The organism is Pseudarthrobacter leeuwenhoeki, from assembly GCF_055412885.1.
The window spans coordinates 57672-169306 of the sequence record NZ_JBVAYY010000004.1; the positions used below are offsets into that span (position 1 = coordinate 57672).

Annotated in this window: 109 protein-coding genes, 3 tRNA genes and 1 pseudogene (2 of these 113 cut by a window edge); 83 read left to right on the top strand and 30 right to left on the bottom strand. The window is 67.8% G+C overall.

All coding sequences use genetic code 11. The annotated features are described in order from the left end of the window. Positions 1-294, bottom strand: the 5' end (the start) of a protein-coding gene (locus tag ACZYX4_RS04510; RefSeq protein ID WP_463874261.1) for an alpha/beta hydrolase. It extends 459 nt beyond the left edge of the window; the window shows 294 of its 753 coding nt (coding positions 1-294); its start codon is at positions 292-294; its stop codon lies off the left edge, out of view. A 256-nt stretch (positions 295-550) separates the two neighbouring features. Here ACZYX4_RS04510 and ACZYX4_RS04515 point away from each other — a divergent pair, with 256 nt between their 5' ends. The 6 genes from ACZYX4_RS04515 (at position 551) to ACZYX4_RS04540 (ending at position 6904) form a co-directional block, all read left to right on the top strand. Beyond that, positions 551-1963 carry a YibE/F family protein gene (locus tag ACZYX4_RS04515; RefSeq protein WP_463874023.1) on the top strand — a complete coding sequence of 471 codons (1413 nt, stop codon included), beginning with the start codon at positions 551-553 and terminating at the stop codon, positions 1961-1963. Between the two features lie 64 nt (positions 1964-2027). Further along, positions 2028-3209: a tRNA dihydrouridine synthase DusB gene (gene dusB / locus ACZYX4_RS04520; protein WP_463874024.1), complete on the top strand. Its 1182-nt coding sequence runs from the start codon at positions 2028-2030 to the stop codon at positions 3207-3209. Further along, the gene (locus tag ACZYX4_RS04525; protein WP_463874026.1) at positions 3202-4491 is read left to right on the top strand and encodes a deoxyguanosinetriphosphate triphosphohydrolase; all 1290 of its coding nucleotides are present in this window, start codon (positions 3202-3204) and stop codon (positions 4489-4491) included. Before dusB ends, ACZYX4_RS04525 begins: the two co-directional genes overlap by 8 nt. Before the next feature lie 73 nt (positions 4492-4564). Continuing rightward, on the top strand, positions 4565-6523 hold the full coding sequence (gene dnaG, locus ACZYX4_RS04530) for a DNA primase (protein ID WP_463874027.1): 1959 nt from the start codon (positions 4565-4567) through the stop codon (positions 6521-6523). A gap of 99 nt (positions 6524-6622) precedes the next feature. Continuing rightward, positions 6623-6695 (top strand) — tRNA-Asn (locus tag ACZYX4_RS04535). Positions 6696-6831: 136 nt separating this feature from the next. Beyond that, positions 6832-6904, top strand: a tRNA-Asn gene (locus ACZYX4_RS04540). 344 nt (positions 6905-7248) lie between these two features. Here ACZYX4_RS04540 and ACZYX4_RS04545 read toward each other — a convergent pair. Further along, positions 7249-8472, bottom strand: coding sequence for a multidrug effflux MFS transporter (locus tag ACZYX4_RS04545; protein ID WP_463874028.1), 1224 nt, complete (start codon positions 8470-8472; stop codon positions 7249-7251). 182 nt (positions 8473-8654) lie between these two features. Here ACZYX4_RS04545 and ACZYX4_RS04550 point away from each other — a divergent pair, with 182 nt between their 5' ends. The 6 genes from ACZYX4_RS04550 (at position 8655) to ACZYX4_RS04575 (ending at position 14088) form a co-directional block, all read left to right on the top strand. Then, positions 8655-9542, top strand: a complete 888-nt coding sequence (locus tag ACZYX4_RS04550) for a phage holin family protein (RefSeq protein ID WP_463874029.1) — start codon at positions 8655-8657, stop codon at positions 9540-9542. Between the two features lie 55 nt (positions 9543-9597). Next, on the top strand, positions 9598-10233 hold the full coding sequence (locus tag ACZYX4_RS04555; RefSeq protein WP_463874031.1) for a CDP-alcohol phosphatidyltransferase family protein: 636 nt from the start codon (positions 9598-9600) through the stop codon (positions 10231-10233). Further along, a complete protein-coding gene (locus ACZYX4_RS04560) occupies positions 10233-11162 on the top strand; it encodes a DMT family transporter (RefSeq protein ID WP_463874032.1) in 930 nt (309 codons plus the stop codon). Before ACZYX4_RS04555 ends, ACZYX4_RS04560 begins: the two co-directional genes overlap by 1 nt. Positions 11163-11242: 80 nt before the next feature. Continuing rightward, positions 11243-12439: a glycosyltransferase gene (locus ACZYX4_RS04565; RefSeq protein WP_463874034.1), complete on the top strand. Its 1197-nt coding sequence runs from the start codon at positions 11243-11245 to the stop codon at positions 12437-12439. An 82-nt stretch (positions 12440-12521) separates the two neighbouring features. Beyond that, a tRNA-Ile gene (locus ACZYX4_RS04570) sits at positions 12522-12595 on the top strand. A gap of 302 nt (positions 12596-12897) precedes the next feature. Then, on the top strand, positions 12898-14088 hold the full coding sequence (locus ACZYX4_RS04575; protein ID WP_463874035.1) for an acyl-CoA dehydrogenase family protein: 1191 nt from the start codon (positions 12898-12900) through the stop codon (positions 14086-14088). Between the two features lie 105 nt (positions 14089-14193). On the opposite strand, the gene ACZYX4_RS04580 is transcribed toward ACZYX4_RS04575, so the two are convergent. Further along, positions 14194-14742: a M23 family metallopeptidase gene (locus tag ACZYX4_RS04580; RefSeq protein WP_463874036.1), complete on the bottom strand. Its 549-nt coding sequence runs from the start codon at positions 14740-14742 to the stop codon at positions 14194-14196. Positions 14743-15276: 534 nt separating this feature from the next. On the opposite strand from ACZYX4_RS04580, the gene rpsB reads away from it, so the two are divergent. From rpsB to ACZYX4_RS04610, 6 genes are all read left to right on the top strand, one after another. Then, positions 15277-16185, top strand: a complete 909-nt coding sequence (gene rpsB / locus ACZYX4_RS04585) for a 30S ribosomal protein S2 (RefSeq protein ID WP_463874037.1) — start codon at positions 15277-15279, stop codon at positions 16183-16185. Between the two features lie 152 nt (positions 16186-16337). After that, positions 16338-17174: a translation elongation factor Ts gene (gene tsf, locus ACZYX4_RS04590; RefSeq protein WP_463874038.1), complete on the top strand. Its 837-nt coding sequence runs from the start codon at positions 16338-16340 to the stop codon at positions 17172-17174. Positions 17175-17397: 223 nt separating this feature from the next. Continuing rightward, positions 17398-18135 carry a UMP kinase gene (gene pyrH / locus ACZYX4_RS04595; protein WP_463874039.1) on the top strand — a complete coding sequence of 246 codons (738 nt, stop codon included), beginning with the start codon at positions 17398-17400 and terminating at the stop codon, positions 18133-18135. 121 nt (positions 18136-18256) lie between these two features. After that, on the top strand, positions 18257-18814 hold the full coding sequence (gene frr, locus ACZYX4_RS04600) for a ribosome recycling factor (protein WP_463874040.1): 558 nt from the start codon (positions 18257-18259) through the stop codon (positions 18812-18814). After that, entirely contained in the window at positions 18814-19734 is a 921-nt protein-coding gene (locus ACZYX4_RS04605) for a phosphatidate cytidylyltransferase (RefSeq protein ID WP_463874043.1), read from the top strand. The genes frr and ACZYX4_RS04605 overlap by 1 nt, the downstream gene beginning before the upstream one ends. 80 nt (positions 19735-19814) lie before the next feature. Beyond that, complete coding sequence (locus ACZYX4_RS04610; protein ID WP_463874046.1) at positions 19815-20393, top strand: DivIVA domain-containing protein; 579 nt, start codon at positions 19815-19817, stop codon at positions 20391-20393. 6 nt (positions 20394-20399) lie between these two features. On the opposite strand, the gene ACZYX4_RS04615 is transcribed toward ACZYX4_RS04610, so the two are convergent. Genes ACZYX4_RS04615 through ACZYX4_RS04630 form a run of 4 tightly spaced genes read right to left on the bottom strand, consistent with a single transcriptional unit; the run spans position 20400 to position 24220 of the window. Next, positions 20400-21866, bottom strand: a complete 1467-nt coding sequence (locus ACZYX4_RS04615; RefSeq protein WP_463874262.1) for a sodium/solute symporter — start codon at positions 21864-21866, stop codon at positions 20400-20402. A 7-nt stretch (positions 21867-21873) separates the two neighbouring features. Further along, entirely contained in the window at positions 21874-22251 is a 378-nt protein-coding gene (locus tag ACZYX4_RS04620; protein WP_463874049.1) for a DUF485 domain-containing protein, read from the bottom strand. Beyond that, positions 22248-22967 carry a LytR/AlgR family response regulator transcription factor gene (locus tag ACZYX4_RS04625; protein ID WP_463874052.1) on the bottom strand — a complete coding sequence of 240 codons (720 nt, stop codon included), beginning with the start codon at positions 22965-22967 and terminating at the stop codon, positions 22248-22250. Before ACZYX4_RS04625 ends, ACZYX4_RS04620 begins: the two co-directional genes overlap by 4 nt. A 35-nt stretch (positions 22968-23002) precedes the next feature. Next, positions 23003-24220, bottom strand: a complete 1218-nt coding sequence (locus tag ACZYX4_RS04630; RefSeq protein ID WP_463874055.1) for a sensor histidine kinase — start codon at positions 24218-24220, stop codon at positions 23003-23005. A 228-nt stretch (positions 24221-24448) separates the two neighbouring features. On the opposite strand from ACZYX4_RS04630, the gene ACZYX4_RS04635 reads away from it, so the two are divergent. Beyond that, positions 24449-24829, top strand: coding sequence for a DUF485 domain-containing protein (locus ACZYX4_RS04635; RefSeq protein ID WP_463874056.1), 381 nt, complete (start codon positions 24449-24451; stop codon positions 24827-24829). After that, positions 24826-26442 (top strand): solute symporter family protein, encoded by a 1617-nt coding sequence (locus ACZYX4_RS04640; RefSeq protein WP_463874058.1) that lies wholly within the window; start codon positions 24826-24828, stop codon positions 26440-26442. The genes ACZYX4_RS04635 and ACZYX4_RS04640 overlap by 4 nt, the downstream gene beginning before the upstream one ends. A gap of 118 nt (positions 26443-26560) precedes the next feature. Here the strand turns inward: ACZYX4_RS04640 and ACZYX4_RS04645 are convergent, their stop codons facing one another. Beyond that, on the bottom strand, positions 26561-27034 hold the full coding sequence (locus ACZYX4_RS04645; protein ID WP_463874059.1) for an Lrp/AsnC family transcriptional regulator: 474 nt from the start codon (positions 27032-27034) through the stop codon (positions 26561-26563). A 195-nt stretch (positions 27035-27229) separates the two neighbouring features. On the opposite strand from ACZYX4_RS04645, the gene pdhA reads away from it, so the two are divergent. Genes pdhA through ACZYX4_RS04660 form a run of 3 tightly spaced genes read left to right on the top strand, consistent with a single transcriptional unit; the run spans position 27230 to position 30803 of the window. Next, positions 27230-28408 carry a pyruvate dehydrogenase (acetyl-transferring) E1 component subunit alpha gene (gene pdhA / locus ACZYX4_RS04650; RefSeq protein ID WP_463874060.1) on the top strand — a complete coding sequence of 393 codons (1179 nt, stop codon included), beginning with the start codon at positions 27230-27232 and terminating at the stop codon, positions 28406-28408. Next, the gene (locus ACZYX4_RS04655) at positions 28408-29418 is read left to right on the top strand and encodes an alpha-ketoacid dehydrogenase subunit beta (protein WP_463874062.1); all 1011 of its coding nucleotides are present in this window, start codon (positions 28408-28410) and stop codon (positions 29416-29418) included. Before pdhA ends, ACZYX4_RS04655 begins: the two co-directional genes overlap by 1 nt. After that, positions 29415-30803 carry a dihydrolipoamide acetyltransferase family protein gene (locus ACZYX4_RS04660; RefSeq protein ID WP_463874064.1) on the top strand — a complete coding sequence of 463 codons (1389 nt, stop codon included), beginning with the start codon at positions 29415-29417 and terminating at the stop codon, positions 30801-30803. Before ACZYX4_RS04655 ends, ACZYX4_RS04660 begins: the two co-directional genes overlap by 4 nt. A 118-nt stretch (positions 30804-30921) precedes the next feature. Here ACZYX4_RS04660 and ACZYX4_RS04665 read toward each other — a convergent pair whose 3' ends face one another. Then, a complete protein-coding gene (locus ACZYX4_RS04665) occupies positions 30922-31590 on the bottom strand; it encodes an SACE_7040 family transcriptional regulator (protein ID WP_463874066.1) in 669 nt (222 codons plus the stop codon). 165 nt (positions 31591-31755) lie between these two features. On the opposite strand from ACZYX4_RS04665, the gene ACZYX4_RS04670 reads away from it, so the two are divergent. From ACZYX4_RS04670 to ACZYX4_RS04700, 7 genes are all read left to right on the top strand, one after another. Continuing rightward, entirely contained in the window at positions 31756-33363 is a 1608-nt protein-coding gene (locus tag ACZYX4_RS04670; RefSeq protein ID WP_463874067.1) for a carboxyl transferase domain-containing protein, read from the top strand. A 7-nt stretch (positions 33364-33370) separates the two neighbouring features. Then, positions 33371-35566, top strand: coding sequence for an acetyl/propionyl/methylcrotonyl-CoA carboxylase subunit alpha (locus ACZYX4_RS04675; RefSeq protein WP_463874070.1), 2196 nt, complete (start codon positions 33371-33373; stop codon positions 35564-35566). Between the two features lie 103 nt (positions 35567-35669). After that, the gene (locus ACZYX4_RS04680) at positions 35670-36833 is read left to right on the top strand and encodes an acyl-CoA dehydrogenase family protein (RefSeq protein WP_463874071.1); all 1164 of its coding nucleotides are present in this window, start codon (positions 35670-35672) and stop codon (positions 36831-36833) included. Between the two features lie 39 nt (positions 36834-36872). Continuing rightward, the gene (locus ACZYX4_RS04685) at positions 36873-37676 is read left to right on the top strand and encodes a CoA transferase subunit A (protein ID WP_463874073.1); all 804 of its coding nucleotides are present in this window, start codon (positions 36873-36875) and stop codon (positions 37674-37676) included. 3 nt (positions 37677-37679) lie between these two features. Further along, positions 37680-38441 (top strand): CoA transferase subunit B, encoded by a 762-nt coding sequence (locus tag ACZYX4_RS04690; protein WP_463874076.1) that lies wholly within the window; start codon positions 37680-37682, stop codon positions 38439-38441. After that, positions 38438-39112, top strand: a complete 675-nt coding sequence (locus tag ACZYX4_RS04695; RefSeq protein WP_463874078.1) for a MaoC family dehydratase — start codon at positions 38438-38440, stop codon at positions 39110-39112. Before ACZYX4_RS04690 ends, ACZYX4_RS04695 begins: the two co-directional genes overlap by 4 nt. Beyond that, on the top strand, positions 39109-39942 hold the full coding sequence (locus ACZYX4_RS04700; protein ID WP_463874079.1) for an HpcH/HpaI aldolase/citrate lyase family protein: 834 nt from the start codon (positions 39109-39111) through the stop codon (positions 39940-39942). The genes ACZYX4_RS04695 and ACZYX4_RS04700 overlap by 4 nt, the downstream gene beginning before the upstream one ends. 421 nt (positions 39943-40363) lie before the next feature. On the opposite strand, the gene ACZYX4_RS04705 is transcribed toward ACZYX4_RS04700, so the two are convergent. Both ACZYX4_RS04705 and ACZYX4_RS04710 read right to left on the bottom strand, forming a co-directional pair. Further along, a complete protein-coding gene (locus ACZYX4_RS04705; protein ID WP_463874080.1) occupies positions 40364-41086 on the bottom strand; it encodes a response regulator in 723 nt (240 codons plus the stop codon). Then, entirely contained in the window at positions 41083-42663 is a 1581-nt protein-coding gene (locus ACZYX4_RS04710) for an ATP-binding protein (protein ID WP_463874081.1), read from the bottom strand. The genes ACZYX4_RS04705 and ACZYX4_RS04710 overlap by 4 nt, the downstream gene beginning before the upstream one ends. Before the next feature lie 171 nt (positions 42664-42834). Here ACZYX4_RS04710 and ACZYX4_RS04715 point away from each other — a divergent pair, with 171 nt between their 5' ends. The 3 genes from ACZYX4_RS04715 to ACZYX4_RS04725 are packed head-to-tail and all read left to right on the top strand — an operon-like array spanning position 42835 to position 45915. After that, positions 42835-43866 carry a Bug family tripartite tricarboxylate transporter substrate binding protein gene (locus tag ACZYX4_RS04715; protein ID WP_463874082.1) on the top strand — a complete coding sequence of 344 codons (1032 nt, stop codon included), beginning with the start codon at positions 42835-42837 and terminating at the stop codon, positions 43864-43866. A gap of 2 nt (positions 43867-43868) precedes the next feature. Further along, positions 43869-44390 (top strand): tripartite tricarboxylate transporter TctB family protein, encoded by a 522-nt coding sequence (locus ACZYX4_RS04720; RefSeq protein WP_463874084.1) that lies wholly within the window; start codon positions 43869-43871, stop codon positions 44388-44390. Further along, entirely contained in the window at positions 44383-45915 is a 1533-nt protein-coding gene (locus ACZYX4_RS04725) for a tripartite tricarboxylate transporter permease (protein WP_463874085.1), read from the top strand. Before ACZYX4_RS04720 ends, ACZYX4_RS04725 begins: the two co-directional genes overlap by 8 nt. A 94-nt stretch (positions 45916-46009) precedes the next feature. On the opposite strand, the gene ACZYX4_RS04730 is transcribed toward ACZYX4_RS04725, so the two are convergent. After that, complete coding sequence (locus ACZYX4_RS04730) at positions 46010-47500, bottom strand: lipase maturation factor family protein (RefSeq protein WP_463874086.1); 1491 nt, start codon at positions 47498-47500, stop codon at positions 46010-46012. A 126-nt stretch (positions 47501-47626) separates the two neighbouring features. Between ACZYX4_RS04730 and dxr the strand changes: the two genes are divergently transcribed. The 10 genes from dxr (at position 47627) to ACZYX4_RS04780 (ending at position 57938) form a co-directional block, all read left to right on the top strand. Next, positions 47627-48811, top strand: a complete 1185-nt coding sequence (gene dxr, locus ACZYX4_RS04735) for a 1-deoxy-D-xylulose-5-phosphate reductoisomerase (RefSeq protein ID WP_463874087.1) — start codon at positions 47627-47629, stop codon at positions 48809-48811. Positions 48812-48829: 18 nt separating this feature from the next. Continuing rightward, positions 48830-50161, top strand: coding sequence for a M50 family metallopeptidase (locus ACZYX4_RS04740; RefSeq protein ID WP_463874088.1), 1332 nt, complete (start codon positions 48830-48832; stop codon positions 50159-50161). Between the two features lie 273 nt (positions 50162-50434). Further along, positions 50435-51202, top strand: a complete 768-nt coding sequence (locus tag ACZYX4_RS04745) for a MarR family transcriptional regulator (RefSeq protein ID WP_463874090.1) — start codon at positions 50435-50437, stop codon at positions 51200-51202. After that, entirely contained in the window at positions 51199-51693 is a 495-nt protein-coding gene (locus ACZYX4_RS04750; RefSeq protein WP_463874092.1) for a hypothetical protein, read from the top strand. The genes ACZYX4_RS04745 and ACZYX4_RS04750 overlap by 4 nt, the downstream gene beginning before the upstream one ends. A gap of 62 nt (positions 51694-51755) precedes the next feature. Then, positions 51756-52049, top strand: coding sequence for a YciI family protein (locus tag ACZYX4_RS04755; RefSeq protein WP_463874093.1), 294 nt, complete (start codon positions 51756-51758; stop codon positions 52047-52049). A gap of 38 nt (positions 52050-52087) precedes the next feature. Next, positions 52088-53254, top strand: a complete 1167-nt coding sequence (gene ispG / locus ACZYX4_RS04760) for a flavodoxin-dependent (E)-4-hydroxy-3-methylbut-2-enyl-diphosphate synthase (protein ID WP_463874095.1) — start codon at positions 52088-52090, stop codon at positions 53252-53254. Then, positions 53217-54104 (top strand): GNAT family N-acetyltransferase, encoded by an 888-nt coding sequence (locus ACZYX4_RS04765; RefSeq protein ID WP_463874096.1) that lies wholly within the window; start codon positions 53217-53219, stop codon positions 54102-54104. Before ispG ends, ACZYX4_RS04765 begins: the two co-directional genes overlap by 38 nt. Positions 54105-54142: 38 nt before the next feature. Further along, the gene (locus tag ACZYX4_RS04770) at positions 54143-54928 is read left to right on the top strand and encodes a hypothetical protein (protein ID WP_463874098.1); all 786 of its coding nucleotides are present in this window, start codon (positions 54143-54145) and stop codon (positions 54926-54928) included. Between the two features lie 385 nt (positions 54929-55313). Beyond that, positions 55314-57125, top strand: a complete 1812-nt coding sequence (locus ACZYX4_RS04775; protein ID WP_463874099.1) for a proline--tRNA ligase — start codon at positions 55314-55316, stop codon at positions 57123-57125. Positions 57126-57143: 18 nt separating this feature from the next. After that, positions 57144-57938: a sulfite exporter TauE/SafE family protein gene (locus tag ACZYX4_RS04780; protein WP_463874100.1), complete on the top strand. Its 795-nt coding sequence runs from the start codon at positions 57144-57146 to the stop codon at positions 57936-57938. Positions 57939-58131: 193 nt separating this feature from the next. On the opposite strand, the gene ACZYX4_RS04785 is transcribed toward ACZYX4_RS04780, so the two are convergent. From ACZYX4_RS04785 to ACZYX4_RS04810, 6 genes are all read right to left on the bottom strand, one after another. Next, positions 58132-58740, bottom strand: a complete 609-nt coding sequence (locus ACZYX4_RS04785; RefSeq protein WP_463874101.1) for a hypothetical protein — start codon at positions 58738-58740, stop codon at positions 58132-58134. Continuing rightward, entirely contained in the window at positions 58741-58995 is a 255-nt protein-coding gene (locus tag ACZYX4_RS04790; RefSeq protein WP_463874103.1) for a hypothetical protein, read from the bottom strand. A 169-nt stretch (positions 58996-59164) separates the two neighbouring features. Then, complete coding sequence (locus ACZYX4_RS04795) at positions 59165-59689, bottom strand: NAD(P)H-dependent oxidoreductase subunit E (protein WP_463874104.1); 525 nt, start codon at positions 59687-59689, stop codon at positions 59165-59167. A 79-nt stretch (positions 59690-59768) separates the two neighbouring features. Then, positions 59769-60920 (bottom strand): aminoglycoside phosphotransferase family protein, encoded by a 1152-nt coding sequence (locus ACZYX4_RS04800; protein ID WP_463874106.1) that lies wholly within the window; start codon positions 60918-60920, stop codon positions 59769-59771. A gap of 94 nt (positions 60921-61014) precedes the next feature. Further along, a complete protein-coding gene (locus ACZYX4_RS04805) occupies positions 61015-61746 on the bottom strand; it encodes a VIT1/CCC1 transporter family protein (protein WP_463874107.1) in 732 nt (243 codons plus the stop codon). Positions 61747-61860: 114 nt separating this feature from the next. Then, positions 61861-63015 (bottom strand): ferritin-like domain-containing protein, encoded by a 1155-nt coding sequence (locus tag ACZYX4_RS04810; protein WP_463874109.1) that lies wholly within the window; start codon positions 63013-63015, stop codon positions 61861-61863. Between the two features lie 116 nt (positions 63016-63131). On the opposite strand from ACZYX4_RS04810, the gene ACZYX4_RS04815 reads away from it, so the two are divergent. From ACZYX4_RS04815 to rbfA, 5 genes are all read left to right on the top strand, one after another. Continuing rightward, on the top strand, positions 63132-63749 hold the full coding sequence (locus ACZYX4_RS04815; RefSeq protein WP_463874110.1) for a ribosome maturation factor RimP: 618 nt from the start codon (positions 63132-63134) through the stop codon (positions 63747-63749). Further along, positions 63749-64729 carry a transcription termination factor NusA gene (gene nusA, locus ACZYX4_RS04820; protein ID WP_463874111.1) on the top strand — a complete coding sequence of 327 codons (981 nt, stop codon included), beginning with the start codon at positions 63749-63751 and terminating at the stop codon, positions 64727-64729. Before ACZYX4_RS04815 ends, nusA begins: the two co-directional genes overlap by 1 nt. A gap of 274 nt (positions 64730-65003) precedes the next feature. Then, positions 65004-65336 (top strand): YlxR family protein, encoded by a 333-nt coding sequence (locus ACZYX4_RS04825; protein WP_463874112.1) that lies wholly within the window; start codon positions 65004-65006, stop codon positions 65334-65336. Between the two features lie 152 nt (positions 65337-65488). After that, positions 65489-68380, top strand: coding sequence for a translation initiation factor IF-2 (gene infB, locus ACZYX4_RS04830; RefSeq protein ID WP_463874113.1), 2892 nt, complete (start codon positions 65489-65491; stop codon positions 68378-68380). A gap of 241 nt (positions 68381-68621) precedes the next feature. Further along, on the top strand, positions 68622-69131 hold the full coding sequence (gene rbfA / locus ACZYX4_RS04835; RefSeq protein ID WP_463874114.1) for a 30S ribosome-binding factor RbfA: 510 nt from the start codon (positions 68622-68624) through the stop codon (positions 69129-69131). 133 nt (positions 69132-69264) lie between these two features. Here the strand turns inward: rbfA and ACZYX4_RS04840 are convergent, their stop codons facing one another. Both ACZYX4_RS04840 and ACZYX4_RS04845 read right to left on the bottom strand, forming a co-directional pair. Beyond that, positions 69265-69441 carry a hypothetical protein gene (locus ACZYX4_RS04840; RefSeq protein WP_463874115.1) on the bottom strand — a complete coding sequence of 59 codons (177 nt, stop codon included), beginning with the start codon at positions 69439-69441 and terminating at the stop codon, positions 69265-69267. Next, a complete protein-coding gene (locus ACZYX4_RS04845; RefSeq protein WP_463874117.1) occupies positions 69438-70073 on the bottom strand; it encodes a ScyD/ScyE family protein in 636 nt (211 codons plus the stop codon). The genes ACZYX4_RS04840 and ACZYX4_RS04845 overlap by 4 nt, the downstream gene beginning before the upstream one ends. Positions 70074-70278: 205 nt before the next feature. Between ACZYX4_RS04845 and ACZYX4_RS04850 the strand changes: the two genes are divergently transcribed. The 3 genes from ACZYX4_RS04850 to ACZYX4_RS04860 all read left to right on the top strand — a co-directional run bounded on the left by ACZYX4_RS04850 (position 70279) and on the right by ACZYX4_RS04860 (position 71701). Next, on the top strand, positions 70279-70764 hold the full coding sequence (locus ACZYX4_RS04850) for a nucleoside deaminase (RefSeq protein WP_463874118.1): 486 nt from the start codon (positions 70279-70281) through the stop codon (positions 70762-70764). 123 nt (positions 70765-70887) lie between these two features. Then, complete coding sequence (gene trxA / locus ACZYX4_RS04855; RefSeq protein WP_463874120.1) at positions 70888-71325, top strand: thioredoxin; 438 nt, start codon at positions 70888-70890, stop codon at positions 71323-71325. A 28-nt stretch (positions 71326-71353) separates the two neighbouring features. Next, positions 71354-71701: a CU044_2847 family protein gene (locus ACZYX4_RS04860; protein ID WP_463874121.1), complete on the top strand. Its 348-nt coding sequence runs from the start codon at positions 71354-71356 to the stop codon at positions 71699-71701. Positions 71702-71758: 57 nt separating this feature from the next. On the opposite strand, the gene ACZYX4_RS04865 is transcribed toward ACZYX4_RS04860, so the two are convergent. Together ACZYX4_RS04865 and ACZYX4_RS04870 are read right to left on the bottom strand one after the other, a co-directional pair. After that, on the bottom strand, positions 71759-71968 hold the full coding sequence (locus ACZYX4_RS04865) for a hypothetical protein (protein ID WP_463874122.1): 210 nt from the start codon (positions 71966-71968) through the stop codon (positions 71759-71761). Between the two features lie 136 nt (positions 71969-72104). Continuing rightward, the gene (locus ACZYX4_RS04870; protein ID WP_463874124.1) at positions 72105-73271 is read right to left on the bottom strand and encodes a pyridoxal phosphate-dependent aminotransferase; all 1167 of its coding nucleotides are present in this window, start codon (positions 73269-73271) and stop codon (positions 72105-72107) included. A 93-nt stretch (positions 73272-73364) separates the two neighbouring features. Between ACZYX4_RS04870 and truB the strand changes: the two genes are divergently transcribed. From truB to ACZYX4_RS04885, 3 genes are read left to right on the top strand one after another with little or no spacing between them, the layout of a single operon-like run. Beyond that, complete coding sequence (gene truB / locus ACZYX4_RS04875; RefSeq protein ID WP_463874125.1) at positions 73365-74318, top strand: tRNA pseudouridine(55) synthase TruB; 954 nt, start codon at positions 73365-73367, stop codon at positions 74316-74318. Further along, positions 74318-74671, top strand: a complete 354-nt coding sequence (locus ACZYX4_RS04880) for a hypothetical protein (RefSeq protein ID WP_463874127.1) — start codon at positions 74318-74320, stop codon at positions 74669-74671. The genes truB and ACZYX4_RS04880 overlap by 1 nt, the downstream gene beginning before the upstream one ends. A 1-nt stretch (position 74672) precedes the next feature. Then, positions 74673-75200, top strand: coding sequence for a hypothetical protein (locus tag ACZYX4_RS04885; RefSeq protein WP_463874128.1), 528 nt, complete (start codon positions 74673-74675; stop codon positions 75198-75200). Positions 75201-75205: 5 nt separating this feature from the next. Here the strand turns inward: ACZYX4_RS04885 and ACZYX4_RS04890 are convergent, their stop codons facing one another. Together ACZYX4_RS04890 and ACZYX4_RS04895 are read right to left on the bottom strand one after the other, a co-directional pair. Beyond that, on the bottom strand, positions 75206-75634 hold the full coding sequence (locus ACZYX4_RS04890; protein ID WP_463874129.1) for a VOC family protein: 429 nt from the start codon (positions 75632-75634) through the stop codon (positions 75206-75208). 77 nt (positions 75635-75711) lie between these two features. Continuing rightward, positions 75712-76299, bottom strand: a complete 588-nt coding sequence (locus tag ACZYX4_RS04895; protein WP_463874130.1) for an NUDIX domain-containing protein — start codon at positions 76297-76299, stop codon at positions 75712-75714. 143 nt (positions 76300-76442) lie between these two features. On the opposite strand from ACZYX4_RS04895, the gene ACZYX4_RS04900 reads away from it, so the two are divergent. Then, positions 76443-78146, top strand: a complete 1704-nt coding sequence (locus ACZYX4_RS04900) for an HNH endonuclease signature motif containing protein (RefSeq protein ID WP_463874132.1) — start codon at positions 76443-76445, stop codon at positions 78144-78146. Positions 78147-78194: 48 nt separating this feature from the next. Here the strand turns inward: ACZYX4_RS04900 and ACZYX4_RS04905 are convergent, their stop codons facing one another. After that, on the bottom strand, positions 78195-78620 hold the full coding sequence (locus tag ACZYX4_RS04905; protein WP_463874133.1) for a GNAT family N-acetyltransferase: 426 nt from the start codon (positions 78618-78620) through the stop codon (positions 78195-78197). Between the two features lie 224 nt (positions 78621-78844). Here ACZYX4_RS04905 and ACZYX4_RS04910 point away from each other — a divergent pair. Together ACZYX4_RS04910 and ACZYX4_RS04915 are read left to right on the top strand one after the other, a co-directional pair. Next, positions 78845-79288: pseudogene (locus tag ACZYX4_RS04910) on the top strand (GNAT family N-acetyltransferase); the annotation flags it as partial. A 382-nt stretch (positions 79289-79670) separates the two neighbouring features. Next, entirely contained in the window at positions 79671-80135 is a 465-nt protein-coding gene (locus ACZYX4_RS04915; RefSeq protein ID WP_463874134.1) for a hypothetical protein, read from the top strand. Here the strand turns inward: ACZYX4_RS04915 and ACZYX4_RS04920 are convergent. Continuing rightward, on the bottom strand, positions 80113-80325 hold the full coding sequence (locus ACZYX4_RS04920; RefSeq protein WP_463874135.1) for a hypothetical protein: 213 nt from the start codon (positions 80323-80325) through the stop codon (positions 80113-80115). The two genes, ACZYX4_RS04915 and ACZYX4_RS04920, sit on opposite strands and share 23 nt — an antisense overlap. 404 nt (positions 80326-80729) lie before the next feature. On the opposite strand from ACZYX4_RS04920, the gene ACZYX4_RS04925 reads away from it, so the two are divergent. The 7 genes from ACZYX4_RS04925 to ACZYX4_RS04955 all read left to right on the top strand — a co-directional run bounded on the left by ACZYX4_RS04925 (position 80730) and on the right by ACZYX4_RS04955 (position 89075). After that, the gene (locus tag ACZYX4_RS04925; protein ID WP_463874137.1) at positions 80730-81737 is read left to right on the top strand and encodes a bifunctional riboflavin kinase/FAD synthetase; all 1008 of its coding nucleotides are present in this window, start codon (positions 80730-80732) and stop codon (positions 81735-81737) included. Between the two features lie 60 nt (positions 81738-81797). Further along, a complete protein-coding gene (gene kynA, locus ACZYX4_RS04930) occupies positions 81798-82652 on the top strand; it encodes a tryptophan 2,3-dioxygenase (protein ID WP_463874138.1) in 855 nt (284 codons plus the stop codon). An 11-nt stretch (positions 82653-82663) separates the two neighbouring features. Beyond that, on the top strand, positions 82664-83965 hold the full coding sequence (locus ACZYX4_RS04935; protein WP_463874263.1) for a kynureninase: 1302 nt from the start codon (positions 82664-82666) through the stop codon (positions 83963-83965). A 159-nt stretch (positions 83966-84124) separates the two neighbouring features. Continuing rightward, complete coding sequence (gene rpsO / locus ACZYX4_RS04940) at positions 84125-84394, top strand: 30S ribosomal protein S15 (RefSeq protein WP_226760651.1); 270 nt, start codon at positions 84125-84127, stop codon at positions 84392-84394. A gap of 249 nt (positions 84395-84643) precedes the next feature. Then, positions 84644-86893, top strand: coding sequence for a polyribonucleotide nucleotidyltransferase (locus ACZYX4_RS04945; protein WP_463874141.1), 2250 nt, complete (start codon positions 84644-84646; stop codon positions 86891-86893). 189 nt (positions 86894-87082) lie between these two features. Next, positions 87083-88426, top strand: a complete 1344-nt coding sequence (locus ACZYX4_RS04950) for a M16 family metallopeptidase (protein ID WP_463874142.1) — start codon at positions 87083-87085, stop codon at positions 88424-88426. A 163-nt stretch (positions 88427-88589) separates the two neighbouring features. After that, positions 88590-89075 carry a DUF1579 domain-containing protein gene (locus ACZYX4_RS04955; RefSeq protein ID WP_463874144.1) on the top strand — a complete coding sequence of 162 codons (486 nt, stop codon included), beginning with the start codon at positions 88590-88592 and terminating at the stop codon, positions 89073-89075. Positions 89076-89413: 338 nt separating this feature from the next. Here the strand turns inward: ACZYX4_RS04955 and ACZYX4_RS04960 are convergent, their stop codons facing one another. Beyond that, positions 89414-89680 (bottom strand): MoaD/ThiS family protein, encoded by a 267-nt coding sequence (locus tag ACZYX4_RS04960; protein WP_463874145.1) that lies wholly within the window; start codon positions 89678-89680, stop codon positions 89414-89416. 7 nt (positions 89681-89687) lie between these two features. After that, positions 89688-90824, bottom strand: coding sequence for a GTP 3',8-cyclase MoaA (moaA, locus tag ACZYX4_RS04965; protein ID WP_463874147.1), 1137 nt, complete (start codon positions 90822-90824; stop codon positions 89688-89690). 262 nt (positions 90825-91086) lie between these two features. On the opposite strand from moaA, the gene ACZYX4_RS04970 reads away from it, so the two are divergent. From ACZYX4_RS04970 to ACZYX4_RS05000, 7 genes are all read left to right on the top strand, one after another. Beyond that, the gene (locus ACZYX4_RS04970) at positions 91087-92736 is read left to right on the top strand and encodes a molybdopterin-dependent oxidoreductase (RefSeq protein WP_463874149.1); all 1650 of its coding nucleotides are present in this window, start codon (positions 91087-91089) and stop codon (positions 92734-92736) included. Positions 92737-92814: 78 nt separating this feature from the next. Then, entirely contained in the window at positions 92815-94038 is a 1224-nt protein-coding gene (locus ACZYX4_RS04975; RefSeq protein ID WP_463874151.1) for a molybdopterin molybdotransferase MoeA, read from the top strand. Next, positions 94026-94529: a cyclic pyranopterin monophosphate synthase MoaC gene (gene moaC, locus ACZYX4_RS04980; RefSeq protein WP_463874152.1), complete on the top strand. Its 504-nt coding sequence runs from the start codon at positions 94026-94028 to the stop codon at positions 94527-94529. Before ACZYX4_RS04975 ends, moaC begins: the two co-directional genes overlap by 13 nt. Then, positions 94526-95038, top strand: coding sequence for a MogA/MoaB family molybdenum cofactor biosynthesis protein (locus tag ACZYX4_RS04985; RefSeq protein ID WP_463874153.1), 513 nt, complete (start codon positions 94526-94528; stop codon positions 95036-95038). The genes moaC and ACZYX4_RS04985 overlap by 4 nt, the downstream gene beginning before the upstream one ends. Continuing rightward, positions 95028-95579 (top strand): molybdenum cofactor biosynthesis protein MoaE, encoded by a 552-nt coding sequence (locus tag ACZYX4_RS04990; protein ID WP_463874155.1) that lies wholly within the window; start codon positions 95028-95030, stop codon positions 95577-95579. Before ACZYX4_RS04985 ends, ACZYX4_RS04990 begins: the two co-directional genes overlap by 11 nt. A gap of 108 nt (positions 95580-95687) precedes the next feature. Continuing rightward, positions 95688-96446, top strand: a complete 759-nt coding sequence (gene dapB, locus ACZYX4_RS04995; RefSeq protein ID WP_463874158.1) for a 4-hydroxy-tetrahydrodipicolinate reductase — start codon at positions 95688-95690, stop codon at positions 96444-96446. A 5-nt stretch (positions 96447-96451) separates the two neighbouring features. Beyond that, the gene (locus tag ACZYX4_RS05000; protein ID WP_463874264.1) at positions 96452-96934 is read left to right on the top strand and encodes a hypothetical protein; all 483 of its coding nucleotides are present in this window, start codon (positions 96452-96454) and stop codon (positions 96932-96934) included. Between the two features lie 36 nt (positions 96935-96970). Here the strand turns inward: ACZYX4_RS05000 and ACZYX4_RS05005 are convergent, their stop codons facing one another. Continuing rightward, a complete protein-coding gene (locus ACZYX4_RS05005) occupies positions 96971-98239 on the bottom strand; it encodes a heparan-alpha-glucosaminide N-acetyltransferase domain-containing protein (RefSeq protein ID WP_463874159.1) in 1269 nt (422 codons plus the stop codon). A 96-nt stretch (positions 98240-98335) separates the two neighbouring features. On the opposite strand from ACZYX4_RS05005, the gene ACZYX4_RS05010 reads away from it, so the two are divergent. The 8 genes from ACZYX4_RS05010 to ACZYX4_RS05045 all read left to right on the top strand — a co-directional run bounded on the left by ACZYX4_RS05010 (position 98336) and on the right by ACZYX4_RS05045 (position 107364). Continuing rightward, on the top strand, positions 98336-98767 hold the full coding sequence (locus tag ACZYX4_RS05010; protein WP_463874161.1) for a hypothetical protein: 432 nt from the start codon (positions 98336-98338) through the stop codon (positions 98765-98767). 71 nt (positions 98768-98838) lie between these two features. After that, positions 98839-99678 (top strand): carbon-nitrogen hydrolase family protein, encoded by an 840-nt coding sequence (locus ACZYX4_RS05015; RefSeq protein WP_463874162.1) that lies wholly within the window; start codon positions 98839-98841, stop codon positions 99676-99678. 78 nt (positions 99679-99756) lie between these two features. Beyond that, positions 99757-100665 (top strand): 4-hydroxy-tetrahydrodipicolinate synthase, encoded by a 909-nt coding sequence (dapA, locus tag ACZYX4_RS05020; RefSeq protein WP_463874164.1) that lies wholly within the window; start codon positions 99757-99759, stop codon positions 100663-100665. 60 nt (positions 100666-100725) lie between these two features. Continuing rightward, a complete protein-coding gene (locus ACZYX4_RS05025) occupies positions 100726-102417 on the top strand; it encodes a ribonuclease J (RefSeq protein WP_463874166.1) in 1692 nt (563 codons plus the stop codon). A gap of 173 nt (positions 102418-102590) precedes the next feature. Then, positions 102591-105611, top strand: coding sequence for an FtsK/SpoIIIE family DNA translocase (locus tag ACZYX4_RS05030; protein WP_463874167.1), 3021 nt, complete (start codon positions 102591-102593; stop codon positions 105609-105611). Between the two features lie 9 nt (positions 105612-105620). Next, entirely contained in the window at positions 105621-106262 is a 642-nt protein-coding gene (pgsA, locus tag ACZYX4_RS05035) for a CDP-diacylglycerol--glycerol-3-phosphate 3-phosphatidyltransferase (protein WP_463874168.1), read from the top strand. Further along, the gene (locus tag ACZYX4_RS05040) at positions 106259-106771 is read left to right on the top strand and encodes a CinA family protein (RefSeq protein WP_463874170.1); all 513 of its coding nucleotides are present in this window, start codon (positions 106259-106261) and stop codon (positions 106769-106771) included. Before pgsA ends, ACZYX4_RS05040 begins: the two co-directional genes overlap by 4 nt. 140 nt (positions 106772-106911) lie before the next feature. Further along, positions 106912-107364 carry a helix-turn-helix domain-containing protein gene (locus tag ACZYX4_RS05045; protein WP_307458478.1) on the top strand — a complete coding sequence of 151 codons (453 nt, stop codon included), beginning with the start codon at positions 106912-106914 and terminating at the stop codon, positions 107362-107364. A gap of 124 nt (positions 107365-107488) precedes the next feature. Here ACZYX4_RS05045 and ACZYX4_RS05050 read toward each other — a convergent pair whose 3' ends face one another. Beyond that, complete coding sequence (locus ACZYX4_RS05050) at positions 107489-107998, bottom strand: MarR family winged helix-turn-helix transcriptional regulator (protein ID WP_463874171.1); 510 nt, start codon at positions 107996-107998, stop codon at positions 107489-107491. 44 nt (positions 107999-108042) lie between these two features. Between ACZYX4_RS05050 and ACZYX4_RS05055 the strand changes: the two genes are divergently transcribed. From ACZYX4_RS05055 to miaB, 4 genes are all read left to right on the top strand, one after another. Further along, positions 108043-108261: a DUF3046 domain-containing protein gene (locus tag ACZYX4_RS05055; protein ID WP_463874173.1), complete on the top strand. Its 219-nt coding sequence runs from the start codon at positions 108043-108045 to the stop codon at positions 108259-108261. A 290-nt stretch (positions 108262-108551) separates the two neighbouring features. Continuing rightward, positions 108552-109604, top strand: coding sequence for a recombinase RecA (gene recA, locus ACZYX4_RS05060; protein WP_463874174.1), 1053 nt, complete (start codon positions 108552-108554; stop codon positions 109602-109604). A 148-nt stretch (positions 109605-109752) separates the two neighbouring features. Beyond that, on the top strand, positions 109753-110238 hold the full coding sequence (locus ACZYX4_RS05065) for a regulatory protein RecX (protein ID WP_463874265.1): 486 nt from the start codon (positions 109753-109755) through the stop codon (positions 110236-110238). Between the two features lie 39 nt (positions 110239-110277). Continuing rightward, positions 110278-111635 carry the 5' portion of a tRNA (N6-isopentenyl adenosine(37)-C2)-methylthiotransferase MiaB gene (gene miaB / locus ACZYX4_RS05070; protein WP_463874176.1) on the top strand. The gene runs 223 nt beyond the window's last position, so 1358 of the gene's 1581 nt are visible here — the first part of the coding sequence; it begins with the start codon at positions 110278-110280; the stop codon falls past the right edge of the window.

Genomic DNA, 111635 nt, shown 5'->3' on the forward strand with positions numbered 1-111635 from the left:
GGCGTCCTGGACGGGGGACATGTCCTTCCCGTTCCAGCCCCGGTAGCGGTTCCGGAGGGTCCAGACGGCCAGCCCGTGGCGTCCGCTGCCGTTGTGGAGTGCCCGGGCGAAAGGCAGCATCCGGGCGGGACTCAGGTGCCTGCCGCGGACGGATTCGAAGCTGTTGGAGCGCCCGCCGTGCAGCACCAGGGCGACTCCCCGGGTGTCCCCGCGGGCCCCGGCAATGCTCAGCACAGCCTTGGCGTCCGCCCCGGGACCTGCCGGCTCAGGTTCGCGGTCGTCGATCTTGCGTATGGCCACGCCGTGTCCTCCACATCTTGTCCGTCAGTTCCAACCTTAGGGCGCAGGGCCCGCAGTGAACATTCGGAGCGGCGGACCCGAAAGATTGGGGGCGGACCGGTGGCGTGCGCCTCGGGTTGTTCCGGGTGCCTGCGCGGTCCGGCGCGCGCCTGCGCGGCGCCGTCGCACGCCTGCGCGGGCCCCGGCGCGTCATGCGTCAGGACGGGGCCGCGAAAGGCCGTAAGGTTTCCGGCATGAGGTTGAACTGCTGATGGGCGCCGGACATTCACACACCGCGCAGGGACAGGCGGATCCGACGCCCCAGGCGCTCGCCGCACGGAAAAAAGCCAACCTCATCCTCGCCGCCATCCTGATCCCGCTGACGCTGCTGACCCTCGTGGCGATGGCGCTGCTGTGGCCCTCGGGCAGCAAGGAGGGGATCACGCTCGCCAGCCCCTACGCGGCCGCGCCGGGCGTCACGTTCGACACCGGCAAGATCCAGCGCGTTGTCACCGGCAGTTGCATGGACGCCCTCCCGCAGGGACAGGCCGGGGCGGATGCGGCCCCGCAGCAGGGATCGGAATGCACTTTTGCGTTCACGGACCCGGACAAGGGCGGCAACCCCGTCAAGGTCGTCATCAACCCCGACATCGCCACATCCCACGGTGTGAAGGCCGGCGACAACATCCGCTACCTGAACCTCTCGAGGGTCCAGGGCGCCGGGGCCCAGGGCACGCCGGGCTATGTCTTCGTCGACTTCGTCCGGACCCTGCCGATCATTTTCCTCGCGGTCCTCTACGCCGTCGTCGTGATCGCCGTGGCACGCTGGCGCGGGCTGCGCGCACTGATCGGGCTGGTCGGCGCCTACGGCGTGCTGGTGTCCTTCATGCTCCCGGGGCTGGTGGAGGGCAAACCGCCGCTCCTGCTGGCGCTGGTGGGGTCCACGGTGATCATGATCGGGGTGCTCTACTTCGCCCACGGCTTCTCCGCCCGGACCTCGACGGCGCTGCTGGGCACCATGTTCGGCCTGGCGATTACCGCGCTGCTGGCGGCCTGGGCCACCGACGCCGCCAACCTCGCCGGCGTCGGCAGCCACGATTCCGCCTCCCTGGCGAACATCTCGGGCAACATCTCCATCTCCGGCATCATCCTGTGCGGGCTCATCATCTCCGGCCTGGGCGTCCTCAACGACGTCACCATCACACAGTCCTCGGCAGTCTGGGAACTGTGGGAGCTGGCCCCGGAAACCTCCGCGCGCCAGCTTTTCACTTCCGCGATGCGGATCGGCCGGGACCACATTGCCTCGACCGTGTACACCATCGCGTTCGCCTACGCCGGTGCGGCACTGCCGGTGCTGATCCTGGTGATGCTCTACGAGCGGCCGCTCGGTGATGCCCTCACCAGCGCCGAGCTCTCCGAGGAAGTGATCCGCACCCTGGTCGGCTCCGTCGGTCTGGTCCTGGCGATCCCGGTCACCACGCTGATCGCGGTCCTCGTTGTGAAGGCGACCGGGATCAAGGCCCCGGGTACCCCGGGCGGGGGCCGGAGCACCGGCATCCGGGACGCCGTGGCCAGGACTGCCGCCATGGGGAACACCACCGGCGCGGCCGCCGCCGACCCCGACGATGCCTTCGAAGCGGCGCCGGCAGGGCGCCGCGGGCGGCGCGCCGCCGCAGAGGACTGACCCCGGTTTTCCACATGGCAGGCGCTGATCCGGCCGATTTGCCCGGATTTGAGACAATGAAATGGTGACTGTTGTAGCTACCCCTCCCGCCCCCAAGCTGGAACTCCCGCCCCTGAAGCTGGGCCCCATCACGGTGGACACCCCTGTGATCCTGGCTCCCATGGCGGGCATCACCAACTCCGCGTTCCGCAGGCTCTGCCGTGAATACGGCGGCGGCCTGTACGTCGCCGAGATGGTCACGTCCCGCGCCCTCGTGGAGCGGACGCCTGAGTCCCTGCGTATCATCGCGCACGACGACGACGAGAAGGTCCGGTCCGTCCAGCTCTACGGCGTGGACCCCGTCACCGTCGGCCAGGCCGTCCGGATGCTGGTCGAGGAGGACCGCGCGGACCACATCGACCTCAACTTCGGCTGCCCCGTGCCCAAGGTGACTCGGCGCGGCGGCGGCTCGGCCCTGCCCTGGAAGATCGATCTGTTCACCTCGATCGTGCAGACCGCGGTCAAGGAAGCCTCCCGGGGCAACGTCCCGCTGACGATCAAGATGCGCAAGGGCATTGACGAGGACCACCTGACCTACCTCGACGCCGGCCGGATCGCGCGCGATTCCGGCGTCGCCGCAGTCGCGCTGCACGGCCGCACTGCTGCGCAGTTCTACTCCGGCCAGGCCGACTGGTCCGCGATTGCCCGGCTGCGTGAGGCGCTGCCGGACATCCCGGTGCTCGGCAACGGCGACATCTGGTCCGCCGAGGACGCCATCCGCATGGTCCGCGAGACCGGTGTCGACGGTGTTGTGGTGGGCCGCGGGTGCCAGGGCCGCCCGTGGCTGTTCGGCGACCTCATGGCGGCCTTCGAAGGCAGCGACGCACGCTACAAACCGGACCTGCGGCAGGTGGCGGAAGGCGTGTACCGCCACGCGCAGCTCATGGTCGAAACGTTCGGCAACGATGAAGGCAAGGCGCTCCGGGAGATCCGCAAGCACATGGCCTGGTACTTCAAGGGCTACGTCGTCGGCAGTGAACTGCGGACCAGGCTGGCCATGGTGACCAGCCTTGAGGTCCTGCGCGACACCCTGGACCAGCTGGACCTGGACTCGCCCTACCCCGGTGTGGACGCCGAAGGCCCCCGCGGCCGGGCCGGCTCGCCCAAGAAACCCGCCCTGCCCAAGGACTGGCTGCTGGACCGCAACATGGACGCCGAACAGTCGCGTGAGATCAGCCACGCGGAACTGGACGTGTCCGGTGGCTGAAACCAGGACCACCGCCCCCGTGCTCGACGGTTACGTCGCCCGGGACTCCGCCCGCTGGGTGGAGGAACCGCCCAAGTCCACGTACCGCTCCGACTTCGAACGCGACCGGGCCCGGGTGCTGCACTCCTCGGCCCTGCGCCGGCTCGGTGCCAAAACCCAGGTCGTGGCCCCCGACACCGACGACTTCGTCCGGACCCGCCTCACCCACAGCCTCGAAGTGGCCCAGGTGGGGCGCGAACTGGGCCGTGCCCTGGGCTGCGACCCTGACGTCGTGGACACCGCCTGCCTCAGCCACGACCTCGGCCACCCGCCGTTCGGCCATAACGGCGAATCGGCGCTCAACGAGGTCGCGCACGCCATCGGCGGGTTCGAAGGCAACGCCCAGACGCTGCGCCTGCTGACCCGGCTGGAGCCAAAGGTCCTCGCCACGGACGGGCGCCCCGCCGGGCTTAACCTCACCCGCGCCAGCCTCGACGCCGCGGCGAAGTACCCGTGGTCGGCGGCGAACGCGCCCGTCATCCACGGCGAGCGGACCAGCAAGTTTGGCGCCTACGAGGACGACCTGCCGATCTTCGACTGGATCCGCGAGGACGCCCCGGAACTCCGCTCCTGCCTCGAAGCGCAGGTCATGGACCTCGCCGACGACATCTCCTACTCCGTGCACGACGTCGAGGATGCGATCGTCGCAGGGCACTTCCAGCTGCGCTGGATGGACAATCCGGACCACCGTGCCCGGGTGGTCGGCTACGCCAAGCAGTGGTACCTGCCCCGGCACGACCCGGCCGCGATTGATGCGGCCCTGGCCCGGCTGGAAGCCACGAGCGTCTGGGTGCGCGAGGCCGACGGCAGCCGCAAGTCGATGGCGGCGCTCAAGGACATGACCAGCCAGCTGATCGGCCGGTTCTGCCAGAGTGCGCTGGCGTCCACCCGCACTAGTTACGGCCCGGAGAACCTGACCCGCTACAACGCGGAGCTGATCGTTCCGGACGAGACCGTGATGGAAATCGCCGTGATGAAGGGCCTGGCCACCACCTTCGTGATGACCACCGAACACCGGCAGCCCATCTACGAACGCCAGCGCGAGGTCCTGCACGCCCTCGTGACGGCCCTGAGCGCCACCGGGGACCGCCACCTGGAGCCGATGTTCGCCGCCGACTGGCGCGACGCGGGGGACGACGGCGCGCGGCTGCGGGTCGTGATCGACCAGGTGGCGTCGTTGACCGACGGCTCCGCGCTTGCCATGTACGAGCGGCTCGTGGGCAGCCTGCCGTCGCTATGGTGACGGGACTGGTGACCTTGCCCGCAGTGCCCTGCTCTGCGCTGATCCTGCCGGGGCGCAGGACTAGGATGGCACTGTGGCCGGCCTGATCAAACGTGAAGACATCGACGAAGTCCGCCAGCGCACGGACATCAAGGAAGTCGTCGACGGCTACGTGACCCTCAAGGGAGCGGGGCTGGGCTCCTTCAAGGGCCTGTGCCCTTTCCATGACGAGCGTTCGCCCTCGTTCACCGTCCGTCCCCAGGTGGGCAGGTACCACTGCTTCGGCTGCGGCGAGGACGGCGACGTCATCTCCTTCGTGCAGAAACTGGACCACACGTCGTTCCACGAAGCCGTCGAAAAGCTCGCCGCCCGGATCGGCTTCGAACTCCGGTACGAGGACGGCGGCTCCGGACCGAACCGCGAGGACGTCGGCCGCCGGCAGCGGCTGATCGATGCCCACAAGGTCGCGGACGAGTTCTTCCGCGCCCAGCTGCTGACCCCCGGAGCCACCGAGGGCCGCACCTTCCTGCACGACCGCGGGTTCGACCGCGCCGCAGCCGACCAGTTCGGCGTCGGCTACGCCCCGCAGGGCTGGGACTCGCTGCTCAAGCACCTCCGCGGCCGGGGCTACACGGATCCCGAGCTCAAGCTCACGGGGATGTTCTCTGAGGGCGGGCGGGGGATCTATGACAGGTTCCGCGGCCGGCTGATCTGGCCCATCCGCGACATCGCGGGCGATACCATCGGCTTCGGTGCCCGCAAGCTCTACGAGGATGACCAGGGCCCCAAATACCTCAACACCCCCGAGACAGCGCTCTACAAGAAGTCGCAGGTGCTCTACGGGATCGACCTCGCCAAGCGCAGCATCGCCAAGGACCGGCAGCTCGTTGTGGTGGAGGGCTACACCGACGTGATGGCCTGCCACCTCGCCGGAATCACGACCGCGGTCGCCACCTGCGGCACGGCCTTCGGTACCGACCACATCAAGATCGCCCGCCGTCTGCTCTCCGATGACGGCAGCGGCGGCGAAGTCATTTTCACCTTCGACGGCGACGCCGCCGGCCAGAAGGCGGCGCTGCGGGCCTTCGAGGAGGACCAGCGGTTCGTGGCGCAGACCTACGTGGCCGTGGAGCCCAACGGCGCAGATCCCTGCGAGCTGCGCCAGTCCAAGGGCGACGCCGCGGTCCGGGACCTGATCGCCACCCGCCGTCCATTGTTCGAATTCGCCATCCGTGCCGCCCTGAAACGGCACAACCTGGACACGGTCGAGGGGCGGATCGCCGCCCTGCGGGAATCCGCCCCGGTCGTCGCCCAGATCCGCGACGCCGGCATCCGTCCCGCCTACGCCCGGGAATTGTCGGGCTGGCTGGGCATGCCGGTCGAGGAAGTCAGCCGCGCCGTGGGCGCTGCCGCCAAGCGCGCCGCCCAGGCGCCGTCGGGCGGAGCCGGTTCCGGCCACCCGGGGCAGGGCAACCGGCAGGGCCGCGGCCAGGGCTCTGGGTACCCCGCGGTGACCGGCGGGGGAACGGCCCCGGGGCTGGCTCCCTTGCCGGCGTCGGCAGCGCTGCCGTCCTTCAACCGTCCCGACCCGCGCGACCCCGTGGCGGCGATGGAAAGGCAGTCGCTGGAAGTTGCCCTCCAGCAGCCCGGGATGCTCGAAGGTGAGACCTGGCAGCGTTTCTCCGAGGCGAGGTTCTCAACGCCGGCCTATCTGGCCATCCACGAGGCCATCCGGGCCACCGGCCTGGCGTTCGCGGGTGACCCGGCGCGCTGGGTGGAACAGCTCCTGCAGGAGGTGCCCGAGCCGCTGCGCCCGCTCGTGTCCGAGCTGGCCGTGGTCCCGCTGCCGGCCAGCACCGCCGACGGTGTGCTGCGCTACGGCAGGGACATTCTGGCGCGCCTGTTCGAGCTGCAGATCACCCGGGTCAAGGCTGAAAAGATGGGACAGCTGCAGCGGCTGGACGCGACTGCCGACCCGGAGGAGTTCCAGCGGCTGAACCGCGAGCTCATGCAGCTGGAGATGCAGCGGCGGTCCCTGCGCTCGGACGCCTGACAGCCCCGGCCTGGTTGTCCCGCGGTTGTCCCCTGGTTGTCCCGCCGGGGCTAATTTCACTTCCCGGCAGGGTGTTTGCTAGGCTTGTATCCGCTTCATTCCTCCTTAGCTCAATTGGCAGAGCATTCGACTGTTAATCGAAGGGTTGCTGGTTCAAGTCCAGCAGGAGGAGCGCGCAGTCCCCGTCCCGGGTTACCGGGACGGGGACTTTTCTATACCCGGAGGGGGTATTGGCGGTCAACGGCGGGGAGGACGGCGGGCCGATTTCCTAAGCGGCAAAACCTTTGCTAATGTCGTACCTGCTTCATTCCTCCTTAGCTCAATTGGCAGAGCATTCGACTGTTAATCGAAGGGTTGCTGGTTCAAGTCCAGCAGGAGGAGCGGACAGGTCCCGCAGCCGGTAAATACCAGGCTGCGGGACCTTTTTTGTGCCCTCCTACGGCGGCCCGCTGTGTGCCCAGCCGAAGTACAGCTCCGCCCGGAGGCGCTACCCCGCCCGCAGGGGGACCTGCCCTGCGGTGGGCTGTGCGGATGGACATGGTGCCCAGATGCCCGTTCCTGCGCGCTAAGACTGGGCATGTCCTTCCGGTGCGCGCACGCTGCCTCCACCCGCCGGGGGACATGCCCAATGCTCAGGTGGTTGCGTGGACATGGTGCCCACATGCCCACCCCTGCGCGCTAAGACTGGGCATGTCCTTCCGGGGTGGTGGGGGGCGCGGGGGTGGCTACTGGATCGGCGGGACCGTGCGGGGCCTGACGACCAGCCAGAGGGCGGCTGCGGCCAGGAAGATGCACGCGGCCTGGACGGCGCCCATCGGGGTGGATGACGTGACGCCGAACCAGCCCACCACCGGCGAGACGAGGCCTGCCATCAGGAAAGTGGCGGCACCGAGCAGGGAGGCCGCGGTCCCGGCCTGAGCGCCGTGCTTGGCGAGCGCCAGCACCTGGACGCAGGGGAACGTGAAGCCGGTGCCGAGGATGTAGAACCACAGCGGAACCATCACGCCCCACAGACCGAAGCCCAGCTGGTCGAAGAGCACGATCAACAAAGCCATCAGGAACATCCACGCCGTGGAGCAGGCCAGGATCCACTGCGGCGGGACCTTGCGGATGAGCCTGGAACTGGTTTGCACGCCCGCGACGATGCCCAGCGAATTCACGCCGAAGAGCAGGCCGTACTGCTGCGGGCTGAAGCCGTAGACGTCCTGGAACAGGAACGGCGACGCGGACAGGTACGTGAACAACCCGGCGAAGTTCATTCCGCCCACCAGCAACAGCCCCACAAAGATCCGGTCCGCGAACAGGACCCCATAGCGCTGGCGGGCGGTCATGCCGGTTTTCCCGCGTAGTTCCCGGGGCAGCGTCTCGCGCACCACGAAGATCGCGGCGATGAGGACGCACATGCCGTAGCCGGCCAGGAAGAAGAAGATCCCCGGCCACGGCATGAACAGCAGCAACTGGGATCCGATCACCGGAGCGAGGATCGGCGCCAGGCCGTTCACCAGGGCCATCCGGGAGAACATCCGCACCATGGCTAAACCGCTGAACAGGTCCCGCACCATCGCCATGGCCACCACGCTGCCGCCCGCGGCGCCGATGCCCATCATTACCCGGAAGAAGCCCAGGGTCGCGATGTCGGTCGACAGGGCCGCCCCCAGGGAGGCCACAATGTGCACCGCCGTGGCAAGGATCAGCGGCATCCGCCGGCCGAACTTGTCGCTCAGCGGGCCCACCACCAACTGGCCCAGCGCAAAGCCGAGCGTGGTGCCGGTCAGCGTCAGCTGCACGGCAGACTCCGAGACGGCCAGGCTCTCCTCCAAGGCCGGGAAAGCCGGAAGATACAGGTCCACGGTGAAGGGGCCCAGAGCAGTCAGGGCGCCGAGCATCAGAATGTAGAGGAGCTTGCGGCGGCGGCTCAGGGAATCGCCCGGATTCGTGGGTGTAGTCACAGGGGTCAATCCTAGGGGGACGATGGTCCGCCAAGTCTGCGGCGGAGGGCGCGCCACAGCCCGCGCACGCGCGGCGGCCGGGAGCCTGAATGGTAGTTTTGACACCGGGGTGTGCGTGAAGCTGCGCAGACCGGCAAGCCCGCGGAAGCGGAATCACAGACGTAACCAGTTAGGCGGGACCGATGAGCGGTCGTCACAGCGGCGGGACAAGCGGGGGGCTGCGCATTTCCGCGCTGCCGAGGACCCTGAAACTGATCTTCAAACTGGCTCCGCGGCAGCTCAATGACGAGATTGCCCTAGCCAAGGTCGAGATCAAGCGCAAAGGTATCCAGGTCGGCGTTGCCGCCGCCTTTCTCGCCGTCGCGCTGATTTTTGTTGCTTTCCTGATCACCGGCCTCATCGTTGCCGCCATCATGGGGCTCGCGACGATCATGCCCGCCTGGCTCGCGGCCCTGCTGGTCTGCGGCGTCTTCCTGCTGATCGCCCTGATCGCCGGCCTGCTGGGGGTCGGCAGGTTCAAGAAGGCCATGCCACTGGTTCCGGAAGAAACCATCCGGGGCCTCAAGCACGACCTTGGCATCGCCAAGGAAGGCTCCGCGTTCGATCCTGCCGTGCTGGATCCGGAATCCGAGCAGTACAAGGCAGCCAAGGCCGCCAAGGCAGAAGCCGCCGCCAAGGCCCAGGCTGAGAAGGAAGCCAAGAAGGCCGCCGGGCCGGACTTCGGTCCGCCGCCCACCGAAGAGGAACTGCGACGCCGGCTGGACCAGCGCCGCACCCACCTCACCGGAGTCCGCGATGAACTCAACGCGGAGCTGGACGTCAAGACCCAGTCGCAGGCGCTCCTGGCCGTGGCCCAGGTGAAGCTGCAGGACGGCAAGGAACAGCTCAGCGGCAAGGTCGCCGGTGTCCGGGACGCCGCCAGCCGCCGCGCGCAACGGCAGGCAGCGGCGGCGGGCGCCGGTGTTGACAGCGTGGCAGAACAGCTGGGCCAGCGGTGGAAGCCGCTTGTCGCATTCACCGCCTCAGCCGCCGCCCTCGTGTTCCTGCTGCGCAAACTGATCAAGGGCTAGGTAGCCCGCTGAACTGCAACGAGCGATCGTTGCCGGCCACGGAAAGGGGGACTGGATGAGGTTCATCGGCGCCGGTTCCCGGCCTGGTCAGCCCCAGATTCACCACAACAGGGTTTTCACGATCCCCAACGTGTTGACCGTGGTGCGGTTCTTGGGCGTACCGCTCTTCATCTGGCTCGTACTCGGGGTGCAGGAATACGGCTACGCCGCCCTCGTCCTGGCGATCATGGGCAGCACGGACTGGGTGGACGGCTACGTCGCCCGCCGGTTCGACCAGATGTCCAACCTCGGGCGGGTCATGGATCCCATCGCCGACCGGATGTCGCTCATCGCGGTTGCCGTGACGCTCGTGATCGCCGGCGTCGTGGAGTGGTGGTACCTCGCGGCGCTGTTGATTCCCGATGCCATCCTGCTCGCCCTGTCGCTCTATTATTTCCACGGCCACCCTGACCTCCCGGTGAGCCGGATCGGCAAGATCCGGACTGCGCTCCTGCTGGTCGGCACGCCGCTGCTCGTGCTCTCGAAGCTCCCGGTCCCGGGCACCGAGGTGTACCTCACCGCCGCCTGGATCTTCCTTGGGCTGGGCCTCGTGGGGCATTGGATCGCGGGCTACAACTACTTCTGGGCCATCATCCGCAAGGGCAGAAAGCTCAAGAGCGGCGAGCCCGACGTCGACGGCGGCACCCTCTGATGGTGTGGTTCGCCGTGCTGCTTGCTGTACTGGGTGCATGTTGCCTCGCGTTCGGCGCCCAGCGCCAAGGCAGTGCGGTCAAGGCGGACACCGGGGGACTGGCGCTCAACAAACACGGCATGCTCCGCCTGATCCGCAACCCACGCTGGGTGTTCGGCCTGCTGCTGCTGGCCGTTGGCATGGCGTTGAACGCCGTCGCCCTGGTCATGGCACCACTGACCGTGGTCCAGCCGATCGGGGCGATCGCCCTCGTGATCACCACGATCGTCAACGCCAAGGACCAGGGGCTGAGCATCAACCGGGCCACGGTCGTGGCCATCTCCGCCTGTGTCACCGGCTCGGCCCTGTTCGTCATTCTGGCGGTCACCGTGACCCAGGAAACCCACCAGGTCAGCTCCTCCGACGAAGTGATCATCGTGCTGCTGCTGGCGCTGACTGTCGGACTGTTCGGGACGCTGGCCCTGGTGTTCAGGCACCGGATGAGCGCCTTCATCTATATCCTGGGCGCGGGCATCCTGTTCGGCTTCGTCGCCGTTTTGACCCGCATCATCGGCAAGCACCTGCTGGAGCCGAATGGCCTGGGCATCGCGAATGTGCCGTGGTACTCGGTGGTCGCGATCGTTGCCGCCGGCGTCCTTGGCTCGTGGTTCGTCCAAAACGCCTACTCCGGCGGCCCGCCGGACCTCGTGATTGCCGGGCTGACCGTGATCGACCCGATCGTCGGGATTGCGATCGGCATCACCATCCTTGGCGAGCTGCGCCCCGATGTCCACCCCGTGACGGCGATAGCGATGGGGGCGGCCGGTTCGCTTGCTATCGTGGGAGTGATCGCTTTGTCCAGGCACCATCCCGAAGTCATCAAGCGCAAGAAGGACGCGCGGAAGGCCGCGGGGCGGGTGCCGCAGGACGTCAACAGACCTTTACAGTAGGCACGGCACGCTTGCGCCGACAGCCAGTCGGCCACCATGAGTCCCAGCTGCCCGCACCATGACCACCAGGAGCTTTCCACGTGACCATGCCTGACAACCAGCACCCGCTGACCATCCTGATTGCCGCCGACACGTACCCGCCCCACGTCAACGGTGCAGCCATGTTCGGCTACCGCCTGGCCAAGGGCATGAAGGCCCGCGGACACGATGTTCACGTCCTGGCCTGCCGACCGGACAAAGGCAAGAGCTACACCGAGTTCAGCGAGGAGGGTACGGTCCACCGGATCCGCTCGCACTCAGTCCCCACGCACGAATACTTCAGGATCACCCTCCCCTGGGAAATCAAGAAGGAAATCAGCCTGCTGTTCGACCGCATCCAGCCCGACGTGGTGCACATCCAGAGCCACTACATGATCGGCGAGCACGTGCTTTACGAGGCCGTCAAACGCGGAATCCGGATTGTGGCGACCAACCACTTCATGCCTGAAAACCTGAACCCGTTCCTGCCATTCCCGCAGTGGTTCAAGGACATCGTGGGCCGCGTTTCCTGGAAGGACATGGGCAAGGTCATGGGTCAGGCGGACGTCGTCACCACCCCGACGCCGCTGGCAGCCAAGGCGATGCACCAGCACGCGTTCCTCCGCCATGTCCTGCCGCTGTCCAACGGCATCGACTCCGCGGCCTACGAACTCAAGCCCGGGGAAGAGCTGGAGCGCCACCCGAACCCGACCGTGCTGTTCGTTGGCCGGCTCGCCGAGGAGAAGCACATCGATGTCCTGGTCGACGCCGTCGCCAAGACGCCCCGGGAACTGGACGTCCACCTCGAAATTGTCGGCGGCGGGGAAGTGCGCCCGGCCCTCGAAGCCCAGGTTGCGCGGCTGGGGCTGCAGGACCGGGTCACGTTCCTCGGCCTGGCCAGCGACGCCGATCTCCGCCAGGCCTACCTGGCGGCGGACCTGTTCTGCATGCCAGGCACCGCTGAACTGCAGTCGCTCGTGACTCTGGAAGCGATGTCCGCCTCCACTCCGGTGCTGCTCGCTGACGCCATGGCGCTGCCGCACCTGGTGCGCGACGGCGAGAACGGCTACCTGTTTACGCCCAATGACAGCGATGACCTCGCAGCCAAGATGGTCCGCGTGCTGTCGCTCCCGGATGATGAGCTGGCGGCGATGGGCAAGGCGAGCCGGGGCTTGGTGGAGAACCACAGCCTGGAACGCACGCTGCGTTCCTTCGAGGAACTGTACCGCGGGGCCAGCTACGACGACCTCGCTGTCTGAACCGGGGCACTACTATTGCTAGAGTGATTTTCGCCCGGAAGCGTTCCGGCCCCGCGCGGGCCGGAACGGTTGCCGGCCGCAAGGGGCTATAGCTCAGCTGGTTAGAGCGCGGGACTCATAATCCTAAGGTCCTCGGTTCAAGTCCGAGTAGCCCTACATTTCCGCGGAACCCTGTGAGGGAGCCGCATTCACGGGAGCCGTGGCTGACGCTGCACGTCGGCCCGGCTCCTTTGGTTTGGCCGGCTGGTTTGTCTGGGGGAGTTTCGTCCCGGGCCGGCCCGGGCCGGGCTGGCGCCGAAACCCTGGCCCGGCGAGCGAATGCGCCCTGTTTTTGACCCTCCGCATGACCTCCATCACTTGCGGTGTCCGCCCGAACTGCGGTAAGTTACTCGCGAGTAACATACCGGCGCAACGCCCGCGTTTTCCTGGTCGCTGCTGATCCCACGTGAAGGAACACCATGTCCAAAGCTGACATCGACATCAACAACCTCCCTTACGCCGACGGCGACTTCTTTGCGTTCGAGCAGCTGCTCACCGGCAAGGAGCGGGACCGGCTCGCAGAGGTCCGCGAGTTCCTGGCCCGCGAGGTCAAGCCGATCGCCGTTGACTGCTGGAACCGCGCCGAATTCCCGATGGACCTGATTCCGAAGCTTGCCGAGATCGACCTGGTCAGCCCGGTCCGGAGGCAGGGCTACTCCAACCTCTTCGCGGGCCTGCTGCACGCCGAGACAACCCGTGCCGACACCTCGATTGCGACCTTTATCGGCGTCCACGACGGACTCTTCACCGGTTCCATCGAGGCGCTGGCTTCCCAGGAGCAGCAGGAAGCGTGGCTGCCGGACATCTACTCGCTCAAGAAGATCGGCGCGTTCGGCCTCACCGAACCCCTCGGCGGATCCGACGTCGCGGGTGGCACCCGCACCACAGCCCGCAAGGAGGGGGACAGCTGGATCCTCAACGGAGCCAAGCGCTGGATCGGCAACGCCACGTTCTCCGACTGGGTGGTCATCTACGCCCGCGACCTCGCCGACAACCAGGTTAAGGGCTTCCTTGTGGACACCAAGACCGAGGGCTACAGCGCCACCAAGATCGAGAACAAGATCTCGCTGCGCACCGTGCAGAACGCCGACATCACCCTCGAGAACGTCGTGGTCCCGGACTTCTTCAAGCTCGCAAACGCCAACAGCTTCCGCGACACGAACAAGGTCCTCAAGGTCACCCGGCTGGCTGTTGCCTGGCAGGCGGTCGGCCAGCAGCTCGCCGCCTTCGATGTCGCCCGCCGCTACGCCGTGGAGCGCAGCCAGTTCGGGCGCCCGATCGCCTCCTTCCAGCTGGTGCAGCACCAGCTCGTGCAGATCCTTGGCAATGCTGTCAGCTCGATGGGCATGATGGTTCGGCTCGCCCAGCTGGAGGATTTGGGCCAGGCCAAGGACGAGCAGTCAGCCCTGGCCAAGGCCTTCACCACGGCCCGCATGCGCGAGAGTGTGGCCCTGGGCCGCGGCATCCTCGGCGGCAACGGGATCGTGACCGACTACGAGATGGCCAAGATCTTCTCGGATGCCGAGGCCATCTACTCCTACGAGGGCACCCACGAGATCAACACCCTCGTCACCGGCCGGGCGATCACGGGCATCTCCGCGATCGTCTAGGAAACGGCCCCACGGCGCACGGCGGCCCCAAGACGCCCCGCGCCCGGCAGCCGGCAGCCGGCACCACGGCCCGCGGCCCTTCGTCCTGAACCGCCCGCCGCGCCCCTATCCGGGTGCGGGATCAAGGGGAGGCAGCAGCACGGAGGGCCGCAGGTCTGTCACGAAGGCCAGCGGATTGAGGTACTCCTCGCCGCGGCGGACGCCCCAGTGGACGCAGGGCGCTGGTGTGCAGTGGCCGGGCTGGATCCACCCCAGGACATCCCCCTCCGCGACGGCGGCGCCCGCCGCAAGATCGCTGCGAACCGCCTCGAAGCTGCTCCGCAGCCCGGCGCCATGGTCGACGGTGATGAGCGCACGGTCCACCACAATGCCGGAAAAGCTCACCTTTCCGGACGCCGGCGAGGTGACCGGGGCGCCGTCGTGCGATGCCCGGAGATCCACGCCGCGGTGACCGCTCAGCCACGGTCTTGCCGGCGGATCAAAGGCGCGCAGAACAGCTGGCCGGGGATTCAGCGGCCAGCTCCATCCGGCGGTCACCATGCCGGGGCCGGTCGCGGAGCCGGGATCCGGTCCTCGGCTTGCGGACACCGCAACAGGGGATAACGCCAGAAGCAGTGCGGCAGCAGGGACGGCAACATACGCCGGAGTTTTCATGAATCAAGCCTGCTGCTGGCGCCGGATCGACGAAAGCGCCCGCCCGGCGTATGTGGATAAGCGCAAAAGGCGGCACGCGGACAATGCCGCCGGCCACCCCGGGCGGGGCCCCGCATGGCGCCCGTTCCGGCGGGGGCGACGGCCCCCCGCCCGCCCCCGCCCGGTCCCGGTCCTGCCCTCCGCCAGCCCCCGCAAACCGTCCACTCCGGCACCGCCCCTGTAGTACAGTTGGTGGAGCAGTTTGCTGTGACCTCACGCTTGATCAAGGTAATTGTCTAAGCCGGCACGCCTCATTCAGGGGTGCGGGGGAGCAGCGGCTGACTACGCGTATCCAGCCCTCCTCATTCGGAGCTTTCACTCTTCGGGGTGCGGAGGACTGTGCTTCTTTCGGTCCGGGCCTGTGGCCCGGTGGAGAAGCGCAGTGGATGCCAGGAGCGCCGCCCGCCTGGGGGGTGCTAATCAACCGTCAACTATTGGCAGGGTAAGACAGCCCATGGGCTGTCTCATGAATGACCTGCCGGAAGGAGCGCCGGCATGCCCGTCGTAACTATGCGCCAGCTGCTTGACAGCGGCGTCCACTTTGGACACCAGACCCGCCGTTGGAACCCGAAGATGAAGCGATTCATCTTCACGGAGCGCAACGGCATCTACATCATTGACCTGCAGCAGTCGCTGTCCTACATCGACCGTGCCTACGAGTTCGTGAAGGCCACCGTTGCACACGGCGGCACTGTTCTCTTCGTTGGCACCAAGAAGCAGGCACAGGAATCCATCGCCGAGCAGGCCACCCGCGTTGGCCAGCCGTACGTCAACCAGCGTTGGCTCGGCGGTATGCTGACCAACTTCCAGACGGTCTCCAAGCGCATCCAGCGCATGAAGGAACTCGAAGAGATCGACTTCGACGACGTCGCCGGTTCCGCTTACACCAAGAAGGAACTGCTGCTCCTTCGCCGCGAACTCACCAAGCTGGAAACCAACCTCGGTGGTATCCGCAACCTGACGAAGGCGCCTTCCGCGCTGTGGATCGTTGACACCAAGAAGGAACACCTTGCTGTCGACGAAGCCAAGAAGCTGAACATCCCGGTTGTTGCCATCCTGGACACCAACTGCGATCCGGACGAAGTCGACTTCCCGATCCCGGGTAACGACGACGCCATCCGCTCCGTCAACCTGCTGACCCGCGTTGTTGCTGACGCCGTTGCTGAGGGCCTGATCGCCCGCAACCAGCGCGCCACCGGCACCACGGAAGCTCCGGTAGAGCCGCTGGCCGAGTGGGAGCGCGAGCTCCTCGAAGGCAGCAAGGCCGAAGAGGCCGCTGCCGCTCCGGCCGCAGAAGCCGCTCCGGCTGAAGAGGCACCCGCCGCAGAGGCCGCCCCGGCGGCTGTTGAGGCACCCGTCGAGGCCGCTCCGGCTGCCGACGACGCCGCCGGCGAAGCCAAGTAGTCACACAGACTGCCGGCCCAGCCGACAAGTAAACCCGGATCTCCCCACACGCTCTGCGCGTCAGGGGAACTGACAGGATGGCCGCTCACTTCTGTGAGCTGCCGTCCTGTCAGTCCGTACACCACATAAAATTTCTAGACAGAGGGGTTCACATGGCGAACTACACTGCCGCTGATATCAAGGCTCTGCGCGAGCGCACGGGCGCCGGCATGATGGATGTCAAGAAGGCTCTTGACGAGGCCAACGGTGACGCCGAGAAGGCCATCGAAATCATCCGCATCAAGGGCCTCAAGGGCGCCACCAAGCGCGAGGGCCGCTCCACCGCGGAAGGCCTGGTTGCCGCCAAGGTCGCCGGCGGCGTTGGCGTAATGATTGAAGTCAACTGCGAGACCGACTTCGTTGCGAAGGCTGACAAGTTCATCCAGCTCGCCGACAAGGTCCTGGCTGTCGCCGTCGAGTCCGGCGCTGCCGATCTCGAGACCCTGCTCGCCACCGAGGTCGACGGCAAGCCGCTGTCCGAGGTCGTCGTCGAAGAGGGCGCCGTTCTGGGCGAGAAGGTTGTTGTCCGCCGTATCGCCCGCCTCGAAGCCGCCACGGTCGACGCTTACCTGCACAAGACCTCCAAGGATCTCCCGGCCCAGGTCGGCGTGCTGTTCGCTGTTGACGGCGAAGGCGAAGCAGCTGCAACCGCGGCCCACGACATCGCCGTTCACGTTGCTGCGATGTCCCCGAACTACCTCTCCCGCGAGGACGTTCCGGCCGAGCTCGTCGAGTCCGAGCGTCGCATCGCTGAGGAGACTGCCAAGGCTGAAGGCAAGCCCGAAGCAGCCATGACCAAGATTGTGGAAGGCCGTGTCACTGGCTTCTATAAGGGCGAGGTTCTCCTCGACCAGGCATTCGCCAAGGATGCCAAAAAGTCTGTCGCGCAGGTCCTCGAAGAGGCCGGCGTCAAGGGCACCGCATTCGCGCGTTTCCGCGTCGGTTCCTAGCCAGACTCCGGTCAGACGCTTAGTCTGACACTAGTCAGACACGCTGAGGGGGTGGTCACTGCGGTGGCCGCCCCTTTTGCATGCACAGGGTATGCACGCAGGGTTTGCCTGCAGGTCATAAACCCGGGAGACCTTCCCGGGGCGCGGTCCCGGGACCGGGCGGAATGACGCCTTTGGTCCCCGGCACGATACCCTTTTTCAGAGTTCACCAACGGGAGGCACCATGGAAACCGTCACTACTTCAGCCCAGCCAAAGAAGAGCCGGCGCCGAGTCCTGTTGAAGCTGTCGGGCGAGGTCTTCGGCGGCGGGAAGCTCGGCGTTGATCCTGACACCGTCCGCGGCGTGGCCAAGCAGATCGCCGCAGCAGTCCCCGACGTCGAGGTTGCGATCGTCGTCGGCGGCGGAAACTTCTTCCGCGGCGCCCAACTGTCCCAGAGTGGCATGGACCGTTCCCGCGCCGACTACATGGGCATGCTCGGCACGGTCATGAACTGCCTGGCCCTCCAGGACTTCCTGGAACAGGCCGGCGTCGAAACCCGTGTCCAGAGCGCCATCACCATGGGCCAGGTCGCAGAAGCGTACATTCCGCGCCGCGCGATCCGCCACATGGAAAAGGGCCGTGTCGTCATCTTCGGCGCCGGCGCCGGACTGCCGTACTTCTCCACCGACACCGTGGCCGCCCAGCGCGCCATGGAGGTCCACGCCGATGTCGTCCTGATGGCCAAGAGCGGCGTCGACGGCGTCTACACCGCGGACCCGAAGAAGGACCCCACGGCCGAGAAACTGCACCACCTCAGCTACGACGACGCCCTGCGCCGCGACATCCGGGTAATGGACCAGACCGCCATGACCATGTGCAAGGACAACAACCTCACGATGGTCGTGTTCGGCATGGAAGGCGAAGGCAACGTCACCCGCGCCATTCTGGGCGAGGACCTGGGCACCGTCGTCACCCCCTAGCAACGGCTAGGATGTTTTCAGGACAGTTCCGCTCCCCGGATCCGGGGCAGGCCGACGGAACACCACCAAGACAGTGCAGCATCCCGCCGGCGGCGGGTGCACCAATTTCTGAGGAGAGACCGTGATCGAAGAAACCTTGCTCGAAGCCGGGGAAAAGATGGACAAGGCGGTTGAAGTAGCCAAGGAAGACTTCGCCTCGATCCGGACCGGCCGCGCCACCCCGGGCCTCTACAACAAGGTCCTCGTGGACTACTACGGTTCCCCGACGCCGCTGCAGCAGCTGGCCTCCTTCGCCGTCCCGGACGCCCGCACCATCCTCATCACGCCCTTCGACAAGACCGCCCTGCGCGATATCGAGCGCGCGCTGAGCGACTCCGAGGTCGGCGCCAACCCGTCGAACGACGGCAACGTCATCCGGATCACCATCCCGGACCTCACGCAGGAGCGCCGCAAGGAATACGTCAAGATCGTCAAGTCCAAGGGCGAGGACGCCAAGGTGTCCATCCGCAACATCCGCCGTAAGGCCAAGGAAACCCTGGACAAGCTGGTCAAGGACGGCGATGCCGGTGAGGACGAGGGCAGCCGTGGCGAAAAGGAACTGGATGCCATGACCAAGGCTCACGTCGACGGGATCGACGAACTGCTCAAGCGCAAGGAAGCCGAGCTGCTAGAGGTCTGATGGCGCAGGAACAGGGGGACCCCGGGGCGGACGTCCGGGGGCGGGGGAAGCAGCGGAGGAATCCGACGCCCAAAGCCGGCAGGAATCTGCCCGCCGCTACTGCGGTGGGCCTGGGCCTGCTCGGGGTTGTCCTCGGCGGACTGCTGTTTTTTCCGCTGGGGTTCGTGCTCATTGTCACTGCCTTCGGGGTCTTTGGTGTGTGGGAAGTCTTCCGGGCACTGGAAACCACCGGCACCAGGCTGCCGATTGTTCCGGTGATGACCGGCACGGTTGCGATGCCGGCGGCCGCCTACTTCGGCGGCACCGAAAGCCTCCTGTTCGCGATGGTGCTCAGCAGCGTCGCGGCCCTGATCTGGCGGTCCATGGAAGGTGCTGCCGGTTCCGCGCGCAGTATCTTCGCCGGTGTCTTCACCCTGGCCTGGATCCCGTTCCTGATCAGCTTCGCCCTGCTGCCGCTGCGCCCCTTTGCGGGGGAGACACCAGTGAGGCTGTGGCCCGACGGCGTTGTTCCCCCCGGAGCGTGGCAGATTGCCACCATCCTGCTGCTGGTGGTCGCCAACGACACCTTCGGGTACCTCGTGGGGGCCTCCCTCGGCAAGCACCCGATGGCGCCGAAGATCAGTCCAAAAAAGACCTGGGAAGGTTTCGCCGGATCCCTTGCCGGCGCCACGGTAGTCGGAGTGCCCGCCGCCATCTTCCTGCTGGACAAGCCCTGGTGGTTCGGTGTCGTCCTGGCCGTGGGCATGGTGGCCGCGGCCACTGCCGGAGACCTCTCCGAGTCCATGGTGAAACGTGAACTCGGGATCAAGGACATGAGCAGCATCCTGCCCGGCCACGGCGGGGTCATGGACCGGCTGGACTCGATCGCCTTCGCGTGTCCGGTGGCATACATCCTCTACTCCGTCTTTGCCGGCGTGTGAGACACCCGCTTTTCCACCTTCCGGCCCCTAGAATGGTGCCGGCCACACCCGTCGAACGGCATTGAAGGAACAACAGAACAGTGGACATTCAGCGGCATATTCCTGCGTCCTTTGACCGCGTGCAGCGGACCGGGTACGGCTACAACGCCAAGCAGGTCGACCAGTTCATGCAGCGCGCACGGGTGTCATTTGAAGCGCCCCAGTCCGCCGCCCGCGCGGTCAAGAGCGGGGACGTCAGGGCGGTCTCCTTCGACCCCGTCAAGGGCGGCTATGCGGCGGCCGGCGTGGACGCGGCCCTGGACCGGCTGGAGGATGCCCTTGCCCTGCGGGAACGCGATGAACTCGTGGCCGAACGCGGCGAGGAAGCATGGCTCCGCGAGATCGGCCGGCTCGCCGGCCTGCTCCGCGGGCGTCTGCACCGCCCGGACGGGCAGCGCTTCCGGCGCCCGGGCAAGGCCAAAGCCCGCAGCTACAACACCACGGACGTGGATGATCTCTGCCACGATCTGATCGGATACCTCGACAAGGACAAGCCGCTGAGCGTGGACAGTGTCCGCCGCGCCGTCTTCCGTCCCGCCGTCGGCAAGGACGGCTACGAGGAAAACCAGGTGGACGCCTTCCTGGACCGGGCCGTCGAACTCATGGCCGCCATCGATTGAGCGCCTTCAGCGTTCGGTGACCAGCGGCCGTTCCGGAGTGTGCAGCCGCGTCATGAGCCGGGTGATGCCCCGCGGCACGCGCTTCCTGGTGGCCCGCGACGCCAGGACCATCACGGCGAACGCGGCCGGCACCGTCCAGGCGGCGGGCTGCGCCAGCCACGACGGGGTTCCGCCGGCACCCAGTACGGCCCCGGCCACCATGGCCCCGCCGCACAGCAGGGCCCCCGTCGCCATGCCGGCGATCGCCCCGGCGTCGGTCAGACCGCGCCACCAGATGCCCAGCAGGAGCACCGGGCAGAGCGTGGACGCGGTAAACGCAAACACCATCCCCACACTGCCGGCCAATGCGAGCGAACCCGTCATGGAGGCCAGGCCCAGCGGGACCAGCGCCGAGATCACGGCCGCCCGGCGGAAGCCCTTCACACTGCCGCCGAAGAGATCCTGGCTGATGACCCCGGCAAGGGAGACCACCAGCCCGGACGTCGTGGACAGGAATGCGGCAAACGCCCCGGCGACCACCAGGGCGGACAGCAGATCACCCGCCATTCCGTCCACCAGCTCCCCGGGGAGCAGCAGCACCAGCGCATCGGCCTGCCCGCTTTGGGCCAGTTCGGGGGCGAACATCCGGCCGATCAGCCCGTACGCGGTCGGGAAGAGGTAGAACACCGACAACAGGCCCAGGACGATCAGGGTGGTCCGGCGGGCCGACTGCCCGTCGGGGTTCGTGTAGAAGCGCACCAGCACGTGCGGCAGCCCGAGCGTCCCGAACAGCAGCGCCACCAGCAGGGAAATGTTCTGGTACATCCCCGCCGGAGCCGCGCCCGTCGGGTTCACATACGCTTCCGCGACGGCGGGGGTTCCGGAGTCCGCCAGCACGAAGAGAATAAAAAGGACCGGCACCGCCAGTGCCGTCAGTTTCAGCCAGTACTGGAACGCCTGGACAAAGGTAATGGAGCGCATGCCGCCCGCCACCACCGTGATGCAGACGACGGCGACCACGGCCACCATCCCCACCCACGCCGGCAGCCCGGTGGTGATCCGGATCGCCAGTGCCGCGCCGTGGAGTTGCGGGACGATATAGAGCCAGCCGACCATCACGACGACGATGCTCGTGACGCTGCGGACCGCCCGGGAGTCGAGCCGCGCTTCGGTGAAGTCGGGAATCGTGTAGGCGCCGGAGCGGCGGAGCGGAGCGGCAACGAAGAGCAGCAGCATCAGGTAGCCGGCGGTGTACCCCACAGGAAACCACAGGGCATCCGTGCCGGAGAGCAGGATCAGCCCGGCGACGCCGAGGAAGCTCGCCGCCGAGAGGTATTCGCCGCCGATCGCGGAGGCGTTCCACCAGGGCCGGACCGTCCGTGACGCCACGTAGAAGTCACCGGTGGTGCGCGAGATCCGCAGCCCGTAGAAGCCGATGACGGCCGTGGCCAGCGAGACGGCGGCGAACGCCGCGATGCCGACGGCCGGGTTCACGGTCGCCTCACTTGTCACCGACGAGATCCCGGTAACGGGCCTCGTTCCGGGCTGCCGTCCGGATATACAGCCAGGCGCTGAGCCCGATCACCGGATAGATCCCGGCGCCCAGCAGCACCCAGTCGAAGGGCAGACCCATAATCGTTGACTCAGCGAGGCCCGGGACCAGTCCCAGCATGAGCGGGAACGCGACAAGGATCAGCAGGAATCCGGCGGCCACGACCACGCCAAGCCTTAACTGCGATCGGATCAGCGAGCGGACAAACACCTGGCCGGCGTCGGATTCCTCGGCGGCGTCGCGCGAATCGGCGGCCGACCGTGCGGCTGGCAGCGCGCCGCTTCCCGGCGGAAGGGTGCGGGGGGCAGTGACGCGGACGCGGGTCATGCCTGCGGCCGGATCCGGGTGGCCTCGAGCTTTTCCCGCACGGAGGGCAGGTGCCGCCGGCTGATGGGCAGTTCGGCCCCCGCCACGGTGACACTGGGCCGGGCGGCGGCAAGCTTCATATGGCTGACATGGTTCAGCGCGATGAGGTAGGAGCGGTGGATCCGCAGGAACCCGGCTTCGGCCCACTGCTGTTCCAGATCGGCCAGCGGGACCCGGATGAGGTAGCTGGCGTCCGCGGTGTGCAACCTGGCGTAGTCGCCCTGTGCCTGGACGTAGGTGACGTCTTCGCGGCGGATCATCTTGGTGGTTCCGCCGAGGTCCACGGTGATCATCTCCGGCCGCGGGGCACCTTCCTTGAGCAGCTCGCTGATCCTGCCGATCGACTTCGCCAGCCGCTCGGCGCGGACGGGTTTCAGCAGGTAGTCCACGGCGGCCAGGTCGAACGCTTCCAGGGCGCAGTCCTCATCGGCAGTGACGAACACGACCGCGGGGGGATTGCTGCTGCGCGCGATGACGCGGGCGATGTCCAGGCCCGAGAGTCCGGGCATGTGGATGTCGAGGAACACGGCGTCAACGTCCTCGGCGTCGAGGGCCCGCAGGGCCTCGGTCCCGGAAGACGCGCGGTGGATGGTGCCGATCCGGTCGTCCCGGCCGAGCAGGAAGGCCAGTTCCTCCACGGCGGGCAGCTCGTCGTCGGCGACGAGGACGTTAATCATGGTCCAAGACTAACGCCGGAGGCGGATGGCCCCTATCAGGCATCGTGGCGTGGCTGGGACTTGGGGACGCGCATCGTGATCAGGGTGCCTTCGCCGGGAGCCGTCTCGATCACCAGGCCGTGTTCGTCGCCGTAGACCTGGCGCAGCCGGGCATCGACGTTGCGCAGCCCGACATGCTCGCCGCCGCCGTGCCCGGCAAGGACTGCCTGCAGCTGTTCCGGATCCATGCCCACACCGTCGTCCTCGATGGTCACCTCAGCGAAGGCACCGGCATCGTTGGCCGTGATGGAAATGTGGCCGGGCCCCTCCTTGGCCTCGAGGCCGTGCCGGACCGCGTTTTCCACCAGCGGCTGCAGGCTCAGGAAGGGGATTACGGTACTGAGCACTTCAGGGGCAATCCGCAGGCTCACCTGCACACGGTCGCCGAACCGGGCCCGTTCCAGCAGCAGGTAGCGGTCGATGCAGCGCAGCTCCTCGGCAAGGGTGGTGAAGTCCCCGTGCCGGCGGAAGGAATAGCGGGTGAAGTCGGCGAACTCCACCACCAGCTCCCGGGCCCTGACCGGATCGGTGTTGATGAAGGACGCGATCGCGTTCAGGGAGTTGTAGATGAAGTGCGGGCTGATCTGCGCCCGGAGCGCACGCACCTCGGCCTCCATCAGCAGCGTGCGGGACGCGTCGAGTTCGGCCAGTTCCACCTGCGTGGCCACCCAGTCGGCCACCTCGCTGGTGGCCCGGACCAGCCCGGCACCGGCCGCCGGGGCGAAGGCCGCCACGACGCCCACCACCCGGGTCCCGGCCCTGATCGGGGCGATCACAGCGGCGCGTTCGACGTCGGCGCGGGTCGCCACGGTGCCCTTGCCCTGAGCGAGTTCCTGCACTTCGCCGGCCGGAATGACGGCGGTATGGCCGCCGTCGAGCACTCCGGCCGCGAGCTCCATCAGCAGCGGTTTGAACGCCTCCCCGGCACCGTCCCAGGCCAGCACGCCATTGGTATCCGTGATCGCCAGCGCGTCGCAGCCCAGCAGGCTGCGCAGCTGCCGGCTGGCTTTGGCGGCGCCGGCGGGATTCAGGCCTGTCCTCAGGTGCTGGCCGGCGCGCGAGGCCGCATGCAGCGTCTTGTAGGTGGCCCGTTCGGCGTCCGTGCCAAGCTCCCGGAAGGAGCGGAGCACCTTGAGTCCAACGGCGGCGACGACGGCGATCGCCGCAGCGATCACGGCGATGGCGGCGGCGATGAACAGGGGAGAGTCGGGCATGGGCCCAGCGTATCGCGGCACCTGCCGGGCAGGGGCCGAAGGGGCTCCGGACGCTGCCGCGGGCACCGTTGAGCGCAGCATCCCGACCGCTGAGCGACGCAGGGCCGGACGGTTCTGGAAGTTGACTGGCCCACGCGAGAGAGTGATTGCAGTCACATTGGCCGGAGGACTGTTCGGAGCAGGCCAAGGCAGCCGGTGTGGACTCACAAGTCTCAATGAGGAGGAACGATGGGTCACGAAGCCCAAGAAACGGACGCCACGGCGGACGTGGACTTCAAGGAAGTCCAATCGACGCCGCGGTTCCAGGAACTGCGCAAGCGTCAACGCAGCTTTGTCTTTCCGATGGCCATTGCATTCCTGCTCTGGTACTTCGCCTATGTCATCCTGGCCGACTACGCGGTGGAATTCATGTCCACCAAGGTCTGGGGCAACATCAACGTCGGCCTGATCATGGGCCTGCTTCAGTTCGTGACCACGTTCGCCATCACCGGCTGGTACGTCAGCTACTCGAACCGGAAGCTTGACCCGATCGCAGCGGAAATCCGCAACGAAATCGAAGGCCACGAATTCGACAAGCATGGCAACAAGATTAACGGGGTAGAGAAATGACGTTTATGGTCCCCGCAGTGGTCGTTGAGGATCTCAAGGAAACCACGCTGCTGAACATGGGCATTTTCGCCCTGTTCGTGGCGATCACGATGATCATCGTGATCAAAGCAAGCAAAAACAACAAGACGGCCGCCGACTACTACGCCGCCGGACGGTCCTTCACCGGATCCCAGAACGGCACCGCCATCGCAGGCGACTACCTCTCGGCGGCCTCGTTCCTGGGGATCACCGGAGCCATCGCCATCAACGGCTACGACGGCTTTATGTACTCCATCGGCTTCCTGGTCGCCTGGCTCGTCGCCCTGCTGCTCGTGGCCGAACTGCTGCGTAACACCGGCAAGTTCACCATGGCCGACGTCCTCTCCTTCCGGCTCAAGCAGCGCCCCGTGCGCATCGCGGCGGCCATCTCCACCCTCGCGGTCTGCTTCTTCTACCTCCTGGCCCAGATGGCCGGAGCCGGCACCCTGATCTCCCTGCTCCTGGGCATCAGCGACTGGGGCGGACAGGCGCTGGTCATCATCGTCGTCGGCGCCCTGATGATCATGTATGTACTGATCGGCGGTATGAAGGGCACTACCTGGGTCCAGATCATCAAGGCCGTGCTCCTGATTGCCGGCGCTGCCGTCATGACCCTCATGGTCCTCGCCGTCTACGGCTTCAACCTCTCCGCCCTGCTGGGCGGCGCGGTGGAAGCCTCAGGCAACCAGAACCTCCTGAACCCGGGCCTGCAGTACGGCAAGACTGAAACCTCCAAGATCGACTTCATGTCCCTGGCGCTGGCCCTCGTGCTTGGCACCGCGGCCCTGCCCCACGTACTGATGCGCTTCTACACGGTTCCGACCGCCAAGGAAGCCCGCAAGTCCGTGGTCTGGTCCATCTGGCTGATCGGCCTGTTCTACCTGTTCACCCTGGTCCTGGGCTTCGGTGCTGCAGCACTGGTTGGCGCTGAAACGATCAAGGGCGCCCCGGGCGGCGTCAACTCCGCCGCACCGCTGCTGGCGTTCCACCTCGGTGGGCCGCTGCTGCTCGGCTTCATTTCGGCGGTGGCGTTCGCCACCATCCTGGCCGTCGTCGCCGGCCTCACGATCACCGCGGCGGCGTCGTTCGCCCACGATATCTATGCCAGCGTCATTGCCAAGGGCAAGGCCGACGCCGCCACCGAGGTCAAGGTGGCGCGGCGCACCGTGGTCGTCATCGGCGTGCTGGCCATTATCGGCGGCATTTTCGCCAACGGACAGAACGTGGCATTCCTGGTGGCCCTCGCCTTCGCAGTGGCGGCCTCGGCCAACCTGCCCACCATCCTGTACTCGCTGTACTGGCGCAAGTTCACCACCCAGGGCGCCATCTGGAGCATGTACGGCGGGCTCGGCTCGGCGATCATCCTGATCGCGCTGTCCCCGGTGGTCTCGGGTGCCAAGACGTCCATGATCCCGGGCGCCAACTTCGCGATCTTCCCGCTCAGCAACCCCGGCATCGTCTCCATCCCGCTCGCGTTCTTCCTGGGCTGGCTCGGTTCGGTGCTGGATAAGAACGTGGAAGACATCACCAAGCAGGCCGAAATGGAAGTCCGCTCCCTCACGGGTGTGGGCGCCGAAAAGGCCGTCGACCACTAAGCACCAACCGCTGGTGATCTCACCGGCTGACACACACAGCAGGAGCCCCCGTGCAACAGCACGGGGGCTCCTGCCGTTGTGGGGCGTGGCGCCGCCGGCGGTCCCGCCGCGGGGCCCCTTAGCCTTCGGCGGAGCCACGTTCCAGCAGCGGCTGGATCCGGAACGGGATCAGCTCACCCATGGCCAGTGCGGTGTCCGTCCGGTCGACGCCGTCGCAGGCCAGGATCTTGCCGGTGATCCGGAACAGGTCCTCCGCGTCGAGCGCGACCACCCGGAGCAGCAGGTCAGCCGAGCCGGTCAGGCCGTAGCCCTCCAGGATCTCCGGAATATCGGCCAGTTCCACCGCCAGCGTGCCCAGCTTCTGCTGCTGGACGTGCACCGAGATGAAGGCCATCAGCGGATAGCCCAGCGCGGCCGGATTGATGCGCCGCTCAAAGGACAGGAACACGTGTTTCTTCTCCAGCTGGGCCATCCGGGCCTGCACGGTATTCCGTGACAACCCCAGTTTCTGCGCCAGCGCCACCACGGTCCGGCGGGGGTCCCGGGCCATGGCCGAAAGTAGGCGGGTGTCGGTGCCATCCAAGGGTTGCATAATGCGCAAGATTAGCACGGTGCCAAGGCGCCAGACAGTGCAGAATGCTCAATCTATGCGCAGGTGGTTGTACCCAATGGGTGTTGTGAGTAGGGTCACAACTATCCGGGGCAACGGCGCCCGGGCGGCTGGCGCGCACCGGGATCACGAGTCCCGCGGGCACCGGTCAGACGACGTCAGAAGGTGCGTACAACTGTGTTTACCGACGACGCGGGCAAGGGCGGAATTTCCGCCGGGGGCCCCGGGAACAGTGCAGAATCAAACAGGCGGACGGGCGGGGATCTCGTCCAGCTCATCACCCCCGGGGGTGAACGCGTAAGCCACCCCGAGTTCGATCCCTGGGTCCAGGACGTCAGCGACGAACAGCTCGGCGCGCTGTATGAAGACATGGTGGTCATCCGGCGGATCGATGCCGAGGCCACCGCCCTGCAGCGCCAGGGTGAACTCGCCCTCTGGCCGCCGCTGCTGGGCCAGGAAGCCTCCCAGATCGGTTCGGCCCGTGCGCTGCGTGGGGACGACTTCGTCTTCCCCAGCTACCGCGACAACGGTGTGGCCTACTGCCGCGGGGTGAACCCCGAGGACATCGTCAAAGCCTGGCGGGGCAATGCCCTGGCCGGCTGGGACCCCTACACGGTCAACGTCGCAACCCAGCAGATCATCATCGGCGCCCAGACCCTGCACGCCACCGGCTATGCCATGGGAATCCAGAACGACGGCGCCGACTCGGTCGCCGTGGCCTACTTCGGCGACGGCGCCACGAGCGAGGGCGACGTCAACGAGGCCCTGGTGTTCGCCGCCAGCTTCCAGTCCCCGGTGGTCTTCTTCTGCCAGAACAACCACTGGGCAATCTCCGAGCCCGTCCGGCTGCAGTCGCACATCCAGATCGCGGACCGCGCGGCAGGCTTCGGCATCCCCAGCATGCGGGTGGACGGGAACGACGTCCTGGCCGTGATGGCGGCAACCCGGATCGCGACCGACCGCGCACGTCATGGCGGCGGACCCACCTTCATCGAGTCCGTCACCTACCGGATGGGCCCGCACACCACAGCGGATGATCCCACCCGCTACCGGGACGCGAACGAACTCGAGGACTGGGCCGCCAAGGACCCGATCGCCCGGCTGAAGTCGCTGCTGGAGCGCAAGGGACTGCTCACCGACGAGCTCGAAACCGCCGTCGCCGCCAAAGCGGACGCCGTCGCCAAGGCGCTGCGGTCCGGCACCATCAACATGCCCGAGCCGCAGCCGCTGGACATCTTCAAGCACGTCTACAGCACGCCGCATTCCCCGCTGGAGACCCAGCAGGACCACTATTCCCGTTACCTGGCTTCCTTCGGCGATCCCGCGGAAGCCGCTACTGAAGAAGGTGCACGCTGATGACGCAGATGACCTTTGCCCGAGCCATCAATTCGGGCCTGCGCAAGTCCCTCGAAAACGATCCCAAGGTGATCCTCATGGGCGAGGACATCGGCGCCCTCGGCGGCGTCTTCCGCGTCACGGACGGCCTGCAGAAGGACTTCGGCAAGCACCGCGTCGTGGACACCCCGCTCGCCGAGTCCGGCATTATGGGCACCGCGGTGGGCCTGGCCTACCGCGGGTACCGCCCGGTGGTGGAGATCCAGTTCGACGGTTTCATCTACCCGGCGTTCGACCAGATCGTCAGCCAGGTTGCCAAGATGCACTACCGCACCCAGGGTGCGGTCAAGATGCCCATCACCATCCGCGTGCCCTTCGGCGGCGGCATCGGATCCCCGGAACACCATTCCGAGTCACCGGAGGCCTACTTCACCCATACCTCGGGCCTGCGCGTGGTCAGCGTCTCCAACCCGCAGGACGCCCACACCATGATCCAGCAGGCCATCGCCTCGGATGATCCGGTGCTTTATTTCGAACCCAAGCGCCGCTACCACGACAAGGGCGAGGTGGACGAGACCCAGGACCTCAGCGCCGCCCTGTCAATGGAGAAGGCCCGCGTCGTCACCGAAGGCCAGGACGTGACGCTCGTGGCCTACGGCCCGCTCGTCAAGACGGCCAAGGACGCCGCGCTCGCCGCCGCTGACGAGGGAGTCTCGGTCGAGGTCATCGACCTGCGCTCGCTCGCCCCGCTGGACTTCGCGACCCTGGAAGCCTCGGTCCGGAAGACCGGCCGGCTGGTCATCACGCATGAAGCCTCCCAGACCGGCGGCATCGGCGCCGAAGTGGCCGCCAGCATCACCGAACGCTGTTTCTACCACCTCGAGGCTGCCCCGGTCAGGGTCACCGGCTTCGACGTTCCGTACCCGTACTCGAAGCTTGAGATGCACCACCTCCCGGGCCTGGACCGCATTCTGGACGGCGTCGACCGCGCTCTGGGCCGCCCCAACTCCCTGAGCGGGCTGGAAGGATGAGCGCCACCATGATCAAGGAATTCAGGCTGCCGGACCTCGGTGAAGGTCTGACTGAATCGGAAATTGTCGCGTGGAAGGTCGCGGTGGGGGATACCGTCGCGCTCAACCAGATCATCGCGGAGGTGGAAACTGCCAAGGCCGTCGTCGAGTTGCCCTCACCGTTCGCCGGTGTGGTCTCGGCCCTGCACGAACAGCCCGGCACCGTCGTGGAGGTCGGCAAGCCGATCGTCTCCTTCGAAGTGGAGGGCGACGACGGCGGTCCCGCCGGCGGCTCCGGAACGGCCGGAGGCGGGGACGCAGACGCGCCCGCCAAACGCGAAGCGAACCTCGTCGGCTACGGCGCCGTCCTGGAGACTTCCGGCCGCCCGGCCCGCCGCGCCCGCAGCTTCGCTGCCGCGGTGGTTCCGGTGGTTCCGGTGGTTCCGGTGGCTCCGGTGGTTCCGGAGGCCGGGCGTGTTGGGACCCTGCCTGCGTCCGAATCCGAGGAACGCCCGCGGTCCACGCCGCCGGTGCGCAAGCTTGCCAAAGATCTCGGCGTCGACCTCGTTTTGGTCACCGGCACCGGGGAGTCCGGGCTCATCACCCGGGACGACGTCCGCAACTTCGTCGGCGGGGGTGAGAAGCCGGTTGCACCCCGGGACCTGGCCGGTGTGTCAGCGCAGGCTCCCGCCGCGGCGCAGGGCGAGCGGGAAACCAGGACGCCGATCAAGGGCGTGCGCAAGTTCACCGCGGCCGCCATGGTCTCCAGTGCGTTCACCGCACCGCATGCCACGGAGTTCCTCACCATTGACGTAACCCCGACCATGGAGCTGCTGGCGAAGCTCAAGGCCAGCCGCGCGTTTGCCGGCTACAAGCTCACGCCGCTGACCCTCGTGGCCAAGGCCGTGCTCATCGCGCTGAAGAACCACCCCACGCTCAACACCTGCTGGGATGAAGCCAGGCAGGAGATTGTCCAGTACAACTACGTGAACCTGGGCATAGCGGCCGCCACCCCGCGCGGCCTGACCGTGCCGAACATCAAGGACGCCGACCGGATGGCCCTGCTGGAGCTCTCCACGGCGCTGACCGAACTGACGGACGCGGCGCGCGCGGGCAGGACCGCTCCGGCCGAGCTCTCCGGGGGCACCATCTCCATCACGAACATCGGGGTCTTCGGCATCGATGCCGGCACGCCCATCCTCAATCCGGGCGAGGCCGCCATTCTGGCCCTCGGTGCCGTGCGGAAGATGCCCTGGGAATACCAGGATGAGGTGGCGCTGCGGCAGGTCATGACGCTCAGCCTGTCCTTCGACCACCGCCTGGTCGACGGCGAGCAGGGCTCCCGGTTCCTGCAGGACCTCGGCGCCATCCTGGCCGATCCGGGCATGGCCCTCGCCATGGTCTAGCGGCGCCGGGCTCACGGCTGCCGGCTGCACTCTCCGTCTTGGGGGCAGCCGGCAGCTTTGTCTTGTGGCAGCTTTGTCTTGTGGCAGTTTTGTCTTGTGGCGGGCCTGGGGGAGCCGTCTAGCCGAGTGGTTCGGGGACGGGCGGGGCCATCAGGGCCGCCAGGGCCATGCTCTGCAGCAGCGGCCGGGCCCGCTTGACCGCAATCCGCCGCCCGTGGCTGCGCACCGAGTGCGGGGTGGAGTTGATCAGGCCGAAGGTGGCGTGGGCGCGCATCCGGAGCTCGGTATCCTCGGTTCCGGGGTGCAGCCCGGCCAGGACCCCGACCCAGAGCTCCACATAGTTGCGCTGCAGCGTGCGGACCTCGGCCTGGTCCTCGTCGGCGAGGTTGCTGAAGTCCTGGTCCTGCACGCGGATGACGTCGGGGTTGCTGAGCGCAAAGTCCACATGGAAACCAACCAGCCGGTGCAGCGCAACGGCGGCGCCGTCGGAATCGGCGATCACGCGCCGGCCGCCGTCGATCAGCTCCTGGCTGACGCTGAGCAGCAGCGCACCCAGGACGGCCTGCTTGCCGGCGAAATGCCGGTACACCGCCGGTCCGCTGACACCGGCGGCCGCGCCGAGGTCCTCCAGGGAGACCCGGTTGAATCCGTCGACGGCGAACAGCGCCGCCGCCGAGGACAGCAGCGCCTGGCGGCGGTTCTCCTTGGCCTGGCTGCGCGGGGTCGTTGGCGGCAGGGCCGCCGGGGGCTGCGTGCCGGTGGTGTTCGTCTCGCTGGGCTCGGTCACCGGCACATCCTTCATTGAGAAATAATCCAGCCGTTCTGTGGCGCAGTGTTGGACATCACAGTTAATAGAGACTAACCTAAATCTCAGTTATGCGGGACTAACCGAAGTTGCTGGAACGGGCGCAGTACAGGTCCCCAGCATGAAGGCCGAGAACGGAAGCAGTCAATGGAGACAATCGCCAGCCAGGTGGACGCCACGAGCGCCGCCTTTGCCGCGAACCGGGACGCCCAGCTGGGGCTGGCCCGCGAGCTGAAGGAACGACTCGCCACGGCCGCACTGGGCGGGCCGGAGAAGTCCCGGGAACGCCACGTGGCCCGCGGCAAGCTCCTGCCCCGGGAACGCATCGACCAGCTGCTGGATGACGGCAGCCCGTTCCTGGAAATCGCGCCGCTTGCCGCCGACGGCATGTACAACGACGACTCGCCCGGCGCCGGTGTTATTGCCGGGATCGGCCTGGTCCACGGCCGCCAGGTGCTGGTGATCTCCAACGACGCCACTGTCAAGGGCGGCACCTACTACCCGCTGACGGTCAAAAAGCACCTCCGGGCGCAGGAAATCGCCCTGGAGAACCGGCTGCCCTGCATCTACCTCGTGGACTCCGGCGGGGCGTTCCTGCCCAAGCAGGACGAGGTCTTCCCGGACAAGGAACACTTCGGCCGGATCTTCTTCAACCAGGCCAAGATGTCCGCGGCCCGGATCCCGCAGATCGCCTCCGTGATGGGCTCGTGCACCGCCGGCGGCGCCTACGTCCCCGCGATGAGCGATGAGACAGTGATCGTCCGCAACCAGGGCACCATCTTCCTGGGCGGCCCGCCGCTCGTGAAGGCCGCGATCGGCGAGATCGTCACGGCCGAGGAACTCGGCGGCGGCGATGTGCACGCCAAGATCTCCGGGGTCACCGACCACCTGGCCGAGAACGATGAGCATGCCCTCCAGATCGTCCGTGACATCGTCTCCACCCTGCCCCGCCCGGCAGCCCCCGCCTGGGAGATCGACACCGTCGTCGAACCCCTGGCGGATCCGGAGGAGCTGTACGGCGCCGTCCCCACCGACGTCAACGCCCAGTACGACGTCCGCGAGGTCATCGCCCGGCTGGTGGACGGCAGCCGCTTCCACGAGTTCAAGAAGAACTACGGCACCACCCTCGTCACCGGTTTCGCGAAGCTGCACGGCCACCCGGTCGGGATCGTCGCGAACAACGGCGTGCTCTTCAGCGAGTCCTCGCTCAAGGGGGCACACTTCATCGAACTCTGCGACCAGCGCGGCATCCCGCTGATCTTCCTGCAGAACCTCTCCGGCTTTATGGTCGGCAAGGACTACGAGCAGGGCGGCATCGCCAAAAACGGCGCCAAGATGGTCACGGCGGTCGCCACGGCCCGGGTGCCCAAACTGACCGTGGTGATCGGTGGCTCCTTCGGCGCCGGCAACTACTCCATGTGCGGGCGGGCCTACTCGCCGCGCTTCCTGTGGATGTGGCCGGCGTCCCGGATCTCGGTGATGGGCGGCAACCAGGCCTCCGGCGTGCTCGCGACGGTGAAGCGGGACCAGTACGAGGCCCGCGGCGAGGAATGGTCCGCCGCGGACGAGGAAGCATTCAAAGCCCCGATCAAAGCCCAGTACGAGGATCAGGGCAGCCCCTACTACTCCACCGCCCGCCTCTGGGATGACGGCGTGATCGACCCCGCGGACACCCGCACCGTCCTGGGACTGGCGCTCGACGTCGTCTCCCGCACCCCGCTGCCGGAGACCTCCTTCGGCCTTTTCCGGATGTGAGCCAACCATGACTCTTTCTTCGTCAACTGCTTCTTCGCCGACTACGACTTCACACAACCCCCTGTTCGGCACCGTGCTCGTCGCCAACCGCGGCGAGATCGCCTGCCGGGTGATCCGTACCCTGCGCGCGCTGGGTATCCGCTCGGTCGCCGTGTATTCCGACGCCGACGCCGGAGCCAGGCACGTGCGCGAGGCCGACCTCGCCGTTCGGATTGGCCCGGCCGCCGCGGCCGAGAGCTACCTGAAGATCGAGGCCATCATCCAGGCCTGCCGCGACACCGGCGCCGACGCCGTGCACCCGGGCTACGGGTTCCTGAGCGAGAACGTGGACTTCGCCCGGGCCCTGGAAAAGGCGGAGATCACCTTCATTGGCCCCGGCGTCGAATCCCTCAACGTTATGGGCGACAAGATCCGCTCCAAGAACCACGTCACGGGCTACGGTGTTCCCGTGGTGCCGGGCATCGCCGAACCCGGCATGACGGACGCGCAGCTCATCGACGCCGCGGCCGGCGTCGGTTACCCGCTGCTGATCAAGCCCTCCGCCGGCGGCGGCGGGAAGGGCATGCACATCGTCGAACGCCCCGAGGACCTGGCAGCCACCCTGGTGACCGCCCGCCGGGTCGCGGCCAGCGCCTTTGGCGATGACACCCTGTTCCTGGAACGCCTCGTCCTGACCCCGCGGCACATCGAGGTCCAGATCCTCGCGGACAACCACGGCAACGTGATCCACCTCGGGGAGCGCGAGTGCTCGCTGCAGCGCCGGCACCAGAAGGTCATCGAGGAGGCGCCCTCCCCGCTGCTGGAGGCCCTGAACGACGGCGGCACGACCCGGGCGCGGATCGGCGAGGCCGCCTGCAACGCCGCCCGCAGCGTCAACTACAGCGGCGCCGGCACCGTGGAATTCCTCGTTTCCGACAAGGCCCCGGACGAGTTCTTCTTTATGGAGATGAACACCCGCCTGCAGGTCGAACACCCGGTCACCGAAATGGTCACCGGCGTCGACCTCGTCGAATGGCAGGTCCGGATCGCGGCCGGCGAGGAACTCACCGTCCGCCAGGAGGACGTCGTGCTCACCGGACACTCGGTGGAGGCGCGCGTCTACGCGGAGGTCCCGGAGAAGAACTTCCTGCCCTCCACCGGGCGGGTCTGGCTGCTGGACGAGGTGCCCGATGACGCAGAGGGCACGGTCCGGGTGGACTCGGCCCTGTTGGAGGGCCTGGAGCTTTCGTCCAACTACGACCCGATGATCTCCAAAGTTATCGCCTGGGGCCAGGACCGCACCGCGGCCCTGGATACCCTTGACAAGGCGCTGGCCGGGTATACGGCGCTGGGCATCGAGACGAACGTCGAATACCTGCGCCTGCTGATCAACGACGCCGACGTCCGCGCCGGCCGGCTCGACACGGGACTGATCGAGCGCAAGATGCCGGAATTCACCTTCCGCCGGGCGGGCGACTTTGAGGCGGTTGCCGCTGCCTTGCACGTCGCTGCCTTGCAGGAGCCCGATGGGCAGGTGCATGGGACAAACCCGTGGGAGCTTCGCGACGGCTGGAGGATTGGTGCCCGCGCCCCGCGGCGGATCAGCCTGGGAACGCCCGACGGCGGTGTCGCCACGGTGGAGGTGTCCGGCTCGGTAGGACACGGCACGGCGACGGTAAGCGTTGACGGCGGGCCGCAGCGCACGGCGTCGCTGCGTTTCCCCAAGCGCGACCTTCCAGAGTTGATTCTCGACGGCGAATCCCGGGTGTACTCGCTCGCGCCGGTATCCATGGAACCCGTCGGCCGGCACCGGGACAACCTGGCTCCCACGGAACTCTTCCTCGGCAACGAGGGCTGGTCCTGCCGGCTGGAGGTCCTCACCCGTGAGACCCGGCTGGCCCGGGTCCTCGCGGCGATTGAACGCGAGGAGGGCGCCGCGGACCCCGCCGTGCGCTCGCCGATGCCCGGCACCGTGGTGTCGGTGTCCGTCAGCAACGGCGACACCGTAGCGGCCGGCCAGGTGCTGCTCGCTGTGGAGGCCATGAAGATGGAACACCAGCTCGTGGCGCCTCTGGACGGAACCGTGCACATCAGCATTGCCTCCGGAGATCTCGTGAAGGCAGACCAGGTCCTCGCCACGATCCACCCCGCTCACCCGACGGAGCCCTCCAAGGCCGAGGACACCATCGAGGAAGCCGTCATCGCCATGGGCGCGGCGGAGTAGCCACCCCGGCGCAGGCACCCGGCCGCAGCCCCAGTTCCCAGACAGCACTACACACAGCACTACAGGCAGCACTACAGAGCGCAGCACCGACGAAGGAGTCACCATGACTAGTTTTGAACTCAGCGAGGAATACCAGGACCTCAGCGACACGGTCCGCGAATTCGCCGACCGGGTGGTCGCCCCGGTCTCCGCCAAGCACGACGAGGAGCACAGCTTCCCCTACGAGGTCGTCTCCCAGATGGCGGACATGGGCCTGTTCGGCCTGCCGTTCCCGGAAGAATTCGGCGGCATGGGCGGGGACTACTTCGCCCTGGCCCTCGCCCTGGAACAGCTCGGCCGCGTTGACCAGTCCGTCGCCATCACCCTGGAGGCCGGCGTCTCCCTCGGCGCCATGCCGATCCACCGCTTCGGCAACGCCGCCCAGAAGGAGGAGTGGCTGCCGCTGCTGGCCTCCGGCAAGGCGCTCGCCGGATTCGGCCTGACCGAGCCGGAAGCCGGCTCGGACGCCGGCGGCACGAAGACCTCCGCCAAGCTCGGCGGCGGCGAGTGGGTCATCAACGGCAACAAGGAATTCATCACCAACTCCGGCACCGACATCACCCGGCTCGTCACCGTCACCGCGGTGACCGGCCAGCAGGAGCGCCCGGACGGCAGCATCAAGAAAGAAATCTCCACCATCCTGGTGCCCACCGACACCCCCGGCTTCAAGGCGGAGAAGGCCTACAACAAGGTTGGCTGGAACGCCTCGGACACCCACCCGCTGACCCTTGACAACGTCCACGTCCCCGAGGAAAACCTGCTCGGAGCCCAGGGCCGCGGCTACGCCAACTTCCTCTCCATCCTCGACGAGGGACGGATCGCGATCGCCGCGCTCGCCGTCGGCGCGGCCCAGGGCTGCGTGGACCAGTCCGTGAAGTACGCCAAGGAACGCAGCGCGTTCGGGCAGAACATCGGCAAGTACCAGGCCATCGCCTTCAAGATCGCCCGGATGGAAGCGCGCGCCCACACCGCCCGCCTGGCCTACTACGACGCAGCCGCCCGGATGCTCGCCGGCAAGCCGTTCAAGACGCAGGCGGCCATCGCTAAGATGGTCGCAGGCGAGGCAGCCATGGACAACGCGCGGGACGCCACCCAGGTGTTCGGCGGCTATGGCTTCATCAACGAATTCACCGTGGCACGCCACTACCGCGACTCCAAGATCCTAGAAGTCGGCGAGGGCACCACGGAGGTCCAGCTGATGCTGATCGCCCGCGAACTGGGGCTCTAACCCGCCCGCTGGCCGCAACCGCCGACAGAAGGATCAACGATGATTAACAAAGTTGTGGCCAGCGCCGCCGAGGCCGTGGCGGACATCCCCGACGGCGCGTCACTCGCCGTCGGCGGGTTCGGGCTCTGCGGCATTCCCGTGGCCCTGATCGAGGCCCTGCACCAAAGCGGCGCCACGAACCTGGAGACCGTGAGCAACAACTGCGGAGTCGACGACTGGGGACTCGGGATCCTGCTGAAGGACGGCCGGATCCGCCGCACCATCAGCTCCTACGTGGGGGAGAACAAGGAGTTCGCCCGGCAGTATCTCGCCGGTGAGCTCGAGGTGGTCCTGACCCCGCAGGGCACGCTGGCCGAGAAGCTGCGCGCCGGCGGCGCCGGCATCCCTGCGTTCTACACGCCGGCCGGCGTCGGCACCCAGGTGTCCGACGGCGGCCTGCCGCAGAAGTACGACGCCGGGGGCAACGTCGTGATCGCCTCCGCGGCGAAGGAGGTGCGCGGCTTCCACGGCGCCGACTATGTCCTCGAGGAGTCGCTGACCCCGGACTTCGGCCTCGTGCACGCCTGGAAGGGGGACCGCCACGGCAACCTCGTCTTCCACGCCACCGCAATGAACTTCAACCCGCTCTGCGCCATGGCCGGGAAGATCACCATCGCCGAGGTCGAGGAACTCGTGGAGCCGGGAGAACTGGACCCCGAACACGTCCACATTCCCGGCATCTTCGTCCAGCGCGTGGTGCTCGCGACCGGCGTCGAGAAACGGATCGAGAAGCGGACGGTGGCCCTGGCTGCGGCGTCCACAGCCGGTACCGCAGCTGCAGCAACAAACCAGTCAGGAGCCTAGGCCATGGAATCCAACAGCCTGCAGGGCGGACCGCCCCGTCCCGAAGCGGTCCGCCATGAGTACCGGCCTGCCGCCGTCGAACACCCTGACGGTGTGCAGACCAAGGGCTGGACGCGCAACGAACTGGCCGCCAGGGTGGCGCGGGAACTGCACAACGGGCAGTACGTCAACCTCGGCATCGGCATGCCCACGCTGATTCCCAACTACATCCCCGCCGGCGTCGAGGTGGTCCTGCACTCCGAGAACGGCATCCTCGGCGTCGGGCCGTACCCGGCGGAGGATGCGGTGGATCCGGACCTGATCAATGCCGGCAAGGAAACCGTCACGGTCAACAAGGGCGCCGCATTCTTCGACTCCGCCGCGTCCTTTGGCATGATCCGTGGCGGGCACGTGGATGTTGCCGTGCTCGGTGCGATGGAAGTGGCGCAGAACGGTGACCTGGCCAACTGGATGATCCCGGGGAAGATGGTCAAAGGCATGGGCGGCGCCATGGACCTCGTGTTCGGGGCCAAGAAGGTGATCGTGATGATGGAGCACGTGGACCGGAACGGCAGGCCCAAGATCGTGGAACAGTGCACGCTGCCCCTGACCGGCAAAGCCTGCGTGGACCGCATCATCACCGACCTGGCGGTCATCGACGTCGTGACCGAGGGAAGCACCTCCCGGCTGGTCCTGCGTGAACTCGCCCCCAACGTGACCGCCGAGGACGTGGCCGCGGCCACCGGCGCCGAACTCTTCGAGGAAGATCAGGAACTGACCGTATGACGACCGAACCCCTGCAGGAGCGCGCGAGTGAATCCCGCGTCAGCGAACCCCGCGTCATTGAACAGCGCGGGCTGTACTTCGATGAGCTCGAGGAGGACGTGGTCTACGCGCACCGGCCCGGCCGGACCGTGACCGAGGCGGACAATGTCCTCTTCACCACCATGACCATGAACACCCAGGCCCTGCACCTCGATGCCGCCTGGAGCGCGGAGCAGCCGTTCGGCCAGCGCCTGATGAACTCCATGTTCACCCTGGCCACCGTGGTGGGACAGTCCGTTCCCCAGCTGACCCAGGGCACCATCATCGCCCAGCTGGGGCTCACGGACGTGTCCTTCCCGCACCCGATGTACCACGGGGACACCCTGTACACGGAAACTGCGGTGACCGGGAAGAGGCTGTCCTCCTCCCGCCCGGGCCAGGGCATCGTGACCATGAAACATACCGGCCGCAACCAGCACGGCGAGGTCGTGGCCCTCGCCACCCGCAGCGCCCTGATGTGGACACGGGACGCGCACACTGCTGCGCAGCAAGCACACTCTGCGCAGCAGGAAAACACTGCGCAGCAGGAAAACACTGCGCAGCAGGAAAACACTGCGCAGCAGGAAAACACTGCGCAGCAGGAAAAACCAGCCCGGAAAGAACGGGCACAGAGAGGCAGAATAGACTCATGAGCTTCCTGATGGGCCCCGCCCTGCTGTTTTGCCCCGCCGACCGCCCGGAGCGGTACCAGAAGGCCGCCGAGCGCGCCGATGCCGTGATCGTCGACCTGGAGGACGCCGTCGCACCGGCGGATAAACAGCGTGCCCGCGGCGCCATCCTCGCCCAGCTCGGCGCCACCGGGGACGTCCCCGAGCTGGACCCGAGCCGCACGATCGTCCGGATCAACCCGGCCGGCACGGAGGAATTCGCGAAGGACCTGCACTGCCTCAAGCACACCCCGTACCGGCACGTGATGCTCGCCAAGGCCGAGAGCGCCGAGCAGCTCAGGGAGCTGGAGGGCTACAGCGTGATCGCACTCTGTGAGACCGCGCTGGGGGTTCTCAATGCCGCCGCCATCGCCGCTGAACCCAACGTGGTCGGTCTGATGTGGGGCGCCGAGGACCTGATCGCCTCGCTCGGCGGCACCTCCAGCAGGACGGACGACGGGGCCTACCGTGCGGTTGCGCTGCACGCCCGCTCCGCTGTGCTGCTGGCCGCCCGCGCCTTAGGCAAGGAAGCCGTTGACTCCGTGTACGTCAACATCCCGGACCTTGCGGGGCTCGCCGTCGAAGCCCGCGACGCCGTCGCCTCAGGCTTCGGTTCCAAGGCCTGCATCCACCCGAGCCAGGTGGCCGTGGTGCGCGGTGCCTACGCGCCGTCCGAGTCCGAGGTCGCGGCAGCCACCGAACTGCTGGCAGCAGCAGCCGCCGCAGGATCGGGCGTGTTCCAGTACCAGGGCAAAATGATCGACGGGCCCATCCTCAAGCACGCCGAATCCACGCTCCGCCGCGCGGGCGGCTAGCCCCGGCGGTTCCGGCCTCTCGTTATGCCGGCGGGGCGTGTGGCTGGAGCTCCGCCCGGGCTCCCGAGGTCGGAACTTCGTCGATTCACCACGTATGGCCGCTTTGGCGGGTCCTTTAGCGGCCCTTTGCGTCAGATGGGTGCTCGGTGGCGGCCCTTTGCGTGGGTGCTCCGTAGCGTCGGCCAGAGGTGCTCCGCGGGTGTCGACCGCGTCGATTCGCCACGAATGGCCGCTTGGGCGGGTCCTTTAGCGGCCATTTGCGTCAGATCGGTGCACGGTGGCGGCCGTTTGCGTCAGATGGGTGCTCGGTGGCGGCCGTTTGCGTCAGATGGGTGCCTCATGGATCGCAGCCCTGGCCGGGCGCGCTACCGATCAAAGATGGGCATGCTCCGTGTTGCCAGCCCCAAGGAGCCGGACATGCTCAGCGCTTCCACAGGTACCTGTTCTCGGGCCGCCCCGCGGCACCGTAGCGGGGCGTGAGCCGGGCGAAGCCGTGAATGACCAAATACTCGAGGTAGCGCCGGGCGCTGACCCGCGAGAGTCCGACCTGGAGGCCCATCCCGGCCGCCGAGACATCCTCCGGGCTGGATTTAAGCGCCTCGCTGACGGCATCCAGCGTGGGCCGGGACAGTCCCTTGGGCAGCCTGGCCGGGAGCCCCGCCAGCGACCCCGCCGCGGGATCCGCAGCCGTGGCCCGGCGCGAGGGAGCCACGAGGCGGTCGATGCTGTCCTGGTCCAGTGGTCCGGCAGCCCCGCCCGCAGCGAGTTCGCGGCGAAGGAGCAGGTATTCGTCGAGCCGTTCGTTCAGGGCCCGGGACGTGAAGGGCTTCACCAGATAGTGCAGTACCCCGCCGGCCATGGCCCCGCGGACCGTCTCCAGCTCCCTCGACGCCGTGATGACCAGGACGTCCAGGGCGTGCTGGCGGCCGCGGAGTTGCTGGAGTACATCCAGACCGGACATGTCCGGGAGGTGGATGTCCAGCAGGACCAGTTCCGGCCGCAGCTCCGCCGCCAGGTCGAGGCCCTGCTGCCCCGTGTGGGCCAGGCTGACGACGTCGAAGCCGCCGCGGGCCAGCAGGAACCCATGGTGGATCCCGGCCACTGCCACGTCGTCGTCAATAATGAGGGTGCGTATGGAGCTCATTGCTTCTGCAGTTCCGCCTCTTTAGTCTTCAGGTTTACGGTGAAACAGGCGCCGCCCAGCGCGGAGGACGAAACCGACGCCGCGCCGCCGCGCCGCCGGGCTACGCGCTGGACCAAAGCCAGACCGAAGCCCCGGCTGTTGATGCCTTCAGCCACTTTGGTGGTGACGCCGGCCTCGAAGACGGCCGCGCGTTCCGGCTCGGGGACACCGGGACCGTCGTCGTCCACCGTGATGGTCCGTCCGCCGTCGGGTGCTTCCTCCAGCCGGACGGCGACGGTGCTGTCGTAGCCCGCGGCGTCCACCGCGTTGTCGATCAGGTTCCCGAGGACGGTGATGACGTCACCGGTCCCGTCCGGGGTGCACACTGAGTCCGGGCTGACCAGGATCTCGACGCCGCGCTCGGCGCACACCGTGGACTTGGCAATCAGCAGCGCCCGGACGTCGTGATCGGCGATTCCAGCGGCCAGCGGGCGGTTGACGAAAGCGGCGTCGCTGTGGCTGCGGCCCAGGTACTCCACGGCCTTGGCCTGCTCGCCAAGCTCCAGGAGACCCGAGATGACGTGCAGTTTATTGGCGAATTCGTGAGCCTGGGCCCGCAGCGCCTGCGTCACGTCCAGGGCGCCGTCGCGGTCGCGGAGGATCGAGTGGAGCTCGGTACGGTCACGAAGAATGAGGACCTTTCCCACCTCCCGCCCGTCCACTGTGGCGGCGTTGACTTTCCCGAGAAGGATCCGTTCCCCGGAGAGCACCAGTTCCTCGGTGGCCGATCCGGCGGCGAGCATCCGGCGGATCCCAGGTTCCAGGGATTCGCCGGCGGGTCGTCCAGTGATCTCCTCGCCCACGCCCAGGAGCCGGCGTGCCTCGTCGTTGACGAGCGCGACCTTCCCGTCGGCGTCGACGGCGACGAGCCCCTCGCCCAGGCCGTGGAGCATCGCGTCGCGGGTCTCCAGCAGGGCCGCTATGTCCTCGGGCTCCAGCTTGTAGATCCGCCGCCACACGAGCCTGGAGATGTACATCGCCCCCAGTGACCCCAGCAGCGCGGCCCCGAGGAGCCAGCCGAACAGTTGCGGCAGGTCCTCGTAGAGGTCCTCCGCCAGGGTGCTTTCCAGCACGCCCACCGAGGCCGAGCCGATCACGGTGCCGGCACTGTCAAAAACGGGAACCTTGACCCGCCAGGACTCACCCAGGGTTCCCGTCTGGGTGCCGACATAGATCTCGCCGGACAGCGGCAACGACGGGTCGGTGGACACGGGCCGGCCGATTTCTGCAGGGTTCGGGTGGGACTGCCGGACACCGTTGCGGTCCGTCACCACCACATAGGTGACATTCGAGGCCTGCCGGATGACTTCGGCGATGGGCTGAATGGTCTGGGCCGGCTGCGGTGTCCCGAAGGCATTCACCACGGAGGGCAGCCGGGCCACGCTTTCCGCGACCCCGATCAGCCTGCCTTTGTACGCGTCCCTGAGCTGCTGCTCCTGCATCCGGATGGTCACGGCCCCCACTGCCGTCAGGACGGCCAGGACGATGCCGAGCTGCAGCGCGACCAGCTGGAAGCGCAAGGGGATCCTGTGAACCATGTCACAAGTTTCCCATCCCGGCTGCCGCGCGGCGGCCAATCCCGGACTCAGGGGCGTGACCAATATGACCACTACTACCTCTACGACCAAATTCTGGTCCCCGGCCCGGGCGGCTCCTAGTCTCTGGGGAGTGATTCCGATGACGTGCGTCACATTCATACAGGAGAAACCATGACTTCCCCCTCCAATTTCACGCGGCCCACCTTCACCCGCCGGGCTGCGCTCGCTGCCGGGGCGGCCGGCGTCGTCCTCGCCATGTCGGCGTGTGCCGGCGGTGCCACAGGCGCAACGGCAGGCCAGAGCTCCGCCGCGGAGCCAATCAAAAAGCTGAGCATCATTGTTCCGGCGAACCCGGGCGGCGGCTGGGACCAGACGGGCCGTGCAATGCAGCAGGACATGCAGTCCAACAAACTCGTCACCTCCGCGCAGGTCAGCAACATCGGCGGCGGCGGCGGCACGAACGGCCTGGCCAAGCTCGCCACCGAAAAGGACGCGAACACGCTCATGGTGATGGGCTACGTCATGGTCGGTGCCGTGGAAACCAACGCCGCCAAGACCCGGCTGGAGGACACCACCCCCATTGCGCGCCTGACAGAAGAGCCGCTGGTCCTGGTGGTCCCGGCGTCGTCCAAGTACCAGTCCGTCCAGGACCTCGTGGACGACATCAAGGCCAACGGCAAGGGTGTTGCGATCACCGGCGGTTCAGCCGGCGGCGCGGACCACATCCTGGCGGGCCAGATCCTGAAGTCCCAGGGCGTCGAGTCCGACAAGCTGAACTACATCGGCTACTCCGGCGGCGGCGAATCAATCGCAGCCCTCCTCGGGAACAAGGTCCAGGCCGGCATCTCCGGCGTGGGGGAGTACGCCGAGCAGGTCAAGGCCGGCAAGGTCCGGGCGCTCGCCGTCTCCGGCACGTCCGAGGCTCCGGCCCTGCCCGGCGTCAAGCCGCTGAAAGACCAGGGTATCGACGTCGTCCTGACCAACTGGCGCGGCGTTGTGGCACCGGGTTCCATCGACGAGGCGCAGAAGGCGAAGCTGACCGAAGTCGTCACCAAGCTGCACGGCACCGAGGCCTGGAAGGCCACCCTGGCCAAGAACAACTGGGACGACGCATTCCTTGCCGGCGACGAGTTCAAGACCTTCCTGACCGAGGACATCACCAAGGTCAAGACCACGCTGACTGAGATCGGCCTGGTCAAGTAACAATGTCCATCCACGTCAGCACGCCCGCCAAGCGGCCCGCGGGGGAGATTCTCTTCGCCCTGGTGTTCGTGAGCGTGGGCGCAGCGGGCCTCCTGGCGGCGGGGTCCATTCCGATCCCGCCGTCGGAGACCGGCATCGGCCCGCGTGCCTTCCCCTACATCGTGTGCACCATGCTGGTGCTCGTAGGCACAGGCATCGTCGCCCAGGTGTTCCGCGGCAAGGTGGGCCAGGCCGAGGAAAGCGAAGACCTCGATGTCACCGCCAAGACCGACTGGACTGCCCTCGCGAAACTCGTTGGCTTCGTGGTGCTCCACATCTTCCTGATCGAACCGGCCGGCTGGCCCGTTGCCGCGGCCGTGCTGTTCAGCGGGGCGGCCTGGACCCTTGAGGCCAAGCCGCTCTGGAAGGCGGTCATCATTTCCATGGTGCTGGCACTCGTGCTGCAGTACGTCTTCGGCGGGCTGCTGGGCGTCTCCCTGCCGCCGGGCCCATTGCTTGAGGGGGTGCCGCTCTTCAATGGATAGCTTCATGATGCTTCTTGAGGGCTTCTCGACAGCGCTGCAGCCGGTCTACCTGCTCTACGCCCTGGGCGGGGTCTTCGTCGGCACCGCCGTCGGTGTGCTTCCCGGCATCGGTCCGGCGATGACTGTGGCGCTGCTGATGCCCATCACTTACGCGCTGGATCCCGCGGCCGCCCTGATCGTATTCGCCGGCATCTACTACGGCGGCATGTACGGCGGCTCCACCACCTCCATCCTGCTCAACACCCCGGGCGAGTCATCCTCGATTGTCACGGCGCTCGAGGGCAACAAGATGGCCAAGGCCGGCCGCGGCGCTGCGGCACTGGCGACGGCGGCGATCGGCTCGTTCGTCGCCGGGACCATCGCCACGGTGCTGCTGACCTTCCTGGCGCCGGTCGTCGCGGAACTTGCCGTGGGCCTGGGACCCGTGGACTACGTGGCACTCATGATCGTGGCGTTCCTCACCGTCGGTGCCCTGCTGGGCGCCTCCGTGCTGCGCGGCCTCGCATCACTTGCCCTGGGGCTGTTCATCGGGATGATCGGCATCGATGACAGCACCGCACAGCAGCGCTTCACCTTCGACAATCCCACGCTGGTCGACGGCGTCGACATGGTCCTCGTGGCCGTGGGCCTCTTCGCCCTCGGGGAAGCCCTGTATGTGGCCTCGAAGCTGCGGCACGGGCCGGTCGAGGTCATCCCGGTCAGCAAGGGCAAGAACGCCTGGCTGTCCAAGGAGGACTGGAAGCGGTCCTGGAAGCCGTGGCTGCGGGGCACCTTCATCGGCTTCCCCATCGGCACGGTCCCGGCGGGCGGCGCGGACGTGTCCACGTTCCTCTCCTACGCCGCGGAGCGGAAACTGGCCAAGGGCCAGAACAAGGCACAGTTCGGCAAGGGCGCCATCGAGGGCGTGGCAGGTCCGGAAGCGGCGAACAACGCCGCTGCCGCCGGCGTCCTGGTCCCGCTGCTGACACTCGGAATCCCCACGACGGCGACCGCGGCCATGATGCTCACCGCGTTCCAGCGCTACCAGATCCAGCCCGGGCCCCTGCTCTTCGAGAACCAGGGCGCGCTGGTGTGGACCCTGATTGCCTCCCTATACGTCGGGAACCTGATGCTGTTGGTGCTGAACCTGCCGCTGGTGGGCCTGTGGGTGAAGATTCTGCAGATTCCTCGGCCCTACCTCTACGCGGGCATCCTGGTCTTCGCGGCACTGGGGGCCTTCTCGGTGAACTTTGCCGCGGCCGACGTGGGAGTCCTGCTGCTGGTGGGCATCCTGGGCTACTTCATGCGCCGCTACGGCTATCCCGTGGCGCCCCTGGTGGTGGCGATGATCCTCGGGCCCATGTTCGAAGTGCAGCTGCGGCGCTCGCTGCAGCTCTCCCAGAACGATCCCGCGGCCCTGTTCTCCTCACCGTTCGCGGTGGTTGTGTACATCTCCATGGCCCTGATCTTCGTGGGCTCCTGGTGGCTTCGCCGCCGCCAGTCCGCAGTGGAGGCCGCGCCGGTGAAGGAAGAGTTGCCCGTCTAGGCAGGATGCTCTCCTGCTGCGCCCCAGATGGCCGGAATGGTGACCACCATTCCGGCCATTTTTCGTCCAATGCGACTTTGGCAGGCAACGGCTTTCAGGCCTCCGGCGGCCGGGACAGCGGCGGAATGGACTCGTGCAGCGGGGTCCGGATCCAGCGCTGGCCGGTGGCACGGAATTCCTGCCGGGTGGCGAAGCGGTACAGGTAGCTGCGGGCCCGCACCCACTGGGGCGGGGCGCCGTCGAACGGATCATGCCGGAGCAGACGCAGGGTGGGGCGGTCGGCCTCCAGGAGCTTGGCCAGGAAGGCGTAGAACCATGCCTCGTGCACGGTGCGCAGCGGCAGGAACCACAGCAGCCAGTCGAGGCGCAGATGGTAGGGCGCCCACTGGCGGGGGATCCGGCGGACGTCGCCGGGCTTTCCGCGGAAGCCGTATTCCTGCCAGTCCGCAGTGTCGTCGGGCTCCGCGGAGAGCGTCCCTTCCACGGCGATTTCGATCCGCTGCTTCGTGACCGTGCCGAAGGCGCCATAGGTGTTCCCCAGCTGCCAGCGGTTGAAGGCGGCGTTCATCAGCTGGTAGTGGGAGAACAGGTTCTCGATCGGCCGGTAGCTGAGCACCACCAGCAGCACGGTGGCGAGCAGAACCACCACGAGCCACGCGACCGGCGCCTGGCTGCCGGCCGCCGCGCCGGCGGCGCCTTCAGCGGCAGTGCCTGCGGGCGCAGGGTGCCAGTCGAGCGGGACCGCCGGGACCAGAGCGTGCGCCACCGGGTCGCTGACGGCGGCGAAGGCGAGCAGGATTGCCATCCAGTTGAGCCAGGCGAAGTTCCCGGTCGCCACCAGCCAGAGCTGCGTGAAGATGATGATCCCCGCGGCGGCACTGGCCAGCGGCTGCGGGGCGAACAGGAAGAACGGGACCACGAGCTGGGCGAAGTGGTTGCCCAGGACTTCGATTCGGTGCCACGGCTTCGGCATCAGGTGTGCCTGCCGGCTGAGCGGCCCTGGCATGGGCTGGGTCTCGTGGTGGTAGTACAGGGCTGTCAGGTCACGCCACTCCCGGCCGCCGCGGATCTTGATCATGCCGGCGCCAAACTCAAGGCGGAAAACCAGCCAGGCCAGCAGGATCAGGATGGTCCGCGGCGGGGGAGTCTGGTCGGAGCCGAGGAAGGCCACAATGAATCCGGCCTCGAGCAGCAGCATTTCCCAGCCGAAGCCATAGAACGTTTGCCCCACGTTGACGATCGACATGTACAGCAGCCACAGCGCCAGGAACGCGAGCAGGGGAACCCACGGCGGGCCAAGCTGCGGCAGGCCCAGCACGATCGTGGCGGCAACCGCCATGCCGGCCCAACAGACAGCCCGCAGCAGCCGGTCCGAGTAGTGCCAGCTGAACAGGGTGGGTCTGCGCAGGCGGCTGGAGCGTGCCAGGAACTCCGGCACCGGCAACAGCCCGCGCTCGCCGAGGAGGGCCGGAAACTGGTTGAGCGAGGACAGGAAGGCCACAAAGTAGAGGGTGGCGATGCCGCGCTGGAGCACCTGCCGGGCGAACTCATACTCCGGCGCGTCAAACCAGGCCGTCCACTCCACGATCCCCACGTTACGCCTGCGCTTCGTGGGGTCAATACGCAGCCACACCCCGCCCGGTGAGCGCAGATGGCCCTCAACGCGCGCACGGCAACCAGAGCACGGAACACGGTGCGGGATACTTGAACCATGCAGCCGCGCAAGATCGTCCTACTCGGGTCCACCGGTTCCATCGGCACGCAGGCGATTGACGTCGTCGACGGCGCCCCGCACCTTTTTGAGGTGGTGGCGCTCAGCGCGGGCGGCGGCAACCTCGAACTCCTGGCCAGGCAGGCCGTCCACACCCGGGCCCAGGCCATCGGTGTGGCGTCCGGCGACGCGTCCGCCCTCCAGACGTGGATAGACGATGCCGCCGGTGCCGCCGGGGTGACAGGCTACCGTCCCGAGATCATCGCCGGACCGGACGCGTCCACCCGGATCGCGGAAATCGAGGCCGACGTGGTGCTCAACGGCATCACCGGCTCCATTGGCCTGGCGCCCACCCTGGCCGCGCTCAAATCCGGGGCGACCCTGGCCCTGGCCAACAAGGAATCCCTGATTGTCGGCGGCGCCCTGGTCAAGGCTGCGGCCCGCGAAGGCCAGATCGTCCCGGTCGACTCCGAACATTCCGCCATCGCCCAGTGCCTGCGCTCCGGCACCGGGGCCGAGGTGGACCGGCTGATCCTCACGGCGTCCGGCGGCCCCTTCCGCGGCATGACCCGGCATGAGCTGCGCGGGGTGTCCCCCCGGGACGCCCTCGCCCACCCCACCTGGGACATGGGCCTCATGGTCACCACCAACTCCGCCAGCCTGGTCAACAAGGGCCTGGAAGTCATCGAGGCGCACCTGCTCTTCGACATCCCGCTGGAGAAGATCGACGTCGTGGTCCATCCCCAGTCCGTGGTCCACTCGATGGTCCAGTTCATTGACGGCTCCACGATCGCCCAGGCCTCCCCGCCGGACATGCGCCTGCCGATCGCCCTGGGCCTGGGCTGGCCGGACCGCGTTCCCGGTTCGGCCCGGCCGTGCGACTGGAGCAAAGCCACCAGCTGGACCTTCGAGCCGCTGGACACCGGGGCGTTCCCCGCCGTCGGACTGGCGAAGGATGCCGCCCGGCAGGGGAGTACCTACCCGGCTGTCTTCAACGCCTCGAACGAGGAAGCCGTGATGGCGTTCCATGCCGGCCGGATCCGTTTCACCGATATCGTCGATACCATCGAAGCAGTCCTCAGCGAACACACAGGATCCTCCGGGCTGACGCTGGAGTCCGTGCTGGATGCTGAAAGATGGGCACGCGCCCGCGCCCACGAACGTTTAGCCCTCAGAAGCGTCTAGGAAGCAGCAGATCAAAGTATGAGTCCCGTCCTCCTCTTCATCCTCGGTGTCATCTTTGTGGCGATCGGCATCGCCGTGTCCATTGCCCTGCACGAGGTGGGCCACCTGCTGCCGGCCAAGCTGTTCAAAGTCCGGGTCACCAAGTACATGATCGGCTTCGGGCCCACCCTCTGGTCCCGCAAGAAGGGCGAGACCGAATACGGGTTCAAGGCCATCCCGCTGGGCGGCTTCGTGTCCATGATCGGCATGTACCCGCCGAACAAGGACGACGGCACCGTGCGCACCTCCAGCACCGGCATGTTCCAGTCCCTGGCCTCGGACGCCCGCTCGATGGCGCACGAGGAAGTCGGTCCCGCCGACGGGAACCGCGTGTTCTACAAGCTGCCGGTCTGGAAGAAGATCGTGGTGATGCTCGGCGGCCCGGCCATGAACATGCTGATCGGACTCGCGCTGACGGCCGTGCTGCTGATGGGCTTCGGCACCGCCACCCAGACCACCACCATCGCCGACGTCTCCAAATGCCAGGTCAAGGCCGGCGAAACCGTGGACCCGGACTCCGCCGACTGCAGGCTCACACCCGCAGCCGCCGCGGGCCTGTTGCCCAACGACGTCATCACCTCCTTCGACGGCAAGGCCGTGACCAGCTGGGATGAACTCACCGGCTGGATCCGCACGTCCGCGGACAGGCAGGTCAGCATCACGGTGGAGCGCGACGGCGTCCCGGTCACCACCACGGTCACACCGGTCCTCTCTGCGCGTCCCGTGGTGGGCGAGGACGGCCGACAGGCCAAGAGCGCCGACGGCACCCTCCAGTACCAGGACGTCGGCTTCCTGGGCATCGGTGCGCAGACCGCGCTCGTGCCGCAGCCGGCGTCGACCGTCCTGCCGATGGCGGGCGAGAACATCAAGCAGATCGCCGGCGTCGTCCTGAACCTGCCGGCCCGGGTGGCCGGCGTGGCGGAGGCCGCGTTCAGCGAGGCGCCGCGCGACCCCAACGGACCCATCAGTGTGGTCGGGGTGGGGCGTGTGGCCGGCGAGGTTGCCGCGATGGAGCAGGTGCCGATGCAGTCCCGGGTGGCCACCCTGGTGGGGCTGCTGGCCGGACTCAACTTCGCCCTGGCCGTCTTCAACCTCATTCCGCTGCTGCCGCTCGACGGCGGCCATGTGGCCGGCGCGCTGTACGAAGGGGCCCGCCGCAGGATCGCGAAGCTCTTCGGCCGCCCGGACCCAGGCGCGTTCGACATCGCCAAGCTGCTCCCGGTCACCTACGTGGTTGCGGTGCTGCTGATGGGCATGGGCGCCCTGCTGATCTACGCGGACATCGTCAAGCCGGTCAACCTTTTCGGCTGACGCCGCGGCCTGCCGGCCTGCGGAAATGATGCGGACAACGGCTCGTAGTTCATCAACCGGGATTTACTGACCGGCTGCCGAGCAGGAGAGCTTGACGTTCACAGGCCCCGGTTCCGGTCCCGGGGTTGATGAGCCGGCGATTTCGGCGGCGCCCGGGCGCCCGGTGGACTAACCGTGCAACGCTGATTCGCCACTATCAGCGTATTTAGGCTTATTTTTGGTAATCAGTTGAAAATGATTGATTCAGCAGGATCAGCCCTTTAGGGTGGGGCTATGTACGTGATGACCATCGACCAGCGCGGCAGCAGCGCCGACGTCGACCGTGTCCCGGAACTCCTGGCGGAGCTGGCCGGGCTCTCCACTGCCGGGCGCTTCGAGCGATCCGTCGGTGACGAAGTCCAGGGAGTCGTGGAGCGTCCGGACGAAGTCGTCGGGATCGCACTGCAGGCCCTGCGCAGCGGACGCTGGTACGTGGGAATCGGCGTGGGGGCGGTGGACCTGCCGCTGCCTGCCAGCCCGAGGGAAGGATCCGGGCCGGCCTTCGTGGCGGCGCGCGTGGCCGTCGAGAAGGCCAAGTCCGGGGCAGCGCACGTGCCCCTCGCCGTCGTCTCCGGCGGCCTCCGCAGGGGAGAGGCTGCCCCCTCGCCCGCCGGATCCGCCGGCGGGCTCGCCTGCGCCCACGCCGAGGCGGTGCTGCGGCTGATCGGACGGCTGGTCCAGGACCGGACCGCCGCCCAGTGGAAGGTCGTGGATGTGCTGCGCACGGTGCAGCAAGGCCACGCCGGCACGCACGGCACACAGAAAATCGCTGCCCGGCAACTGGGAATCACCGAACAGTCGGTGAGCCGCGCGCTGCTGCGCTCCGGCTGGCAGGAAGAATGTGCCGCGAGGCCTGCGGCGGAAATGCTGCTGGTCTTCGCCCACGGCGTCATCGCCGGCAACGACGACGCCCGCGGGCAGCCCGCGGACCCAGCCCCGGACACGGGCGGGCCCGGGCACCCGGAGACCCGCCCCCGGGACATCACAGAAGGAGACCGGTGAACGCGCTCTGGATCACGCTGACCCTGCTCACCGCCGGCTTCGTCGGGTGGCCGGTGACGGCGCTGGTCTTCCGGATCGCCCGGACCATCGACGACCGGCAGGGCGCAGGTGCCGGCGCCGCCGACCCGGTAAACGACCCCGCAGCGGACGTCACCGTTGATCCCTTGGCCACCACCGGTACCCCATCCACGGCCGCCACTCCCGGAACCGCTGTCCCGGCAGCAGGCTCCGGGGCAGTCCCGGTCAGCAGTGTCCGGATCCTGCGCGGCGGCGCCATCATCGGGGTACTGGAGCGCCTCGCGGTCTGCTTCGCGATCCTCGCCGGCCAACCGGTCGCCATTGCCTACGTCGTCGCGATCAAGGGCCTGGGCCGCTTCGCCGAGCTGAAAGAGACGCCGGTCGCCGCGGAACGGTTCATCATCGGCACCCTGACCTCCCTGCTCTGGGCGGCCGGCGTCGCCGCCCTGGCCAAAGTGCTCGTCCTCGGCTGACGCCGGCCGCCCGGCAGCCCGCACGGATGGGTACCTGGCCTGCGGGGCGATAGTGTATCCGTATGACTGTTTTTGCTGTTGAGTACGTATATGACGCCGAATCCTCCGTAGCCCGCGACGCCGCCCGCCCGGCGCACCGCGAATGGACCGCTGGACTTGCCCAGGACGGAACGCTGCTCGCCAGCGGCCCGTACGGGGACGGCGCCGGCGCCCTGCTGATCTTCAAGGCTGCCGACGAGCAGGCCCTGAACACGGTCCTCAAGCAGGATCCCTTCGCGGCCGCCGGTGCCGTCTCCGGTATCCGCACGACGGTCTGGGCTCCCCTGACCGGCCTCCTGGCCGGCCACGCAGCCTAGCCGTCCCCGCCAGACCTACTTCGATACAAGGAGTCCATGTGACCTCGGTCAGCCTGGGAATGCCGTCAGCACCGCCCCCCGTCCTCGCTCCGCGCCGCAAGACCCGCCAGATCAAGGTGGGTTCGGTCGGTGTCGGCTCCGACTCGCCGATCAGTGTGCAGTCGATGACCACAACGCCCACCACGGACATCAACGCCACGCTGCAGCAGATCGCCGAACTCACGGCCTCCGGATGTGACATCGTGCGGGTCGCCTGCCCGTCCGCGGACGACGCCGAGGCCCTGCCGATCATCGCCCGAAAGTCCCAGATCCCCGTGATCGCGGACATTCACTTCCAGCCGAAGTACGTCTTTGCCGCGATCGAGGCAGGCTGTGCGGCGGTCCGCGTGAACCCCGGCAACATCCGCAAGTTCGATGACCAGGTCAAGGAAATCGCCCGCGCGGCCAAGGACCACGGCACCTCGATCCGGATCGGCATCAACGCCGGATCGCTGGAGCCCGGAATCCTGAAGAAGTACGGCAAAGCCACTCCGGAAGCCCTCGTGGAGTCCGCGGTCTGGGAAGCGTCGCTGTTCGAAGAGCACGGCTTCAACGACTTCAAGATCTCGGTCAAGCACAATGACCCGGTCATCATGGTCGCTGCCTACGAGATGCTCGCCGAACAGGGCGACTGGCCGCTGCACCTCGGCGTCACCGAGGCCGGCCCCGCCTTCCAGGGCACCATCAAGTCAGCCACGGCCTTTGGCGCCCTGCTGTCCCGCGGCATCGGTGACACCATCCGCGTTTCCCTCTCCGCCCCGCCGGTCGAGGAAATCAAGGTCGGCAACCAGATCCTGCAGTCGCTTAACCTGCGCCCGCGCAAACTCGAGATCGTCTCCTGCCCGTCCTGTGGCCGCGCCCAGGTGGACGTATACACGCTGGCCGAGCAGGTCACGGCAGGTCTGGAAGGCATGGAGATCCCGCTGCGCGTCGCCGTGATGGGCTGCGTCGTCAACGGACCGGGCGAAGCCCGCGAAGCAGACCTCGGCGTCGCCTCGGGCAACGGCAAGGGACAAATCTTTGTGCGGGGAGAGGTCATTAAGACTGTGCCCGAGAACCAGATTGTTGAGACACTGATCGAAGAGGCCATGCGTATCGCTGAAGAGATGGGGGAGGCCGATGGCGAGGATGCTGTCAAAGGTAGCCCCGTGGTTAGCGTCTCGTAAGGACGGCGCCGCTCCCGGCGTCGCAGTCCGGACCCTGGCGGGCCCGGACACATCCCAGCTGGTGGATCTGGCGCGCCAGGACGCCGTCGCCAACGTCTTTATCCTGTCCCATCTGGCCACCGCCGGTTCGGCGGCACCCACCACCGGCGGTGCCAGCATTTTCGGCGTGTTCGACGGCGGCACCCTCCTCGGAGCCTGCTGGGCCGGCGCCAACCTGGTCCCGGTGCAGCTGGACCCCGGGCTTGCCGCTTCAGTGGCCGCTGCTGCACACCGCTCCGGGCGCCGCTATGCCTCAATCTTCGGCCCGGCCGACACGGTCCTGGCCCTGTACTCCGGGCTGGAACAGTTCGGTCAGACGGCCCATGAGATCCGCGGCGACCAGCCGCTGATGACGATTTCCGGGCCCCCCGCAGTTGCCCCCAATCCGCAGCTGGGTTTTGGCCAGCTGGCGGACTTCGATCGCATCCTGCCGGCCTGCGCGGCGATGTTCGAAGAGGAAGTGGGATATTCGCCGTACCTTGGCGGCCGGGAGTACTACAGCCGCCGGGTCAAGGGCCTCATCCGCGAGGGCCATTCCCTGGTCCACCTGAACCCCGCCCGCGAAGTGGTCTTCAAGGCTGAGCTCGGTGCGGTCACCCCGGAGGTCACGCAGGTCCAGGGGGTCTGGATGAACCCGGAGTTCCGCGGCCAGGGCCTCAGTGCCGGGTACATGGCCGCCGCCGTCGTCCTGGCCCAATCCCTCGCACCCGTCACCAGCCTCTACGTGAACAGTTTCAACACCCGGGCCCGGGCCACTTACGAGCGGGTCGGTTTCCGCCAGGTGGGGACCTTCGCTACAGTGCTCTTCTAGCGGGCGTCTGCCGGCAATCATTCGTTTCCGGGGGAACCATGAAGACATCCGCTCTGCGCATTTTCGGGACCACTGCCCTGGTGGCTGCAACCTTGTCAGCTTGCGGCGGGAGCGCCGGACCCGGCGCCGGTGCAAACGACGCCCCGGGAACCGGCGCCGCGGCGGCGACGACATCCGCCGTGCCTGCGCCGACCGCGACGCCGGCCGCCGTGCCTGCCCCGACCGCGACGACGGCCCGGGCGTACTCACAGGATGAACTCGAGGATTTGGTGGGACAGCTCAAGGATGCCCGGGGTCACGCGTTGAGCGTAACTCCGGCCGTGGACGTTGCGGCCAGCCTCGAGCAGTCCAAGTCGGCGGTGCAGGGGATGACGTGGGAGCCGGCCGAATGCCGCGTACTGGCACTTCCCGGGGTCGCACCTTCGGCAGACGGAGCCGCCGTGGCCGTGGGAACAAGCGTGGACGCCGCCAGCGGTGCGGCCACCGCGGTCTCGATGACATCGGGTCTTGATGAGGCAATCCTGGCCCAGATCGATGACATGGCCCGCCAGCTCAGCAAGTGCGCCACGATGTCGATCACGGCAGGGGACGTCCGGCTCAGCACGAACGTGACCCTTCTGGAGGGCTTCGGGTCTCTGCCGGGAGCGGTTGCCTTCCGGACCGACTCGCAGTTCTCCGACGGCCGCAAGCAGTCCCTGATCACCGGGCAGGTGGTCCAGCGCGGGGTCCTGCTCTCTGTGGTGGCGTCAGGCGGCGGGGGCGAGCAGGCTGCTATCGCCACCGCCGGCGCGTTGCTCGATTCGGCGGCCGCGCTGATCAAGTAGGCGAAAGGGAAGCCTCCGGCCAGCCGGCAAAAAATAAACGGTTGCAAGCTCTTGTTTTCGTGTCCCGCGCCACATAGGTTCGATCTAGCCGTGTCGCATGGGCACGTGTATCCCCGGGAGCAGCAGCCGGGAATGCAGACGCCCTTGAGGGCAACACAACGGAACTCACAGCCAATTTTTTGGCGGTGCTGGGGCCGCAGAGCCACGCCATGACAGGATGACCAGCCGGGAACGGCCAGGGGCTTCCGTCAGTTATGGCGTGGCTCTTCCGTGTCCGGGCTGACGGTAGATTAGTACCTAGACGCGTGTGCCGGTTTCTCCGGTTCTGCTGATTCACAGCTTTTCTGCTTTGCCCTGCACCTTCCCAGAAACGGATAGATACCCAGTGGTCCTTCGACTCTCCAAGCTGTTCCTGCGCACCCTGCGTGAAGATCCCGCCGACGCCGAGGTGGCCAGCCACCGGCTCCTGGTCCGCGCCGGTTACATCCGCCGCGCCGCCCCGGGCATTTACACCTGGCTTCCGCTGGGGCTGAGCGTACTGCGCAAGGTGGAGACGGTGATCCGTGAGGAGATGGCTGCCATCGGCGCCCAGGAAGTGCACTTCCCGGCCCTGCTGCCCAAGGAACCCTACGAGGTCACCAACCGCTGGACCGAGTACGGCGAGGGCATCTTCCGGCTCAAGGACCGCAAAGGCAACGACTACCTGCTGGCGCCCACCCACGAGGAAATGTTCACCCTGCTGGTCAAAGACCTGTACTCCTCGTACAAGGACCTGCCGCTGAGCATCTACCAGATCCAGAACAAGTACCGCGACGAGGCACGTCCCCGGGCAGGACTGCTGCGCGGCCGAGAATTCATCATGAAGGACTCCTATTCCTTCGACGTCGACGACGCCGGCCTGGACGCCAGCTACGCCGCGCACCGCGGCGCCTACCTCAAGATCTTCGAGCGCCTCGGCCTCGAGGTCATTCCGGTTGCCGCGACCGCTGGCGCCATGGGCGGGTCCAAGAGCGAGGAGTTCCTGCACCCCACGGAGATCGGCGAGGACACCTTCGTGCGCTCCGCCGGCGGCTACGCAGCCAACGTCGAGGCGGTCACCACCGTGGTCCCCGCGGACATCGACTTTTCCAACGCCCCGGCCGCCGCGGTCCGGGACACCCCGGACACCCCCACCATCGAGACCCTCGTGGACGCCGCCAACGTCCTGGTGCCCCGCGCCGAGGCGGACGGCGGCGCCTGGGCGGCCGCTGACACGCTCAAGAACGTCGTTCTCGCCGTCACCCTGCCGACGGGCGAACGCCAGATCGTCGTCATCGGCGTTCCGGGCGACCGCGGCGTCGACCTCAAGCGCGTGGAAGCGAACATCGGGTCCTTCCTGCCAATCGCCGGCGAAATCACGCTCGAGGCCGCCAACGAGGAGGACCTCAAGAAGCAGGACCTCATCGTCAAGGGCTACCTCGGCCCCGGCCTGTCCCTGGATGCACCCCTGCTGGGCACCGGAGGCGCCGCCAAGCTCCTCTACCTTGTGGATCCGCGCGTCGTCAGCGGCTCCGCCTGGGTCACCGGCGCCAACGAGGCCGGCAAGCACGTCTTCGGCCTGGTCGCCGGACGCGACTTCGGCTGGGACGGCGTCATCGAGTGCACCGAGGTGCGCGCCGGCGACGAGGCCCCCGACGGATCCGGCCCGCTGGAAACCGCCCGCGGCATCGAAATGGGCCACATCTTCCAGCTCGGCCGCAAATACGCCGAAGCCTTGGAATTGAAGGTCCTGGACCAGAACGGCAAGCAGGTCGTGGTCACCATGGGTTCCTACGGCGTCGGCGTCACCCGCGCCGTCGCGGCCCTGGCCGAATCCAACCACGACGACAAGGGCCTGATCTGGCCGCGCGCCGTCGCTCCGGCCGATGTCCACGTGGTGGCTGTTGGCCGCGGCGAGGAGATCTTCGCTGCCGCCGAGAAGCTGGCTGTCGACCTGGAAGCCGCCGGCCTCGAGGTGATCTACGACGACCGTCCCAAGGTGTCCCCGGGCGTGAAGTTCGGCGACGCCGAACTCGTCGGCGTGCCGACCATCCTCGCCGTCGGCCGCGGGCTCGTGGACGGCGTCGTCGAGATCAAGGACCGCCGCAGCGGCAACGCCGAAAACATTGCTGTTGGTAAGGCCGTCGACTTCTGTGTCGATGCCGTCCGCAACAGCTAACCCGCAGTCCGTCCAGGCGTGGTTTCCGGACTCGAGTCGATTGAGCTCAGCACCCTCATCCTGATCGTGGTCGCCGGCTTCGCCGCGGGCTGGGTCGATGCCGTCGTCGGCGGCGGGGGACTGATCCAGCTCCCGGCGATGCTGCTGGTGCCGGGCATCAGCCCGGTGCAGGCGCTGGCGACGAACAAGATGGGGTCGATTTTCGGCACCACGACCAGCGCCGTCACGTACTACGGCCGGGTCCGGCCGGATCTGCGGACCGCGCTGCCCATGGCCGTCATTGCCATGGCCGGCAGCTTTGGCGGGGCGGTGCTCGCGGCGAACCTCCCGGCGAGCGTGTTCAAACCCATCATCGTGGTGGCGCTGGTCGCCGTCGCGCTGTTCACCGCCTTCCGCCCGAACGTGGGGGAGCTGACCAGGCTGCGGCACAGCGGCCACCGGCACTACGTGCTGGCGTGCCTGATCGGCGGCGTGATCGGGTTCTATGACGGACTGATCGGCCCCGGCACCGGCTCCTTCCTGATCATCGCGCTTGTCTCGGCGATGGGTTACGCCTTCCTCGAAGCAAGCGCCAAGGCCAAGATCGTGAACATGGCCACCAACGCCGGCGCCCTGCTGTTCTTCGTGCCGCACGGTGCCGTGCTGTGGGGTCTCGGGCTGGTCCTGGGCCTGGCGAATATGGCCGGGGGCTACCTCGGCGCCCGGACAGCCGTCAAGCAGGGGAACAGGTTCATCCGCATCGTGTTCCTCGCCGTGGTGGGTGCCCTGATCATCAAGCTCGGCTCGGACATCTGGCAGGAGAGCTTCGTCTGACACCCTCCCCGTTCCCTGGACGCAGGCGTAGCATGCAGCTATGTCAGCTCCTGTTGAACGCTACAGCGATGCCCTGGAGGCTGCGGCCCGGCGCGCACGCCAGTGGCTGGAGAGCGGCACACTGCCGGCAGCGCTGGCCGCGGACTGGCTGGTCAGCGCCTGGGACCCACTGCGTTCGCGGCGGATATCCGGATCATCGGGCAGCTCCGACAGGGCACTGCCGCGCCATGCCCCCCACCCGGCAGGGCGAACGCTGGCCGCAGCTTTCCGCCGACGCAAAGTCCCACAGGTTCCGCAGCACCTGCCTGCCCGTCAGCCGGTCGTCGAAGGCGACGATCCCTGCATGGCCAAGGGCGGCGTTATGTTCGGAGAGGGCGGCATTGCTCAGCGGGATGTCGAGGTCATCGGGGCCGACGAGGCCGCCCAGCGGTCCGCCGATTTGGAGGGAGCGCACCGTTGCACCGCCTCGAAGTCCGCCGCCGAGTTCCTCCACGATCCGTCTCAGCGGTGTGCCGATCTGCACCTCGTAGGCTCCGGGCCGGCGGAAGCGTTCGGACAGGCAGACAAGCACGGTGCCGGTTTCGTCCGCAGTCCCCAGTGCGGCGTACGCGGCGCCCCCGTGCTGCACGATCCACGGGAGTGCGCTGAGCGTTTCCACGTTGTTGACTACTGTGGGCCGGCCGTGCAGCCTTCTCCCGGTGGGAAACGGCGGACGGGGCCGCACGACGCCGCGCAGTCCTTCCAGCCCGTTCATCAGTGCCGTTTCCTCGCCGGAGACATCAGAGCCTGCACCGTCCACCACTTAAATCTCCAGGCTGAAACCTTTGCCCCCTATCCCGGGGCCGGGAAATCCGGCGGTGTATGCCTCGAGCAGAGCCTCCCGCAGCCGGGCGGCGGCGCGGGGGTACTCCGAGCGGACGAACACGATTCCGGTCGCCGCACGGACAGCGAAGCAGGCCAGGGCGAGTCCCTCGAGCACCCGGTTCGGGTCCTGTTCCATCAGCAGGCGGTCCGCATAGGACCCGGGGTCACCCTCGTCGCCGTTGGCCACCACCACCCGGGGTGCTCAAGGGCGGCCCGCCATTTGGCAGCAACGCTGAACCCGGCTCCGCCACATCCGCGCAAACGCGTTGACTCCACCTGGCCGAGGATGTCCTGGGGTGCGCCTGAGGCGACAACGCCAGGCCACGCGGACCACGGCTGCGCCGTTCCCACCAGTCCGGCAGTCACCACCGGAACCGGACTGTCGTTGTGAACGGGATGGGTGGCGCCTTAGGTGCGGATTCCCCCCGCAATTGTGCCGCCAGATCGGCGCCGGTGCAGGCCTGTTCGCCGTCGAGGGCTGCGGGACCGGCGAAGCAGTAGCCGAGGCAGCGCACCGCCTGGATCGAAACGGAGCCGTCCGCCGTCCGGCTTCCCGTCTCTACCCCGAGTGCCGCCTCCACCTCGGCGACGTGGGCTCCAGCGCTCGCCGCGAAGCACGCGGCTGCGGCGCAGACGCGGACACGCCGGTCTCCGCGTTGCGCGGAGAAGTCGCTGAAGAACGTCGCCGGTCCCTGGACCGCCGCCGCGGGCAAACCGAGCGTGCGGGCAATCGCCGTGGGTTCAGCGCCCGGGGCGCGGAGCATGCTCCTGACGTCCCCGATCGGCCGGTCGAAGCGGGCCGCATACCGGAGAAACGGATCGTCAGTGGTCCGCTCCGGACGCCCGTCGGGCATGGAGCTTGAGCGACCCTCACCGGGTTTCTGCATGCATTCCACCCTCGTCCGGGGCCAGGGAGGGGCTAGAACCGAAAGTCCCGCGACGCCGGGACACCGGTGTGCCCCTCACTCACGGCCGGACCTGGCTCCGATCCGATGCCCGCTGGGCCGTGCCCCCGCCCGGCTCGGGCAGGGCGTGGGGCGCGGGCAGCTCCGGCAGCGTGCGGCCGGCGAGGGTGCTGGCCACCCAGAGCGAACGGGCGAGGTCGCCTTCGTGCCGGGGCTTCGAGGCGTACCAGAGCGCGTTCTCGACCTCTCGGGCCAGGCTCCATTGCCGGGCGACGCCGGCGTCGAGTCCGGCGGCCCTGCTGAAGTCGCGGCAGCGCTCCCGCAGGCCCTGTTCCGGATCAGCCCGCGGCAGTTCACGGATCCGGTTCCACAGCAACGGTGCCACCGCGAATTCCGCCTCCCCGACCATGGGCTGCGGGTCGATCGCGGCCCAGCCACCGGCCGGTCCACCGCCGCCGCCTTGCGGTTCCGCACTGCGGAGCCGGGCCAGGATGTTCAGATAGTGCAGGTCGGTGTGGACCAGCACATCCCGTGCGGAGCGGCGGCCGACGGCTCCGCGGGTCTGGCAGACCTCAAGCGCGGCTTCCAGCAGCCAGCGCGGGAAGGGCCGGCCCAGCCGTTCCCAGCTCTCCGGCAGCTCATCACTCCACTGCTCGGCCCGGGCCGCGACGTGGTCGAAATCCTGCCATTCCGGGCGTCCGTCGGGGACCAGACTCAGACGGCGGACCAGCGCGCCCCACACCGGGACCGCCTCGTCCATGGGCGCGTCCCGGAGGGAGCGGGCGGCGTCCAGGCGCTCCAGCAGCAGCGCACCGGCACCGGCGTCGCCGGCGAGCAGCCGGACCGCCCCGCGCCCGTTCCAGAGGGCGAGGGCCTGCGGCTCGAGGAGCGCTTCGTCGTGCGGATAGGCGATCTTCAGGACGGTTGCCTGGCGCGCAGCGTCCCCGGTTGCTTCGCTGGCCCCGGTGCTGGCGGAGGCCTCCATAGTTTTGGCCGCGGTCCCGGTCCCGGCGCGAAGCCGCACCGGGACCACGATGGCTCCGTGGCCGTTCCACGGCAGCGCGCCGGGAGCGAGGTCCAGCTCGAGCTGCCACTGGTCCAGGCAGTGCCGGACCAGCCGCTGCAGGGCGGCAAGCCAGTCTCGGCCGGTTGAGCTGCCGCTGTAGCGGCGGCTGAGGTTGGGCGGGATCGGGATCTCTGCTGGCTGACTCATCGGATCCAGCGTAGTTGCCGGGTGCTCTGGAACCGCTGAGTCCGGCGGGTCGACCTTGTCAGCCGGCCGGCATCCTGCCGGCGAAGCAGACGTCTCAGACGGTGATGCCGCTGGCTCCGAGCCAGCTGCCGATCAGGTAGGTCGCGACGAGTGCCGCGGCGCCGCCGATCACCACCCGCACGGCGGCCTTCATCTTCGAGCCGCCGCCGATCCAGGCGCCGATGGCACCGGTCAGGGCCAGGGCGAGCAGCACAGCCACGAAGGTCAGCGGAACACGGCTTTCCTCCGGCGGAAGCAGGATGGCAAGCATCGGCAGGATCGCGCCAACCAGGAACGCCGCAGCGGAGGCGAAGGCGGCATGCCACGGACTGACAATGTCGGTCTCGACGATGTGCAATTCAGCGGACAGGTGGGCGCCGAGGGCATCGTGGGCGGTGAGTTCCTTGGCCACGGTCCGGGCGGTGTCCGCACTGAGACCTTTGCCCTGGTAGATGGCGGCGAGTTCCTCGAGCTCCTCTTCGGGCTGTTCTTCCAGTTCCCGGCGTTCCTTCTCGATCAGGTCCCGCTGGCTGTCCTTCTGGCTGCTCACCGAGACGTACTCGCCCAGGGCCATCGAGATTGCTCCACCGACCACGCCGGCGGTACCGGCGACGAGGATGGGGCCGGAATCCGTGGTGACGCCGGCGACGCCGACCACAATCGCTGCGACGGAGACGATGCCGTCGTTGGCTCCCAGCACACCCGCGCGCAGCCAGTTGAGGCGGTGCGCCATGTCTGTGCGGTGGGGCTCGTTCTCATGCTGGATGGGGGCTGCTTGACTGTCCATAAGTACAGCAAAGCATCGCCGCCCGCAGCTGGCCAGTATGACGAGCCTAATTAAGCGCATCCTCCCCGCCGCGCCACTCATCTGCCGCCGCGCCACTTAGGGGCAGGCCGGGGCTTAGGGGCCGGGGGCAGGCAGTTCGGGGAAGCCCGCCGGGTCTGCCGCCAGACCGGGGAGGGCTCCGGTCTCCGCACCCCAGAGGGCGGACCGGCGTGCAGCAGCGACGAGGCCGGCGATCGCCCACTGACGGGTCTGGCCCTCACTCAAGGCCACAAGGTCGCCGTAGACCGGCAGCGCCGAGGCTTCCAATCCTCCGAGGCCGGCGGCGGGCGAGGCCAGGAACTCCTGCTCCATGGTGTACCCGGCTTCGCGCTGCGGCACCGGGGCGCAATGCATCCGGGCCAGTGCTTCGGACTCGGTGGCCAGGGACTCATGCAGGGCGAGCTGTCCTGACGCCCGGGCGGCCGCTTCGCCACCCAGCCGGGTCAGGGCCACCTGATAGCCGTACAAAGTCTCCAGCTCGGTCTTTACGGTCGCCGCCAGTGCTCCGGGCAGTGTGGCGGGACCGGCACCGTCGCCCGCCGAAGCGGCCGAAGCACCCGTCGAAGCCGCCGCAGCACCCGCAGGGGAGGTCGACGGCGATGCCGCAGCGCTCGGGCACATGCCGGAGAGCCGGGGTGCGTCCGGGTCGGGCCCCGCCGGGGCCGGCGACCCGGCAGCCGCGGCGAGGGAGGATGACTGCAGCAGCTGGGCGGTCCCGACGGCCGTGAGCAGGCGGGCCATCCCGCCGTCGGCCACGGCAGCGTCGGCGAGCCGTTGGGCCGCGCTGTCGGCCAGTGCGGCCGCCAGTGCGGCCGCCGATGAGGGCAGCGGAGCTGCAGACCGGACGGCAGCCGCAGCGCCAGACGGAACGGCGGATGGAGTAGCCGAGGGTGTCGCCGGACCCGGAGACAGCGTCGGCGCCGGTTCATCCTGGCCCGGCAGCAGGAGGGCCCGGGCCTGGCTTGTCAGCAAACTCACAGTCTGCGCCACGGCGGGCTTTGCGCCGCCGGAAGCGGACCCGCCCAGTTCCTCGCCGGCGGCCCGCAGCCGCATGGTTTCAGCCAGCGCGGCGGACCTGGCCTGTTCGGAAAACGGCGGTTCGGCGGGCTCCCCGGGGCTTCGGGGACTCAGAGCGATCCCGAGGCTCACGACCACGAGGGCGAGGCAGCCGAGGAGCGCGATGCGGGGAATGAGCTTCCGCCGCCGCTTTTTCCCGCTGTCGTCCTTCACAACAGACGATTTTGTCATGGTTGGCATGCCGGCCGCGAACTGAAGTGCACCACGGTGCCCGGAAAATCGCTAGGCTAGTACACACAACATCATCTAAACGGGAGGCGGCCGGCATCATGACCAACGCAGAAGCCACGACTTCAACAGACCGGACCGGGACGGGTAAGGCTGAGGCCGCGCCCGTACACAACTCCGAGGCCGAGCGGCTGCATGCCCTCCTGGAACCCGAGGTCCTGGCAAACCGGCTGTACCTGGAGGACGTTTCCATCCATGTCGCCGGAGCCAACCGCGTGGTCCACGTAGTGGTGGACCTGCCGCAGGAGGAAACGGGCGGCGTCGGTCTCGACGTCATCGCGGAGATCTCCAAGACCCTCTCCGACATCCTGGACAATGATCCCAGCACCGACGCGCGCCCTTACGAGCTTGAGGTTTCCTCGCCCGGCGTCGGCCGTCCCCTCACCGAAGAGCGGCACTGGCACCGCGCCCGCGGGCGGATGGTCAAGGTCAATGTCCTGCAGGGCGAGAACGTCACCGGCCGGGTCCAATCCGTCGACGACGACGGCGTCACCTTGATCCCCGAGATTGCCGTCAAGAAGGGCATGAAGGCCAAGCAGGGCGAGCCCATCAAGCTTCCTTTCGACAAGATCCGCAGCGGAAAAGTCGAGATAGAGTTCAGCCACCTCGAAGAGGCAGGCGTGGAAAACGCAAACAATGGACCTTCTGAGGAGGCCTAATGGATATTGACATGAGCGCACTGAGACTCCTGGAGCGTGAGCGTGAAATCCCGCTGGATCTCCTGATTCCCACGATCGAGCAGGCCCTGCTGGTGGCCTACCACAAGACGCCGGGCGCCTTCGAGAAGGCCCGGGCCGAGCTGGACCGCAAGAGCGGGCACGTGACCATCTGGGCCACGGAGATCGACGACGACGGCGCCCCCATCGGCGAATTCGAGGACACCCCCGCCGGGTTCGGCCGCATCGCCGCCAGCACCGCCCGGCAGATCATCCTCCAGCGCCTGCGCGATGTTGAGGACGACAACGTCCTCGGCGAGTTCAAGGGCCGCGAGGGCGAACTGGTGGCCGGGACCATCCAGCAGGGCAACAATCCGCACATGATCCAGGTCAACCTGGGCACGGTGGAGGCACTGCTGCCGCCGCCCGAGCAGGTGCCGGGGGAGAAGTACATCCACGGCAACCGGCTACGCGCCTTTGTGCTCGACGTGCACCGCGGCACCAAGGGACCCTCCATTACCCTGTCCCGGTCACACCCGGGCCTCGTGCGGAAGCTCTTCGAAATGGAAGTTCCGGAAATCGCGGACCGCTCCGTGGAAATCGTCGCCCTCGCCCGTGAGGCCGGGCACCGCACCAAGATGGCGGTCAAGGCCAACAACCCCGGCATCAACGCCAAGGGCGCCTGCATCGGCGAGATGGGGTCGCGCGTCCGTGCGGTCATGAACGAACTCAACGACGAGAAGATCGACATTGTCGATTACAGCGACGATCCGGCCACGTTCATCGCCAGCGCGCTCTCCCCGTCACGGGTGAATTCCGTCACCATCACGGACGAGGCAACCCGCTCGGCCCGCGTCGTGGTCCCGGATTACCAGCTCTCCCTCGCCATCGGCAAGGAAGGCCAGAACGCCCGACTCGCTGCCAAGCTCACCGGCTGGCGGATCGACATTGTCTCGGACGCCGCGGTCAGCCGCGACAACTAGGTCCCAAATCAGTGGCCCCCGCGCGGGGACCACAACAACGGGGCCACGGTCCAGGCCTGCCCGTCAGCGTCCGTGTCCCCGCACGTTCGGGGTCCGGGCGCCTGAGGGGCTAGACTAGAGATGACCGCGCCTAACGGCCGGTATCCGCGTGTCCCTTACGCGTCCGGGTTCTGCGTCCGGCGAAGGTGTTGATGACAACCCTTGGCCAGGCCGCCTCCGGAAGCCAGGGGCCGGCAGATATGCACTGGCAGGAAGATACTCGTAAGTGGCACACGTGCAACACCTCGAGATTCAGCCGCAGCGTACCTGCATCGGATGCCGGAAAAAAGGATCGCGGTCGGAGCTACTCCGGCTCGTCGCCGACGGCAGCGGTTCATCCGCCGTCGTAGTGGATGAACGACGCCGGATGGCTGGCCGGGGTGCATGGCTGCACCCCAGCGAAAAGTGCCTGGCACTGGCGGTCAAACGTCGAGCGTTCGGACGCGCCCTCAACGGCGCTGCCGGAACAGCCGACGTCGAACGCCGGATTCTGGCGGGCACGCAAGCCGTGGACACCCCGGTGGCCGCAGCAACAACCGTCCAACCTGAAAGCGGGTCAGAAAACTGATGGAAACCCGATGAGTTCCCAGTGATGAGTGCGCAACGATGACAACTTTGTTGCGCTCTGCAATGGGCCTTCCAGCTGCACTCGCGGCGGAGGCCCGCATTAAGAAGTAGACGGTTCGTGCCTGGCTCGGTGCGGACCGAGACAGGAGAAATGTGGCCAAGGTCCGCGTACATGAGCTTGCTAAAGAGCTCGGTATTACTTCCAAAGATGCAGTAACCAAACTGCAGGAACTGGGCGAATTCGTTCGCTCTGCCTCTTCCACCATTGAGGCCCCCGTTGTGAGGAAACTCCGCAACGCGTTCCCCGACGCAGCAGCCGCTTCGAAGTCCGAAGCGCCCGCGTCCGCCCCCAAGGCACCCGCCAGCCCCTCGGCAAACCGTCCGGCGCCCGCGCCGGCCCCGGCTGCCCCCACGGCGCCGGCGGCTGCCGTAACCAAGACTGAAACTCCGGCACCGGCAGCAGCTGCACCGGCAGTCAGTGCCGCCCCAGCAGCACCGGCGGCTCCCGCCGCCCAGGCTCCGGCTGCGCCCTCCACGGGCGCCAAGCCCGGCGCACGTCCGGCACCCAAGGCTGAAGCCCCGGCTGCTCCGGCACGCCAGGGTGGCTCGGCACCCCGCCCGGGCGGTCCCCGTCCCGGCAACAACCCCTTCGCTCCGTCCCAGGGCATGCCCCGGGGCCGCGGCGGCGACAACGAACGTCCCGCGCGTCCGGGTAACAACCCGTTTGCTCCGTCCCAGGGCATGCCGCGTCCGGGCGGAAGCCGCACCGAGGGCGAACGCCCCGGCGGTCCCCGTCCCGCAGCAGGCGCTGGTGGTCCCCGTCCCGGTGCTCCCCGCACCGGCGGCGCTCCGGGTGCCCGTCCGGGCGCACCGCGTCCGGCCGGCGCAGCCGGCGCAGGCCGTCCGGCAGGGGCCGGCGGAAACCGTCCGACTCCCGGCATGATGCCTAACCGCACCGAACGTCCCGCACCCGCTGGTGCAGGCCGTCCCGGCGGCGGAGCCCGCGGCCCCGGCCGTCCGGGTGGCGCTCCAGGTACCGGTGCTCCCGGTGCCGGTGGCGGCGCTCCGGCCGGCGGTGGCTTCGGCAAGGGTGGCCGCGGTCGCGGCGGCACCCAGGGTGCCTTCGGTAAGGGCGGCGCAGGCCGTGGCAAGCAGCGCAAGTCGAAGCGTGCCAAGCGCCAGGAACTCGAGCAGATGAGTGCGCCGTCGCTGGGTGGCGTGAGTGTGCCCCGCGGCGACGGCAACACCGTAGTCCGGCTTCGCCGTGGCTCGTCCATCACCGACTTTGCCGACAAGATCGAGGCGAACCCCGCCGCACTGGTGACCGTGCTCTTCCACCTCGGCGAAATGGCTACGGCCACGCAGTCGCTGGATGAAGAGACCTTTGCCCTCCTGGGCGAGGAGCTTGGCTACAAGCTCCAGGTCGTTTCCCCTGAGGACGAGGAGCGCGACCTGCTCTCCGGCTTCGACATCGACTTCGATGCCGAGCTGGAAGCCGAAGGCGACGAGGAGCTCGAGGCACGTCCTCCGGTTGTCACCGTCATGGGTCACGTTGACCACGGTAAGACCCGACTGCTCGATGCCATCCGCAAGTCGGACGTTATGGCTGGCGAGCACGGCGGCATCACGCAGCACATCGGTGCTTACCAGGTCACGCACCAGCACGAAGGAATCGATCGCAAGATCACCTTCATCGATACTCCGGGCCACGAGGCGTTCACCGCCATGCGTGCCCGTGGTGCGAAGGTCACTGACATCGCCATCCTCGTGGTCGCAGCGGACGACGGCGTTATGCCGCAGACCGTTGAAGCCCTCAACCACGCGCAGGCGGCCAACGTGCCGATCGTCGTGGCCGTGAACAAGATCGACAAGGAAGGCGCCAACCCGGAAAAGGTCCGTGGCCAGCTGACCGAGTACGGACTGGTTCCGGAAGAATACGGTGGCGACACCATGTTCGTGGAGGTCTCTGCACGCCAGAACCTGAACATTGACGAACTGCTCGAGGCCGTCCTGCTCACCGCAGACGCAGCCCTGGACATGCGCGCCAACCCGAACAAGGACGCCCGCGGTATCGCGATTGAAGCCAACCTGGACAAGGGCCGCGGCGCGGTCGCTACCGTCCTGGTTCAGTCCGGCACCCTGCACATCGGCGACACCATCGTGGCAGGCACGGCTCACGGCCGCGTCCGTGCGATGTTCGACGACGACGGCAGTGCCCTGACCGAGGCCGGCCCGTCCCGCCCCGTGCAGGTCCTGGGTCTGTCCAACGTCCCGCGCGCCGGCGACACGTTCTTCGTGACCGCTGACGAGCGCACCGCCCGCCAGATCGCCGAGAAGCGTGAAGCTGCGGACCGTAACGCCGCCCTGGCCAAGCGCCGCAAGCGCATCAGCCTGGAAGACTTCGACCAGGCCGTCGCCGATGGCAAGATCGACACCCTCAACCTCATCCTCAAGGGTGACGTGTCCGGTGCCGTGGAAGCCCTCGAAGACGCGCTGCTCAAGATCGACGTCGGCGAGGGTGTCCAGCTCCGCGTTATCCACCGCGGTGTCGGTGCGATCACGCAGAACGACGTCAACCTGGCTACGGTCGACAGCGCCGTCATCATCGGATTCAACGTCAAGCCCGCCGAGCGTGTTGCCGAACTGGCAGACCGCGAAGGCGTGGACATGCGCTTCTACTCCGTCATCTACGCAGCAATTGATGACATTGAGGCAGCCCTCAAGGGCATGCTCAAGCCGGAGTACGAAGAGGTCCAGCTTGGCACCGCCGAGGTCCGCGAAGTGTTCCGTTCCTCCAAGTTCGGCAACATTGCAGGCTCGATCGTCCGCTCGGGTGTTATCCGACGCAACGCGAAGGCCCGTGTCAGCCGCGACGGCAAGGTCATCGGTGACAACCTCACGGTTGAGACGCTCAAGCGCTTCAAGGACGACGCCACCGAGGTCCGTACGGACTTCGAGTGTGGTATCGGTCTTGGCTCGTTCAACGACATCAACGAGGGCGACACCATCGAGACCTTCGAGATGCGCGAAAAGCCGCGCGTCTAAGTCGGTTTAGCGTTACAGGTGCGGGGCCGTTGGATTTTTCCGGCGGCCCCGCCCCTGCGCTGGGCGGCCAACGTCTGACGACGTCGGCCGCCCAGCTCCGGCAGGCCCGATGCCACTCCCAGGCCGCCGGAAAAACCCAACGGGTTCGTCGTAGGCTTGCCTTAGGCGCGTGGCAACAAACCAGAAGTGTGTACACAAGCCGCTAACGCGCCGTCGTACATCCAAATTTTTAGGAGTGGAAATGGCTGATCCCGCACGGGCTGCCAAGTTGGCGCAGCGGATTAGGGTTGTTGTTGCTGAGGCCCTGGGCCGGAGGGTTAAGGATCCCCGGCTTGAGGGCGTCACTGTCACCGATGCGCGGGTGACCAATGATCTGCAGCATGCCACGATCTATTACACCGTGTTCGGTGACGAGCTGGCCCAGGCGGAGGCCGCCAAGGCACTGGAGAAGGCCAAGGGTGTGTTGCGTCAGGAGGTTGGCCGCAACGTTACTGTCCGGCTGACGCCGACCCTGGAATTCGTGGCAGACCAGATCCCGGTCAACGCCTCCAACCTGGAGGAGCTGCTCCGGGCCGCGAAGAAGCGCGACGCCGAGGTGGCCGCACTCGCTGCCAGCGCAAAGCACGCCGGCGACGCCGACCCCTACAAGAGCGACACCCCGCAGGACGTGGAGCTCGACGAGGACGACTTCGACGAAGAGGACCTGGACCTCGTCGACGAAGACGACGTAGACGAGGACAGCAACAAGTAGTCCAGCCTCGACCAGCTCTGCGTCGACGCAGTCCTGAACCAATGGAGTTCTGCTCGGATTTGGCCGGCCCCGGCAGGGGGCCGGCCATTTCTGTCTGGCAACAGCGCTGTCCTATCAGGTCCTGGTTGCCCCGTCATGGCGCCCGCCCCGCAGATCCAGGTACATGACCTGGCCGTCGGGCGGCAAATCCGGCCGCGAGCACCGCCGTCCGCTCGCCCGAGTCCGGGTCGATCCTGAGTTCGCCTTCGCCGAACAGCGAGGCAACATACAGCCCGCCGTCGTCGTCCAGGGCGAGTCCCGTGGGCGTCATGATGTCATCCGCCACGAGTTCCACCCCGCCGTCGTCCGGGTGCACTTTGAAGATCGCCCGCTGGGGCCCAGGGTCGGATCTTCCGGTCCGCCGGGGAGGGACGTGACGTACAGCCAGCCATCCGGCCCGACGGCGACATCGGTCGGAACGGCCTCGAAATCATAGGTCGTTCCCACGAGGCAGCCGGGCAACCGGTTGGAGGCCGCGGCTTCCGGGGTGATCCTGGCGGGCCGGGCCGGGAGTACAGCGACCGTCTTGGTCTTGCCGCTCCGGGTATCAACTGAGACCACGCTGTTCGCGCCGGCATCCGCGACGTAAATGGTGCCGTCGGAGATTTCCTCAGTTTCCAGGGCGGCGAAATCGCCCAGCGTCCGCTGGCGCCCGTCGTCGTCGATGATGCGGACGTGGCCGGCCAGCTCAGCCGGGTGGGGTCCGGCTCCCTGGCTCTCCAGGAAGTACGTACTCCCACCCCGCTGGGCATTGCCCGCAACGCTCCCGTCAGGGGTTTCGTAGAGGACGGTGTGGTTCCCCCGGGAATCGAACCGGGTCAGCCGGCCGGCAAAGGATTCGCTGACCGTGACGGAGCCGTGGTGCCCGGCGCTGACATGCAGCGGACCCACCAGCCGTGGCAAGCAATGACAATTTCCTTCTCATGGTCGGCTCCCGCGGCGAGTGATGAGATCTCGACATCGTTGTGACCCTTGAGACCGGGGTTTGTCGCGTCAGGGGTCTTCACGGCCCCCTAGCGGATGCCAGGCCTCCGGAGACGCAAAGTCGACGCCTGCGCGGCGACCACGGGGTTCCGAAGCCGGCGGCGCTGCTGGTTATGATCTGACCATGGTCATGGCACCCCCAGCGTCGGACATCAACCGCTTCCTGGATCAGGCAATCCGCTTTGCCGCCGGCAATGTGGCCGCGGGCGGCGGACCGTTCGGGGCGCTGGTGGTGGCCCCCGACGGGAGGATCCGTGAAGGCGTCAACCAGGTGACGCGGGACAACGATCCCACAGCCCACGCCGAAGTCGTCCCCATCCGCACGGCTGCCGCCGCGTCCGCCACGTTCGATCTCAGCGGTGCCGTGCTGTATGCCAGCTGCGAACCGTGCCCGCTGTGCCTCGCCGCAGCCCTCTGGTGCCGCGTCGACCTGGTGTACTTCGCCGCAGACCGTCAGGCGGCGGCGGCCGCCGGTTTCGACGATGCGCTGTTCTATGAGTACTTCGGCGGCACCGGGCCGGAACTGATGCCGGTCCGCCACACGGCCGTCCCGGCATCGGAGGTTCCTTTCCAGGCCTGGCGCGATAACCCGGACCGCGTTGAATACTGAAAGCGGCCACCAAGGCCGGCACCCCAGCGACGGCCCGCCGGGGGGGCTTTGGACTCTATGCCGGTCCCGCGCAGGGGCGTCCCATGGAACCATGACTTCGGGGACTACGAAAGGCGGCGGTCTGTGGGCTCCAGCCTGATCACCTGCCCCCAGTGCGGGAAAACAAACCGGATTCCGGCGGCGGCTGCCGGCCATCCGCGTTGCGGCAACTGCCGCGCGGACCTGCCCTGGATTGTCGACGCCGGCGATGCCGACTTCGCTGTGATCGCCGAACAGTCGTCGACGCCCGCGCTGATCGATTTCTGGGCAGCCTGGTGCGGTCCCTGCCGCATGGTCAGTCCCGTGCTGGACAAGCTCGCCCAGGAGCGGGCCGGCCGGGTCAAACTAGTCAAGGTCGACGTCGACAAGTCACCGGCGCTTTCACGGCGCTTCGACATCCAGGCCATTCCGACCATGCTGCTGATCAGGGACGGCAAAGTGCTCGCCCGGCAGGCGGGAGCTCCGCCCGCGGCGGCCCTGCGCGAATGGCTCGACGGCGCCCTCGCGGCGGGCAAACCCTGACCGTCCCACGTGCGAGATGGAGGAAGCAATGACCGAGATACTGCGCTACGAAGTGGGTTCCGGGACGGTGCTGGTCGAGGTTGCAGATAACAGCTACGGCGTCGAGCGCCCCTCGCGGAACGAGCAGGGAATTACCGACGCCGGGCGGCGGCTGGAAGATGCCCTCGCCGCCATCCGCCCGGCTGCCAGCGCGGCGGCGGAGGTCCTGAGGGAGGTCGGCGCTGAGCATCTGGAGCTCCAGTTCGGGGTGAAACTGGCCGGTGAAGCGGGGGCCATCATCGCGCAGAACTGCTCTGCGGCCCACTTCGTCGTCAAGCTGTCGTTCTCCCACACGCCCCCGGCGCAATTGTCGCCGGAGGACGAGATTATGCTGTGAGGCCGGCCGGCCCGGCGGAGTGAGCGGCGGCGCGGGGAGGTTTCCCCGGCACCGCCGTCAGCGTCGCCGGCTCCGCGCGCCCCGGGCGCCCAGGCCGCCCAGGAAGGGCGAGCCCACCCCCAGCAGGAAGCCGAAGTCGTACCAGTTTCCGGCGCGGGCCGAGTTGTAGACCGGGAACTCACTCCACTGGCCGAAGACATGGACGATCAACAGAATCCACGCCGTGAGCCCGTTCCAGATGCCCCATAACAAGTCCTGCCACCACATGTGAACCTCCCTGAGAACCCCGACATGCCCGTCCCGGAACGGTACGCCCCGGGACGCACGCGATGACACGTGCTGGGCTCAGGTTAGGCGTTGCGGCGTCGTGGCGGTAGGGGACAGAGACCCGGTGGCTGAGCCGTCAGCCTTCGGCTGTGACGCGGGCCGGGAGCCGTCCGAGGCCTTCGACAAGATCAGCCTGGCTGCGGCAGAGGGCAATCCGGATCCAGCCCTCGCCGATCGAGCCGAACGCGGTGCCGGGGGCAAAGGACACCCGGGAATCGGCGAGGAAGCGCCGGACCCAGGACCGCACGTCCCCGCCGCTGACGTGGGACACATCCGCCCACAGGTAGAAGGCTCCCTGCGCAGTGAGGAATGGGATCCCTTTGGACGCCAGGACGGCCGAGGCGGCGTCGCGGTTGGCCCGGTAGTGCGCGCGGGCATGGCTGACATAGTCCTGCGGGCCAGTCAGCGCGGCCAGCGCCGCATACTGCGAGGGCGAGGCGACACAGGAGACGATTGACTCCATCACGTTGTTCATCTTCTGTTCCAGGCCGGGCGGGCAGATCAGCGCGCCGATCCGCAGCCCGGTCAGACCGTAGGTCTTGGACAGCGTGAGCGAGGTGAACACGCGGGCTTCGCCCGGGACGTCGCTGTCGAAGCGGGCCGGGCTGACATGCGGGACGTCATACGTGAACGCCTCGTAGCATTCGTCGGAGATGATCCACAGATCGTGCCGGACGGCCATCGCCACGAGGCTGCGGGTGAGCTCCTCACCCAGGACGGCGCCCAGCGGATTGGACGGCGAATTGAGGATCAGCACCTTGGTCCGCGGCGTGATCAGCTCCTCGATGTCCGCGATCCGGGGCTGGAAGTCGTGCTCGGGATACAGCGGGTACTGCACCGGGACGGCATGCAGCAGGCTGGACGTCATGGCGAAGGTCGGGTAGCCCGGGTTGGGGATCAGGATTTCGTCACCGGGGGAGAGCAACAGGCTCATCGCGAAGTGCAGGCCCTGCTGGGCGCCGTCGACGACGTAGACGCGGTCCGCGCCGACCGGGGTCGCGTTATGATCCCGGAACCTGGCCGCGAAGGCCTCGCGCAGGGCCGGGATGCCGGCGTTCGGGGTGTAGTTCGTTTCGTCGCGGTCCAGGCAGGCCATCCCGGCTTCGAGGATATGGCGGGGGACGGCGAAACCCGGTTCGCCGATACTCAGCACAATCGCGCCGGGGGTGCCCCAGGCGGCTTCGGTGATTTCGCGGATCTGGTTCATGGGGACGTCACGGACGTGGGCGGCAAGCTCGGGCATGTCTGCCATCCTAACCGGAGCAGCCCCCGGCATTGGAGGACGGGGGCTGCTCCCGGCGCGTGGGCCCGCTCCGGCGCAGATATACTGGGGAGCGTGCTTTCTGGACTGGTAATAGTGGACAAGCCGCAGGGCTGGACCAGCCACGATGTGGTTGGACGGATGCGGCGGCTCGCCGGTACCCGAAAGGTGGGCCACGCCGGAACGCTGGATCCGATGGCCACGGGCGTGCTGGTGGTCGGCATCAACAAGGCCACCCGGCTGCTCACCTACATCGTGGGCACCTCCAAGACGTATACGGCCACCATCCGGCTGGGCGAATCCACCGTGACGGACGACGCCGAGGGCGAGGTCACCGCGACCCACAGCGCCGCCGCGGTCACCGAGGAAGCCGTCCGGGCCGGCGTCGCCGCCCTGACCGGTGAGATCCAGCAGGTTCCCAGCAGCGTCAGCGCCATCAAGGTCAACGGAGAGCGTGCCTACGCCCGGGTCCGCTCCGGCGAAGAAGTCAAGCTGGCCGCACGGCCGGTCACCATCCACCGCTTCGAGGTCCACGGCCTCCATCCGGTCCGCGACGGCGAGGCCCTGGACGTGGACGTGACCGTGGAATGCTCCTCCGGCACGTACATCCGGGCCCTGGCCCGCGACCTCGGCGGGGCGCTCGGCGTCGGTGGTCACCTGACGGCGCTGCGCCGCACCCAGGTCGGCCCCTACACGCTGGACCAGGCCCATACCCTGGAACAGCTCGCCGAAGAGCTGGATGTGCTGGAAATGTCCCAGGCCGCCCGGGCGCTCATGCCCAACCGTGAACTCAGCGACGAGGAAACCACCGAGATTTCCTTCGGCCGCAGGATCGCCGCGGGGGCGGCGGCTGGCACAGCGGGCGCAGCCACGCCGGAGAATCCGGACGCCGGTTTCGCCCCGGACGGGACTCTTGTGGCACTGCTCGCTGACAAGGGCAGCTACGCCAAACCGGTGCTGGTCTTCGCGCCGGACAATGAGAAGCGTGCGCCCCAGCAGCCGGCGGCGGAACAGCAGGCCGGTCAGTAGTGGACGCGTATTTCTACATCATCCTGGTGGTCGGGCTGGTCTCCACCGTGATCTGCCTGACCGCCGGCATCCTCAAAAAGGCCCCGAACGACACGACGATCCTCTCGGTGGCCGCCGTCGAACTGTCCCTGCTGGTCTATCTGGTCGGGTCGATCGTCCGGGTCGCGGGCGGGGAACAGATGGCGGGGGAGCCGTGGGAGTTCTGGGGTTACCTGCTGACGGCCCTCCTGCTGCCGGTGGGCGCGGTGTACTGGGCCATCCTGGAACGCACCCGCTGGAGCAACTTCGTGCTGGCCGCCGCCGGCGTCACCGCCGTGGTGATGGCCGCCCGAATGAATCAGATTTGGTACTGACGTGGAAGAGGCAGAGAACGTGACCGCGAAACCAACGCATGAGGACGTCGGAACGACGCCGGCCGCTGCTGCTGCCGGCCCGGCCCCGGCTTCGACGCCGGCCGCTGCTGGCCCGGCCCCGGCGGCAACAGACACCCGCAACACCGGCCCCGGCCGGCTGCTGATCGCTGTTTATGCCGTGTTCGCGATTTCCGCAACGGCCCGGGCGGGATACCAGATCCTCACCAAGTTCTCCGAAGCCCCCCTGGCGTATCTGCTCTCGGCATTCGCCGCCGTCGTCTACCTGGTGGCGACAGTGTCCCTCGCGAAGTCCGGCCGCACCTGGTTCAAGGTCTCCGTTGCGGCGGTGCTCGTGGAACTGGTGGGAGTGCTGGTGGTCGGCGCGCTCAGCATGTTCGACTCGGTCAACTTCCCGCATGAGACCGTCTGGTCCCTTTTTGGCCGCGGTTACGCGTTCATCCCACTGCTGCTGCCGGTCCTGGGCCTCATCTGGCTGTACCGCCGTCGTCCGGCGCCGAAGCAGGCCTGAGGCCCCTAATGCGGGGGCTGCTCCAGTTCCTGGAACAGCGTGATTTGGAGCCCGGCCGGGCCGTTCAGCCGTGAGTTCACGGAGCGCCACGGTGTTTCCCGTGGTTCCGCGATGAGGGTGCCGCCGGCCTCCATGAGGTCCCGCGTGGCGGCTTCCGCGTCCGTAACTTCGAAGGCGACACGGATTCTGGCGCTCGGCTGACCGTCGGCTTCAATCTGGTCGATGTACCGGACCTGGGCCGGGTTGGAGAGCTCCAGGGTGGCGCGGCCTGCTTCCAGGATCGTGATGCGTGCTTCCCCCTCGCTGGGGACCACCTCACGTTCCACGAGGCCGAGGACGTCGCGGTAGAAGGTCAGGGCGGCGTCGTAGTCCGCCGTCTCGACGACGAGGCGCAGCTGCCGGACAGGAGGCGGGGTGTGCTTTTCAGTAGTCATACCCGAACCCTAGGACGGACTGTTCCAGCGCGGAATGTCCGCCGTTCCCAACCTCCGCGTGGGCCGGAGTCGTGGGCTCAGTCCGTCCCGGCGTCGAGCCCCAACAGTCTGCGGCGAAGGCCCGGCCAGGCTGCTCCGAAGCCGGGGTGCAATTCCTTGTCGCCGACGAGCTCGACCGGCACCCACTGCAGTTCCAGGCTTTCCGGGTCGCTGATCTCCGCTTCGAATGCCTCCACAACCTCGACGGCGACCGTGGTGTAGGTCCAGTAGCCGACGTCGAACACCGTGGTGAACAGCACCCGGACGTTCTCCGGGGGGACGGCAGCTTCTTCCTTGGCCTCGCGCAGAGCGCCGTGGACTGCCTGTTCGCCCTGGTGCAGTGCTCCGCCCGGGAGTCCCCAGGTGCCGCCCTGGTCGCTCCAGAGGGCGCGGTGCTGGAGCAGGATGCCCTTGGCGGGGTCGTGGACGAGGAGACCCGCCGAGCCAAAGCGCCCCCAGAACCGTCCGCGGTCGCCTTCAACCCAGGCGTCACCGGGATCACGGGGTCCGTGGGGGCGGCGCAGCTCGATGGGAAGCTCGGTTTGCGCGGCGTGCGGCTGTGATTCTTTGGGCCGCGCGTCGTGGGGGAGGGCCGGGCTGGAGGTCGGGGCAACAGGGCTGTCCATGCCCCCAGTTTCCCACGGCATTGCCTGTGCCGGCCGGAGTGTGACTCCGCGGGGCCAGCCGGGACCCCAAGCTGGATCCCGCCCGCATCCGGGTCGAACAGCTCGAGCCCGTTACTGTCACACCTCAAAAGTAGTGTTGAGTCATGGAAGCCATTGGAGATTTCAGCCCGGTACAGGCCACACAGCCTGACGCCGGAATGCTCCTCGGAATTCCCCGGATTGCGCCCGTTGTAAGCGAGGCGGGTGACGTGGACTGTGCTCTGGATGCGGCGCTTGCACTGCTGCGCTCCTGCAACGGGACGGTTGTGCCTGATGCAGCGCTGTTCGGAGTGACCGAAGCCTCGGACTTTGCCGGCCGCGTGGAGGAGTTGTCCCGCATGGTCGACTACTGGCAGCTTGTGGCCGCGGCGGCGGTCGACCGGACGCGGAGCCGGGCAGCGGCTGGAGCGAGGACGGCCGCTGCGAAGTTTGGTTCCAACGCGCCTGCCGGCTGGTTGACTGGCTGGAATACGGAGGCGAGATCGCCGAAAAGTACTCCGTCCGACCCCCTCTGGAACGAGCAGGAAGGCGCTGATCCTTCCCCGGGATGGGTGGACGACGGGTACCGGAACACTGCGGAATTCCTGCGGGCGCGGCTGCGGATCAGTGCCCCGGAAGCCCGACGCCGGCTGGCCCTCGTCGCGGACGTCCTGCCGCGCACAGGCCTGTTGGGCCAGCCTCTGCCGGCCGCGAAGAAAGAACTCGCGGCTGCGGTCGCCGCCGGCGACGTCGCCTCACGGGCGGCGACCATTATCAGCATTTCCCTCGATCGGGTCCGGCACGTGTCCGCACCCGAGGATGCGGCGCGGATGGAGCATGCCCTTACCCGGACGGCGGTCGAGAACGACCAGGACTTCCTGACCCGGATCGCCAAACGCTGGACGGACGCCATGGACCAGGACGCCGGGGAACCCGGCGAGCAGGAATTGCGCAAGCGCCAGGGCGCCTTCATACGCCGGGCATACCGTGGACTGCAGCATCTGGAAATCTTCGCCACGACCGACCAGTTCGAACACCTGCTCACGGTCATGAACACCGCCACCAACCCGCGGACCGGCGCCGCGTCCTGCCCGGGCGGCGGCACGGATGCTGCCAGCCATGGCGGGCCCGCTGCTGACTCCCGGCCTGACGCCGACGCTGAAGCCGGAACTGAAGCCGCCGTCGGCCGCGATGTGGACGACGCGGCTGCTGCGGACCGGCTGGATCAGCGCACCCGTCCACAACGGCTCCTTGACGGCCTCGTCGGCGCGTGCAAGGCCGCTCTCGCCGCTGGGAACCTGCCCGCCGCGGGAGGACTGCGCCCGCAGGTGATGGTCACGATTGACTACCGGGAGCTGCTGGAACGGCTGGGCGCCGCTGACGAAGAGGCACGCGCCCCTGGTTCCAACGCAGGGGCGCTGATGTTCACCGGCCCCATCACAGCCTCGAACGTGCGCAGGATCGCCTGCGACGCCGACATCATCCCCATCCTGCTGGGCGGCCAGGGCCGGATCCTCGACATCGGACGCGCCTCGCGGGTCTTCCCGCCGCACATCCGCAAAGCCATCACCGCGCGGGACGGGGGCTGTGCCTTTCCCCAGTGCACCATCCCCGCGCCCTGGTGCGAGGCCCACCACATCGACTACTGGTCCCGCGGCGGGAGCACTGGAACCGGCAACGGAGCGCTGCTCTGCTCTCATCACCATCACCTGATCCACAAGGAACAGTGGTCCATCCAGCTGAGAAGCGGCGTCCCGTGGTTCGTCCCGCCTCCGCACCTCGATCCTCGCCAGGTGCCACGGCGGAACCGTTACTTCCGGCTGGAATGAGGCTGGAGCTTCCGCCATGGAAGAGGACAGGGCGTCTGAGCTGTGCGGCTACCGGAACTGCGCAAAGACGCGCACCGGTTCAGGACGGAAATCCGAGCCCTCGGTGAATCCGAGGGCCTCGTAAAAGGCACGCTGCCCGGATTCGTTGTCGGTGATCAACACAAACTGCCGTACGTGCTGGTAACGCGTCTGGACAGCTTCCAGCAGCCCGCGCCCGGCACCTGATTTCTGGAACTCCGGGTGCACGAGAATGTCCTGCAGGTAACAGACGGTCGCGTCATCGGAGATCGCCCGGGCCATCCCAACCAGCGCCCCGCCGGCATTCCGGGCCGTGACAACGAAGGACGAGCCGCGGACGGCCGCGGAGAGGACCTGGGGTTCCCGGGTATACGCACCCCAGCCCACAGATTCGTACAGCGCGAGTACCTCGGGATCGGAAACGGGGCCGCCGGCAAGGACGGTGAACGTCGACATCGGATCAGTGTCGCACACCGGTATACCCCCGCGGTCCGGGCGGGGATGCTAGCGTATCGCCGGTGCGTTAAAGGGGCCGGCCCGGCGCGGTGTCACTTCCGGGGGGCGAACCATGAATACAGCTGTGAGCATCCGCCGGTGCACGGCGGGCGACCTTCCCGCCTTGGGCTTGCACGAGCCTCCGGGGGCGAACATCGCCGAGAGCTTCCTGGGACCCCAGACAGCCGGGGGACCTGATCTATGCCACGGCATGGACGGGGGACACCCCGCACGGCGGGGCAGTGCTGGACTTCCGCGCCGGGCCCGTCCCTGAGCTCAAGCATCTCTACGTGCATCCCGGCAGCAGGGGATCGGGGGTCGGAAAAGCGCTCTGCCACTGGTTGGAAGACCAAGCCAGGCTGGCCGGCCACAGCGGGATCATCCTCGGGGTCGAACCCGGCAACACCGCGGCACGAAATCTCTACGAAGGCCTCGGCTACCGGCCCACCGGCGGCACCTGGACGTACTCCTACGAATACCTGGACGCGGCCGGCAACCGGACCGTTGCCACCGAAACATCCGCCGAGTTCCACAAATCACTCGCGCCGCCCGCGGCCGTCCAGGCTCGCACCGCCCCCGGCGGCACCCCCCCCGGCGGCACCCTCCCGCGTCCTCTCCTACAAAGGTGACCGGCAGCGGTAAATTATCCGCTGCCCGCGCCGACGCTCAGGCCACCGGGCTGCCCGAGTTCTCGGCGGACGATGACATTGGCTGGCTGCCGGGGTGGCAGCAACGCTCCGTCGAGGAGCAACGGGACCTCGCCGCCGCGATTGCAGCCCAGGACCGGTGGGTACTGGAAGGCGCCTTGTCCACGACTCGATCATCCGGTGGCATTTCCTGTCGTTCACACGGAAACGGCAGGTGATGCGCAGTCCCCACTCGGATCCTGCGATGCCGTCCGCCATCCCCGCCAGCTCGACGCCTGGCTCGCGAAGCTGTCCGCCAGGGGCGCCGGGCCCGGGCGGGCCGAAAGCCTCTGACCGGACTGCGGAGAGTGCATACGCTGGATTTATGGCTGTCCTCAAGGCCCCACGGGAGTTGCGGGAGGCTCAGCGTGATTCCCTGCTAAGGGCCGTGAAAGCGTTCCATACCTTTGCCTGGTTCACGATCGAGGCCTGCATGGTCTACGTCCTGTATGCCGGTGCCCGAGGCCGCACCGACCGCAGGGTGGGCCTGGCTGCGGGAGTCGTCACCGCCGAGACCCTGGTCTTCGCCGCGAACGGCTTCCACTGCCCGCTTACCGCCGTGGCCAAGGACCTGGGCGACGAGACGGGCTCCGTCACCGATATCTACCTGCCGCGGTGGTTCGCCCGGAACCTCCCGGGCATCCACATTCCGCTGATCCTCGCCGCTGTGCTGCTCCACTGGCGGATCCACCGCGCCGCTGGAAACACCACTGCGCACTGCGGCCCCGGCACGTTGGCAGGCACCCCGCCGGACGCCGTCGGCGCCGCTAGAGGATCGGGTTGCCGCTGAGGTCCACGCGGAAGCTCCCGATCACCTTGTTGTTCACGGTGTCGATGATGATCACAGAGTCTGCCGGCCAGGACGGGTCGGGAACAACGGTGTAAGGAACATCGGCGATCAAGGTGGGCCGCCCGGCGTCGTTGATCTTCCGGCTGAACGCATCGACCACAGTGTGTGGCGCCCTGACGGTCAAACCCATGATGATGTCCCCCAACATTGTCCCTGTCCGGCGGTCTCCCGCGCGGATGGGATGACCCTACCAGCCGCGACCCCTCGCGTCCGGAGCGGCAACCCGCCAGTTTTCGTGCCCGCTTCTCCCCGGACAGGCCACCCAGGATCCCCCCGGGCCCGCCGTCTTCATTTCCCGTCCCACCGGCTGGCTTACCGGGAGCTCGGCCCCGATCACCTCACCGGTGCCCGCGCAGGCGCCGCCGTACGGTTGCCCTGGCATCGCAGTCCGGGCTTCCTGAACGCGAAAGGGCGCTGCCCGGGGCCAGGCAGCGCCCGTCGGAGGCGTGCCGAGTTTGCGGGTAATCTAGGAGAGATCCGGAGCAGGCAGGATTTTCCGGAGGTGCACATGGCAGGCAGCAAAAGGCGAGGTTGATGGTCCACATCTGGAACGATCCGTCCGAAGTCCCGGCGGACTTTGGTCCTTCCGTCGTTACCTTCGGCAATTTCGACGGTGTGCACCGCGGCCACCAGCAGGTGCTCTCACAGCTCATCCGCATCGCCCGCCTGAACCACGCCCGGGCCGTCGCCATCACCTTCGACCCGCATCCGGCGCAGGTCCACCGCCCCGAATCCGCCCCGGAACTGATCATGGGCCTGGAGGACAAGCTGGTCGCGCTCGGCGAAGTCGGCCTCGACGCGGTGCTCGTCATGAAGTACTCCCTCGAACTGGCCAGCCTCACCCCCGAAGAATTCGTCGCCGACGTCCTGGTCGGCAGCCTCAAGGCCAGCCACGTCGTGATCGGCCACGACGCCCGGTTCGGCCGGGGCAACTCCGGGGACCTGGACACCATGCAGGAACTCGGCAGGAAGCTCGGGTTCGAGGTCCTGGTCATCAGCGAGTTCGGCTCCGAAGGCTTCCCGCTGCACCGTGATCCACACGAAGACCCGGACGACGACGGCGGCACGGACCGCCGCTGTTCCTCCACCTGGGTGCGAGAGGCACTGCGCGAGGGCGATGTGGCCACTGCGGCCGCCGTCCTGGGCAGGTCGCACCGGATGCGCGGCGAGGTGGTCCACGGGGCCGCGCGGGGCCGTGACCTCGGCTTCCCGACCGCCAACCTTGCCCCCAACGCGAGCGGCTACATCCCGGCGGACGGCATTTACGCCGGCTGGCTCGTCGACCAGGCCGGAGCGCGCTGGCCCGCCGCCATCTCCGTGGGCTCCAACCCCACCTTCGACGGCGTCAGCCGGCAGGTGGAGGCGCACGTGATCGACCGACCGGAAGAGGCTGTCGAGGACTTCGATCTGTACGGCCAGACAGTAGTGGTGGAATTCGTCGCCCGGCTGCGGGGGATGGTGGCGTACCGTGGCCCTGAAGCGTTGGTGGACCAGATGCGCCTGGACGTGGTCCAGGCCCACAACATTCTGTTCGCGCGCTGAACTGTCGCGCTGAATTGCCGCGCAGCGATGCACCGCCATGGGGCAAGGAAGGCAAGAAACGTGACGATTGAGAAAAATACCAGGGAGCTGGACAAGGATATTGTCCGGGACTTCAGCTCAAAGATGAGCTACGCGTCCTACCTGCAGCTGCCGACGCTCCTGAGCGCCCAGCAGCCGGTCAGCGCCCCGGAGCACCACGACGAGATGCTGTTCATCATCCAGCACCAGACCACGGAACTGTGGCTCAAGCTGGTCCTGCACGAGCTCCGCAGCGCCGCCGCCTGGCTCCGCTCCGACGATCTCGGCTCCGCCCTGAAAGCCATTGCCAGGGTCAAGCACATTCAGAAAACCCTCACCGAGCAGTGGTCCGTGCTGGCCACCCTCACACCCACGGAGTACTCGCAGTTCCGCGGATTCCTGGGCAACTCCTCCGGATTCCAGTCCAGCCAGTACCGCGCGGTCGAATTCCTGCTCGGGAACAAGAACCGCAAGATGCTGCCGGTATTCGAATCCGACCCCGAGGCCCACGCCATGCTGCTGGAGCTCCTCGAATCCCCGAGCATCTACGATGACTTCCTCGCCTACCTCAAGCGGCAGGGCTTCGACGTTCCCGCCTCGCTGCTGGAGCGGGACGTCACCCAGGCGCACGAGTACTGCGCCGGGCTCGTCCCGGTCTTCAAATACATCTACGAGAACGCCGCGGACAACTGGGGCGCCTACGAGGCCTGTGAGGAACTCGTGGACCTCGAGGACAACTTCCAGCTCTGGCGCTTCCGGCACCTGCGCACGGTGCAGCGCACCATCGGCATGAAGTCCGGCACCGGCGGCTCCAGCGGTGCGGCCTTCCTGCAGAAAGCGCTGGAACTGACCTTCTTCCCGGAGCTCTTCGCCGTCCGGACGGAGATCGGCCAGTGAGCACCCCTGAGCTGGAGACGGCGGGGTCCGCGGCAGAGGCCACCGCCGGCAACAACACAGCCCTGCTGCAGCGCGCCCGCGACCTGGACGCCGCCGACCCGCTGGCCGGCTACCGCGATCACTTCATCGGCACCGACACCGCCCTGTCCTACCTGGACGGCAACTCCCTGGGCCGCCCGCTCAAGCGCACCGTCACGGACATCAGCAGCTTCATCCAGGACCGCTGGGGCGGCCGGCTGATCCGCGGCTGGGACGAGGAATGGCTCGAGCTCCCGCAGGCCATCGGCGACCAGCTGGGCCGCGCCGTCCTCGGTGCCGCTGCGGGGCAGACCATCATCGCCGACTCCACCACGGTGGTCCTGTACAAGCTGATCCGGGCCGCGCTGGCCGCCGTGACCGATCCGGCACGCACCGAAATCGTGCTGGACACGGACAATTTCCCCACCGACAGGTACCTCGTGGAGGGCATCGCCCGCGAAGAGGGGCTCACGCTGCGGTGGATCGACGCCGATCCCTCCTCCGGCGTGACCGTCGGGCAGGTGCGGGCCGCAACCGGCCCGGCCACCGCTGTCGTGGTCCTGAGCCAGATCGCCTACCGCTCGGGGTTCCTCGCGGACCTGCCGGGCATCACCGCGGCCGTGCACGACGCCGGCGCGCTGGTGGTGTGGGACCTGTGCCACTCCGCGGGGTCGGTCGAGATCGCCCTGGACGCCGCCGACGTCGACTTCGCCGCCGGCTGCACCTACAAGTACCTCAACGGGGGACCGGGTTCGCCTGCGTTCGCCTACGTCAACGCCCGGCACCTGCCGGGGCTGCAGCAGCCGATCTGGGGCTGGATGGGCCGCAAGGATGCCTTCGAAATGGGCCCCGGCTATGAGGCCGCGGCCGGAATCCGCGGGTTCCTCAGCGGGACCCCCGCGGTGTTCGGGATGCTCGCCATGCGCGGCACCCTAAACCTGCTGGAGGAGGTGGGCATGGCTGCCGTCCGGGAGAAGTCACGGCTGCTGACCGAGTTCGCCGTGGAACTCCATGACGCCTGGCTCGCCCCGGCGGGCGTTGAACTCTCGACGCCGCGGGATCCGGAACTGCGCGGCAGCCACATCACGGTGGACCACCCGGCGTTCCGGGAGATGACCGCAGCGCTGTGGGAGCAGGATGTCATTCCGGATTTCCGGGCGCCGCACGGCATCCGGATCGGGCTCTCCCCGCTGAGCACGTCCTTTACGGAGTTGTACCGCGGGGTGGCCGCCATCCGCGAACGGCTGGCGGAGGGCTCTTCCGGGCAGCAGGACCAGCCGTTTCGACAAGATTAGCGGCGTGCCGGTAAACTAAGCGTTGGATCCGGCTGCAGTCCGTGGCGGCTGGTTCTTGTTGTGTACGGGCGGCCCTCCCTTGGGAGGGGAATCCCCGGCGCAGCACCCCCGGCAGTGAGTTACTGATTCGGGCCTCACGGCACATCTCTAGGAGTTATCGTGGCACTTGAAGCCGCTGTAAAGCAGTCCATCATCAAGGATTTCGCAACGTCCGAGGGCGACACCGGTTCGCCGGAGGTCCAGGTTGCAGTCCTGACTCAGCGGATCAAGGATCTCACTGAGCACATGAAGGTGCACAAGCACGATTACCACACCCAGCGCGGTCTGCTGGCCATGGTTGGTCGTCGTAAGCGCATGCTGACCTATCTCAAGAACACTGACATCACCCGCTACCGTGCGCTCATCGAGCGCCTCGGCCTGCGCCGCTAGTCAGCTTTAGGGGGCGGCCCCTTCCGGAACGGAAAGGGCCGCCTTTCTTCAAACTAAAACTCAACAGGAGGATCAACCGCATCACGCATTCGCGGTCTTCGGTAGTGATCTCCGGGAACGGCTTCAAGGGATGAAGCCCAGGCCCGTGGGTCTCGATCGATGACCGGGTGCAGTGCAGGCCAGCCGACAGAGGCTGGGCTGGGTTGGTGCGGCTGGACTCCGTGAACCATGAAACGGAGGTGACTCTCTATGGAGGGTCCCGAAATCCAGTTCTCAGAAGCAGTCATTGACAATGGCCGCTTCGGCAAGCGTGTAATCCGCTTTGAAACCGGCCGTCTTGCCAAGCAGGCAGCCGGCGCAGCGATGGTCTACCTCGATGAAGAGACCGCACTGCTGTCCGCCACCACCGCAGGCAAGCACCCGCGTGAAGGTTTCGACTTCTTCCCGCTGACCGTCGACGTCGAAGAGCGTATGTATGCCGCCGGCCGCATCCCGGGCTCGTTCTTCCGCCGCGAAGGCCGCCCGTCCACGGAAGCCATCCTGGCCTGCCGCCTGATGGACCGCCCGCTGCGTCCGACCTTCGTCAAGGGCCTGCGCAACGAAGTCCAGATTGTCGTCACCGTGCTCTCCATCAACCCGGACGAGCTCTACGACGTCGTGGCGATCAACGCTTCCTCGATGTCCACCCAGCTCTCCGGCCTGCCCTTCTCCGGCCCGATCGGCGGCGTCCGCGTTGCACTGATCGCCGACGAGCACGGTTCGCAGTGGGTTGCGTTCCCGAAGCACTCCCAGCTCGAGAACGCCGTCTTCAACATGGTCGTTGCCGGCCGCGTCAAGGACGATGACGTCGCCATCATGATGGTTGAAGCCGAAGCCACCGACAACTCCTGGAACCTCATCAAGGAACAGGGCGCCACCGCCCCGACCGAAGAAGTTGTTTCGGAAGGCCTCGAGGCCGCCAAGCCGTTCATCAAGGCCCTCTGCGACGCCCAGTCGGACCTGGCGGCACGCGCCGCCAAGCCGACCGTCGAGTTCCCGGTCTTCCTGGACTACCAGGACGACGTGTACGCCGCTGTGGAGTCCGCTGCCGCCGCAAAGCTGGCCGCTGTCTTCCAGATCGCCGACAAGCAGGAACGCGACACCGCATCGGATGCGCTCAAGGACGAGGTCACCTCTTCCCTGGCCGGCCAGTTCGAAGGCCGCGAGAAGGAGCTGTCCGCAGCCTTCCGCTCCGTCACCAAGCACGTTGTGCGCCAGCGCATCCTCACGGACCAGATCCGCATCGACGGCCGCGGCCTGACGGACATCCGCCAGCTCACCGCCGAGGTTGAGGTTCTGCCCCGCGTCCACGGCTCGGCCATCTTCGAGCGCGGCGAAACCCAGATCATGGGTGTCACCACGCTGAACATGCTCAAGATGGAACAGCAGATCGACTCGCTGTCTCCCGTGACGCGCAAGCGCTACATGCACAACTACAACTTCCCGCCGTACTCCACCGGCGAGACCGGCCGCGTCGGTTCCCCGAAGCGCCGCGAAATCGGCCATGGCGCCCTTGCAGAGCGCGCCATCATGCCGGTGCTGCCGTCCCGCGAGGAATTCCCCTACGCCATCCGCCAGGTGTCTGAGGCTCTGAGCTCCAACGGTTCGACGTCGATGGGTTCCGTCTGCGCCTCCACGCTGTCCCTGCTCAACGCAGGTGTGCCGCTGAAGGCCGCTGTTGCCGGTATCGCCATGGGCTTGGTCTCCGACCAGGTCGACGGCCAGACCCGCTACGCCGCCCTGACCGATATCCTCGGCGCCGAAGATGCCTTCGGTGACATGGACTTCAAGGTCGCCGGTACCGCCGAGTTCGTCACGGCCATCCAGCTGGACACGAAGCTCGACGGCATCCCGGCCTCCGTTCTGGCAGCCGCCCTGAAGCAGGCCCGCGAAGCCCGCCTGCACATCCTGGACGTCCTGAACTCCGCGATCGACACCCCGGATGAGCTCTCCGAGTTCGCTCCGCGCGTCATCGCGGTCAAGATCCCGATAGACAAGATCGGCGAGGTCATCGGCCCGAAGGGCAAGATGATCAACCAGATCCAGGAAGACACCGGAGCCGACATCTCGATCGAGGACGACGGAACTGTCTACATCGGCGCCACGAACGGCCCGTCTGCCGACGCAGCACGGTCCGCGATCAACGCCATCGCCAACCCGCAGATCCCGGAAATCGGTGAGCGCTACCTGGGCACGGTCGTCAAGACCACGACCTTCGGCGCCTTCGTTTCCCTGACTCCGGGCAAGGACGGTCTGCTGCACATCTCCGAGCTGCGCAAGATCGCCGGCGGCAAGCGCGTGGACAACGTCGATGACGTCGTCTCCGTCGGCCAGAAGATCCAGGTGGAAATCACCAAGATCGATGACCGCGGCAAGCTCTCGCTCTCACCCGTTGTGGCTGACGAGGCAGGCTCCGAGGGCGCCGACAACGCTGAGGTCTCCCTGGAGTCCGCAGAGTAGTTCGAGCTGAATTAAGCGGCGGGGCCGGTGGATAATCCACCGGCCCCGCCGCCGTTAACGGCTGCGGGGATCCCAGCCGCCGCCGCCGCTCGCGGCTGGCAGGGGCCGGTGCAGCGGCCGGACTGTTAGGGCGGTGTCCCGCTGATACGATTGCAGGCAGATTTGGCACGTACTTACTGAAAGGCCTTGATGACTGTCGTCCCCCTGCCGCTTGAGCAGAACCAGCACGCTGACACCCTGATCCACGGAGCCGACGGCGGTTCCGAAGTGCGCCGTTCGGTCCTGCCCGGCGGCGTCCGTGTGCTCACCGAAGCGATGCCGGGCCAGCGCTCGGCCACCATCGGTTTCTGGGTCGGCGTTGGCTCCCGCGACGAGGCGCCCGGGCAGCACGGGTCCACCCACTTCCTGGAGCACCTGCTGTTCAAGGGCACCAAGCGGCGCACCGCCCTTGAGATCGCCTCGGCCTTCGACGAAGTCGGCGGGGAATCCAATGCCGCCACGGCGAAGGAGAGCACCTGCTACTTCGCCCGGGTGCTGGACACGGACCTGCCGATGGCGATCGACGTCATCGCTGACATGATCACCGGCGCCGTGCTGGACCCGCAGGAGATGGAGCAGGAACGCGACGTCATCCTCGAGGAGATCGCGATGGACAGCGATGACCCCACCGACGTCGCCCACGAACACTTCGTCGCCGCCGTGCTGGGCACCCACCCGCTCGGCCGCCCGATCGGCGGTACCCCGGACGCCATCCGGGCCGTCGCCCGGGACTCGGTCTGGGACCACTACCGCCGCTACTACCGTCCGGACGAGCTCGTCATCACCGCCGCCGGGGGACTGGACCACGACGTCGTCTGCGGACTCGTCGTCGATGCCCTGCACTCCGCCGGCTGGAGCCTTGAACCCGACGCAGCCCCCGTGCAGCGCCGCTCCACCGACCGTGCCGCCATTACCGGCACCGCCGGCCTGCACGTGGTCAAGCGTCCGGTAGAGCAGGCCAACATCATCATGGGCTGCCCCACGATCGTCGCCACCGACGACCGCCGCTTCGTCATGAGCGTGCTCAACGCCGTGCTCGGCGGCGGCATGTCCTCCCGGCTGTTCCAGGAGGTCCGCGAGAAGCGTGGACTGGTGTACTCGACCTACTCCTTCGCCTCCTCCTACGCCGACGCCGGCTACTTCGGCATGTATGCCGGCTGCACGCCGTCGAAGGTCCGGCAGGTCCTGGAACTGCTCGGCGCCGAACTCGACAAACTGGCCGGGGGCGGCATCTCCGAGGAGGAACTCCGCAAGGCGGTCGGGCAGCTCTGCGGCGGAATCGTGCTGGCGCTGGAGGACACCGGCTCCCGGATGTCCCGGCTGGGACGCGCCGAACTTGTCTCCGGCGAGTACCAGGACATCGACGAGACCCTGCGCCAGATCAAGGCCGTCACCGCCGCCGAAGTCCAGGAGCTCGCCCGCGAACTCGCCGCCGCCCCGCGGACCGTCACGGTGGTGGGTCCCTTCGAGGAAACCGAGACCTTCGGCCTCTGACGGCCGGTCCCGCAGGACGCCGAGCCGGGGTGTACCTGCCCGGGTGGCGGTCACGCACCTAGACACGGCACGCGGCCCCGCGTGATGATGGGGACAGGGTCACTCGGGAGGACCCTGGAAGGAACCCCGGAAGGACCCTGGAAGGAACCCCCGGAAGGAAAATATGGACCGGCCGCTGCCAGGCAGTGCACACGAGGCGCTTGAGACGTTCCTGGGTCATTGGGCCGGCACCACGCAGTGGCAGGCCACGCCCTGGGGGCCGTCGCGGTCGGCCGCTGTCGAGCTGACCTTCGCCCGCGCAGCCGCCGGACGGGCCGTCACCTTCAGCTACCGGCACACGGAAGCCGACGGTGGCCGCTCCGAGGGCCATGGTGTCTTCACCGTGGACCCGGACCATCCGGAGACCCTCTGGTACCACGTCAACAGCATGGGACGGCCCCCGGAAGCGCCCGCCCGCGCCGGCTGGCAGGAGGGCACCCTCACCATGGAACGGCGCAGCGACCGCGGAACGTCGCGGCATACCTTCCGGGTGGACGACGGCGTGCTGACGCACAGTGCCGGACTCCGGCTGGGCTCAGCGAGCGAATTCACGCCCTTTATGACCTCGGTCTGCCGGCGCGCGGGCCAGGACGCCACCGTCCCCGCCTGAGGGATCTGGCCTCCCCGCGCCGTCGGTATTCCGCCGGACAACACGGTCGCCGAGCCTAGCCGCGCTCAGCAGCGGGCCGGTGGACGAACCCGGTGGCCTGTACGGGCCCGGCTATCTGGATGGCTGGGCGGAGAAGCTGCCGGCCCTGAGAGTCCGCGAGGTCCCGGACGTCAACCACGACACGATCATCATGGGCGCTGCGGGCGCTGCGGGCGCTGCGGGCGCTGCCGCCGTCGCGGACACCGTGAGGGAGGCGCTGGCGGTGGCCTGGCAGCCGCTCCGTTTCCGCCGCCGGACCCAGCACGGCGGAGCTGGCAGCGGAACCTGCGGATCCGCCCCTAGCCTCCGGCGAACGGCGGCAGCACGTCGAGGACGTCGTCCGGCTTCAGCGCCGCTGCACGGTTCCGCACCGCCACCTCATTGAGCAGGAAGCTGCTCCGGGACAGCAGGCGCGCCAGCGGCGGCGTTCCGGCCGGGGGCTCCGGGCGCTCGACGGCGAGGATCGCCGCCAGGAGCGAGGCCACGGTGGCGCCTGCGGGGAGCTCAAAGCGTTCCTCATCGACGCCGGCGGCAGCGCGCGCGGCAGCGAAATAACGTACGTTCACAGGTGGTTCAGCCTCCGATGGCGCTCATGCTGCGGTCCGGCTGGACGAAATCCGGGGCGTCCAGTCCGGCGTGGTCCATGCCGTGGGCCTTGGGCTTGATCCACATGGCGTCCTGCCAGCGCCCGGCGAGTTGTTCGTCGCTGGCGCCCTCGCGCAGCAGCCCCAGCAGGTCGACTTCCTCCCGGGAGAACAGGCAGCTCATGATCTTGCCCTCGGCCGTGATGCGGGTACGGCGGCAATCGGAGCAGAACGGCTCGGTCACGGAGGCGATGATCCCCACGGTTCCCAGCACGGGTCCGGCAGCCCCGGCCGGGCCGGGCACGCGGGCCCGGACCTCGAAGCGTTCGGCCGGGGCGCCGTCGCGGTCCCGCGGATCAGAGCTGAGCACGTAGTCGACGGAGAGCAGCTCGCGGATCTCCGCGGCGGTGATCATGTTCCGGCGGGTCCAGCCGTGGTCGGCGTCGAGCGGCATCTGCTCAATGAACCGCAGTTCGTAGCCGCGGTCCAGCGCCCAGGCCAGCAGTGCCGGGGACTCGAGGTCGTTGATGCCGCGCATCAGCACGGCGTTGAGTTTCACGGGGCCCAGTCCGGCGGCCCAGGCGGCGTCGACGCCGGCCAGGACCTTGTCCAGGAAAGGCCGGCGGGTCAGCTGGGTGAACGTTTCCTCGTGGAGGGAGTCCAGCGAGACGTTGATCCGGGACAGCCCGGCGGCTTTGAGCCCGGCTGCTTTCTTGTCCAGCCCGACGGCGTTTGTGGTCATGGAGATCGGAAGGTCAGGGTGGGCGTGGCGCAGCGCGGAAATGATGTCCAGCAGGTCGGCCCGGACCAGCGGTTCACCGCCGGTGAGCCGCAGTTCGCGCACACCCAGCATGTCAACGCCAATCCGGACGATCCGGACAATTTCCGCCGCGGACATCACCGCCTGCCGGGACAGCCACTCCAGGCCCTCGGCGGGCATGCAGTAGGTGCAGCGCAAATTGCATTTGTCCGTCAGGGAAAGCCGCATGTCCGTGGCACGGCGGCCGTAGCGGTCGACGAGGCCGGCGGGCATTCCGGCCGGGCGCCCGGCCGGCTGCGGGCCGGAGGTGCCGGCGACGGAACTGTCCGCCGCGCGGGGCTGGGGCATACCAAGCTGAACACTCATAACGTCAGGCTACGCCACCCCGGCACCGGCATCACTGAAGTTGGGCCCGGGATTGCCCTGTGGGGTTCCCGCCGCGTTCCCGATGCCGTTGGTTCTGCGTCCGGGAGACCGGAAGCCGGGTGCGGACGGGTCCGCCGGGCCGGCGCGAACTTATGCTGGAGGAGTGAACACCTCCCAGTACGGGCAGCCGGGCGCACGTCCACACCCCGGCCCGCAACACCCAGGCCCGCAACACCCCCGCCCGCAAACCCCTGCGCCGCGAATGTCGGACCGGCGAGCGACCGGCTGGGCGGCTGCCGCTGGTGTCGTGGCCGTCGGTACGGGGCTTGCTTCGGGCGAGCTCGCGGCGGGACTCCTGAGCCCCTCGCTCTCCCCGGTGACCGCCGTCGGCGGCGCCGTGATCGATGTGGTCCCGCAGGGCGTCAAGGACTGGGCCATTTCGCTGTTCGGCCCGGCGGACAAGATCGCCCTGCTGGCCGGCATGGGGCTCCTCATCGCCGCGCTGGCTGCCCTGTCCGGAATCGTGGAGCTGCGGCGCCGCTTCGCCGGGGTCGCCGTCATTGCCGTCTTCGGCGCGGTGGGGCTGGTGGCCGTCCTTGGCCGGGCCGAACTGACCGGGAACGCGGTCCCGGCCCCGCTGCTCGCCGCCGCCGTGGGCATGATCCTGCTGCGCTGGCTGATCGGCCGGCTCAGGGAGTGGCAGGCCGAAGCCGGACCGCCGCCCGGCGGTGCTGCCCCTGACGGTGCTGCCCCTGACGGTTCTGCCCCTGACGGTTCTGCCCCCGACGGTTCTGCCCCCGACGGTTCTGCCCCCGGCGGTGCTGCCCCCGCGGCGCCGCCTCCATCGCGCCGCCGTTTCCTCCAGGCGCTCGGCGGAACGGCCGCCGTCGCCGTGGCCGCCGGTATGCTCGCCGCGACGTTCCGGGGAGCCGCCGCCGTCGTGAATGAAGTGCGCCGCAAGCTCGCGCTCCCGGTGCCGGTGTCACCGGCCCCGCCGGTCCCGGCCGGAGCCGAGGTCCGGCTGGACGGAGTGGGCCCGCTGGTGACCCCCAACAAGGACTTCTACCGGATCGACACCGCACTGCGCGTCCCGGTGGTGGACCCCGCCCAGTGGTCCCTGAAGGTCACCGGCCTCGTGGAGCGCGGGATCTCACTGGACTTCGCCGCACTGCTTGCCAAACCCCTGATCGAACGGCACATCACCCTCGCCTGCGTCTCCAACGGGGTGGGAGGGGATTTGATTGGCAACGCCCGCTGGCTCGGCTGGCCGGTCCGGGACCTGCTGGCCCTCGCCGGCCCGAAGGACGGCGCCGATATGGTCCTGTCCCGCAGCGCGGACGGCTGGACCGCCGGAACCCCCCTGGCGGTGCTGACGGACAACCGGGACGCGCTCCTGGCCGTCGGCATGAATGGCGAACCGCTGCCGCTGGAACACGGCTTCCCGGTCCGGCTGGTCGTCCCCGGCCTCTACGGCTACGTCTCGGCGACCAAGTGGGTTACCGAGCTCAAGGTGACGCGCTTCGCGGACGACGTCGGCTACTGGACGCCCCGCGGCTGGAGCGAGCGGGGACCCATCAAGACCTCCTCCCGGATCGATGTGCCCCGGGATGGCCGCCCCGTGAGCGCCGGGACGGTGGCTTTCGGCGGGGTCGCCTGGGCCCAGCACACCGGGATCGGTCGGGTGGAGCTCCGGGTCAACCGCGGCGGGTGGCAGGAGGCGGAGCTGGCGCCCGGGATCTCCCGGGACACCTGGTACCAATGGAAACTGGAGCTGCCGCTGACTCCCGGCCAGTACGAGGTCCAGGTCCGCGCCACGGACCTCAACGGCGCCGCGCAGGCGGAGGAACGCGCCCCGGTGGCACCCAACGGGGCGAGCGGCTTTCACACGGTTAGAGTTGACGTGAAGTCCTAACCGCCCGGCCACCACGCCGGGCCGGGGAGCCGGGCCGGCGAGCCACGCCAATGGCTCACGACGAGGGGTCACCAACGCATGCACCGCACCCAGACACGGCACGTCACCGTGGAAGCGCACCGCGAGTCCGTCCGCCGGCTTCTGGCCCCACTCCGCAGCCCGGACCGGATTGAGCTGCTCCCGCTCCTGGCGGCCCTGGGCCGGGGACTCGCGGCGGACATCACGGCCCCGCTGGACCTGCCCCCGTTCGCGAATTCGCAGATGGACGGCTTCGCCATCCGCAGCGCCGACGTGCCCGACGGCGGCACCGAACTGCGCGTTGCCGCCCCCGTGCCGGCCGGTGCCGCACCCCCTGAACTGGCTCCCGGGACAGCCGCCCCGATCATGACCGGCGCCATGCTGCCGCCCGGGGCGGACGCCGTCGTACCGATCGAACAGGCCCTTCCCGCGGTCTTCCCTGCACCCGGCATGCCGGCCACGGTCCGGCTGCCCGCCGCCCCGGCCAGGAACTTCATCCGCGATGCGGGCAGCGACATCCGCTCCGGGGAGCTGGCCCTCGCCGCCGGGACTCACCTGGGACCCGGACAGCTGGGACTGCTGGCCGCCCTGGGACTCACCGAAGTCCCCGTCTACCGGGTACTGCGGATCCTGCTCGTCACCACCGGCGACGAAGTCGTGGAACCGGGCAGCCCCCTGGGGCCCGGCAAGATTTACGATTCCAACGCCACGCTGCTGGAATCCTCCATGCGCCAGGCCGGCCTCGACGTCACCCGGACCGGGATCTCCACGGACCGCCCGGAGGAACTCGCAGGCCTGCTGCGCAGGCATGCGGCGGACGTGGACCTCATTGTCACCACCGGCGGTGTCAGCAAGGGCGCGTACGAGGTGGTCCGGCAGGCAATGGAGGGTCACGACGTCGACTTCTTCGGCGTCGCGATGCAGCCCGGCGGCCCGCAGGGGATCGGAACCTTCGACGGCGTCCCGGTCCTCGGCTTCCCGGGGAACCCCGTGAGCTGCCTCGTCTCCTTCGAGATGTTCCTCCGGCCCGCCCTCGGCGACCTCTTCGGCTCGCCGGCGCCGCGTCCGGTCCTCAGGGCACGGCTGGCCGGGGCGCTGGCGTCCCCGGCCGGCAAGCACCAGGTACGGCGCGGCACGGTCCACCCCGACGGCACCGTCCGGCTGGAAGGAGGCACCGGCTCGCACCTCGTCAGCGCACTGGCGCACTCCAACGCCCTGATCCAGGTCCCGGAAGGAATTGCCGCGCTCGCCGAGGGCGCCGAGGTGGAAGTATGGATGCTGTGAACGAAGAAAACCCCGCAGCGGGAACCCCAGGCCTGACCCACCTCCGGCAGGACGGCACGGCCCAGATGGTTGACGTGTCCAACAAGGCGGAGAGCACCCGCGAGGCCACCGCCACCGCCACGGTCCGCAGCACCGCCGAGGTCCTGGCCCTGCTCGGCGCGGGAGACCTGCCCAAGGGAGATGCCCTCGCCGTCGCCCGGGTCGCCGGCATCATGGCCGCCAAAAAGACCGCGGACCTGATCCCGCTGTGCCACCCGCTGCCGATCGCCAAGGTCACGGTCGACTTCGAGCTCGACACCGACACGGTCACCGTCTTCGCCACGGTCAAGACCCGCGGGCTCACCGGCGTCGAGATGGAAGCGCTGACAGCGGCCTCGGTGGCCGCACTCAGCGTGTACGACATGATTAAGGCCGTGGACAAACACGCGGTGCTGACGGATATCAAGGTGCTGGCCAAAAGCGGCGGCAAGAGCGGAGACTGGACACGATGAGCATGCCCGAACCACACCGGCACGGCGAAGCCACCGGGCGCAAGGCCGGCGTCGTGATCGCCTCCACCCGGGCCGCGGCCGGCATCTATGAGGACCTGACCGGTCCCGTCATCATCGACTGGCTCACCGAACACGGCTTCGAGACCTACCCGGCCCTCGTGGTCCCGGACGGCGAAGCCGTGGGCGCGGCACTGCGCGCGCTCCTGACCCAGGCGCCGGCTGTCATCATCACCAGCGGCGGCACCGGCCTCAGCCCCACCGACGCCACTCCGGAACAGACCCTGCCCCTGCTGGACCGGGAGATCCCGGGCATCATGGAGGGCATCCGCGGGGCCGGGACCGCCAAGACCCCGCTGGCGATGCTCAGCCGCGGCTACGCCGGTGCCGCCGGCCAGACCTTCATCGTCAATCTCCCCGGATCCCCGAAGGGCGTGATGGACGGCCTCAGCGTGCTGGATCCCATCCTTGGACACCTGTGCGACCAGCTGGAGGGCAGCCATGGCCACTGACTCGACCGTTGAGGTGGTGTACGCGGTGCTCAGCGACGAGCCCATCTCCGTGGAGCAGGCGATCGCTGCGGTCGAATCGGACACCGCGGGCGCCGTGGTCAGCTTCAGCGGCGTGGTCCGGAACCACGACGGCGGCAAGCCCGTCCAGCGGCTCGGCTACAGCGCGCACCCGACGGCGCACCAGGTGATGGCCGACGTCGTCGCGCAGCTGGCCGCCGAACAGGCTGCCGGAGGATCCGCCGGGACAGCCGCTGCCGGGACAGCCGCTGCCGGGACAGCCGCTGCCGGGACAGACGCTGCCGGGACAGGCGGGGAAACCGGCAGCGGACCGGCCCAGCCGGTGCGGATCTGGGTGGCGCACCGGACCGGGATGCTGGAGATCGGTGACCCCGCCCTGGTCTGCGCCGTCTCCGCCGCGCACCGGGGCCAGGCCTTCGCGGTGTGCTCGGAGCTCGTGGACCGGGTCAAGGCCCAGGTTCCGATCTGGAAGGAACAGTTCTTTACCGACGGCACGGTCGAGTGGGTCGGCGCGGGCGCATAGCCCCGCCCCGCCCCGCCCGCAACCCAGGGGATCAGCACCGCGCGGCGGGGCTGTCACGCAGGGCCGCCGGTTCCGGCCGGCGCCCGCCCCGGCGGTAGGGTTGATGGCATGACCGAACAACTCGCAGTCGCCGTGCTGGGCGCGAACGGGCGCATGGGCGCCGAAGCGGTGAGAGCCGTCGAGGCCGCCGCGGACCTGAAACTTGTCGCCGCGCTGGGCCGGAACGACTCCCTGGACACCCTCGTCGACGCCGGAGCCCGGATCGTGGTGGACCTGACGGTCCCCGGGAGCACCGAGGGGAACGTCCGCTTCGCCATCGAACACGGCATGCACGCCGTCGTGGGAACGACCGGCTGGGACACGGAGAAGCTGGGCCGGCTCGAGGAGCTCCTCGCCGGCCAGGCCGGCGTCGGAGTCCTGATCGCACCGAACTTCGCGCTCGGCTCGGTTCTGGCCTCGGCGTTCGCGGCCAAGGCCTCGCGCTATTTCGAATCGGTGGAAATCATCGAACTGCACCACCCGGACAAGGTGGACGCCCCGTCCGGAACGGCCGTCCGCACCGCGCAGCTGATCTCCGCCGAGCGGGTCGCCGCCGGCCTCCCGGCCAGCCCCGACGCCACCACCAGTGAGCTTGCCGGCGCGCGCGGCTGTGAGGTCGACGGCGTCCGCGTCCACAGCGTCCGGCTCCGCGGCCTCGTGGCGCACCAGGAAGTCCTGCTGGGCGGGCCGGGGGAGCAGCTGACCCTCCGGCACGACTCCTTTGACCGGGCGTCGTTTATGCCCGGCGTGCTGCTGGGTGTGCGCAGCGTCGCCTCCCGGCCGGGCCTAACCGTGGGCCTGGACGGCTACATGGACCTGGGGCTTTGAGCGCCGTGGCCAACGTCCTGACCGCGTTTAAAGCCAACCGCACCAAGATCTGGGTCGGTGCCGTCACCCTCCTGCTGGTCTTCTACCTCGTGGTGTCCTTCCAGCGCGCGGTGCTGCTGATGACGGACGCCAACCCGGTGGCGAAGGCCATTGGCGTGGCGTACCTGCTCCTGCCGGTGATCGGGGCGTGGGCCCTCGTCCGCGAGCTGCTCTTCGGCGCCCGCACCGAACGGCTGGCGAAGATCCTTGAAGCCGAGGGCGGCCTGCCGGTGGACAATCTGCCGCGCACCCCCGCCGGGCGGATCATCCGCGAGGCCGCGGACCTTGAATTCGAGAAGTACCGGGCCGAGACGGAAGCGGCACCGGAGGACTGGCGCTCCTGGTTCCGGCTCAGTTGCGCCTATGACGCCGCGGGCGACCGCAAGCGGGCACGCGCCTCGATGCGCGACGCTCTCCGGCTGTACCGTACGGGATCCCGCCAGGCCTGAGCCGCGGACGGCGTGCCGGCGCTGGCGCCGGGGACGCTACCGGATGCGGGCCGGCTGGTAGCGGCCGAGCTGGTTGGCGGCGTGTGCCACCCACTCCAGCGGCCCCCGCCAGGCCAGGGCCGCGAACATTCCGCCCAGGACCAGGATTGCCACGGCCTGCGCCCAATAGACGGTCTCGACCGTCCACCCGGACGGCAGGGGCTGGCCGTACAGCGAGGCCATCACGCACAGGTGGGCGGTGTAGAAGCTCAGGGTCATGGCGCCGGCACCCCGCAGCGGGAGCAGCACGTCCAGCCCGATCCGCTGGACCAGCCGGCCGAGCAGCAGGCAGACGCCGACGACGGCGGCCGCCACCCCCGAGGTGTGCAGCAGGTCCAGTGTCGTGCCCGAATGCGGGGCACTGGAGGCGAGCCACCAGGCGGAGCCGGTTTGGTCCACACCGGCCAGGTTGACCTGCAGGAGGCTCTCCAGCGGATACGAGGGATTGAGCAGGGACGCCTGCAGCGAAGCCCGGCCGCCCCAGTCCTCCATCATCACCACGCTGAACCACTTGGCCAGGACCGCCACGGCGGTTCCCGCCGCGAGCAGCAGTACCGGGACCGCGGCCCTCGTGAGGGCCAGCCGGCCGATCGCGAGGCCGATCAGCAGATAGGCAATCCACTGCAGGACCGGATAGTAGCCGGTCAGGAACAGATCCCCGAGGAGCACGGCGGGGGTGGACAGATCCTCCCACTTGGGGTTGTGGCCCAGCTGCAGCGGCGGTTCGGCGACGAGGAGCCAGGGCCGCAGCAGGAAGGCGAGCGCCGGGCTCACGAGCACCCAGCCGGCGGCCAGTACCAGCAGGTGTCTGGCGTCCAGGCCGAGGAACGGCAGCACGCACAGGAACAACACGGCGTAGTGGACCAGATTGATGGCGATGTTCACTTCGAGCCCGCCAAGGGAGAGCCCGACGGCGCCGACCACCAGGGCCCGGAGCGCGATGCCCCGGCGGGCCGCCCACAGTTGCGGACCCTGGAGCGGCTGCTGTTTGCCGGTGGACAGTGCCAGTCCGATCCCGGCGAGGACGGCGAACAGGGCCGAGGCGCGACCGGAAAACACAAGCCCCACCCAGGTGGGGGTGAGCTGGGCGTCGGACTCGAAGGTGGGAAACACGTGGGTGGCCATCATGCCCAGAAGGGCCAGCCCGCGGGCGGCGTCGATGCCCGACAGCCGCGCTCCGGGACTGCCCGTTTTGCGGCCTCCGGCTTTGCTTCCGGCCCTGCCCCGGGCGGTCCTGGCTGAGGAGGCGATTCCGCGCGGGGTCATGCCTCGATCGTCTCATATCCGCCGGTGCGGCAGCCTGCCCAACGCTGTGGGACCGCACCTCTTGTATTCGAATATATGTTCGAATAGCATGGGCCTATGAACAACACACCAGAGCCCGCCTTTCCGGGATCCGGCAACCCGCGATCTACCACTCCGGGATCCAGCAACCCGGGATCTACCACGCCGGGCTCCACCAGGCCGGAGCGGCGCGTCCCGGACGCGGGGTCCGGTGTCCTCAAGGCGATGAGCCCCGGCGTCGTGGATTTCCTCTTCCGGCAACTGGTGGCCGGCGAAGCCGCAGAGGACGTCCAGTGGCAGCGCGAAGGCACCGTCCTGTCCGCGCAGGCCCCGGGGGCGGAACTGGCCCGCAGACTCGCCGAGACGGACCTCGAATCCCTGACCCCCACCGAGCTGTTCCATTACGTGCGGGCGGCCCAGCGGCTCGCGGCCTGGGCCGAGTCCCTGCGCGAAACCGCAGTGGGACGCTACTGCACCGCCCCGCCAGGCGGTGATGCCTCTCCGGCCTGACTCAGCGGCTGCCGCCTGTCCTCATCCCGGACGCCCTGCCCGCGGCAGGGCGCGGTGCCTAGGATGGCAGGGTGACCACCGCACTGACGCTCTCCGCCATCCAGTACACGGCCCTCGACGGCGGCATTCCCGCGAATACCGCCGAACACATCCGCCTCATCGAAGATGCGGATGACCACGGCGCCCGGCTGGTGGTGTTTCCCGAGCTATCCCTGACCGGCTATGACCTCAGGGGACTGGCGGACCCGCAGCGGTGGGTGACCGCCGAGGACGCGCGGCTGGACGGCCTGCGCGAAATCTGCCGCCGGACCGGGATCACCGCAGTCGTCGGCGCCCCTTTCAGGGAAGCGGACGGCACGCCCCGGCTGGCCTCGCTCGCCCTGCACCCCAGCGGTGGGCTGAAAACCGGTTTCAAGGTGTGGCCCCAGGGCCAGGAGCGGCGGCTCTTCCGCGCCGGCGGCCAGGGCGGCCAAGCGGTCATCCTGGACCTGGATGGCTGGCGTATCGCCCTGGCCATCTGCCTGGACGCCGCCCGTCCGGTCCATGCCGGTGAGGCGGCGGAGGCCGGCGCCGACGTCTACGCCGTTTCGGCCCACTGCGCCGGCGAGGACCAGCGGCTGGCCCTGCACCTTGGCGCGCGGGCCATGGACAACCGGATGTTCAGCGTGCTGGCCAACCTCGGGGGCACCACCGGTGGTGGTCCCTCAGCCGGTGGGAGCGGTTTGTGGGGCCCCGACGGACGGGTGATCCGTCATGCGGCCGGCACAGGGACCGAAGTGCTGACCGCGACCCTGACCTACAGCGCCCAGGACTGCCACGCCCAGGACTGCCACGCCCGGGACCGCCACGCCCGGGACCGCCACGCCCGGAACCGCTCCGCCCCGGCATCCCGCGGACCGGCCGTTGGATGAGGCGTCGGGACCCGGCTTGATCTTCATCACGTCGTCGTCATTGTCACATCACGGCGGTGACAGGGTAACGTTTTTCATATGGCTGACTCTGATACTCGCTCTTACACGTTCGGAACCCTCGCGACCGCCATGGTCACGCCTTTCACATCCGACGGTGAGGTCGATTACCAGCAGAACGCCGAGCTGGCCAACAAGCTCGTCGACGACGGCAACGACGCCCTTGTTATTTCCGGCACCACGGGGGAGACCTCCACGCTGGAAGACGACGAGAAGGAAAAGCTTTTCCGGGTCATCGTGGAGGCCGTCGGGGACCGGGCCAAGGTCATCGCCGGAACCGGCACCAACCACACCTCGCACTCGATTGAGATGGCCAAGCGCGCCGCCAAGGCCGGGGCACACGGACAGCTGATCGTCACCCCGTACTACAACAAGCCGAGCCAGGCCGGCATCCAGGCGCACATCGAAGCCGTCGCTGACGCCGCAGATCTTCCCGTGATGGTCTACGACATCCCCGGCCGGTCCTGCGTGCCGATTCTGCCCGACACCATGATCCGGCTCGCGGAGCACCCGAACATTGTGGCCCTCAAGGACGCCAAGGCCGACTACGCAGCCCTCACCAGGGTTCTCGCGAACACTGACCTGGACGTCTACTCGGGCGACGACGGACTGACCCTGCCGTGGATGGCAGCGGGCGCCGTCGGGCTCGTCAGCGTCTCCGCACACGTCGCGTCGCGGCGGTTCCGCGCCATGATCGACGCCGCACTTGCGGGTGACTTCGCCACCGCCCGCACCATACATTTCGAACTGGACCCTGTGGTCCGTGCAGTGATGACCCATATTCAGGGTGCTGTTGCTGCGAAGCAAGTTCTTAAGTGGCAGGGATTCCTGCCCAACTCGGTTGTCCGTTTGCCCCTCGTGGAGCCGGACGAAGCTGAGATCGAAACCATCCGCGAGGACTTGGCGGAAGCCGGAATGGTCTTTTCCTGATCAGGTGCTCCACCTGACGAGGAAAGACCAGGCCGGTAACCGCCTGGAAAGTAGTGCATTATGACCCAAACCGCCCTTCCCGGCCTTGTCACGCCGCCGAAACTGCTCAAGGACACCCTGCGGATCGTTCCGCTCGGCGGCCTGGGGGAGATCGGCCGCAACATGACCGTTTTCGAAATCGACGGCAAGCTGCTCATTGTCGACTGCGGCGTCCTCTTCCCGGAGGAAACCCAGCCCGGCGTCGACCTGATCCTGCCCGATTTCGCCTACATCAAGGACCGTCTCGATGACATCGTCGCTGTCGTCCTGACCCACGGCCACGAGGACCACATCGGTGCCGTTCCGTACCTGCTGCGCCTGCGCGCGGACATTCCCGTCATCGGTTCCCGGTTGACGCTGGCCCTCATCGAGGCGAAGCTGCTGGAGCACCGGATCAAGCCGGTCACCCAGACCGTCACCGAGGGACAGGTGCAGAAGTTCGGCCCGTTCGAATGCGAATTCGTGGCCGTCAACCACTCCATCCCTGACGCCCTCGCCGTGTTCCTCCGCACATCCGGCGGCACCGTGCTGCACACCGGCGACTTCAAGATGGACCAGCTGCCGCTGGACGGCCGGATCACCGACCTCCGCCACTTCGCCAAGCTGGGCGAAGAAGGCGTGGACCTGTTCATGTCGGACTCCACGAATGCCGACGTGCCGGGCTTCACCACCGCAGAGAAGGAAATCGGGCCCACCCTGGACCGGCTCTTCGGCCAGGCCTCCAAGCGCCTGATCGTCGCGTCCTTCTCCTCCCACGTGCACCGCGTGCAGCAGGTCCTCGACGCCGCCGCCAACCACAACCGCAAGGTGGCCTTCGTCGGCCGCTCGATGGTCCGCAACATGGATATCGCCGAGAAGCTCGGCTACCTCGACGTGCCCAAGGGCATCCTGGTCGACATCAAGAACATCGACAACCTGCCGGACAACCGTGTGGTGCTGATGTCCACCGGTTCCCAGGGCGAGCCGATGGCAGCCCTGTCCCGCATGGCCAACGGTGACCACCGCGTCGTCGTCGGCAAGGGTGACACCGTCATCCTCGCGTCCAGCCTGATTCCGGGCAATGAGAACGCCGTGTTCCGCATCATCAACGGGCTGCTCAAGCTCGGCGCCGACGTCATCCACAAGGGCACCGCCAAGGTGCACGTCTCCGGCCACGCCGCCGCCGGCGAGCTGCTGTACTGCTACAACATCCTGGAGCCGCTCAACGCGATGCCGGTGCACGGTGAAACGCGCCACCTGATCGCCAACGGCAAGATCGCCCTGGACTCCGGCGTCCCCGAGGAAAGCATCCTCCTCGCGGACAACGGCACCGTCATCGACCTTCGGGACCACCAGGCGGACATCGTCGGCCAGGTCGAGGTCGGTTTCGTCTACGTCGACGGCTCCAGTGTCGGCGAAGTCACGGAAGCGGACCTCAAGGACCGCCAGACGCTCGGCGATGAAGGCTTCATCTCCATCATCACGGTGATCCACCGCGCCACCGGCAAGGTTGTCTCGGGCCCCGAGATCCACGCCCGCGGCGTGGCCGAGGACGACTCCGTCTTCGACGAGATCATCCCCAAGATCAACGCCGCCCTGGAAGAAGCCGTGCTCAACCGCACGGACCACACCACGCACCAGCTGCAGCAGGTTGTCCGCCGCGTGGTCGGCACCTGGGTCAACCGCAAGCTCCGCCGCAAGCCCCTGATCATCCCGGTGGTCCTGGAGGCCTAAGCCCTGGCCGCCCAGGCGCTTCGCTTCGCACCCTAACGGCCTTCCCGGCCTGCCGCAGGCTCCAGCTTGCGGCAGACCGGGGGGCCGTTTTTGCGTGCCCGGCCGGCAACATGGTCCCCGCGGAGGCCCGGAAATCCGCGGTTTTCGGCCCGGAGTCAGGTACCGTTGCAGGTATGGCGACACGTACTTCCTCCGCGCCTAGGGGAAACCCCAGCGGTAAATCAGGCAGCTCTTCGGCTCGGGGCTCCGGCCCGGCTGCGTCCAAGACCAGCAAGCCCTCCGGAACAACAGGTACCGCGCGCACCCGCCAGCTGGCCGCCGTCGAACCCCCACAGCCCTGGCTGCACCGGGTTGTGGCCGGCGCCTGGCTGGGCGTTGCCCACGTCGTCGGGGCGGGAATCCGCCGGATCGGCTACGACGTCAGCGACCTCGCCCCCGAGGACCGCCGCGACGGCGCAGCCCTGTTCAACCTCGCGCTCGGAGTCTTCGTCGCCACCTTCGCCTGGTGGGGCTTCCAGGGCTGGTTCCCTGACATGGTCTACGGAATCGTCAACGGCACCTTCGGCTGGATGTCGCTGCTGCTGCCGCTCATCCTGTTTGTCTGCGCCTTCCGGTTGTTCCGCCAGCCCGTCGACGGCCGCGGCAACAACCGGATCGGGATCGGCTTCCTGATCATGACCTTCGCCGGCACCGGCCTGGCCCACGTCATTGGCGGGGAACCGGCCGTCGCCCAGGGCTTCGACGGACTGCGCCAGGCCGGCGGCATGCTCGGCTACCTCGCCGCCGCCCCGCTGGCCGCCATCCACCCGGCCGTCCCGCTGGCCGTGTACGGCCTGCTCACCTTCACCTCGCTGCTGATCGTTACGGCCACGCCGTTCGGCGCCATCCCGGGCCGGCTGCGCGGCGCCTACGAGCACCTCATGGGCATCGACCTGCAGGACCAGGAAAACGACGCAGACGGCCATGACCGCAGCTACCTCTACGAAAACGACACTCCGGCCCCGGCTAAAAAGAAGCGCCGCCGCCTGTTCGGCAAGGACCAGGACGAGGAAGCCGGACTCGAAGGCTACGTCGGCGACGAGGCCTTCGAGCGGGCGCTCATTGCCGACGAGGAAGCCGAAGCCGCCCGATCCGCCGGTGGCGCCAACACCGGAGCCAGGGGCTCCAAGTCCGTCGCGCCGGGGGTGCGCCGCCCCACCCAGGCCGAGATCGCCGTCGAGAAGATCAAGGCAGCCCAGGGTCTGGGCAACGCCGCAGGCAGTGTTGGCGGAGCAGCCGGGGACAACGCCACCGAGGCGATCCCGCTCGTCACCCCGGGCATGGTGGCCGCCGGTTCGCTGAACCCGGCAGCCCCCGCGCCGGGCGCCGCCGCCGTGGCAGCCGCCGCGAAGGTCCCCTCCAATCCTGTGGCCCCCGCACCGCTGCCCATTCCGATTCCGCAGCGGACTGAACAGCTCTCGCTTGCCGGCGACGTGACGTACACACTGCCGCCGTCGGATGTGCTGACACCGGGCTCCATCCCCAAGGAACGCACCGACGCCAACGACGCCATTGTCGCCTCACTGACCGAAACCCTGAACCAGTTCAACGTCGAGGCACAGGTCACTGGCTTCAGCCGGGGCCCCACCGTGACCCGCTACGAGATCGAGCTCTCCCCGGGCACCAAGGTGGAACGCGTCACGGCGCTGTCCAAGAACATCTCCTACGCCGTCGCCAGCTCGGACGTCCGCATCCTGAGCCCCATCCCCGGCCGGTCCGCGATCGGCATCGAGATCCCCAACACGGACCGCGAGACCGTGTCCCTGGGCGATGTGCTCCGCAGCCAGAACGCCCGGCGGACAGAGCACCCCATGGTCATCGGCGTCGGCAAGGACGTCGAGGGCGGCTACGTCGTCGCGAACCTCGCCAAGATGCCGCACCTGCTCGTGGCGGGTGCCACCGGTGCCGGCAAGTCGGCGTTCGTGAACGCCATGATCACGTCCATCCTGATGCGCGCCACGCCCGACGAGGTCCGCATGGTCATGGTGGACCCCAAGCGCGTGGAACTCACCGCCTACGAGGGTGTCCCGCACCTGATCACCCCGATCATCACCAACCCCAAGAAGGCTGCCGAGGCCCTGCAGTGGGTGGTCCGCGAAATGGACGCCCGCTACGACGACCTCGCCAACTACGGCTTCAAACACATCGACGACTTCAACAAGGCCGTCCGCGCCGGCAAGGTCCACCCGCCCGAGGGGTCCAAACGGGTCATCCGGCCGTACCCGTACCTCCTGGTGATTGTCGACGAACTCGCGGACCTGATGATGGTCGCCCCTCGCGACGTCGAGGACTCGATCGTCCGCATCACCCAGCTGGCCCGTGCCGCCGGCATCCACCTCGTGCTTGCCACCCAGCGGCCCTCGGTCGACGTCGTCACCGGCCTGATCAAGGCCAACGTGCCCTCCCGGATGGCGTTCGCCACCTCCTCGGTCACCGACTCCCGCGTGGTCCTGGACCAGCCGGGCGCCGAGAAACTGATCGGCCAGGGCGACGCGCTGTTCCTGCCGATGGGCGCCTCGAAGGCCATGCGTGTCCAGGGCGCCTGGGTCACCGAATCCGAAATCCATAAGGTGGTCGAGCACGTCAAGGGCCAGCTTAAGGCCGTGTACCGCGAGGACGTCGCCCCCGAGGCGCCGAAGAAGCAGATCGACGACGACATCGGGGACGACCTCGAGGTCCTGCTGCAGGCCACCGAGCTTGTGGTCACGACCCAGTTCGGGTCCACCTCGATGCTGCAGCGCAAACTGCGTGTCGGCTTCGCGAAGGCAGGACGGCTCATGGACCTGCTCGAATCCCGCGGCGTGGTCGGCCCCTCGGAGGGCTCCAAGGCCCGCGACGTCCTGGTCAAACCCGATGACCTGGCGACGGTTCTCGCGGCCATGAAGGGCATGGAGGTGCCCGCCATCGCCGATGCGCAGACCGCAGCGCTGAGCGAGAACGCCAACGCGAACGTCGCCCAGGGCGGCTACGCGGAGGACCTCGTCGCCGCAGACCTGGACCGGCGCTCCCAGAACACGCAGTACTTCGATGGCGCAGACGGCGCAGACGGCGCAGCCGGCGCAGACGGTGCCGGCGGCGGGTATCGGGGCTCCCGCCGGGGCTCCGGCGACGATGAGGACGGTTCCGAGGACGCCTGGTCGCTCACCGGACGGTAGCCTAGGAGGGTGACTAGCGCCGAAGCCAACAGCGCCGGATCCGCGTCCCGGATCTGGAACCTGCCGAACATCCTGACGATGCTGCGGATTGTGATGGTGCCGTTCTTCGTCTGGTTCCTCCTGCTGGACGCGCCGGGGCTGGTCGCCCAGAACGGCGTGTGGCGCTGGATCGCCGCGGCGACCTTCGCCGTCGCGATCTACACGGACAAGCTCGACGGCGACATCGCCCGCAGCCGCGGCCTCATCACCGACTTCGGCAAGATCGCCGACCCCATCGCGGACAAGCTGCTGATCGGCTCTGCCCTGGTGATGCTCTCGCTCCTGGGGGAGCTGCCCTGGTGGGTGACCATCCTGATCCTCGTCCGTGAGTGGGGTGTCACCGCCCTGCGCTTCTTCGTCATCCGCTACGGTGTGATCCCGGCCTCGCGCGGCGGGAAACTCAAGACCGTCATCCAGACCGTGGCGATCTTCCTGTACATTCTCCCGCTGTCCTCGATTGCGCCGTGGCTCGGTTTCGTGGCCTTCGCGGTCATGATGGTGGCCCTGGCCATCACGGTCTGGACCGGCGGCGAATACGTCATTGAGGCCCTCAAGCTGCGTGCCAGCGGCATCCGGGCCCGGCAGCAGAAGATCCAGGAGGGCAAGCCATGACCACTGGCCACCGCACCATCAACCTGCATCATCTGGCCGAAGAGGCCGTCACCGGGGCGATCGGCCGCGGCTTGACCGTCGCGACGGCCGAATCCCTCACCGCGGGCATGGTGGCCGCCGTGCTCGCGGACACTCCCGGCGCGTCCGGGATGCTGCAGGGCGGGGTGGTGTCTTACCAGAATTCGGTCAAGGCCGGGGTGCTCGGAGTGCCCCGGGAACTGCTGGACACCGTCGGTGCCGTCGATGGGCAGGTCGCGGAGGCCATGGCCGAGGGCGCCCGCAGGCTCTGCGGCGCCGACGTCGGCGTCTCCACAACCGGCGTCGCCGGCCCGGAGCCGCACGGCGGCAAGGACGTGGGCTCCGTCTACATCGGCGTAGCCACCGCGGACGGCTCGACGTCGTACGAGTACAGCTTCGAGGGGAGCCGGCCGGAAATCCGCGGCCAGGCCTGCGCTGCGGCGCTGGAACGGCTGCTGGAGGCTCTGGCTTCCGCAAGCCACCGGGCGTAACGTTGCCGGGAACAAAACTCGATTCCCATTAGTTGTTACATTGTGTCGCTTCCGAATAAGGGAGGCGCCTAGGATGAAAGCATCAGCAGTGTCCGCTGTGACCAGCGGGCCCGACCCAAAGAGGGAGCAAGGCGATACAGATGGTAAAGCAGCCCGTATCCGTTAACGGCGTTGTCCGCTGGAAGGATGTGGGCCTCGCCGATCAGGCTAAGAGCGAACAGAAGGAGCGCAAGATGGTTGTACTTCGTCACGAAATCGGTGATGTTCTGCGCGATGTCCGCCAACGCCAAGGCCGTACCCTCCGCGAAGTCTCGCACAGTGCCCGCGTTTCGCTGGGCTACCTGAGTGAAGTGGAACGCGGCCAGAAGGAAGCCTCCTCGGAGCTGCTCTCCTCGATCTGCTCGGCCCTCGATGTTCCGCTCTCCATCATGCTCCGCGAAGTCAGCGACCGAGTCGCCGTCGCCGAGGGAGTTGCGGTTCCGGACACCGTCCCGCAGGAGTTTGCACAGCGCTACGGCCGTGACCTGGACCGTGAGCTCAACTCCGACCTCAACGAGGAATTGGCCAAGGGCCTCCTTTCCGGGGCACGCTAGCCCCGACACCCACTACTCGACAAAAGACCCCGGCGGTGTGCCGGGGTCTTTTGCGTGCGCTGTGTGTGCCTGTGTGTGCGTGCCCGGCGGCTTGTGGGTGGCCTGCCGGCGCGGAACCGCTGGGCTACTGCGGTTCGTCCCGGGGGAAGCCGTCACGCTCATAGGTGGCGTTGAGTTTGGCGATGGAGCGGGACAGGGTCTGCAGTTCCTCCAGCGGCCACTCGCCAAGCCGCTCCCGGAACACCTCGCGGCGCGCGTCCTGCACCTGGTGCATCCGCTCTTCGCCCGTGGGCGTCAGGCGGATGATCTGCGCGCGGCCGTCGAGCGGGTCGGCTTCCTTGGAGACTAGGCCGAGGCGTTCCAGGAAAGCGATCTGCCGGCTGACCGAGGGCTTCCCGACGCCGATGCTGGAGGCCAGCTCGGTCAGCCGCATGGCGCCCTGTTTGCGGATCACGGAGAGCAGGCCGTAGGCCGCCGGTTCCAGGTCGGGGTGAACCTGGCGGGAGAGATGGTGTGAGATCGAACGTGCGCGCCGCCAGAGCACGCTCAGCTGGTGCTCGACGGCGGTCAGCGCCGTTTCGGTGGAGTCGTCGGCGCCGCCGGGGATCCCGGGGCCAACGGCTGAGTTGCTCATGGCAACCATTCTAGAGTCCTCCTCTGCCGTGAGAGACTCGAGTGGTGCGAATCAGTGATTTTTGGCGGCTCATGGACGACGAATTCGGGGCAGGGTATTCCCGGGTCCTCAGCAGCTCCCTGGTCCTGGCGGGGGTCGGCGGCCGGACAGCAGACCAGGCCCTGGGTGCGGGCATACCGCCCCGGCAGGTGTGGCTCGCACTGTGCGAGGTCCAGGATGTCCCGCCCGAGCGGCGGCTGGGCCGCGACGTCAAACCCCGCTGACCTCCGGCTCCGGCCTGCGGCGTTCCAGGGCGGTGCCGGCAGCCCGCGCCTGACACGCCGCACCGATTGTTCGAATATCTGTTCGGGTAGGACTATGCTTTTTTTAGAGCTTTTTCCACATACCAGGGGCGAGCAGGCAACTCTGTCGGTGGGTGCCGGTAGCTTCAGTATTGACCGAAAGAACGATCACGAACATTGTTCAGGAACACTTTCCAGGACCACTGTTCACGAACACGACACAGGGCCGGAACGGCCCACTCCACAGCGAGAAAGTATTAGAGGTGTGAACCATGGCCGCAGCCCCGGATCGCCAGAAAGCGCTTGACGCAGCGCTGGCCCAGATTGACAAGCAGTTCGGCAAAGGCTCTGTTATGCGCCTTGGTGACGAAGTCCGTGCGCCCATCGAGGTCATTCCGACCGGTTCCATCGCACTGGACATTGCCCTGGGAATTGGCGGCCTGCCCCGCGGCCGCGTCGTGGAAATCTACGGTCCGGAATCCTCCGGCAAGACCACGGTGGCGCTGCACGCTGTCGCCAGTGCCCAGCGCCTGGGCGGCATCGCTGCCTTCATCGACGCCGAGCACGCTCTCGATCCCGAGTACGCCGCCAGGCTCGGCGTCGACACCGACGCCCTGCTGGTCTCCCAGCCGGACACCGGCGAGCAGGCCCTGGAAATCATGGACATGCTGATCGGCTCCGGCTCCCTGGATGTCATTGTCATTGACTCCGTTGCCGCCCTCGTTCCGCGCGCGGAAATCGAAGGCGACATGGGCGACAGCCACGTCGGCCTGCAGGCCCGCCTGATGAGCCAGGCGCTCCGTAAGATCACCGGCCGCCTGAGCCAGACCAAGACCACGGCCATTTTCATCAACCAGTTGCGCGAGAAGATCGGCGTGTTCTTCGGCTCTCCGGAAACCACCACCGGTGGTAAGGCCCTGAAGTTCTACGCCTCGATCCGCATCGACGTCCGCCGGATCCAGACCCTCAAGGAGGGCGCAGACTCCGTCGGAAACCGCACCAAGGCCAAAATCGTGAAGAACAAGATGGCCCCGCCCTTCAAGATCGCCGAATTCGACATCATCTACGGCCAGGGCATCTCGCGCGAAGGCGGCATCATCGACATGGGTGTCGAGCACGGCATCATCAAGAAGTCCGGCTCCTGGTTCACCTACGACGGTGACCAGTTGGGCCAGGGCATGGAGAACTCCCGCCGCTTCCTGCGCGACAACCCCGAACTGGCTGCCGAGCTGGAGCGGCTGATCAAGGAAAAGCTCGGCGTCGGCGTCAAGTCTCCCGCCGAAACCGAAGCAGAACCGAAGCTGAAGGCCGTTGACGGCTTCTAACGGCCGACGGCGCAAAGGGGCAGGGGGCCCGCCACGGACTCCTGCCCCCGGCTTTGCCGGCGGGGAGCCGCCCCAAGGCGGCGCCCGCCGGGCGGGTCCTGCCTCCGAACAGGACCGTGAGGCGGACCCCGCGTCCCTCGCGCGGACCATTGTCCTGCGTCAACTGACGAACTCGCCCAAGAGCCGGCTGCAGCTCGCCCGTAAACTGGCCGAGCGCAACGTCCCGGACGAGGTCGCCGAAGCCGTGCTGGACCGCTTCGAGGAAGTGAAACTCATTGACGACGCCGACTTCGCCGAAATGTGGGTGCGGTCCCGTTCGCAGAGCCGCAAACTCGCCAAGGGCGCGCTCCGGCGGGAACTCGCGGAAAAGGGCATCAACACTGAAACCGCTGCCGTCGCCCTGGAACAACTCAGCGACGAGGACGAGGAATCCGCGGCCCGCGACCTGGTCCAGCGGAAGCTCCGGGGCGTGACGGGGTTCGCGGACCGCGCCGAGCGGGACAAAACCACGCGCCGGCTCGCCTCCATGCTCGCCCGCAAGGGCTACCAGCCGTCCCAGGCCTTCCGGATCGTGGGCGAAGTCCTTGACGACGCCGTGGCCGGTTCGGATGCAGGGTCATCCGCTGATTTCTGAGGACGCCCCGGCGCCGTGCCGACCCGGTACCCTTAACAGGTGAGTTTGACCATTCCTTCCCCAGCAGCCGGCACCACCCCTTCCACGGACGCGATGTCCACCCCGGGGCCCGGGGCGCAGCCCTCCGTCCCGCAGCCGAAGGTCCGCACCTACCAGGTGCGGACCTTCGGCTGCCAGATGAACGTGCACGACTCCGAGCGCATGTCCGGGATGCTCGAAGCCGCCGGCTACGTCCCCGCCGCCGGGGAACTGGCCGACGTCGTGGTCTTCAACACCTGTGCGGTGCGGGAAAACGCCGACAACAAGCTCTACGGCAACCTGGGCATGCTGGCGCCGGTGAAGGCCGCCAACCCGGGAATGCAGATCGCCGTCGGGGGCTGCCTGGCGCAGAAGGACCGCGAGACCATCCTGAAGAAGGCACCCTGGGTGGACGCCGTCTTCGGCACCCACAACGTCGGCGCCCTGCCGGCCCTGCTGGAACGGGCCCGCCACAACAAGGAGGCGCAGCTCGAAATCCTCGAGTCCCTCGACGTCTTCCCCTCCACCCTGCCGACCAAGCGGGACTCGGTCTATTCCGGCTGGGTGTCCATCTCCGTCGGCTGCAACAACACCTGCACCTTCTGCATCGTCCCGGCCCTGCGCGGCAAGGAAAAGGACCGCCGCCCCGGCGACATCCTGGCCGAGATCCAGGCCCTCGTCGCCGACGGTGCGATCGAAGTAACCCTGCTGGGCCAGAACGTGAACTCCTACGGCGTTGAGTTCGGCGACCGGCAGGCCTTCTCCAAACTGCTCCGCGCCTGCGGGGACATCCCCGGCCTGGAACGCGTCCGGTTCACGAGCCCGCACCCTGCCGCCTTCACCGAGGACGTCATCGACGCCATGGCCGAGACCCCCAACGTTATGCCGCAGCTGCACATGCCCCTGCAGTCCGGCTCGGACAAGGTCCTCAGGGACATGAAGCGGTCGTACCGATCGACCAAATTCCTTGGCATCCTGGACAAGGTGCGCGAGAAGATCCCGCACGCCGCGATCTCCACAGACATCATCGTCGGGTTCCCCGGTGAAACCGAGGAGGACTTCCAGGCCACGCTCGATGTCGTGGAGAAGTCCCGTTTCGCCACCGCCTTCACGTTCCAGTACTCCAAGCGGCCGGGCACTCCCGCCGCCGAGCTCCCGGACCAGCTCCCCAAGGCCGTGGTGCAGGAACGCTTCGAACGCCTCACCGCCCTGCAGGACAGGATCGCCGCCGAGGAGAACGCCCGCCAGCTCGGCCAGCGCGTGGAGGTCATGGTCACCGCCCAGTCCGGGCGCAAAGCCGGGGAAACCCACCGGCTCTCGGGGCGGTCCCGCGACCAGCGCCTGGTCCACTTCTCCGTGCCGGCCGGCGCCGGGACGCC

Excerpts from the sequence above, each read along its gene's own strand:
- ACZYX4_RS04725 (WP_463874085.1), top strand. The coding sequence starts at position 44,383 with ATGGATAGCTTCATGATGCTTCTTGAGGGCTTCTCGACAGCGCTGCAG.
- ACZYX4_RS04950 (WP_463874142.1), top strand. The coding sequence starts at position 87,083 with ATGACTGTCGTCCCCCTGCCGCTTGAGCAGAACCAGCACGCTGACACC.
- ACZYX4_RS05040 (WP_463874170.1), top strand. The coding sequence starts at position 106,259 with ATGACCACTGGCCACCGCACCATCAACCTGCATCATCTGGCCGAAGAG.
- ACZYX4_RS04970 (WP_463874149.1), top strand. The coding sequence starts at position 91,087 with ATGTCGGACCGGCGAGCGACCGGCTGGGCGGCTGCCGCTGGTGTCGTG.
- ACZYX4_RS04575 (WP_463874035.1), top strand. The coding sequence starts at position 12,898 with ATGTCCAAAGCTGACATCGACATCAACAACCTCCCTTACGCCGACGGC.
- ACZYX4_RS05030 (WP_463874167.1), top strand. The coding sequence starts at position 102,591 with ATGGCGACACGTACTTCCTCCGCGCCTAGGGGAAACCCCAGCGGTAAA.
- ACZYX4_RS04630 (WP_463874055.1), bottom strand. The coding sequence starts at position 24,220 with ATGCCCGACTCTCCCCTGTTCATCGCCGCCGCCATCGCCGTGATCGCT.
- ACZYX4_RS04740 (WP_463874088.1), top strand. The coding sequence starts at position 48,830 with ATGAGTCCCGTCCTCCTCTTCATCCTCGGTGTCATCTTTGTGGCGATC.
- ACZYX4_RS05025 (WP_463874166.1), top strand. The coding sequence starts at position 100,726 with ATGACCCAAACCGCCCTTCCCGGCCTTGTCACGCCGCCGAAACTGCTC.
- ACZYX4_RS04905 (WP_463874133.1), bottom strand. The coding sequence starts at position 78,620 with ATGTCGACGTTCACCGTCCTTGCCGGCGGCCCCGTTTCCGATCCCGAG.
- ACZYX4_RS04690 (WP_463874076.1), top strand. The coding sequence starts at position 37,680 with ATGGAATCCAACAGCCTGCAGGGCGGACCGCCCCGTCCCGAAGCGGTC.
- ACZYX4_RS04990 (WP_463874155.1), top strand. The coding sequence starts at position 95,028 with ATGGCCACTGACTCGACCGTTGAGGTGGTGTACGCGGTGCTCAGCGAC.
- ACZYX4_RS04755 (WP_463874093.1), top strand. The coding sequence starts at position 51,756 with ATGACTGTTTTTGCTGTTGAGTACGTATATGACGCCGAATCCTCCGTA.
- dapB (WP_463874158.1), top strand. The coding sequence starts at position 95,688 with ATGACCGAACAACTCGCAGTCGCCGTGCTGGGCGCGAACGGGCGCATG.
- pyrH (WP_463874039.1), top strand. The coding sequence starts at position 17,398 with ATGGAAACCGTCACTACTTCAGCCCAGCCAAAGAAGAGCCGGCGCCGA.
- ACZYX4_RS04985 (WP_463874153.1), top strand. The coding sequence starts at position 94,526 with ATGAGCATGCCCGAACCACACCGGCACGGCGAAGCCACCGGGCGCAAG.
- ACZYX4_RS04815 (WP_463874110.1), top strand. The coding sequence starts at position 63,132 with ATGACCAACGCAGAAGCCACGACTTCAACAGACCGGACCGGGACGGGT.
- ACZYX4_RS05005 (WP_463874159.1), bottom strand. The coding sequence starts at position 98,239 with ATGACCCCGCGCGGAATCGCCTCCTCAGCCAGGACCGCCCGGGGCAGG.
- ACZYX4_RS05045 (WP_307458478.1), top strand. The coding sequence starts at position 106,912 with ATGGTAAAGCAGCCCGTATCCGTTAACGGCGTTGTCCGCTGGAAGGAT.
- ACZYX4_RS04660 (WP_463874064.1), top strand. The coding sequence starts at position 29,415 with ATGAGCGCCACCATGATCAAGGAATTCAGGCTGCCGGACCTCGGTGAA.
- ACZYX4_RS04695 (WP_463874078.1), top strand. The coding sequence starts at position 38,438 with ATGACGACCGAACCCCTGCAGGAGCGCGCGAGTGAATCCCGCGTCAGC.
- ACZYX4_RS04675 (WP_463874070.1), top strand. The coding sequence starts at position 33,371 with ATGACTCTTTCTTCGTCAACTGCTTCTTCGCCGACTACGACTTCACAC.
- ACZYX4_RS04765 (WP_463874096.1), top strand. The coding sequence starts at position 53,217 with ATGCTGTCAAAGGTAGCCCCGTGGTTAGCGTCTCGTAAGGACGGCGCC.
- ACZYX4_RS04900 (WP_463874132.1), top strand. The coding sequence starts at position 76,443 with ATGGAAGCCATTGGAGATTTCAGCCCGGTACAGGCCACACAGCCTGAC.
- ACZYX4_RS04550 (WP_463874029.1), top strand. The coding sequence starts at position 8,655 with ATGAGCGGTCGTCACAGCGGCGGGACAAGCGGGGGGCTGCGCATTTCC.
- ACZYX4_RS04715 (WP_463874082.1), top strand. The coding sequence starts at position 42,835 with ATGACTTCCCCCTCCAATTTCACGCGGCCCACCTTCACCCGCCGGGCT.
- ACZYX4_RS04840 (WP_463874115.1), bottom strand. The coding sequence starts at position 69,441 with ATGACGCCCACGGGACTCGCCCTGGACGACGACGGCGGGCTGTATGTT.
- moaA (WP_463874147.1), bottom strand. The coding sequence starts at position 90,824 with ATGAGTGTTCAGCTTGGTATGCCCCAGCCCCGCGCGGCGGACAGTTCC.
- ACZYX4_RS04670 (WP_463874067.1), top strand. The coding sequence starts at position 31,756 with ATGGAGACAATCGCCAGCCAGGTGGACGCCACGAGCGCCGCCTTTGCC.
- ACZYX4_RS04975 (WP_463874151.1), top strand. The coding sequence starts at position 92,815 with ATGCACCGCACCCAGACACGGCACGTCACCGTGGAAGCGCACCGCGAG.
- ACZYX4_RS04745 (WP_463874090.1), top strand. The coding sequence starts at position 50,435 with ATGTACGTGATGACCATCGACCAGCGCGGCAGCAGCGCCGACGTCGAC.
- ACZYX4_RS04720 (WP_463874084.1), top strand. The coding sequence starts at position 43,869 with ATGTCCATCCACGTCAGCACGCCCGCCAAGCGGCCCGCGGGGGAGATT.
- ACZYX4_RS04580 (WP_463874036.1), bottom strand. The coding sequence starts at position 14,742 with ATGAAAACTCCGGCGTATGTTGCCGTCCCTGCTGCCGCACTGCTTCTG.
- ACZYX4_RS04710 (WP_463874081.1), bottom strand. The coding sequence starts at position 42,663 with ATGGTTCACAGGATCCCCTTGCGCTTCCAGCTGGTCGCGCTGCAGCTC.
- ACZYX4_RS04895 (WP_463874130.1), bottom strand. The coding sequence starts at position 76,299 with ATGGACAGCCCTGTTGCCCCGACCTCCAGCCCGGCCCTCCCCCACGAC.
- ACZYX4_RS04620 (WP_463874049.1), bottom strand. The coding sequence starts at position 22,251 with ATGACCCGCGTCCGCGTCACTGCCCCCCGCACCCTTCCGCCGGGAAGC.
- ACZYX4_RS04680 (WP_463874071.1), top strand. The coding sequence starts at position 35,670 with ATGACTAGTTTTGAACTCAGCGAGGAATACCAGGACCTCAGCGACACG.
- ACZYX4_RS04605 (WP_463874043.1), top strand. The coding sequence starts at position 18,814 with ATGGCGCAGGAACAGGGGGACCCCGGGGCGGACGTCCGGGGGCGGGGG.
- ACZYX4_RS04955 (WP_463874144.1), top strand. The coding sequence starts at position 88,590 with ATGGACCGGCCGCTGCCAGGCAGTGCACACGAGGCGCTTGAGACGTTC.
- ACZYX4_RS05010 (WP_463874161.1), top strand. The coding sequence starts at position 98,336 with ATGAACAACACACCAGAGCCCGCCTTTCCGGGATCCGGCAACCCGCGA.
- ACZYX4_RS04645 (WP_463874059.1), bottom strand. The coding sequence starts at position 27,034 with ATGCAACCCTTGGATGGCACCGACACCCGCCTACTTTCGGCCATGGCC.
- ACZYX4_RS04700 (WP_463874079.1), top strand. The coding sequence starts at position 39,109 with ATGAGCTTCCTGATGGGCCCCGCCCTGCTGTTTTGCCCCGCCGACCGC.
- ACZYX4_RS04850 (WP_463874118.1), top strand. The coding sequence starts at position 70,279 with ATGGTCATGGCACCCCCAGCGTCGGACATCAACCGCTTCCTGGATCAG.
- ACZYX4_RS04865 (WP_463874122.1), bottom strand. The coding sequence starts at position 71,968 with ATGTGGTGGCAGGACTTGTTATGGGGCATCTGGAACGGGCTCACGGCG.
- ACZYX4_RS04555 (WP_463874031.1), top strand. The coding sequence starts at position 9,598 with ATGAGGTTCATCGGCGCCGGTTCCCGGCCTGGTCAGCCCCAGATTCAC.
- dxr (WP_463874087.1), top strand. The coding sequence starts at position 47,627 with ATGCAGCCGCGCAAGATCGTCCTACTCGGGTCCACCGGTTCCATCGGC.
- recA (WP_463874174.1), top strand. The coding sequence starts at position 108,552 with ATGGCCGCAGCCCCGGATCGCCAGAAAGCGCTTGACGCAGCGCTGGCC.
- ACZYX4_RS04945 (WP_463874141.1), top strand. The coding sequence starts at position 84,644 with ATGGAGGGTCCCGAAATCCAGTTCTCAGAAGCAGTCATTGACAATGGC.
- moaC (WP_463874152.1), top strand. The coding sequence starts at position 94,026 with ATGGATGCTGTGAACGAAGAAAACCCCGCAGCGGGAACCCCAGGCCTG.
- ACZYX4_RS04870 (WP_463874124.1), bottom strand. The coding sequence starts at position 73,271 with ATGCCCGAGCTTGCCGCCCACGTCCGTGACGTCCCCATGAACCAGATC.
- ACZYX4_RS04805 (WP_463874107.1), bottom strand. The coding sequence starts at position 61,746 with ATGGACAGTCAAGCAGCCCCCATCCAGCATGAGAACGAGCCCCACCGC.
- ACZYX4_RS04920 (WP_463874135.1), bottom strand. The coding sequence starts at position 80,325 with ATGGGTTTGACCGTCAGGGCGCCACACACTGTGGTCGATGCGTTCAGC.
- tsf (WP_463874038.1), top strand. The coding sequence starts at position 16,338 with ATGGCGAACTACACTGCCGCTGATATCAAGGCTCTGCGCGAGCGCACG.
- ACZYX4_RS04915 (WP_463874134.1), top strand. The coding sequence starts at position 79,671 with ATGGCTGTCCTCAAGGCCCCACGGGAGTTGCGGGAGGCTCAGCGTGAT.
- ACZYX4_RS04635 (WP_463874056.1), top strand. The coding sequence starts at position 24,449 with ATGGGTCACGAAGCCCAAGAAACGGACGCCACGGCGGACGTGGACTTC.
- ACZYX4_RS04800 (WP_463874106.1), bottom strand. The coding sequence starts at position 60,920 with ATGAGTCAGCCAGCAGAGATCCCGATCCCGCCCAACCTCAGCCGCCGC.
- rpsB (WP_463874037.1), top strand. The coding sequence starts at position 15,277 with ATGCCCGTCGTAACTATGCGCCAGCTGCTTGACAGCGGCGTCCACTTT.
- ACZYX4_RS04655 (WP_463874062.1), top strand. The coding sequence starts at position 28,408 with ATGACGCAGATGACCTTTGCCCGAGCCATCAATTCGGGCCTGCGCAAG.
- rbfA (WP_463874114.1), top strand. The coding sequence starts at position 68,622 with ATGGCTGATCCCGCACGGGCTGCCAAGTTGGCGCAGCGGATTAGGGTT.
- nusA (WP_463874111.1), top strand. The coding sequence starts at position 63,749 with ATGGATATTGACATGAGCGCACTGAGACTCCTGGAGCGTGAGCGTGAA.
- ACZYX4_RS04515 (WP_463874023.1), top strand. The coding sequence starts at position 551 with ATGGGCGCCGGACATTCACACACCGCGCAGGGACAGGCGGATCCGACG.
- ACZYX4_RS04860 (WP_463874121.1), top strand. The coding sequence starts at position 71,354 with ATGACCGAGATACTGCGCTACGAAGTGGGTTCCGGGACGGTGCTGGTC.
- ACZYX4_RS04640 (WP_463874058.1), top strand. The coding sequence starts at position 24,826 with ATGACGTTTATGGTCCCCGCAGTGGTCGTTGAGGATCTCAAGGAAACC.
- ACZYX4_RS04685 (WP_463874073.1), top strand. The coding sequence starts at position 36,873 with ATGATTAACAAAGTTGTGGCCAGCGCCGCCGAGGCCGTGGCGGACATC.
- ACZYX4_RS04925 (WP_463874137.1), top strand. The coding sequence starts at position 80,730 with ATGGTCCACATCTGGAACGATCCGTCCGAAGTCCCGGCGGACTTTGGT.
- ACZYX4_RS04705 (WP_463874080.1), bottom strand. The coding sequence starts at position 41,086 with ATGAGCTCCATACGCACCCTCATTATTGACGACGACGTGGCAGTGGCC.
- ACZYX4_RS04770 (WP_463874098.1), top strand. The coding sequence starts at position 54,143 with ATGAAGACATCCGCTCTGCGCATTTTCGGGACCACTGCCCTGGTGGCT.
- ACZYX4_RS04625 (WP_463874052.1), bottom strand. The coding sequence starts at position 22,967 with ATGATTAACGTCCTCGTCGCCGACGACGAGCTGCCCGCCGTGGAGGAA.
- ACZYX4_RS04890 (WP_463874129.1), bottom strand. The coding sequence starts at position 75,634 with ATGACTACTGAAAAGCACACCCCGCCTCCTGTCCGGCAGCTGCGCCTC.
- dapA (WP_463874164.1), top strand. The coding sequence starts at position 99,757 with ATGGCTGACTCTGATACTCGCTCTTACACGTTCGGAACCCTCGCGACC.
- ACZYX4_RS05050 (WP_463874171.1), bottom strand. The coding sequence starts at position 107,998 with ATGAGCAACTCAGCCGTTGGCCCCGGGATCCCCGGCGGCGCCGACGAC.
- ACZYX4_RS04795 (WP_463874104.1), bottom strand. The coding sequence starts at position 59,689 with ATGCAGAAACCCGGTGAGGGTCGCTCAAGCTCCATGCCCGACGGGCGT.
- ACZYX4_RS04560 (WP_463874032.1), top strand. The coding sequence starts at position 10,233 with ATGGTGTGGTTCGCCGTGCTGCTTGCTGTACTGGGTGCATGTTGCCTC.